The organism is Streptococcus ratti FA-1 = DSM 20564 (assembly GCF_000286075.1).
GTDB lineage: Bacteria > Bacillota > Bacilli > Lactobacillales > Streptococcaceae > Streptococcus > Streptococcus ratti.
In genome coordinates, this window is the sequence record NZ_AJTZ01000005.1 from 1,324,530 (window position 1) to 1,439,872 (window position 115,343).

Genomic DNA, 115,343 nt, shown 5'->3' on the forward strand with positions numbered 1-115,343 from the left:
GGTTCTCTCCGAACTATAGCTTTTCATCACCCACTATAATTGACAAAGTGCCGAACTTTTTCAATACACCTTATTATTGGGCGCTTACTATTGTTCCAAAAAATCTTAATTGTAAAAATGTATTATGCCTCAATTTGAATTTTCTACCATAAATTCGTATAATATCAATGAGGTTTTAAAATGTATAATGTGGAAAAAATAATTAAAAAGAACTCAGAACTAATGGCACTACTAGAGATTATTTATTCTTTTCAGCTTAATGACTGTTGGCTTTGTGCAGGAACTATACGAAATTACATTTGGGATTACTTAAGTAATAAAAACAGTTCTACAAGTATTAATCTTTCAGATATAGATGTAATCTTTTTTGACGAAAATATATCATATGAACAAACTATTGCAATTGAGGATAAAATAAAGAAACAATATCCTCAATATAATTGGGAAATAAAAAATCAATACTATATGAACATCCATAGTCCAAATACTGAAAAATATACTAGCTCAAAAGATGCCATTTCAAAATTTCCAGAAAAATGTACGGCGATAGCTGCTAGACTAGATAATAATCAGGATTTAGAATTATTCACTCCTTATGGAATAGAAGATTTAATTAACTTTAAAATCTCACCGACACCACATTACTCTTCTGACAAAAAGCGACAAATAGTTTATAACGAAAGAATAAAAAAGAAAAATTGGATTAGATTTTGGCCTAATATTTTTATAGAATTAATTGAATAGATTAATTTATTTTTCTTAATACAATAAAGGCAGAGAGACCCTCTGTCTTCAGTCTGATACAATTAATTGTTTTTTTATATTTTTTAAGCTAGCACCACGAGTTATAGATATATTCCTGAATTTTAAATCAAGAAAAAATATCCGAAATAAATTTTTCTTCAATTTGTTGTTTTGATTTGTTTTTTGCAAGTCTGCTGAACTTTCCCATTCTTCTTTTTTTGAAGAATAAAAAGCACCGAAATGCATGGTTCACAAAAGCTAAATGGTTTTTTCAGCTTTTATGATGCTCATACAAAATCAATGCTTTTTCACATTTATAACATGATATTTAACAATTAATATTAAATATTAGCCCAGACACTGTCTAAAATATTGGTCTGGTCGCGGTCCGGCCCAACAGAGAAAGTTGAGATGCGGACACCGACAAGCTCGCCGACACGGCGAACATAGTTACGAGCATTTTCAGGAAGATCTTCTAGACTGCGAACACCCGTAATATCTTCTGACCAGCCCGGTAATTCCTCATAGATTGGTTTGCAGCGCTTGAGCTGCTCAAGGCTGGCTGGATAGTGGTCAATACGCTGCCCGTCAAGGTCGTAGGCCACACAGATTTTAACCGTGTCAAGTCCTGAAAGAACATCGATACAGTTGAGACTGAGATTAGTAATGCCTGATACACGGCGGCTGTGACGCATAACAACTGAGTCAAACCAGCCGACACGGCGCGGACGCCCTGTTGTCGTGCCATATTCGTGTCCCACTTCACGAATCCGATTTCCCACCTCATCAAAAAGTTCCGTTGGGAAAGGTCCATCACCAACACGGCTGGTATAAGCCTTACAGACACCGACAACCTTATTGATTTTAGATGGACCGACACCAGAACCGATGGTCACACCGCCCGCAACAGGATTGGATGAAGTTACAAAAGGATAGGTTCCTTGGTCAATATCCAGCATAACACCCTGTGCTCCTTCGAACAGAACACGCTTGCCCTTATCCAAAGCATCATTTAGAATAACGGAAGTATCGGTCACATATTGCTTGATTTCCTGACCGTAGGCATAGTACTCTTCAAAGATATCCTCAAAAGCGATTTCTTCGCACTCATACATCTTGCTAAAGAGACGGTTTTTCTCTTCCAAATTAGACCGCAGACGCTCTGCAAAAATGTCTTTATCCAGCAAATCAGCAATCCGAATACCGACACGCGCTGCTTTATCCATATAAGCAGGACCGATTCCCTTATTGGTCGTTCCAATCTTGTTGTCGCCCTTGGCAGTTTCTTGCAGCTGATCAAGTTTAATATGATAAGGCAGAATAATATGAGCACGGTCAGAAATACGCAGACTGTCTGTCGTAATGCCTTCTTTGTGCAAATAAGCCAGCTCCTCAACCAAAGATTTAGGATTGACCACCACACCATTGCCGATAACCGAAATTTTTTCCGGGAAGAAAATGCCTGACGGAATCAAGTGTAGCTTAAATTTTTTACCATCAATAACGATGGTATGGCCGGCATTATCACCGCCTTGATAGCGCGCAATCACCTCGGCATCTGCTGACAGAAAATCCGTGATTTTCCCCTTGCCTTCATCTCCCCACTGGGTTCCAACTACTACTACTGATGTCATATGCTGATACGAACTCTAACCAGGAGAGTCCTCATCCTTTCTTAAAAACTATAACCCTTAAAAAGCAGATTTCCTAAGTTTCCGTCCTCCGCAGAGACACTGGAAAGCAAAATAAAAGCAGAAACACATCAAATATTTCTGTCCAAAACAGGGTTTCAAACTTATTTAAGCAGCTATAACATGGCAGGAATTTCACCTGCAGGTTTACCTTACAATTCATTATAAGAAATTTCTGATTGTTTTTCAATATTTCGTATCAGAATCCTGCGTTTTTCCGAACATTCTTGTAAACTATAACTAGAATATCTTTTAGGAGAAAGCATATGTCAAACATTGATCAACTTTTACAGCAAAGTCCGCAGAACCTCCCTGTCTTACAAGCTACTTTTGGGCTGGAGAGGGAGAGCTTGCGCATTGATCAAAAAACACAGCGCTTGGCGCAGACCCCCCATCCTCACAAACTAGGCTCCCGCAGCTATCATCCATACATTCAAACAGATTACAGCGAACCCCAGTTAGAATTAATCACACCCGTTGCCAAATCAAGCAAAGAAGTGCTGCGCTTTTTAGGAGCTATTACTGATGTCGCTCAGCGCAGTATTGATAACGATCAGTACCTCTGGCCCTTGTCCATGCCGCCGCAGCTCAGAGAAGACGAGATTGAAATTGCCCGTCTGGAAGACCCTTTTGAGCTTTCCTACCGTCAGCATCTGGCTGAGAAATATGGTAAGATGCTCCAGTCTATGTCAGGTATTCATTACAATATTGAATTGGGGGCTGATCTGCTTAAACTATTGTTCGAGCGCAGCGGCTGCCAATCGCTGATTGCATTTAAAAACGATCTTTATTTAAAACTGGCTCAGAATTTTCTATCCTACCGCTGGTTTTTAACCTATCTTTACGGCGCCAGTCCCATAGCCGAACAAGGCTTCTTTGAAAAAGGACTGACCGCCCCTGTTCGCTCGCTTAGAAACAGTCATCTGGGATATGTCAATACTGAAGATGTCAGCGTACCTTTTGACAGTCTGGAAAATTATATCTCAAGCATTGAACATTATGTCAGCACAGGAGCCTTATCAGCTGAAAAAGAATTTTACTCAGCTGTCCGCCTGCGCGGCAGCAAGCACAATCGTGATTATCTGACTAAAGGCATTACCTATTTAGAATTTCGCTGTTTTGATCTGAACCCCTTTGACAATCGCGGTATTACGCAGGAAACTATTGACAGCATCCATCTCTTTATCTTAGCTATGCTCTGGCTTGATGCACCGCAAGCAGTCAGCCTGTCGCTTGATAAGGCTGCAGGCCTCAACGAAAAAATCGCACTCAGCCATCCCTTGGAAAAGCTGCCGCAAGAGGCCCCTTATCAAGATGTCCTAACAGCTATGGAAGAACTGATCAGGCATTTCCAGCTTCCTGCCTACTATGAACAGCTTCTGGCTGATATCAAAGGGCAGATCAGCAATCCAAGACTGACTGTCGGCGGCCATCTCTTGGAGCACATTGATAATCTGTCCTTGGAAACATTCGGTCAGCAAAAGGGGAAGGAATACCATGACTATGCTTGGCAGGCTTATTATGCCCTTAAGGGTTATGAAAATATGGAACTGTCAACGCAAATGCTGCTTTTTGATGCTATTCAAAAAGGGATTCATTTTGACATTTTAGATGAGAGCGATCAGTTTCTAAAACTCTGGCACGCTAAGCATATTGAATATGTCAAAAACGGCAACATGACATCTAAAGACAACTATGTTGTTCCCTTAGCCATGGCTAATAAAGTTGTAACCAAAAAAATCCTAAGAGAGCATGGCTATCCGGTTCCTGCCGGTGCAGAATTCGACAGCAAAGACGAAGCGCTCCGCTATTATCAGCAAGTTGAAAAGCAGGCTATCGTTGTCAAACCCAAATCAACTAATTTCGGTCTGGGAATTTCAATTTTTGACACACCGACCAGCCTGACGGATTATGAAAAGGCACTGGATATTGCCTTTCTTGAAGATTCTTCTGTCCTTGTTGAAGAATTCATTGCCGGAACCGAATATCGCTTTTTTGTCCTTGATGGCAAATGCGAAGCTGTTCTTCTGCGAGTTGCCGCAAATGTGGTTGGTGATGGCCGTCAGACTATTCAGCAGCTGGTTGACCAAAAAAATCAAAATCCGCTTCGCGGCCGCGATCATCGCTCTCCACTTGAAATAATTGACTTAGGTGATATCGAGTTGCTGATGCTGCAGCAGCAAGGCTGCACCCCAGAAAGCATTTTGCCAGCCGGCGTCAAGGTGAATTTGCGCGGCAATTCAAACATTTCAACAGGCGGAGATTCCATTGATATAACTGAGGAAATGGACAGCAGCTACAAGCAGCTGGCTGCTGATATGGCTAAAGCCATGGGAGCTTGGGCCTGCGGTGTTGACTTGATTATTCCGGATACATCTTTAAAAGCAACCAAGGAAAATCCGCATTGTACCTGTATTGAGCTCAATTTTAATCCGTCCATGTATATGCATACCTACTGTCAGGAAGGCCCGGGACAGGTGATTACCGGTAAAATTTTGGCTAAATTGTTCCCAGAAGTAATTGCCAATATATAGTTGGTTGTATAAGTTTGGTTCACTTTCATTAAATTATAGTTTAAAAAGCAAAGAAAAGAGCTTATTGATATACTCTTCTATAGTGGACAGTGAAAAAACAAAATTCACTAGAAACTATGGGGGAGTATATCATAGGCTCTTTTACTTTTTATCGCTTCTCAATCACTCACTTAAAAAGTGGCATACCACATAAAGACTTTATTTCAACCAATCGTAATTTGTGTTCCTCCATCTTCTGAAATAACACTGGCTATATTTTCTAAAGAAGTGATAATAGCTTTTCCACGGGGTTGCGCTTCAACAAAGGCAAGAGCCGCTTCTACTTTTGGCAACATACTTCCTGTTGCAAATTGTTGCTGATCTATCCATATTTTTAACTGACTTGTTGTTACCTTTTCCAATTTTTCCTGATTAGGTTTGCCATAATTAATATAAACATGATCTACACCTGTTAAGATAACAAATAAATCAGCTTCAATTTTTTCAGCCAATAATTGACTAGCAAAATCTTTATCAATAACAGCTTCCACACCATTTAAATCCTTTGTTTTAGGGCCTTCAACAACTGGAATCCCTCCACCGCCAGCCGTGATAACCACAGCTCCTGTGCTAATTAAAGATTTAATCGTTGCTATTTCCTGAATAGCAATTGGTTGGGGAGAAGCAACGACTTTTCGCCAACCTCTGCCTGCATCCAGCTTATAAACAGTACCAGTCTTTTTTTCTTGTAAATAAGCTTCTTCTTCACTGAGGAAGGGACCAATAGGTTTACTGGGATGGCTAAAAGCTGGATCGTCAGCTGATACTAGTACTTCCGTCACCATAGATACAATTTCCTTATCAATGGATTTTTTTCTGAATTCGTTGATTAAGGCATTTTGCAACCAATAGCCGATAGAACCTTCTGTCATAGCTACTAGAGTATCTAGTGGAAGGGCAGGATTATCATAAGAATCAGCCGCTATTTGTTGTAACAACAAATTACCAACTTGTGGACCATTGCCATGAGTAATCACCAAATCATCGCCATTTTTTATGAACTGAACTAAATATTTAGCAGTCTGAGCCAATGCTTTCTGCTGTGCTTTTGCAGAAGCATCTCTTGATAAAATTGCATTTCCTCCCAATGCAATGACAATTTTTCTTTTTGCCATACATTCTCTCCGCCTTCACTGATTAATGACTTTAAATTGCAGGTTCCTGCTGAGTAATACAATGAATGTTCCCGCCGCCGTAAGCAATTTCTTCTGTCCTTACACCAACAATTTTTCTATCTGGAAACATTTCCTTTACTTGCTGTACTGCCAATTGATCATTTTCATCACCATATTGTGGTAAGATAACTCCTCCGTTGACAATTAAGAAGTTCAAATAAGAAGCAATTGCTATCTCACCTTCTTCCCGCGGAATACTGCCCTCACCATAATCAATGGTATCCGCAGCTTTCAAATAGCAGGGTTTTTTAGTGACACACATCTTATGAACCTTTAAATGACGTCCCTTAGCATCTGTCTGTTCAGATAAAAAGTCATAAGCTGCCTTTGCTTCCCTGTAAAAAGGATGATTTTTATCGTCTGTGTAGATGCAAGCAACCTCACCTGGACGAATGAAACAAGCAACGTCATCAATATGACCGTTCGTTTCATAAGGATCAATACCATCTTTAACCCAAAGAACCTTTTCACAATTCAAATAGTTCTTCAATTTATTTTCAATATCTTCTTTGCTCATATGAGGATTGCGACTAGGATGCAGGAGACACATTTCCGTTACCAAAACAGTCCCTTCTCCATCCACATGAATGGAACCGCCTTCTAAGACAAAATCTTTCGTCTTATAAGAATCCACACCTTCTATTTCACAAACTTTACGAGCAACTAAGGCATCTTGATCCCAAGGAAAATAAAGACCATCAACCAAGCCGCCCCAAGCATTGAATTCCCAATCTACTGCCCGTAAGTCTCCTCTATCATTGACTAGAAAAGTTGGTCCACAGTCACGAATCCAAGAATCATCATTGGTCATCTCAATAACTCGAATATTATTATTCTCCAATTCTGATACACGTGCCACAGCATTTTCATATTGCAGCGGCGGAACACAAAGAGAAACTGGTTCAAATTTACTAATAGCCTCAGCTACCTCTAAGAAAGCTTTTTGAGCAGGTTTGGCTCCTAATCGCCAATTATCATTGCGCCAAGGCCAAAGCATCCAGATTTGTTTTTGTTTTTCAAATTCACCCGGCATTCTAAAACCATCTTGTTTAGGTGTACTATTTGTAATACGTTTTGCCATTTTTTGCCTCATTTCTTTATTTTTTTAATCAGTATGATAAGCTCACCTATCCCTATACAAATGACAGAACCAAGTGTTATCGGTAATTTTGCAGCCAAAGTCTCAGCATCAAATGCCAATGGTAAAGCTGTAAAAATCAAGGAAATCACAATGAGAATCATTGGTAAAATAACTAGTAATCTCAAGAAACTTTCATTGCCACTAACTTTAAAAGGACGCGGTGTATCAGGATCTATTTTCCTTAATTTAAAGAAAGCTGGAAATACAGGGACATAAGATAATAAGAACATAACCAAGTTTAAGGAGAAGAAAGCCCAAAATAAATCTTGATTCGGTAAGAAAGGTGCAATAACAATCACAATGCTAGCGACAAGGCCATTGGCAAGGGCAGCGCCAATTGGCATGTCTCTCTTACGGCTTCTTTTCGCAAAAAATTGGGGCATATCTCCATTTTCCGCAGCATAAGAAGCAGTATTATTGACACCAAGAGACCAAGAAATCATATTACCAAATAAGGTCAATAAAAAGAGAAATGCCATGGCCATGATAAACCAGCCGTCAGTTGATCCTGTCAATAACTTAAAACTATCTATCATGCCGCTGCTGGTTGAAATCTTATCAGTCGGAATCGAAACACCAATACCAAAAGCAGAAAAAATATAGATGGCAGCAATGACAAGACCAGCAACAATAATAGATTGAGGGATTTGTCTTTTAGGATTTTCCATGTCTCCTGCAAAGGTACAAATTACTTCAAATCCAAGCAGATTAAAAATAATGACGGAAATATAAGACAGACTGTTCAAATTAAAGGAAGGTAAGAGTGATGTTAAGGTCATTTCATTTGCCATGCCCTTAGTCAGAGCCACATAAAGCCCTAAACCACCGATCAGCAATGCCAAAAGCATTTTAATAACAGCCGCACCATTTAAAATCCAAATACTGTCACTGACTGGATAAAAACTAATCCAAACTACTAACCAAGTAAACATCAGCTCAATCATAATGGCTTCAAAAGTCGAAAAGGAATGACCAGTAACCGTTGTTAATAAACCTGGCGTCATAACAGCTAAAGAAGCCAGCCAAAGTGGAAAATTGATCCAATAATACCAGGCCACCCGAGCTCCCCATCTATGGCCAAAAGCTTTGGTTACCCAATCATAAATACCGCCATCACCAATATAAGTTGTTCCTAACTCAGAAGAAATCAGACCATACGGCAAAAGAAAAGCAATCAACAAAAAGAGCCACCAAAAGAACTGCGAGTTGCCAATGGCAGCTACCGGAGCAGCTGCCTCAGCAACAAAAACAACACAAATAACAGAAAGCACTGCGCTAAATAAACTGAATTTTTTCTTTGTTTCCATAGGTATCTTCCCTTCTTTTAAATAGGAAAGTTAAAGACAAATTTCTTATCTCCTAATAATTTAACTCTCCACTATTAATTACCTACTCTGGCTTCAAAAAAGTTTGTAATTCTTCTTTAGCAACTTCCTGCTTCACCAAATCATAAGGATTCTTTTCCTCATAATCCCTCAGAAGGTAAACGAGCAACCCTCTAATGGACGTCAAACGATTTTCTGCTTGGTCAAAACAAATAGAATTGGGTCCATCCATGACTTCATCCGTTACTTCTTCTCCACGGGTTGCTGGTAAACAGTGCATGAATTTACAGTCAGAACCAGCCCGAGCCATCATTTGGCTATTGACTTGATATTTAGGGAAGAAAATTTGCATCCGTTCCTCTTCAGATAATTCTGCTTCATATAAGCCATACCACACATCTGTATAAAGGAAATTTGCTCCTTCAATCGCATCTTCATTATCTGTAACAGTGTACTTTCCACCCGATAATTCACAAATTTTATCCAATTTTTCTTTATGCTGATCATTTAATTGAAAACCTTTGGGTCCAAAGTGAACAAACTCCATACCCATTTTTGTTGTTATTAAAGCAAGAGAGAAACAAACCTGTGTCGCATCACCAACAAAAGCAACTTTACAGTCTTCCAATTTTTTACCACTTGGCAAATGCTCTATCATCGTACATAAATCACCAAGTTCTTGAGTAGGGTGGTTATAATCAGACATACCATTGATAACTGGAATGGAAGCACATCTAGCTAGGTCTACTACACTTTGATGACGTTCAACACGAGCCATCAAAATATCATCTAATCTGGAAAGAACAGTTGAAGTGTCTTCAATGGTTTCATGACCGCCAAGTTGAATTTGTCCTGGTGCCAGATATTGTGCATGACCACCAAGCTGACTCATAGCTGTTTCGAAAGAAACTCGCGTCCGCGTTGAGGACTGCTGAAAAATCATCCCTAAACTTTTATGTTTTAACAAAGGTGGGTAATAGCCGTTTTTGACACAAGCCTTAATTTTCAAAGATAAATCTGCTAATTTCAGTAATTCCTCTTTAGAAAACTCCTCTGTCGTAATATAGTCTGTTTTATTCATCATAGAATCCTCCTCTATTTTTTTCACTTTCATCATAATTTTTTTTATAACAGTTGACTATAAACCTTAAGATGTAAACGTTTACAACTAAAGTTTAGCTATCTAAACCCCTTGAAATATGGTATTTAAAAAAAATAAACCCAAGGTTTAGATCTTTTTATCAGACACGTTGAAATAAAAGTTTATTTGAATGATATAATTATTATAAGTGTTAAAGAGAAAATTGAAGGAAGGTTCTTCTATGAAAACTGAACTCGTCTATATTTATAATCTATTGTTGATGATGTTTTATGCCGTTACTATGGCCTTTTCAGTCAGTTTTTTTATAAGGGAGAAAAATAAAAAAAGGAAATCACTTTATTTAGTCACTTCTCTTTATGTGCTCTTTTTTATCCTAGACAATTCTATCATTTCAATGACTGAAATCATTTCAAGTTTTGCCTCCAACTACAACAGCTCCTTTCAGGGAACTTCCTTCATTAAAACAACTATTTTTCTTGTTAACAATTTTTGTCAGCTATGGATTGTTCATTATGTAAGTAAAAGTAAGATACCTTGGTGGGAATATCTTATTTTACTGGCTGTTTTTCTCTTTATGCTCTTACCATCGCTGCCAAATACGGCTACAAAAGTATATCTGTATTACTTACCCAATCAGCTGCTGTTGTTTTATACAGGTTTCATTGCTTTTTTAAACATTAAGAACAAAAATCTAGCCACCTTAAATAAAAAATACCTCAGATGGATGGCAACATTAGCCATAATTGCCAGTCTTGCTATTTTAATTGAGGATACTTTCGTCATCTTTACTGTTGATCAATACAGTATTTTCAACACGAAAATTATGAACAGAAATGTTTCAGAAGACCTTTTTTCCATCACTGTCTGCTGGCTTTTACTCTATTATTTCTTAAAGGATTACCCTATCTTGGAAAAAAGAATTCAACATCTACAAAGCGATACTTCATCAAAAAATACCAGTCAAGCCTTTTTTGACCATTACCATCTAACCGAACGAGAACAGGAAATTTGCCAGCTCTTGCTAGAACACAAACAAAATCAAGAAATTGCTAAGGAACTCTATCTCTCAGTCGGTACAGTCAAAACACATATTCACAATATCTATATCAAGATGGCTGTCAATAAAAGAGAGCAATTCTTTTCCTTATACAAGGACTATCTGGCAGATTACTCCTAAATAAAGACTTTCATAAAAATCATAATACTTTTTAAACTTTGAATTATTAAAAAAGCGCCCCTACAAGGGCGTCTTTTCGTCTTATCTTATTTAACTTAGCAACTAATCACCAAATACTTTAAAACGATCTTGGTCTGCCATGAATTCTTTATCGCCTGCTGGTGCTTCGATAGAACCAAATGGTGCCTGAGCACGCAGTTTCCAGTTGGCTGGAATACCATATTTTTCAGCAACTTGGGCATCAACCAATGGATTATAGTGCTGAACACTCATACCAACATTGTGCTCAGTTAAAGCTAACCAAGTCGCATAAAGGGCAATACCATGAGCTTGTTCAGACCAAGGTTGGAAATTATCTGCATAAAGAGGGAAGTTTTCTTCCAAATTTTTTACAACATCCTGATCTTCAAACAAAAGGATGGTTCCAACTCCAGCAGCAAAGCTTTCTAATTTAGCTTTTGTTCCTTCAAAGGCTTCTGCTGGTGTTACTTTTTCTAACTCACTATAAGCAATCTTCTTCCAGAAATTACTGGATTCTTCACCAAACAAGATGACTGCTCGGCTAGTTTGTGAGTTAAATGCTGAAGGTGCTTGTTTGATAGCATTTTTAATCACGCCTGCAAGTTCGGCTTCTGATAAGGCAACATTTTTACCCAAGGCATAAATGCTGCGGCGCTGTTTTTGTAAATCTAAAAAGTTTGACATATTATAATAGCCTCCATTTGTATTTGTAAGACCATTATACATTTATTACTAATTAGTATCAATTAATTTGTTTGCTTTTTTTATAAAACTGCTGACAGCTTGTTTTACAGAGTTCCCATCCTGCCACTTTGCTCAATTTATGTTAAAATAAAAGGCATGGATAAACTTATTAAATCAATTTCAGCATCAGGTGCTTTCCGTGCTTATGTGCTTGACAGCACTGAAACGGTTCGGATGGCACAGGAAAAACATCAGACCCTTTCAAGCTCTACAGTCGCTCTGGGCCGCACACTTATTGCCAATCAAATTTTGGCCGCCAATCAAAAGGGTGATAGCAAAGTAACGGTCAAAGTCATCGGCGATTCTTCTTTCGGACACATCATCTCAGTAGCTGATACCAAGGGAAGTGTCAAAGGCTACATTCAAAATAAAGGAGCTGACATTAAGAAAACTGCAACAGGCGAAGTAATGGTCGGTCCCTTTATGGGAAATGGACAGTTCGTCGTCATCACAGACTATGGAACTGGCAATCCTTATACATCATCAACTCCCCTTGTCTCAGGGGAAATTGGCGAAGACTTAGCTTATTACTTGACCGAAAGTGAACAAACGCCTTCAGCAGTAGGTCTAAATGTTCTTTTGGATGATAAAGACAAGGTCAAAGTGGCTGGCGGCTTTATGCTGCAAGTTCTTCCGGGAGCTTCTGACGAGGAAATCACCCGCTATGAAAAACGCATTCAGGAAATGCCTGCCATTTCAAGTCTCTTAGAAGCGGATAATCCTATTGAAGCTCTGCTTTTAGCACTTTACGGCGAAGATGACTACAAGGTGCTCTCTGAAGAAGAAATCCGCTTTGCCTGCGACTGCTCGCGCAAGCGTTTTGAAGAAGCTCTCAAGACTCTGCCGGCGGGTGATCTTCAGGAAATGAAAGAGCACGATCACGGTGCAGAGATTGTCTGTCAATTCTGCGGAAAAACTTACCAATTTAAGGAAAATGATTTAGAGGAGATGATTCATGACCAAGCTTAACAGCTCATTTAGGATTGGCGGAGTAGAAATCCCCCATCGCACTGTCTTAGCACCAATGGCAGGTGTCACTAATTCAGCTTTCCGCACTATTGCCAAGGAATTTGGTGCTGGACTTGTCGTCATGGAAATGGTGTCAGACAAGGGCATTCAATACAACAACGAAAAAACACTGCACATGCTTCACATTGATGAAGAAGAACATCCTGTCTCTATCCAGCTTTTTGGCAGTGACGGTGACAGTCTGGCACGCGCAGCTGAATTCATCCAGACCAACACTCAAGCTGACCTTGTAGATATTAACATGGGCTGCCCGGTCAATAAAATCGTTAAGAACGAGGCAGGAGCCATGTGGCTCAAAGATCCTGAAAAGATTTATTCGGTCGTTTCAACCGTTAAATCTGTCCTTGACATTCCCCTGACAGTCAAAATGCGGACAGGCTGGTCAGAATCTTCTTTAGCTGTTGAAAACGCTCTGGCTGCCGAATCTGCTGGCGTTGCTGCTCTAGCCATGCACGGGCGCACGCGCGAACAAATGTACACTGGTAAATGCGACCATGAGACACTGGCTAAAGTAGCCAAGGCCCTCACTAAGGTTCCTTTTATCGCCAATGGTGATATTCGCTCTGTTGAAGATGCTAAGTTTATGATTGATGAGGTAGGTGCTGATGCCGTCATGGTGGGCCGTGCTGCCAGAAGCAACCCTTATATCTTTACCCAAATCAACCATTATTTTGAAACTGGGGAAATCTTAGACAATCTGCCTTTCGGCAAGATGCTGGAAATTGCCCAAGATCACCTTGAGCGTTTGGTAACACTCAAAGGCGAGAAAATCGCCGTTAGGGAATTCCGCGGTTTGGCACCGCATTATCTCCGCGGGACATCCGGTGCTGCAAAAATCCGCTCGGCAGTTTCACGAGCTGACACAATCGCAGAAGTTGAGGAAATTTTTGCTCAAATTCATTAAGAGTACTGCTGTCAAATTATTGAATATTAAAAAACAGGATAGAACTTCAACGGTTCTATCCTGTTTTTGTGTAGGAGAGAAAGAAAATGAGTTTATTTCAAACCAAGACCTGTACAGAAAGCACTAAAGATAGCCAGTAGAGCTGCAAAGAAGCCTTTTTTAGGCTTTTTATTCGATGAAGCTTGATGATGTTTTTTAGTATTTTTTGCTTGGTCGGTTGGTTTAACTGGAGTTTGATCTGCTTTCACAGAAATATTTCCGCCAGCTGAGGCATTAAAGGAAACATCAAGAGACCAGTTGGAATCACCTGACTGACTAGCAGAACCAGTGTTATCTGTTTTTACAGGTGTGATAACAAGTTTGCCATCCGCAGTAACATTAAAGGAAATGGTATAACCTGAATTGGTTGGTGTTGATGGAACTGTTGGTGCTTGGTATTGTCCTGGTGTATGAGGTTTCAAACCGTAACCGCCAATAACATTCCAATCAATATAACCATCATTTTCACCCGGAAGATAAGCTGTATCCAACGTACCGACAGTATCTGTTGTACGGCTGGACTCATCCCAAATCCAATCGCCTTGCTGAGTCATTTCTGCCAAAACTTTAGTCGTACCATCTGGCAGAACTTGAAGAAGGAAGCTAGGTGCCCAAGTTGAATTTTTACCCTTACCAGCTACTTCATTACGGTTAGTCATATAAGCTGTAATCAAGAGGGTATCAGACGAACCAGCCACTGGTACAGCATAATAAGAGTATGTTGCCGTCCGCCAGTCTGCCGGCACAGATGCTGTCAGGACAACACCACTGTTGTTTAAAGGTTTGTAGCCGTTTGTCAGTTGATCAGAGACATAGCCCAGCATGACAACATTGTCACCGACTACCTCATTGGCCTTATTCCAAGCATCATTGTTACTTCCGTGATTAAGGCGTGAAGCAGTAAAGAGATAGTATTTATCGCCTAACTTAACCACATTTGGCCGCTCCAATTCATCAGACACCATTGGTGAGCTAAGCAAAGGAGTATAGTATTCATCTACTTCTGGAGTTTTTTCATCACCTTTGAGTTTCAAAATACCGATGGCTGCATTCGACCAGCTGGCACGATTGTACATATCCTGATCTTCCAAGAATCTAAAGAGACTCTTAACGTTATAAGAAGAGCTGCCGCCATAATTGGTGAAGTTATAGATTTGATCTTCGCCTTGATAGTTTTCTGTACCTGTACTTGCTTCAAAGACCAGATAGCGATTGCCATTCTCATCTTCAATAACATGCGGGTCACGCATGGCAATATTATCTGTACCTGTAAAAGTTGAACGCCATTGTTGATAGCTTTGGTAGTGGTAGCCATCGCCGCCTTGCGGAGTTAGGTCTTTGTCGTTTTCAACAGAAAGAATTTTGACATCTTGATCATCAAAACCAAGATTTATCGTTGCTGTTGCCAGATGTTGATTATTGCTGTTTTGGTCACTCGTATCAACCTTAGTATAGAATAATTGCAGACTGTCGTCTTCATTTACAGTTGCTGAGCCTGACCATTGCTGTGTGACCCCATCAGCATTGAAGCCAAAGATTGGACCGGCATTCTTCCAATTGTCAAAGTTATTATCCCCATATTTATTGTAGAGAAGATAAATATGATTGTCATTGGTATTTGGAATACCCATCATAGCAACAACCAATTGATAGCCATTCCAATTAACCACTTCTCCAGTCTTAGCATCTTGAACTGGCCAGGAATCCCAAACATCTAAATCAGCCACTTGACCTGTTTGAGCATCGCGCGTTGTCGCTGCCTTCATATTTTTAATAGCCTTAGCATTAAAATAAGGAATGGCATAACGATCATCTTGCGCTAAAAGGGTTTGAGCAATCTTGTCAAACTCTTGATAGGTCATTTGATGTCCGGTTTGAGCATCATTAGTCAGCTTAACTTTATTAAGTGCCTCAACTTGTTTTTGCGTCAGAGTGCTCAAATCCAAACCAGCTTCTGTTGCAATCTTGTGTGCTTGTTCTGTCAGACCATACTGATCAAGGGTCTTATTGTCTTCTTCTGAAGCCGCTAATTCTTTAGTCGCCTTAGCTTGATCAGCAGTTGGCTGTTTAACCTCTGGTGAGCTGGCTGTTGCTGCTTGAACAGCTGAAGTTTTAGCTTCAGCTGAACTGACGGTCTTTTCATCAGCTTGTTTAGCAGGCATTTGATTGGACTCAGAAGCTTCTGTTGTCTGAACCGGAGCTGCTTGTGTATCAGCCTTTTCCTCTGTTTCAGGAGTCGCTGCTTTTTCATCAGTTGCAGCTGCTGGACTGACGGTTTCTGTTTTAGCAGCAGATTCATCTGTACTTACTGCTTCATTGGCAGAAGCTACTGGCTGCTGTTCTTGTGTTGATGGGACTGTTTGATTTTGTTGAGCATTTGCAGCGACTGTTTCAGAAGCTGCTTGACTTGGACTCACTTCATCTGCCTGAACAGTTGCAGTAGCAAAACTAGCTGCAGCAACTGTTGTAACAGCAGCAACTACCCAAAATTTCCCTTTTTTGTACATTTTTTTTCTAACTTTTTTTTCCATTAGTAATCCTCCCTTTCTACTTTAATATTATAGTCTCAAATCAAAATGAGTGCAGTATCATTTCAGTTAATCTTTTGAAACTTTGTTTTAAACCAAGCGCTTTTTTTATAAATTTTCTTATCTTTTATGTAACACAAGCGCTTTAATTATAATGATTAAAAAGAAGAATATTTCAATTACAGCAAAAGACTGCGGTCGATTTAGCAAACAAAAAGACCCTCTCAAAAGAGACGGTCTTAAGAAATATCAAATTTCAACTTATCTTTTTGAATACCAATTTTCAGCGTTTGTCCGCTGGCTAATTCTCCTGAAAGAAGGAGTTCTGCCAGCTTATCTTCTACTTCTGTCTGAAGTGTTCTGCGCAAAGGCCGTGCACCCATTTCAGCATCATAGCCTATCTGCGCCAAATGCTTGAGCGCTGAGCTTTGGAATTTCAGAACAATACCTTGTTCGGCCAAATGACTAACCAATGGCTGCACCATAATTTTGACAACATCACGCATATTTTCCTGGCTAAGATTATGAAAGACAACTTTCTCATCAATACGGTTGATAAATTCAGGGCGATAAGCTTTTTTTAGTTCCTCTAAAATACGACTTTCCATGGCCTTATAATCCTGAGAAAAATCCTTAGCTCCAAAACCAACTGTCTTATCATCACGAAGAGCTGTTGCTCCAAGGTTTGAAGTCATAATAATAATCGTATTTGAAAAATCAACCTTGCGGCCGCGGCTGTCGGTCAGAACCCCATCATCCAGTACTTGCAGGAGAACATTAAAAATATCCGGATGAGCCTTTTCAACCTCATCAAAGAGCAGCACAGAATAAGGTTTGTTGCGAACTTTTTCAGTCAGCTCTCCCCCTTCTTCATAGCCGACATAGCCCGGAGGGGCTCCGTTAAGGCGCGAAGCAGCAAATTTTTCCATATACTCACTCATATCAAAACGAATGAGAGCCGATTCATCATCAAAGAGGACTTCTGCCAAAGCCTTGGCCAATTCCGTCTTACCGACGCCTGTAGGCCCCAGAAACATAAAGGAGCCAATCGGTCGTTTTCCCATTCGAATACCGGACTGATTCCGGCGGATGGCACGGCTCACCGCAGAAATCGCTGTATCCTGACCGATAACACGCTTATGCAGTTTTTTTCCAGATTGAGGTACTTTTTGCTGTCTGCCTGAGTCAGTTTACTTACCGGAATCCCAGAAAGCTTGCTCAAAGTTTCCAAAATCGCATCTTCGCTGACTGAAATGCGTTTTTTAAGCAGAGGCTTTTCTTCCTTTTTCAATAAACGGCGGGCAGCAGCTATATCTTTATCAATAATGGCTTGATCCAAGTCTGTCAGAAAGGCCGGGGGCTCTTTTTTCACCAATCCCTGCACTGTCGCACTGGCCTCATCCAACAAATCAATAGCCGAATCAGGCAAATTCTTGCTGGTCAAGTAGCGGTGGGCTGCTCTGACTGCTGTTTTGACAGCAGCAGCAGAAATCGTCACATGATGATAATCTTCATAATTTTTCTTTAAGCCAAGCAAAATTTGATATGCTTCTTCTTCGCTCGGCTCTTCAATGGTTACCTTAGCAAAGCGGCGGGACAGGGCAGAATCCTTTTCAATATGCTTTTGATATTCTTCTTGGGTTGTTGCGCCAATGGTTCTGAGGGTGCCTCGCGCCAAAGCCGGTTTAAGAATATTAGCCGCATCCAAAGTGCTGTCAATTCCGCTGCCTGAGCCCATAATAGTATGCAGTTCATCAATAAAGAGGATAATGTGCCCATCTGCCTCAATATCCGCAATAATCTGATTCATACGCTCTTCAAAGTCTCCGCGAAAACGTGTTCCGGCTACAACACTCATCATATCCAGTTCCAAGACTTTCATATCGGCCAGTTCAAAAGGCACCGTGCTGTCTACAATACGCTGGGCAAGTCCGTAAGCCAGCGCTGTTTTTCCAACTCCAGCATCACCAACTAAGACAGGATTATTTTTTGTCTTGCGGCTTAAAATCTGAATCATGCGCGAGATTTCCTTTTCCCGGCCAATAACAGGCTCCAAACGTCCTTTGCGGGCCAGATCGGTCAGATCCCGTGTGAAATCTGCCAGTTCGCCTGTCATGCTGGGCGGTTTCATTAAGTCGGAGAAATTGCTGTTATTCTTGTTTTTCTTAGGCTTACGCATTTCAAAAATGGCTTTGATATCTTCTTTTGAGAAACCTGCATAGCGTTCAACAGCCTTGCGCAAGTCAAGTAGGCGGACAGACTCGCCGTCGTCCTTGATTTGAAAGCCGACTAACTCTAAAATCCGTGTTGCCAGCAAATTAGGATTGAGCAGCATGGCAAATAAGACATGTTCTGTTCCGACTTCTTTCGCATGAGTTGCCTGACTGATTGCGTAAGCTTCCGATAAGGTTCTGCTCAAAGCATTTGACTGCTCCAATAAAGTAATCTCTCCGCTTGGCTTCTTGGGACTTCTGCCAACCGCTAAGATGGCTGCTGTCTGATAATCTTCAAACTGGACATCGTTTTCAAACTCAGCAAAGCTCAGGCCGGCTACCGAACTGTCAATTTCAACCATGGCCAGAAGGACGTGCCAGCTTTCAAGATAGGAGCTTTCAAAGCGGGCAGCTTCAAACTGAGCCAGCCGGAAAACTTCCTGCATTTTCAATGAATAATCGGTCATAGATGGTATCCTTTTCTGTCTAAACGTTGTAGTATCTTGCGAAGCATGCGGGCACGGATTTTAGGACTGTCTGCACCTAGAACTTCATCTCCGGCAGCCGACAAAATAATATTTCCCTCACGCTCACTGATAATTTTTTCATCAAAGAGCAGCTGAATAATATCTGCGAAAACCTGCTCACTGATTTGCTCACCAATGTTTGCTTCCAGATTGTTAAGCATCTGATGCTGGTCTGAAAAATGAATCTTGGCAATTCGAATATAGCCGCCGCCACCGCGCTTGCTTTCAACAAGGTAGCCGCGGCTCTCAGTAAAGCGCGTCTTAATGACATAGTTGATCTGACTGGGAACAACACTGAAATTGTCCGCCAAAGCACTTCTCTTAATTTCTGCAAAACCAGACTGAGCCAGTATCTTTTTAATATATTCTTCAATACTGTCAGATGTATTTTTTGATGTCATGATATCGACTCCTTCCCAGTCACTTTGACTATAACTGACCTTATTATACCGAAAAATCATACTTTTGGAAAGCAAGAGCCTTGGAAGTGAAACGGTCTTGCTCTTTTCCTTATTTATAACCTTATGGATGACATTATTTTTCAGCTAATGCGGATGCAGTCATGTCTGACTCATTCTTTAAAAAATGATTTGCAATCGTAACAGCTGCCTCATAAATCTAGAAGCCTTCTGCAAATCGATATGTCAAACACCCTTTGAAAAACGTTTTAGCCGCTGGTGTTGTTAGAATTTATGCAGGCAAGCAAAAAGCACTTTAAGATAAACCTTGACAGCCCATCTTAAAGCGCCATTAAAATAAACTCTTAGTTGTTCAAGGCAGCCGCCATTGTTGCTGCAACTTCGTTTTCAAAGTCATTAGCAGCTCTTTCAATACCTTCACCAACTTCAAAACGGACAAAGCTAATGGCCTTCCCATTTACTGATTCAAGGTAAGCCTCAACAGTCTTGCTGTCATCCATAATGTAAACTTGGGACAGCAATGTATACTGTTGGTCAACCTTAGTATTATCAAGCATAAAGCGCGCCATTTTACCTGGAATGATTTTATCCCAAATTTTTTCTGGTTTGCCTTCAGCCTTAAGTTCAGCTTTGATGTCTTCTTCGGCTTGCGCAATAACTTCATCAGTTAACTGCAGTTTTGAACCGTATTTAAGAAGTGGAAGCGCTGGTTTGTCAACCATGGCACGGCTTTCGTTGTCTTGTTCAATCTTATGGTTCATTTGAGCCAATTCATCGTGAATGAATTCTTCACTTAATTCTTTGTAAGAAAGAACGGTTGGATTCATTGCTGCTACGTGCATCGCTACTTGTTTTGCAAGAGCTTCATCTGCACCTTCGAGCACTGTGACAACACCAATTTTACCGCCATTATGCTGGTAAGCCCCAAAGACTTGGGCATCTGCTTTTTCAACAAGGGCAAAGCGGCGGAAAGAAATTTTTTCACCGATTGTTGCTGTCGCATTGACATAAGCAGCTTCTAAAGTTTCACCTGAAGCCAAGGTTACTTTAAGTGCTTCATCATTGTTAGCAGGTTTTTGTTCAGCAATAGCTTTTGCTGTTTCATTGACCAATTCAACAAATTGAGCATTCTTTGCCACAAAGTCTGTTTCTGCATTAACTTCAACGATAGCTGCAACATTGCCATTAACATAAATACCTGTCAAACCTTCAGCAGCAACACGGTCAGCCTTTTTCGCTGCCTTAGCGATACCCTTTTCACGCAGCAACTCAACTGCTTTTTCCATATCGCCTTCAACTTCAACCAATGCCTTTTTAGCATCCATTACACCGGCACCGGTTTTTTCACGCAATTCTTTAACAAGAGCTGCAGTAATATTTGCCATGATCATTCCTCCAATTTTAAGTATAAAAGGGGAGGGCTAGGCCCCGCCCCTTAGGTTACGTTATTATGAGCAAAGACAGGTAAAAACAAAACTTTTTACCTATTCGTCTATTACTTAGTCTTCGTTTGAACCTTCAACAACTTCGACGATTTCCTCAATTGAGTCAGCCTGTGTATCATCAGCTGCAAGTTCTGCTTCAACCGCTTCAACACTGTCTTCACCTTGACGGCCTTCAATAACAGCATCAGCTAATTTAGATGTGATCAATTTAACGGCACGGATAGCGTCATCGTTTGCTGGGATGATAACATCGATGTCATCTGGATCAGCGTTGGTATCAACCATAGCAACAACCGGAATACCCAGTTTTTTAGCTTCTTTAACTGCGATTTGTTCTTTATGCGGATCAACGATGTAGATAACATCTGGAATACGAGGCATATCTTCGATTCCGCCCAAGAATTTTTCAAGACGGGCACGCTGTTTGTTAAGAAGGGCCACTTCTTTCTTAGGAAGCACTTCAAACGTTCCGTCAGCTTCCATTTGTTTGATTTCTTTCAAACGAGCGATACGTTTTTGGATAGTGTCCCAGTTGGTCAAAGTTCCGCCCAGCCAGCGATGGTTAATGTAGAATTGTCCTGCGCGTTCAGCTTCTTCTTTAATAGCTTCTGAAGCTTGTTTTTTAGTCCCTACGAACAAGATAACCGCATCGTTAGCTGCTGCATCGCGAACAAAGTCGTAAGCTTGATCAGCTAATTTAACTGTTTGCTGCAGGTCAATAACGTGAATTCCGTTGCGTTCTGTGAAGATGTACTTAGCCATCTTAGGATTCCAGCGGCGTGTTTGGTGCCCAAAGTGAACACCAGCCTCAAGAAGTTGTTTCATTGAAATAACTGCCATGAGTATTTCTCCTTTGTAATGTTTTTTTCCTCTCTCAGACTTCAGCTTGCAGCCTAACCTAAAAAGGCAACCAGACCACAATTCATCTAAGATGAGTATTATCACATTTCTGCGACTTTACTATCATAACAAAATTAAGGACAAAATGCAAGGGAATTTTACTTGACCAACAGGCAAATTTAAGGTAGAATAATTACTGTTACGGCGGTATAGCCAAGTGGTAAGGCACGGCTCTGCAAAAGCTTGATCGTCGGTTCAAATCCGTCTACCGCCTTTTAGTTTGAGAACTCCCAGCCTTCCTGGGAGTTCTTTTGTCTGTTTTATCAAACAGTTTGGGGGATACAAATCAATTTATGAGAAAATTAACTTACGGCGACCACATCAGGATTGTCAGTCCATCAAGCTCTATTGAACTTTTAGGAGGATTCAAGGCTAATTTATCTGCTAAAAGAAGTTTGGAAAAATTAGGCTTTACAGTTTCCTTTTCTAACAATTACATGGAAAATGACCTGCTTAATTCCAGTTCTATCAGCAGCCGTGTCTCTGACATTCACGATGCCTTTAGAGACAGTCATGTCCATGCTATTTTAGCTACTATCGGAGGGTTTAATGCCAACGAACTCCTGCCTTATCTGGATTATGATTTAATCAAAAAACACCCTAAAATTATCTGCGGTTATTCTGATACAACTGCTCTTTTAAATGCTATCTATGCTAAAACCGGCATGGAGACCTATATGGGACCTTCTTATTCGAGTTTTAAAATGGATGAAGGTCAGGACTACCAAAGCAGGATGTGGCTCAATGCTGTGACCAGACATTCTTACAGCCTCGTTCCCAGCAGGGGATGGTCCGATGATGCTTGGTACGACCCCAGCCAACCGCGCCACTTTAAGCCGACTGAGTGGAAAGTTTATAATGACGGCAAGGCTCAGGGAACCATCATCGGCGGAAATCTGTCTACTTTTGGACTCTTGCGCGGAACAGAATTCGCCCCCAAACCAGAAAACTATGTTCTCTTTTTAGAAGGGGCTGAGGAAGAGCATTATACAGAAGTTGCCCGCAATTTGGCTGCTCTTTTGCAAGTCTATCCGGATCCGCAGGCAGTTGTCTTTGGGCGCTTCCCTAAAGAAGCACAAATGACTGAGGATATTTTACGCTTTATTCTTGATAAGCATCCAATCCTTAAAAAAGTCCCTGTAATGTATGACCTTGATTTTGCACATACGCAGCCGCTCTTTACCTTTACCATCGGTGCTCAGGTAACTATTGATACCATCCACAGGCAGCTGTCAGTAATAACTGACTAACAGCAGCAAAATGCTTGGCTTCTGGGGCAGATGTTTAACTGCCAATAATTTTATGCACACCTGTATAGCAGCTGATTAAGAAAGACTGCTGCCCGGATCGAGCCTCAAGTCAGTCTCTGTTATGCCGTTATACTTCAATAGTTAAAAAGAGGGGGGAAGTTTGTATTGTTCCCAAAAGTTAGACAAAAACTAACTTTTGAGATGCAGTTCATTCATCCCAGCCTCTTTTTCTATGGTCAAAAACTCGCTAAAAACATGTCACCTTCTATAACAAAGCGAGCATTCAGCAATTAAAAAGACTTGTTTTCTGTGTCATACCAAAAAAACAAGTCTCATCATATTTTTTCGTCTGTCCTCTTACTAGGCAGCGGCACCTGTTTAAATGGTATCTTGTTTATTGTTCTAAGGCACCCATCCAGGCACTTGTTCCGCCGCTAATATTGGTGACATCATATCCCTTACTGTCCAGAAAGGCACAGGCCTGTGCAGAACGGGTATCCATTTGGCAGATGATATGATAAGGTTTATCTGCCGCTAATCCTTGGTAACGGCTGGCTAATTCACTCAAGGGCAGATTAACTGCACCCGGAACGCGGCCTGCCGCAAATTCATCTGCTTCACGCACATCAATTAAATTGAAAGCTTTTGCTTCTAAATCTTCTTTAATTGCTTTGATATCAACAACTTTAATCATGGCTTATTTCCTCCGGTCTAACCATATTATATAGTGAATAAGCTCCGTCTAAGTTTTGTACCTTGAAGCCATGTTGTTTTAAGATACGCTCTGCGAGATAAGAACGCAGACCGCTGTGACAGCTCACAATGTAAGCTTTCTTTTTATCTAGTTCACCTAAGCGTTCCCGCAGCTCATCAAGCGGGATAGCCAGTGCATCGGGGAAACGGCCGTCAGCAAGTTCAGAGGCTGTCCGAACATCAAGCAGAACTTTGCCTGCCGCCAATTCATCCTTTAATTCATACCATTGAACACTATTACTCGTCCCTTCAGCCAAATTACTTGCTGCATAACCAATCATGTTAACAGGATCCTTAGCAGAACCAAACGGCGGAGCGTAGGTAAATTCTAACTCTGGCAAATCAAAGACAGTCAAGCCACCCTTGATAGCTGTCGCCAAAATGTCAATACGCTTGTCAGCACCCTTTTGTCCAACAGCCTGAGCTCCATAAATGGCACCAGTTTTTGGATTGAAAATTAATTTTAGAGTAATGGAGGTCGCACCGGGATAATAAGCAGCATGGTCATTTCCAGTTGTATGAACAACGGCCACATCTTCAAAATGCTGGCGGGCGACCCGCTCACTCAGGCCCGTCGAAGCTGCTGACAAATCAAAAACACGGACAATAGCAGTTCCAATACTTCCCTTATTTTGACGCGGTAAACCAGCGATAATATCTGCCACTTGCCGGCCCTGACGATTGGCCGGACTGGCTAAGGAAATCAAGGCATCTTCTGATGTAAGCTGCTGTTTCACAACAATCGCATCCCCTACAGCGTAGATATCCGGCTGATTGGTTTGGTAGTGCTCGTCTACCAAGATGCCCCCGCGTAAGCCTAAAGCAATTCCTGCTGACTTAGCCAAGTTATTTTCAGGCTGCACACCAACAGAAAGAATGGTAAGATCAGACTGCAGTTCTGTGCCATCTTCCAGTACGATAATCTGACCTTTTTCAGAAAAAGCCTGTGCAGATTGTTTGGTATAGACGGCAACGCCTTTTTTAATCAATTCATCCTGCACATAAGCTGCCATTTCTTCATCCAACGGCGGCAGGACATGAGGCGCCTTTTCAACAATGGTCACATCTAAACCTTTTTTAGCAAGGTTTTCTGCCATTTCAAGACCGATAAAGCCAGCCCCAATAACAGTTGCCTTACGGGCAGCAAGACCGTCCAAGCCTGCCATAATTTTATCCAAATCAGGAATATTACGGAGCACAAAGACATTTTCTGCCTCATCTAGACCTGTCATCGGCGGAATAAAGGGGTTGGCACCTGGTGATAAAATCAATTTATCGTAACTTTCCTTATATTCCTGACCATCTGACACAGCAATCACTTCTTTTTTAAGCGGATCAATCGAGAGAACTTCTGTTTCAGGACGTACATCCAACTCAAAACGAGCTTTCAATTGCTCTGGTGTCTGTACCAGCAAATTGGAGCGCTCTGCTATCTCTCCTGAAACGTGAAAAGGTAAGCCGCAGTTGGCAAAAGATACATAGGGTCCCTTATCAAAAACAATAATTTCAGCATCTTCCATCAAACGACGCAAACGTGTAGCTGCTGACATACCGCCAGCTACACCGCCAATAATAACAATTTTCATGACTTTGTCCTCCAATTTATATAGTTTTTCCTTTATAGGACATCATACCACCTTTGATATTAATGGCCTCATAGCCTTTTTGGCTTAATACACTTGCTGCCCGCTTACTGCGCATCCCAGATTGACAAATAACATAAATCGGCTCAGCTTTTTTCCCTTGATAGGTATGAATATCCTGCAGCGGAAAATTGCGCGCACTTTTAATATGCCCACCCCGGTATTCATTAGCTTCCCGGACATCTAGCAAGGTAATTTTTTTCTTGGCTAAAATATCCTCTAATTCGGCAGCTGTAATGCTTTTTCCCGAAGAAGGAAACAGTTTTTTGAATAATTCAAGCATAGCTTCTCCTTTTCTTTTTAAATACCCTGAAGGGTATATCCAAATACTAACATAAGCTTATTTCATTTGTCAATTGTTTTGGATTTTGACAAAAATACCCCTGATTGGTATAATAAAATCATGAAAAAAGAACAAAAAGATATTATCAATCGCCTAAAACGAGCCGAAGGACAGTTACGGGGTATCCAAAAAATGATGGAAGAAGAGCAAGAATGTATCGACATCATCACCCAGCTCTCAGCCGTTCGTTCCAGCATTAATCGCACAATGGGACTAGTCATCGCCAGCAAAATCACTCAGATTATTGAAGAACCCAGTGACAATCCCGCTTTGCAAGAGGAACGCATTCAAGAGGCTGTCGACCTTATTGTGAAAAAATAGCAAAAAGATTTAAGAACCTTTACGCTGCGCTCAAGAATCCTATCAATCAAAATAAGCGGGAAAGCAAAACCGGTAACTATCAACTCAATGATGCAGCCCTACCCCAACCGCTACCTCACACTATTACCACAATATAAAGTTCAGGGCTGAGACGCTTTTGTCTCAGCCTCATTTTTATAATGATCAAAACGTTTTTTACCAGACAGCCAATCAGCCAGCATGAAATGATCCCATGCAGCTTTAAGAACTGAAAACCTCTGCCCCTCAATGCCACCAGCAGAGCAGCTATAGCCAAAACAGCACCGCCTTTTATAACAAAAAGAACACTTTGCAGTATTTAAAAGACTTGCTTCCTGCGCAATAAAGAAACAAGTCTCATCATCGTATTTTTTGCTGCTGAGAGAAGATACTGCCTTCATCTCAGTTTTTAACTCTTACAAGAAGCGGCTACTGCAATTTTTGGCCATTTACTAATTCATAATAGCGCGCAATTGCTGAATGATCGTCTGAACCGTAGTCATGAGCTTTAAGCACTTGCAGGATCTCCATAGCCTGCGCAGTGAACGGTGTTGACACATTGTAGGAGTGTGAAGCATCTAAAGCATTTTGCAAGTCCTTAATATGCAAATCAATGCGGAAGCCCGGGGTAAAATCACCATCAAAGATTTTCTGTGATTTTTGATCCATGACAGTCGAGCCGGCCAAACCGCCGCGAATAGCTTCATAAACCCGCGATGGATTAACACCAGCTTTCTTAGCCAAAGAGTAAGCTTCGGATATTGCGGCAATATTGACCGCAACAATCATTTGATTAGCTAACTTCGTCAAATTGCCAGCACCGACTTCACCGACAAGAGTGACGCTGCTGGCCATAGCTTGCAAAACATCCTTATATTGTTCAAAGACGCTTTCATCACCGCCGACCATAACAGCGATGGTCCCGTCAATAGCCTTAGGTTCACCGCCAGACACAGGAGCATCTAAGAAAGAGACAGACAGTTCTTTTAACTTATCATGAAATTCTTTGCTGGCTACTGGTGAAATAGAGCTCATATCAATGACCGTCTGACCAGCACTTAAGCCTTCAGCAATCCCGTTTTCATTAAACAGAGCCGCTTTCACATGCGGTGAATTTGGCAGCATGGTGATAACAATATCACCTTTTTGAGCAGCATCCTTACCGCTTGCAACAGTATGGCCGCCAGCTGCTGTCAAAGCATCGAGACTGGATTGATTAAAGTCAAAACCATAGACTTCATGACCAGCCTTGATTAAATTGATAGCCATTGGTTTTCCCATAATACCTAATCCGACAAATCCAATTTTCATTTTATTGACATCCCTTTCTGAATTCTTTACTTTACATTTTAACAAACCCTTATTTCCAGATAAATAGTATGTATACTATAATTATTAAGCAGCAGGCTTTTTTATTTGGTCAACGTACCAAATAAGGCGATAAGATTGCGGCTGGCTGATAATACCAAAGATCGGGTGTCAGCCATCGCCGCATCCAAAGTCATTGGACGGTTAACAATATCAAAAACACCCGCTATTCCTTGATGATAGACTTCGTCCAGTTCTAAAGAACGGCTGCCCACAATCGCTACCGTAGGGACACCGTATTTTTTAGCAATGGCTGCAATGCCGATAGGAGCTTTGCCATTAATTGACTGTCCATCCATGCGGCCTTCGCCGGTAATGACCAAGTCGGCTCTTTTAATGTCCTCTTCGATATGAATCATTTGAAGGATTTTATCAATGCCACGCTGAGACTGGCCGTTCAAAAAGGCCATCAAGCCCGCACCGAGACCTCCTGCGGCTCCCGCACCGGGGACGTCCTTGATATCCTTGTGCAAAGTCTTCTTAATTACCTGAGCAAAATTAGCAAGTCCTTCATCCAGAACCTTTATCAAGTCCTCGCTGGCTCCTTTTTGAGGACCGTAAATCGCTGTTGCCCCATTGCTGCCGCAGAGCGGATTGGTAACATCAGACAAAATAATCAGCTCCACAGAATCAAAACAGCCTTCTGTAGCAGATGCGTCCAAACTGGCTACTTTACTCAAATTTTCACCATTTGCAGTTAATTCTTTTCCCTGTGCGTCAAAGAACTTCACACCAAGCGCTGCTGCCATTCCCATACCGCCATCATTGGTTGCTGAACCGCCAATACCAATATAGATACGCTCAACGCCATGCTCTAAAGCACTTTTAATCATTTGACCAGTACCGTAGGTTGAAGCCTTCATAATATCTAAAGAACCTGAATCAACTAGGGTAATACCGGATGCTGCTGCCATTTCTAAAACAGCTGTTCTCCCGTCATCAATAATAGCATAGGAAGCATCGACAAGGGAATCAAGCGGCCCTCGAACACTAACCGTAACCTTCTCACCCTGATTGACATCGAGAATAGCATCAACAGTGCCCTCACCGCCATCAGCTATGGAAAAAACTTTTGTTTCATAATCAGGATACAAGCTATGGATGCCCTCAGAGATATAGGTTCCAACTTCTTTAGAACTGGCACTGCCTTTAAAGGAATCTGATGCAATGACAATTCTTTTCCCCATACTCACACCTCCTGCTAATTTTACTCATCAGATGGAAGAAAACCACCCTTACGCATTTCTTCTTTCATTTTTTCTAATGCTGCTCCGCTTGTCGCTTCAGTCGGCAGGATGGATTTGCCCACATCCATTCCCATAAGGTTGGCCATATCCTTGGTTGCTGCCGGAAAGCTCGCCGCATCCTGAGACAAACGGATGGGATTTAATTTAAACTGAGCTTCCAGAGATTTTTCTAAATCTCCAGTAATATAATAATCATAGATACTGCTGACCAAGCGGGTATACATATTGGCTGTGGAGCAGACACTGCCGACAGCACCTACACAAAGCCCCGGAAATACAACTGTATCTTTACCTGTCAGCACTCGGAAGTTGACATCCTGAGTCTGACGGATTAGCTCGCTGCAAAAAGTGATATCTCCGCTTGATTCCTTAATACCAATAATATTTGACACATCATGGGCCAAACGGACAATAATATCCAGCGGAATAGTGTAGCCAGAGCGGCCTGGATTATTATAAAGCAGCATGGCTGTATCAGGAACACTGTCAGCAATAGCTTTAAAGTGATGGTACAGAGCCTTCGCTGTCGGCTTAATAAACATCGGATTGAGAACTGAAATTGCAGCTATATCCCGCTTAACAGCTTCCTGAGCTAATGCAATGCATTTCCGAGTACGAATGGCTCCAATACCGAAATAAATTGGAACTCGGCCAGCTGCCTCATCCAGCATGATATCCAGGGCACGGAACATTTCATCCGGCTCGAACATATAAAATTCTGAATTGCTGCCAAAAGCCAAAATGCCATGCACCCCATTTTCAATGACATGATTAACAATTTTTCTCAGTCTGGTGTCATCAATATTTTCATCATCATCAACAGGGGTAATAATCGGAACCACAATTCCTTTTACATTTTCTCTCTTAAACACTGAGTTTCTCCTATCTTACTAAACTTGGCTTTTTATTGTCAAATGTCCAGCCCGGAATCAGATACTGCATAGCAGCTGCATCATCACGTGCACCAAGGTCTTTGTCAACATAGAGCTGATGGGCTTTTTTGATGGCCTCCAAGTTGGGTTTGATTCCTAAACCGGCAGAATCCTTAGCGATATGGATAACACCATCCCTGATGACATGAGAATTTTCTGTCAGAGCCTGCCCGTCCTGCCAAATATAATGCGTGTCGCAGGCATTGATTTCACCTGGCGCTGCTGCCGCAGCATGAGCTACCATGGCTAAGGAAATATCAAAGTGATTGTTGGAGTGAACGCCCCAAGTCATGCCAAAATCATGGCACATCTGAGCAACACGGACAGAACCCTGCATGGTCCAAAAATGCGGATCCGCAAGCGGAATGGTTACAGAGTGCAAAGCGACCGAATGCTGCATCTGCCGCCAGTCTGTCGCAACCATATTGGTAGCTGTTGGAATGCCGGTCGCCTTTACAAACTCAGCCATAACTTCGCGGCCGCTAAAACCATCTTCAGCCCCGCAAGGATCTTCAATATAAGCAGCAATGCCTTTTAAATCCCTGCCGATTTCAATAGCTTCTTTCAATGACCAAGCACCATTTGGATCAAGCGTAATACGGGCATTTGGAAATTCTTCTTTCAAAGCTTTAATAGCTTTAGCTTCCTCCTTACCCTCCAAAACGCCGCCTTTAAGCTTGAAGTCCTTGAAACCATAGCGCTTGTAGGCAGCCTTGGCCAAATCAACAATAGCTTCAGGCGTCATTGCTTCCTTGCGGCGCAGACGGCCCCAGTCATCAGAATCATCATCTCCTTGTAAGTAAGGAAGATCTGTTTTATTAGGGTCGGCGATGTAGAAGAGATAGCCTAAGAAAGGCACGTTTTCTCGAACCTGTCCGTCTCCTAACAAAGCAGCTACTGGCACTTGAAGATGCTGCCCCAGCAAATCAAGCAAAGGCGTTTCTACTGCTGTCTGAACATGGACAGCAGTCCGGAGGTCAAAAGTTTGGAGACCGCGGCCGCCTGAGTCAAGCTGACCAAATTTCTCGCCAATTTCTTTAACGATGTTTTTATATTCTCCAATACTGTGGCCAACAACTAAGTCTTTAGCCCTTTCTAAGGTATCGGTAATTTTTTGGCCACCAGGAACCTCACCGACACCCAGATTGCCTGAACTGTCTTCTAAAATTACCACATTGCGCGTGAAGTAAGGACCGTGAGCTCCGCTTAGATTTAATAACATGGAATCATATCCAGCAACTGGATAAACATCCATTTTAACAACTGTAGGCACTGACATTTTTTATCCTCCAAAATTACTTTCTCTAGCTGATACTTTATTGGAACACCTGAGCATCTACTTGTAAGTCCGGCAAAACATCTTGGTTGAGCGTAAGCCCCAGACCCGGACGTGTCGGCACCTTCATCTTACCATCAACTAACGCTACCTTTTCTTCAAAGAGACCGACTGTTTCAAACCATTCAAAATGTTCTACCCAAACATCGCCGCTATAGCAGGCTGTCAGTGGTAAATGGAGCTCCATGCTGTAGTGAGGTGCCAGCACCAAATGATTTTCTTCAGCCCGCTGGAGCACTTTTTGAAACTGTGTAATACCGCCGATACGCGGTGCATCTAATTGACAGACATCAAAAGCACGTCTATCAAAGAAAGGAAGACCTTCTTCATAACTCGTCAGCATTTCGCCTGTTGCAATCGGTGTCCCCAGAACTTGTGATAAACGCAGATGTCCTTCAACATCATGGCAGGTCACAGGTTCTTCAAACCAAACGAGATTGTACTCGTCAAAATATTTGCCAGCCTTAAGTGCCGTTGAGACAGCCCACTGCTGATTGGCATCGATCATAATAGGCACATCGTCACCCAGCGCTTTTCTCAAAGCTGCTACACGTCTGACATCTTCCTTATAGTCCGGCTGGCCGACCTTAATTTTTACACCGCCGATGCCCTGCTCCAGCACACTTTGTGCATGGGCAATGACCTCTTCAATCGTATCTTGCAGGAAACCGCCCGTTGTATTGTAACAAGGGACATATTCTTTATACTGACCCAAAAGCTTACTTAAAGGAAGGCCGGCACGCCTAGCCTTAATATCCCACAGAGCAATGTCAAAAGGCGTGATTCCTTGAACAGCGACACCAGTATTGCCAATCGAAATACTAGACCACAGTAATTTATTCCATAAGCGGCTGATATCATTAGGATCCTGCCCCAGCAACAACGGTGCATATTCTTTAGCTAAGGCGTATTGAGCAGGGCCGCCGTTTCGTTTGCAATAAGTGTAGCCCAGACCTGTATAGCCGCCTTCTGTCTCAACAATCGCCGCTGTAATCATAACTTCTTTTAGCGGTGTCTGTTTGCCTTGAATAACCTTGGCATCACTGACAGGCTTTTTGAGAGGAACACGAATTAATTTCACCTCAACTTTTGTAATTTTATCTATCATATAATCAACCCTCACATTTAGCGATGACAAAAGACCGGCCGGTTGGGATCAAACTGCCAACCTTCTTCCAGATACTGCATGGCAATGGTATCATCACGGTCTTTAAAATCCATTTGATGGTATAGAGCATTTTGTTTTTCCAGCTTATCTAAATCAATATCAACACCTAAGCCAGGTTTATCCGGAAGCTTGATTTTCCCATCAATAAAGCTGAGCGGCTCTTTAAGCAAGGACTCGCCGTCCTGCCAGATCCAGTGTGTATCAACCGGGGCAATGTTGCCCGGAGCTGCCGCTGCAACCTGTACAAAGGTCACAAGAGTAATGTCAAAATGATTATTGGAATGTGATCCCCAAGTCAGTCCCCACTCGTTCAAAAGATAGGCCATGCGAACACTGCCGTTTAAGGTCCAAAAATGCGGATCTGCCAAAACAATATTGACACTGCGCAGAGCCGCAGCATGGTGGAACTGACGCCAATTGGTCGCAATCATATTGGTAGCAACAGGAATTCCCGTTGCGTCACGGTATTCTGCCATAATTTCACGGCTGGAAAAGCCCTGTTCCGGACCGCAAGGATCCTCAATATAGGTCAGCACATTTTTACGATCTTGTGTCAGGGCAATTGCCTCTTCCAGTGTCCAGGCTCCATTAGGATCAATATTAATACGAGCATCCGGGAAAGCTGTCTTCAAGGCGTCAACAGCCTTCATTTCTTCTTCGCCGGCTAAAACGCCTCCCTTTAATTTAAAATTATTAAAACCATACTTGTCTTTGAGCACACGTGCCTGTCTGACAATAGCCTCAGGAGTCATCATTTCAGTTCGGCGCAGCAACTCCCAGCTACCGCCGCTATCGCCTTTTTCGTAAGGCAGATCGATTTTATGGGAATCTGCTGAATAAAAGAGATAACCTAAGAATTCCACAGCTTCCCGCTGGATGCCGCCTTCACCCAACAAGGCAGCGATAGGCAGCTCTAAGAATTTCCCCAGTAGGTCCAGCATGGCGCATTCAATGGCAGCCTCAGACTGGACAACAAATTTTAAGTTGGAGAGATCTAACTGCTGCAATCCTTCACCAGTATCTTGCACAGCCCTTTCACGACTACGGCGAATATTCGTCAGAACCTTGCGGTATTCACTGACTCGCTCACCAAGGACAAAAGGCTTATAGCTCGCAAGCTGTTTGGTGATATGCTCTCCGCCATGGATTTCTCCGATACCGAGATTGCCGCTGTCATCTTTTAAGACAACAACATTTCTCGTGAAATAGGGAGCATGGCAGCCGCTCAGCGTTAACAGTGGACTGTCATGACCGGCTACCGGATAAACAGTCATGTCAATGACTTTTGGTGCTTTACCCATATTCTTCTCCTTTGATTAATTCTAAACAATCCCCATAGATGCAATAACAGCAATGAAAATAGAGTTAACCAGCGGAAAGGCAGCTCCCAGCCAGAATTCGTGGTAGTAACCTTCCTTATGTGTCAAATGGGTGTAGTTGAGACGATTGATAACCGAACCATTGTGCGGCAGGGAATCCAAACCGTAACAAGAGATATTAACCATACGGTGCAGCACATCTGCGCTGATACCCTGTTTCAAGAAACGCGGAGCAAAGACATTGAGTGAGATAGCTTCACCGCCTGAAGCCGAACCGGTAATACCAGCAACCAAGTTAGTGGCAACAGCAAGTTGAATCAGCGGCGGGCCAGGAATCTTATCCAAATTATCAACCAAATATTCAAAGCCCGGTGCCGCTGCAACGATACCGCCAAAGCCAACAACGGCTGCAACATTCATAATAGACTTCATGGTTGAATTGACACCATCAGCCATCGTGTTTTTGAAATTAACAAATTTATTATAGTAAAAGACAAAACAGACCAAACATCCTATGGTCAAAGAAAGATAAGGAGCCACATTAAAGACATTCATAGCAACAATCAGGGTAATAGATGGCAGAAGCGCTTTGACAAAGTCCCAGTTAGTTGTCTTTTTATCCATAGCTTTCAAGGCTAAAATTTGTGAAGCCTCTTCCATCTTGTGACCGGTCTTTTCAAACCCTTCCCCGCGTTTTTCATTGCGTTTGAGCATCCACCAGATATACCAGGCACCAAAGATAATAGACACTCCGGCAGCAATAATACCCAGCATTGGTGCCGCAGTTGGTTTTGTTCCCAGTGTTTCCATTGGAATCAAATTTTGAATAGCCGGCGATCCTGGCAGAATAGCTGTCCACATTGAACCTCCGTAAACCGCAACAGCAATGATAAAATGCCAGGGAATATCCAATTCCTTAAAAATACGGAAGCAGATTGGAGCAATTGTAAAAATAACAACGAAACCGCTTACACCACCAAATGAAAGAATAGCCGTAATCAGCGAAAGTCCCATCAAAACCCAGAATTTAGCATTTTTACTGCCCATTTTCAAAGACCACTCAGCAATTTTATTGGCAATATCCTGAGCGGCACCGCAGTCCCCCAGCATAGAGCCAAGAACAGTCGCCGGAAGGAAAATCAGAAAATTATCTTTGGCAAAATCAGCGAATGCCGGTGCATACTCATCTGTCAGCGTTTTTGTCAGTGGCAGACCAGACAAAAGAATAACAACGATAGAGGCAGCAGGACCCAAAATAAGAATCGGAAACTGCTTATATGATCCCCAAATCAAGAAAGCCAGGGCAAGCAGGATGCCCAGTAAACTAATTAATCCACTGTCCATAATGAACTCCTTTGATAAAAATGAAATAGCATGAGCAAATACCAATTGAGAGGCTGAGTAACTTAAAACCCAGCTGCATCAGCCTCATATTGTTATTAACTCCCATTAATAAATGCTGGCTAAGAACGGACAGTCCCGAAAAACTGACTAAGGCTGGCTCTAACTCTGCTTTCGAGCCAATCAGAAGTTTTTTCTGTCCATCTTAGTATCGGCTTTTTCATAATAGCACACTCACATTCTTATGTTCAACGTTTCACAAGCTAGAGTTTGGCTCACTTTTACCGGTCTTTTTATGGTATGTGTAACATACTGCACTATTTTATGATAGCTGCCCTGCTAGCAAACTTAACAAACAGCCCTTCCTTTTTTTCCAGACCAATAAAACAAATGACAGCAGAGCATTTTTTGCTGTCAAGACCATGTTTTAAGTTACTTTTTAAAATTGGTCTAGTCAAAAAAATTATCCCGTTTTAAAACAAGCGATAAGAGTATTTTTGTTAAATAAATCATTTTTATTACAAAAACCAAAGAAAAAAATAGTATAATGACCTTAGTGCTTACATGTTAAGGGGGAAAGCTTTATGATCGAAGCAAGCGTTGTTCAGGACATTCTTACCCGGATGAAGGAAATTATTCATCAGGAATTAAATTTCTTTTCGACAGACGGGATTATTATTGCCAGCACGGATCCCAGCCGCATTGGACAAGTCAATCACAAAGGAGCTCAGTTTGTTCTTGAAAAAAACCAGCCCATTGTCATCGAATTTGACAATCAGTACCAAGGCGCTAAGCAGGGCATCAATCTTCCGGTTGACATTGACAATCAAATCGTCGGTGTCATCGGAATTACCGGTAAAAAAGAAGAAGTTTCTCAATTTGGCCAAATCATTAAGGAAATGACCAAGATTCTTATCCTTAACAATGCTGCTAAAGAATTGGTTTACAACAGGCGCAACGCCCATAAGAATATCCTGGATTATATCCAAAGCGATGACAGCCCCAATGATAATTTTTCAGTTGAGATGCTCTACGGCATCAACCTCTCTTCCAAAGAATACACTGCCATTGTCGGTTTGCCCAGTGACAATTTTCCTGAGCAGTACTTTGATGATATATCCAATGTCTATCTGGATTTGGAACTCTTATTGGGCGATGGCAAAACAATCTTTGAGGTTCGCGGCAATATGATTTTAGCCCTTCTGCAGGATAAGCGCCCGCAGGCTATTTCCAAGATTACTCGGAGAATCGCCCAAATTATCGAAAAGAAATACCGTATGACCCTTCTATTTGGAGTCGGAACTTCTGGACGGGGCAAGGAAGAATTAAAACAGAGTATCCTCCAAGCCAAGACCGCCCTAAGCTGGAACAAGACCTTCTATCAAAAAAGAGAACTGCTATTTACCGATATGGAATACGGTCTGATCCTGCACAATGTTTCTGACATTAACAAGAACTATTTTCTGGATAAAATCTTTGCCCAGCTGTCCCAAAAAGAAATCGATGAGATGATCCCGCTTCTAGATACCTATGAAGCCTGCAATGGCAGCATCAAACAATGCTCTGAAAACCTTTTTATTCATAAGAATACTGTCCAGTACAAACTCAACAAGATTACCGAAAAAACTGGGCATGATCCAAGAAAACTGTCTGACTTTTTTGTTCTAAAGCTCGCTTCTATCCTTTATAAAATTCAAAAATAATTTTTAGTCTCTATACCATGCCCTTTGCGGACAGATTATGTTAGACTTTAGTCATAGAAGCTTTCACATCTTCATTGAAATTCTGCTCCTAGGCAGTTTAAAACACCTTGATTGGAGGAGTTTATCATGCAAAATACGTTATTATTGCAGCCGACCTTAGGAATCGGTACTTGGTTTTTGGGAGAAAATCCTGATTCTGAAAAAGAAGAGCTGGCAGCTCTGCAGTATGCTCTGGATAAAGGTGTAACTATCATTGATACTGCCGAAATGTACGGCCACGGTCTTGCCGAGAGGCTTGTAGGCAAGGCCATCAAACCTTTTGAACGTGAGAAACTCTATCTCATTTCTAAGGTTCTTCCCACAAACGCCAACAAAAAACGTATGGAGACTAGTCTTGATACCTCGCTCAAAGCCCTGCAGACGGACTACTTAGACCTTTATCTCTATCATTGGCGCGGCAGCACGCCGCTGGCTGAAACCGTTGCTGAGCTGGAAAAGCTGAAGGCCAAAGGCAAAATCCGTTCTTGGGGAGTCTCCAATTTTGATTTAGAAGATATGCAGGAATTGCTAGCTCTTCCTGACGGAAAAAACTGTCAGGCCAATGAAGTGCTCTATCATCTAGGTTCCCGCGGCATTGAATACTGCTTAAAGCCGTTTCAGGATCAGCACAGTATTCCAACCATCGCTTACTGCCCTTTAGCTCAGGCTGGAACGCTACAAAGAAAACTCCTTGATAATAAGGAGCTGGCTGAACTGGCAGATGAACTAAATATCAACATTTACCAGCTCCTGCTTGTCTTTACGCTGGCCCAGCCCAATATGATTTCGATTCCAAGAACAGGGCAGCTAAAGCACATGAAGGAACTTGTCGCCTGCCGAGACATTCACCTCAGTCCTAATCAGTTGGAGCGTCTTAACCAGCTATTCCCAGCACCTAAGCACCGAGTTTCTCTGGATATCGAATAAACGACTGATTGGCTTTAACTGCAAAAATGAGACCGGATGCATCCGGTCTCATTTAATAAGTAAGCTATTGCAGAGCTGTTAGGACTCTGCTTTTTTACATGCCCTCGCACAGAAAACAGTAAACAGATTTGTCGAAACAAATCACCAAATAATCACGCGCTCATTTTTATCACGCCACATACCGTCTCCTTCTTTAACATCAAAGGCTGTAAAGAAGTCATCAAAGTTAGCAACCTGAACATTGGTTCTTAATTTACCAGGAGCGTGGACATCAATGGCAGCTAGCATTTGCATGTACTCCGGACGAGCTTTCATCCGCCAGATGGTCGCAAAATTAATAAAATAATCGCGGGCTGAGAAATCAGCCTCTTTTTTAGCCGCTTCTAAAGCACAGGCCAAGCCGCCCAAATCAGCAACATTTTCAGACACAGTCAGCTGGCCGTTTACTTTAGCACCGTAGGAATCAAGCCCGTCAAACTGTTCAACCACCTTATCTGTACGCTCTTTAAAGGCCTTATAATCCTCATCCGTCCACCAATTGTTAAGACTGCCGTTTTCATCAAAGGAAGCACCATTGGTATCAAAAGCGTGAGAGATTTCATGAGCAATGACCGCACCAATACCGCCATAATTAGCAGACGACGACTGCTCCAGCGAATAAAACGGCGCCTGTAAGATGGCTGCCGGAAAGACGATCTGATTTTGCTGCGGATCATAATAGGCATTGACCATATGAGCCGGCATATGCCATTCCTTGCGATCAACAGGCTTGTTCCACTTGCTCCAGCTGTAGGCAATGGAAATTTTAGCCAGATTTTGGGCATTTTCGACCAAAGTCAGCTTATCATCAATAATTTTTTGAGCATAGGTCTTAGGCAATTGCTCGGGATAGCCAATATGGGGTGTGATGACATTGAGCTTAGTGATGGCCTTATCACGCGTTTCCTGCGCCAGCCAGTCCGTCTTACTCAGACGCTCCTTATAAACATCAATCATGGTCGCCACTTTAGCTTCCACATCAGCTTTCGCTTCCGGAGAGAACTTCTCACCAGCATACCAGAGTCCCAAAGCTTGATTATAGGGGCCTTGCGCCAAATAAAAGGCTGCTTTTTTCTTGTCCATGGGCTGCGGTGTTCCCGACAGAGCCCGATTGTAGCTGCCAGAAAGGATACGAATATCATCCGTCAGGTAAGAATTCCAAGCACCAGCCGCAGCAAGAACTAAGCTCGCTTTTAAGAGTTCCCAATTGCTTTCTGAATAAAACTCAGCTGCAAATTGCGTCCAAAAACGTTCCTCAGGAACAATAACCTTATCAGGTTTTTGACCCAGAATCTGTGTAAAAATCGCATCCAAGGGCAGCTCCGGAGCCAATTTGGTGAAATCAGCCCAGTCATAAGGATGATAAAGCTTGACATATTCTGAAGTCTCTTCGCTGGAAAGCACATACTGAGCCAATTTGGCATCCAGTTCAATCACCTTATCTAAAAGCTCCTTGATTTCTGCCGTTTCAAAACCAAACTTCGGCAGCAATTCTTCCTGCATGGCACGCCACTTAACAAGCAGCTCCTTGCCATTTTCATTATCCTCTGAATAATAGCTTGTGTCAGGCAAAATTAAGCTCGGTGCCTCTGCCCAAAGAACATTCATTTGGGCATTCATAAAGTCAGGGGCTACACCAAAGGGCAGTTCACTGGGTTTACCCGCCAGCTCATAATCAGCGATTTTGGAAGCAAATTCTGCAAAAGACGACAGATTCTGGTATTCCTCAATGAGCGGCAAAGCAGGTGCCACACCCACTTTTTCACGTTTCTCATAGTCCGCTACCTGACCATGAAATTTCACAAAATTTTGCAAAATACTATCATCGGGAACATCTTGTCCTGCCAGCCACTTATCAGTGGTCTCTAACATTAAATCTTCAATCTCATCCGACAAATCCGAAAAGCCACCGGTGCGCGGTTTATCAGCAGGAATGACTGCAGTCTTTTCCCACTCGCCGTTGACTGCATGATAAAAATCATCTTGTAATCGTGTCATAAACATTTCTCCATTTCTATACGCTTTCTATTGTAACAAAAAAGTCCGATTTAAGCAGAATCGAACGTTAAAGCCTTATTTGAAAAAATTTTTCTTTACTTTACTAGATAGCAACCAATACTTTCACACTGGCAATTTGTTTAGCATCATTTATAATCCCTTGTAAATCATGATTTCCAGAATGGCTAACAAGATGTTCTCTTCCTAAATAGGCTGTCCTTAACATGCAACAGTGTTGTTCAGCCAATCTTTTTGCATTGTAATTTTAACAGCAATGGCGATAGTTTAATTTTAAACTATAATGAGAGTATCCCTTTCCCTGACTGTATTAAAATTATAAGGCAAAAAGCATCTATTGCCACAATCAAAAAGCCCAATCAAAAGCAAAATTGGACATTAGTCTGATCATGAAACAGCTAATTCATAGACGGAAACCAGTCTTCTTATTTTACCTAAAAAACAGCCTTTATTCATAAACGGATTCAATCAGGCTCTTTTTCTTTTGATAAAATTCAACGATAGGATAGGACACAGTAAGCTGCCTCAGAACATTTACAGCTTCCTGCTCATCTGAAAACAAGAGCTCGAGATTATTTTCATGAATGGATTGAATATATTTTTTTATTGCATCACTCTTACTAATAGCGTCTGCTTGAGAACTGACAAGATAGTAAACAAGCTGTTTCTCTCTGTTAATAATATCATCTACTGTTCCTTTTTGTATAATTTTTCCATTTTCAATGATATAAAGATAATCTGATACACGTTCCAATTCATCTATGTTATGTGATGTGAGTAAAATAGCTGCACCAGTTGCTTTTAAACGCTTTATAATATCCATCATGATTAATGCCGACGGAACATCCACTCCTGAAGTAGGTTCATCAAAAATATAGGCATCAAAATCTCCAATGGCACATTGGATGAAGGAAAGTTTCTTTTTCATTCCAAAAGAATAACCAGAAATCTTACCTTTTAAGTTTTTGTAAAGACCCAATTCTTTAGACAGATTTACAGCATATGATACATCTGTCTTTTTAAGTCGAGCAATGAATTTCAAAAATTCTAAACCCGTCCAGTCAGAATACATATTATCAGCATCAGGCATAACAGACACCGTTCCTTTTTTGACCTCTCCAGAATCACACCTATAGTAATCCATTATTAAGCCAATTAAGGTCGACTTGCCAGCACCATTTCTGCCTATAAGAGATGTAATCTTCCTATTTGATATTTGTAAACTCACCCCTCTTATAACATCATTCCTCCCAAATGATTTTATTAAATTATGACATTGGATCATTTTAAATCTCCCTTTTCTCAAATATAAGCTGCCCAGCAAAAACCAATACGGCAGATAAAAAGTATAAAATTATTATTTCCCAAGTCTTAGATAAATAATGATAAGGAAATAACCAGCGAAACGGTTCTAATATTGGCCAACTTTTAAGCAAAGAAGCTGTATAAAGTATTGGAAATAGAATGCTGAGCATCAAATTTATCAAATTTGACAAACGTTCACTACCAGCAGATACCGAAACTAACATGACTAAACTCTGAATGTAAAGGTAAAATCCCAAAATCGCTAATAAGGAATAAAAAGGAATATTAACAGTACCCTTAGTAATAAATAAGATAATCAAAGAAACAAACGTCAACACTAAAAAGTAGCTTGTTGATGCTAGATATTTAAAAAGATAGATACTACGCCGAGACAGGTAAGGTACTAAGAATCTCATCGTCTGAGATTCAATTTCTCCGGCAAGCAATCCAGAGAATAATACGGATGAAAAAAGATAACCTAAAAGGGCATAAAGAACGAATAATGAATTAGTCAATTCACCATCCAATAAAGAGCTCACTGAAGAGGAGTGTCTCCCTATAAGATAAGAAGATATTAGAAAAAAAGCACCAACAAAAAGAGATTTTTTAGAAAAAATTTCTTTTTTAAGAGTTGTTAAAAATAATGCCACTAGCTGCCTCCTAATCTAATCATTTTATTTGTCGCTTTACAATCTTTTCAAAAGTAAGGTTCTAAAAAATAAACAGAGAAAATAGACTTAATATAGAAATAACAAGGATTATGCACGACATCACACTTTTAAACATATCTTTAAAAGTGATTATTCGCGAATCTTTTCTCTTTTCTATATTAATTGGAATAAAAGAATTAACAACATAGAATGATATTATTACTGTAAGATAGTTAATCCCATAAACCAATATCTGATCTGTAATGACTCCTAAAACCACTATCATTGGTAAAAATACTGAAGAAAGTTTTAAGGTCGATTGTATTGCATAATATCTTAGTTCACTTAATGTTTGACTATTATAAAAAAAATATATTTTTTTCCTTTGATTTTTAAGATATTCAAAATAAGCTAAATACATAAAACCTAATATGGTAAAGATTAAAGTCAATAAATAATCACGCTGATTATCTATTATAAAACTTGACAAAGCTAAAAAGTAAATAATGATTAAGTCATATAAAACATTTGTCCTACGGATAAATAAAAAAAATCTTCCCTTCATTTCATCTTTCTTTTCTAGGATGTAAAATCCATAAATTAATAACAAATAATACCAAATAAATTAACAACAATCCCCAACTACTTATACTGAGAAACAAAGAAGAAATATGAATAGATAGTATTCCACGAATACTGAGGGCAAGTAATCCACAATAGAGAATCTTCATCATTGTATAAATCATCTCTTTTTTACTATTTGACAAATATCTTGTACTCAACGAATTGATTAATGTCAAAAAAGAAAGTAAGTTAATAAAAATCAAGAAGTATTTCAAAGTATCATTAGTCACTTCTAATGGAACAAGTAGATAAAATATTAATAGGATTGATAATATAAATTTTCGATATCTATAGTAACTTCTAACCTTTTCAATTTCTAAAAATGGGAAAAAGCCTCTTAGTAATCCTAATTTTTTAAATAGCTTATCTTCTGGAATGGCCACATTACACAGACCCATCAAGAGTAAAATTAAGGAAACAATAGGAGCTAGTTTAGGATAATTTCCTAGGAAAAAAATCAGGAATTTCCCTCCTATTAATAATGAGAGAATAACTAATAATAAACTCAAAGTATTAAAGACACCATATATTTGGAATCTTTTTCTAATTAAATCAATTTCTAAAAAAAATACTTTACTCAAATAACTCACGCTCCAACAAATCAACTTCACCGCTGTTTTTAAATCGTTTTTTCACTTTCCCATCTTCTAAATAAATAAATTCATCACAAAGATCACTCAAAGTATCTAAAATATGGGATGAAACAATAATTATAGATTTCTTTTTTAACTCAGAAAGTAATTTCTTAAGTTGATAAATATATTTAATATCTACACTATTAAATGGCTCATCTAAAACAATTAATTTGTAATCATGCAAAAAGACATTAATCAATGACAGTTTTTTTCTCATTCCCTGAGATAACTCGCTAATCAAGACATTTCTCTTTTCTTCAAGATTCAATTCTTTTAGAATATCAAGATTAGTTTTAGAAACTTTTGAATATTTTCTAATAATATCAATAAACTCTATAACTGTCATATAGTCAAAAGGCTCTAGATCTGAAGGAATATACAAGATGCTATTACTATCTAAATCAGTTACCTCAAAAGAGACATTAGCTTTCTTGAGACCAGACAGTAAATCCATGAATGTAGTCTTACCAGCACCATTTTCACCTATGAGACCAATAATGTTGTTTTCCTTAATATTAAGAGTACTGATATTTAATTTAAAATTTGGATATTCGTGAACAATTTTATTAATTTTCAAAGTCATCTAACCTCTTAAATAAGATTTGTGAAATCTAATTAGATTTCACAAATCAACAACTAACTAACCACCCCAAATGGAACGGATATAGTCAAATACAGCCTCTCCCAATGAGAGGAGGAACCATTTGTTCTTCCAAGCCCATTGGACTGCTTTTGTACCGTATTTTGCAACAAATGCTAAAATTCTACCCCACATAATAAAGTTCTCCTTCCCATCAATTATTATAAAACTAAATATTAGCTAGCTTAAAGCTTTATAAGTAATTGAACAAAATGTATTGTAAATATTTACGTTATGATTATAACATTGATTATTTCAATAATAATTTATTCGCAAATATGAAAATTATTGTTAATATTTTTTCTTATTTGAGAAAAACAGTGTTCCGATAAGTTGACTGTTATAATAAGTATAAAATACAGAAAGAGGTGCTTAATATGTTTGATTGGCTTGTTAAATTATTTACTGGTGGGGGCAGTGGCGGCGGAGGTGCTTTCTAATTTATTAAGATTCATAGGAGGTCTATTTATGTTAAAAAGATTGTTTACATTAGCTCTTATAATTCCATACTTTTTATTGCCACTTTTATAGATAAAAAGCAAGACTTTACACTTTATATAATAACTCCAAAAAAGGTTATCAGGAAAAACATTGATAACCTTTTTATTTGTTGCTATCAAAATTCAGCAGCAACTGCTCCATATTCGCTCTGAGAAACATAGCCATTGTTGGGTTGCCTAGCTTCTCAACCATATTAACATAATATTCTAATTCAGATTTATCAGTTATTTCTCCCTGTACGTAAGCAATTATTTGTTTCAAAAAATTGAGTGATACTATAATAAACATATCTTGGTAAGTTAAAAGTTTTTCTAAATGATTTATAAAATAGGTTGTATGGTAAAATTCTTTACCCTCAATAAGAATCATAATTAAATTTAAAAGAGCAATTTGTGCATTTTTCTTATTAGTGGGAATGGAAATATATAGCTTATTACGCTCAACAAAAGCTTTACCCAAGAAGATTAAATCCTCAACTGATAAGATAATCATCATATTGCCAAAGAGAGTAAGTTCATACTCGGTCCACTCTTCAATATTGTAAAGATAGGTCGCAAGGAATTCTTTATCCTCCTCTGATATTGTATAGCTATGATCCAAAGTATGGATAGCCACGCGGACAACTAATCTATTTAACCGGTTATAAGTATCAAAACTTTCATAATCTCCATAAGTATCTAAAATTTTCTTTAAGCCCTCAATATCACGCTTTGACTGAAATTCTACAATCTGATTGCCTATTTTGAAAAAGTCGCTTTCTTCATAATTATTTAGGGCATGACCGAACTCCGAAAACGTCATATGAATTCCTGAAATGGCTAACAATAACTTATCTGCTGCTAACATATTTTGCCCATTTTCAAACTTTGACAGCTGTGATACTGATAGATTTTCTCTAGCCACATCTTTTAGTTTAAGTCCCCTAGCGATTCGTAACTCTCGGTAAAGTTCCCCTAGTTCCATTGAATTGTCTACTTTCATAAATTCTCCCCCCTTTTTATAAAGATAATATAAAAAACTGCTAATACAATTTTTTACAGTTACTATTTTATCAAAAACCTGACCCAATATATTGTTTTTACCTGTTAAATTCTTATCAATAAAAAAGAAGCGACGTCAATTCTGTTTAGTCACTTCTTTTTTTGTTATGTTTTTAAGATTTTTTTAAAATCGCCAGTGTTTGATAAGGTTTTAAGGTGATTTTTGCCGAAAGTTCGACATTATCATAATTGCTGATCAAAACTTTTCCTGCTTGATAATTTGCTGCCAGATCAAGCTCTGCCTCAGCTGCAGAAAAATTATTGAGAACCAGCAGTTTTTGGCCTTCATATTCTCTTTCAAAGGCATAGACCTGACTGCTGTCTGTGTAAGCTGCTTGGTAATCCCCTTGGGCTATAATCGGCAAAGTTTTGCGCAGGCGGATTAGGTTTTGATAGAATGGGAAAATTTTCCCTTTCTTTTCGTTTGCAACATTAATCTGCTGATAAGTTCTGCCGACTTTCAGCCAAGGCTCAGCCGATGAAAATCCTGCGTTGCTGCTCGCATCCCACTGCATGGGCGTGCGCGAATTATCCCGTGATTTAGCCTTAATAATATGAAAAGCTTCTTCAGGAGATTTTCCCTGATCTAACATCTCTTGATAAGCATTAAGGCTCTCAACATCCACGTAGTCAGCCATGGAATCATAGTCCGGATCAAGCATGCCGATTTCTTCACCCATATAGATATAGGGCGTTCCGCGTGACAGATGAATGCTGGATGCAAGCATGGTCGCTCCTTCATTGCGGAAATGCTCAACATCAATAAAACGATTGAGTGCGCGCGGCTGATCGTGATTATTCCAAAAAAGAGCGCTCCAGCCGTTTCCGTCACTCATGCCTTCTCCCCAAGTATGAAACAGCGTTTTTAATTCTTCAAAATCAAAGGGCTTGCGTGTCCATTTTTGACCGTTTTCATAGTCAACCTTCAGGTGATGAAAATTAAAGACCATGGACAGTTCATGGCTGTCTGGATTGCTGTACTGCACACAATTAGGAATGTCTGTAAAACTCATTTCACCGACGGTTATGCCATCGCTGTCATTGCCAAAGGTAGCTTTGTTCAAGAGCTTCAGATAGTCATGATTAATGGGGCGGTCAGTGTATTCTGGCTTGCCATCAAAGGCAGGATTGTCTTTTAATTCTTCATCCTTGCCAATCAGATTGATGACATCAAAACGAAAGCCCTTGACCCCTTTATTTCGCCAGAAATTGACAACCTTAAAAAGTTCTTCTCGCACGTGCGGATTGCGCCAGTTGAGATCAGCTTGCGTCTTATCAAATAAATGCAAATAATACTTTCCTGTATTACCAAAAGGAGCCCAGGAACTGCCGCCAAACTTAGAAACCCAGTCTGTCGGCTCATCGCGTAAAATAAAGAAATCTTGATAATAAGTATCACCTGCCAGAGCCTTTTGAAACCATTCATGGTCGGTCGAGCAATGATTGAGCACCATGTCCAGCATGATTTCAATGCCGTGCTCCTTGCCCTTGCGCGACAGCTCTTCAAAATCGTCCATAGTCCCAAACAGAGGATTTACAGCCGTATAATCAGAAACATCATAACCATTATCACGTTGAGGGCTTGGATAGAAAGGATTGAGCCAGATAACATCAACACCTAATTCTTCCAAATAGGGCAATTTTTCAATAATTCCTCTTAAATCGCCAATCCCATTGCCAGTTGTATCCTTATAAGACTTTGGATAAATTTGGTAGACAACCTTTCTTTTGTCTAATGTCATACTATGCTCCTCACTAATAACAAGAGAGCAGGACAAAGCCTACAACTCTTACGTCTAATATCCTGCTCTGTTATCCATTACATTAATTTTTTCTAAATTTTACTTGCTGTCAGCAATTCTTCTCCCTGACGGGTATCATGCGGCAGTGTTCCGACAGCATCCGGCTGATAATCATTTTGGTTGGTAATGATAACCGGTGTTTCAGTGACATAACCCGCTTTTTTAATCACATCAATATCAAAACTAATGAGTTTATCACCTGTTTTAACGCGGTCTCCTTGCTTAACAAAGGCTTTAAAACCTTTTCCTTCAAGATTGACCGTATCCATACCGATATGCATTAACAGCTCAAGTCCTTGATCGGTAACAAGACCGACAGCATGGTTGCTTGGAAAGAGTACAGAGACTACACCGTCAACTGGTGCTGCAAGCAGCCCTTCGCTCGGTTCAATCAAGACCCCTTGTCCCATAACTCCCTGAGCAAAGACTGGATCTGCAGCTTCAGATAAGGGTTTGACCACTCCGGTTAATGGGCTTTGAACCTTAACAAGAGTTCCTTTTTCAGCGGCTGTGCTTTCTTCTGCTTCAGCAATGGCAGCCACTTGCGGCGCCTTCACCATTTCATCTTCTGTTTTTGTAAAGTAACCTGCTTTTCTGAAGAAAATGGTAACGGCAAACGGAATGACGATAGCTACTGCCATACAGAGGAAGAACGGCATCATGTATTTAACATTGATAGCCATGAAACCAGGCAGCCCTCCGACACCGATGGAATTTGCCTGAACGTTGAAAGTCGTTGATAAAAGACCAGCAACACTTGAACCAATCATTCCTGCTACAAATGGGTAAACGTATTTAAGGTTAACCCCAAAGAGGGCAGGTTCTGTTACACCCAGATAAGCCGAAATGGTAGCAGGCAGGGCAATCTGCGCTTCGCGTTCATCATGACGTTTCATCCAGTAATAGGCAAATACGGCTGAACCCTGAGCGATATTAGACAGAGCAATCATTGGCCAGAGTCCCGTTGTCCGGCTAGCCGTATCAGCGATCAGCTGTGTATCAATAGCATTGGTCATGTGGTGCAGACCAGTGATAACAAGCGGTGCATAAAGAGCACCAAAGATTGCGCCAAAGAGCCACTTTACAGGACCTGTCAAACCTGCAAGCACAACAAATGAGATACCTTTACCAATGGTCCAGCCAATTGGTCCGAGAACGGTATGTGCCAAAATCAGAGCCGGAACCAAGGACAAGAATGGTACAAAGATCATGGACACGACTTCAGGAATTACCTTGCGCCAGAAGCGTTCCAGATAGGCTAGTGACAGCCCGGATAGCAGGGCCGGAATGACCTGTGCCTGATAGCCGATACGTTTAACAGTAAAGAAGCCAAAGTCCCATACCCAGTTTTTAGCTATTTCAGCTGATGATGTGCTGGCAACATCGTAAGCATTGAGCAGCTGCGGCGATACTAAACAGATACCAAGTACGATTCCCAAAATTTGACTAGTCCCCATTTTACGAGAAACCGACCAAACAATTCCTACAGGCAGGAAGTGGAAAATTGCTTCACCAGGCAGCCAGAGAAAGGCATTGACACCGCTCCAAAACTGAGAAACTTCTACAATTGTTTTGCCTCCCAGATTGGCAAACTCCACACCTTCTAGAATATTGCGGAAACCTAAAATAAGCCCGCCGACAATAATGGCTGGAATAATAGGCGTGAAAATTTCTGCCAAAAGGGTCATCACGCGCTGAATTGGATTTTGATTTCCTTTAGCTGCTGACTTTGCTGCTTCTTTGGAAACCCCTTCAATTCCTGAGACAGATGTAAAATCATTATAGAAAAGCGGTACATCGTTTCCGATAATGACTTGGAACTGTCCTGCATTGGTAAAGGTTCCTTTGACAGCAGGAATTCCTTCAATTGTTTTGATATCTGCTTTCTTGTCATCATTTAAGACAAATCGCATGCGTGTGGCACAATGTGTAACAGCAGAAACATTTTCTTTGCCGCCAATGGCATCCAGCAATACCTGGGCATCTTTTTCAAATTTTCCCATAACTTTTTTCTAGGTCGCCCTAGACCTCCTTATTATGATAAAAACAAATATGTTTACAGTCTTATTGTAAACGGTAACAAATTTGTTTGCAAGTTGTTCGTGGAAAAAAGGGACTATTTTTGGTAAAATGAGAGAAGTTGTATGTCTTTTTTTAGACAAGTGAGGTAAAAACAAGACCATGAAAAAATATGAAGTCATTTTCCAAGAACTGCAAAAGGCCATTGCTGACGGAAAATATCAGATTGGTGACTACCTGCCTACTGAGACCCAGCTCTGCCAAAACTATGCCTGCAGCCGCGATACCGTCAGAAAAGCTCTGCAGCAGCTGGTTAAGGCAGGACTTATCAAAACACAGCAGGGGCGCGGCTCTCAAGTCATCAAACATGAGCAGATTGACTTTCCTGTCTCTCAACTGACCAGCTATCAAGAATTGGTTCAGCAGCTCCATATGAATTCTGAAACCAATGTTATCGCTATTGACAAGCTGATCGTTGATAGCAAGCTAGCCAAGCTGACTGGTTTTGCACCGCGCAGCCTCCTCTGGCGTATTACCAGACAGCGCGTGGTAGATGGTGTAGCTTCCGTTCTCGACACAGATTATCTGGACAAGTCTCTAGTTCCTGATATGACTAGGGAAATCGCTGAGTATTCTATTTACGATTATCTCGAAAATAAGCTTAAGTTAGATATTGCCTATGCCAAAAAAGAAATCACCATTGACCAGATCACAGAAAAAGATAAAATTTTGCTAGATATTGACTCAGAAAACCATGTCGTTTCGGTTAAATCTAAAGTTTATCTGAGCGATGAGCGGCAGCTGCAGTTTACTGAAAGCCGGCATAAGCTTGAAAAATTCAAATTTGTGGATTTTGCCAGACGGCAAAAAGATTAGGACAAGAAAAAAGAGTGTGGGACAAAAATCGGTAAATCGTAATGTCATTACGATTTCGATTTTGTTGTCCCACCTCCGCACAGTTGATTAGGATGGCCGCTATCACTTGCCTAGCAAGGGATAAGGACCTCCAATCAGCAGTGGTTCATTGGTGCTAAAGCACCTAATGAACTGTGCAGTGGTAAGACTAGGTTGGCCTAGCCAACAAGTCTTTCTCCCAACCACTGTGTCAAACTGCTATATCTTAAATAGTTAAAGGGGGAAGGACTTTTATCCCAGCCTCTTTTTAAATCATAACCATTAAGAATAGTAACATAAATGCTTCTATCATCATAAGTTTGTTTATGATGGGTATAAATAATTACCCTTTTGCTATTAATTTTTGCGGCGCTTCAATGCCAGCAAGCCGATAGCTCCTGCTGCTAGTATTCCTGCACCAACGATAGCTGCAATTTTGCTGACCTTCCCTTCTCCTGTTTCTGGTAAGTCCTCTTGGGAACTTGAAGAAACAGCTGTTTCTGTCGGCTTAGCTGAATTGGCTTGGGCTTTTAACTGAGCTTCCGGCGCTTTTTGAGAAGATGGTTCTGCAGACTCTTTCAGTACTTCTGTTGGCGCCTTGTCTTCTTTTTGCTGCTCAGCTGGTTTTGCTGGAGTCATTGGAGCTGTTGGTTCTTTGATTGGTTTCTCTGGTGTTACCGGAACTGTTGGCTCTTTAACTGGTTCTGATGGGGACGTTGGAACTATCGGTTTAACTTCTTCTGTGATATAGACCATATCCCAAAGGGTCAGTCTTGGTACCTGAATGTACAAAACAGGATCGCCATTTGTATCTTGTTTTACTTGGACTTCTAATTTCACCATTCCAGATTGGAGCCAGTCGTCAGGAGAAGTGACATAGACTTGATTGGCTATCCGACGAGCTTCATCTATAGATAGACCTGTTAAAGGATAAGTAACCAGTAAATTAGTTTGCTCATCAGGCGTTTTATTATTGGCATAGCCATCTTCGTTCTTCCAATCAGAAGTAATTCCCATAAGATTCAGTAATTGAATTGTTCTGAAATTCTTGCCTTTTTTCGAATAAGTCCAAACCTGATTGCCTTCCGTCCCCAAAGCACCATGCGAAAGCTGCTGACCAGACTGACTAAAGGTTTCTGGCTGAACAGAATCATTGTTAACCTGATCTCTCAAGAGATTTTCATAGGCTGTAATAAACTGCTGATAATTATAATTCTTGCGGTTTAATTCTTCAGAGACTTTAAGGCTTTGTGTTGGATAATAGGCCGTTTCTAAAACACCAACACCATCTCCGTCATTAGGATTAGCAAGAGCTGCTAACGACATGTGATAACCGCCTGCTGCAGCTATGGCGGCAGTTGTCAAAAGAACTGCATCTGTCTGATAAGTAGCAGAGGCTAGAACATCAAGGGCTGCGCCATTGAGTGGATTATGATTGTCATCAAACTTAGGCTCTTCCATATAAGCACCGACAATCAACGATTTACCTGTCATTTCACGAACCTGATCTATCCTTGCCTTCAAGTCACCATAACTATTTTGAGGACGATTCCCTAAAGCTGATGTTCCAAAAGGCCACAATTCGTTATAGATGACATCTTGACTGCTCTTGCCTAATTTTCTGATATTTTCACCATTGACATCATTAAGCGTCAAATAATAGTTAGGTAATTTTTCTTTTGTTTTATTCAAAAACTCTGCGTAAACATCTGACAGCATAAAGGAATTGTTAAAATCTCTGTTATCCTTATCACTGTATGCAACAACACGGTTATCACCAATCGTATCGCCCTGCCAGCCATCAAAGCCGCCATTTTTCAGCGCTTCTCCCATAGCATTGGCAATGTAATTCTGCCAGCTCTTACTTAAAGGATTGTAATAACGCTGAAGCGGTTTGCCATCAATAAAATATGTCATGATGTCGCCGCCAGCACCGTAGCCGCCGTTTTCATAATTGTAAATATATTCTGTATCAGGCAGGACAGATGCTTCATTAGTATTTTGTGCCAAAATCATATTATAAAGCATAGCGACTGCTCCGCCCTGATGAACACGTTTAACCAGCGCTTTAACAGCCGGTGTTTCAACTTTTGAATGACTCCACCAGTTCCAGCTTTGGTCAAATGTTAAGATATTTGGAAAAGGATTGGTTGCTGATTTATAAACATCATAAAAGAAGTATGAATTAATGTTCATATTCTTCATTTGCTCCAACTCACGATAATAAAGCGGCAAATTATCAGTTAAAACACTGTTATTGTCTTTTTGAGACCCACCAATAGCTCCATAACGAGGAAAGACTGTCCAATCATTCTCAACGGCAATCGCCCGATTGCTACTGCCTAAAAGATTATTTTTAGTATCGGAAACCTTGACCGTCAAAAGATAGCCATGATTGTTCTCAAAAATATCTCCCGGAATAGTGATATCTCCAAGCTTCGTACTATAACTTTCTCCGGGGGTCAGGTACTTGCTGTAGCTGTAGATATTGCCCACTTTATTTTCAAGAGAATAGACCTCAGTTGAAGCGGTAATATTTTGTGCCTGTGCTGTGGTATTGGTAAAGGTCAGATTAACATTAACTGAGTCTCCCAAACGGTAAGAAGCTTTATCTGTTGATAGATTTTTCAGACTGGAAGACTTTTTGGGAGCTGCCGGAGGTTGAACTGCAGCTGCTTCTGATTTTGATTTTGGTGATACTGATGTTGATGCAGACTGACTTGCTTGTCTTGTCGCCATTATCTGAGCTGACTCTGTTTGGGACTGTTCTGCTGGCTCTAAGCTGGAAACCTCCTGCAGCTGCTCTGAAGAATTAGACTCAACAGCTTCTGCCTGTTCTATTGTACCACTAACAGGCGACTGGCTTTCTGATACTGCTGGCAAAGAGTCTGCGGAGGATTCTGTTGCTGTTACTACATCACTGCTTTCTGGAGCGTTGCTGCCAGCAGACTGTTCAACAGCCGAGCCAACCCCTTGGTTATTTGCCATAACAGCAGAATGTTCATCTGCTGAACTGTGGTCTGCGGATGGTTCGGCTGTCAACTCATCTGCATAAGCTGCTAACCTATTTGAATAGAGTGTTATCCCTAGCATCGCCAATAAAAAGGGACGCACCATTTTTAGTTTTCTATTTGTGTTCATTCCTTAATCAAAAACTCCTGTCTAACCTTGTTTACACAAAATAACAACAATATTATTTTACAAGAAAGGTTTTGAAAACACAATGAAAATGTCATGAAAACAAAAAATAGGGGATTTTTGTTACATAGCTGCCATTTTTGTAACAAAAAGAGGTTGGGCCAAAAGTCCAACCTCATCAATTAGAGTTCGTTTTAACATTATAAGGCAGTGGTTGGGAGAAACTCTGTCAGCTTTAGCTAACCTAGAGTTTCCCCTGCACAGTTCATTAGGCACTTTAGTGCCAATGAACCACTGTTGAATGGCAGTTTCGTTCGCGTTTTACGCTCTTGAGCTGACCGATTCAACTGTGCGGGGGTGGGAGTGAAACGGTCTGGGGAGAGACCGTTTCAGGTCACCGCCTAGAAATTAGGGAGCGGTGAGAACCAAAATTTTCAATTTTTGGCTTCTTTCCCACTCCCAAAAGAAATTATTTCTTTTTACGTCTCAAACCTGTCAGACCAAGTGCTCCCATGATTAGGCATAATCCAAGTGCTGTCAGTCCAGTTTCGTTTGCTGTTCCAGTATTTGGTAATACAGAAGCAGCTTCTACTGGTGCTTTTTTAACAGTTTCCTCAACTTTTGGTGGAGTTGAATCCGTTGTTGGATCCTCTTGAGGAACTTCTTGTTGAGGTGGAGTTGTTCCTGGATCGTTTGGACTTGAAGTCCCTTCTTTTGGTTTTTTTGGTGTATCTGGTTGTTTAGGAGTATCTGGCTCTTTAGATTTGACTTCTTTATAGATGTAAGTAACAGTGGTTTGACTAGCTTGCTTTTTACTTATTTTTCGTATCTAAAATAATGGTCACTGGTCCGTCATTCACCAAAGATACCTGCATGTCAGCCCCGAATACGCCGGTTTCCACCGGAACAAACTGAGCCAATTCCGTATTAAAACGCTGATAAAAGGCCTCGGCCATATCCGGCGGAGCAGCTTTGGTAAAGGCAGGTCGGTTGCCCTTTTTAGTATCAGCAAAAAGCGTAAACTGCGAAACAGATAAAATAGATCCCTTAATATCCTGCAGGGATAAATTCATCTTTCCTTCTGCATCAGAAAAAATCCGCATATTGATAATTTTTCGGACGGCGTAATCCAAATCTTTTTGGCTGTCATCCGGTCCGACCCCAACCAGCAACAGCAGACCCGGACCAATGGCTGCTCTTGTTTGGTTTTCAATAGCCACACTGGCTGTTAAAACACGCTGAAGAACAATTCTCACGGTAAGCAAGCTCCTTTGCAAACAATTTATTTTTTGGTCTTGAAAAGACCTCTTGCATATAGGGAAAATCAAACACAGCCTAGCGGCTTGTCTTAGCTGGTCAATGAGCAGCAGACCTATGAAAGAGGTGCAAAAATGATATCAGCCGTTGGTTCTCTTGACAGAATAAACATCCGGAATAATCTTGATTTTATCAACAACAGCTGTCAAAAGTGCCAAATTAGGAATTCCAAAAGTTACATGAATATTAGCAAATTTCATGTCCTTGGTCGGCTGGGCGTTGACTGTTGAGATATTCTTGGTCTGATTGGAAAGAATCTGCAAAACATCATTCAAAAGTCCGGAACGGTTGAGTCCGTAAATATCAATCTCAGCCATGTATTCCTTGGTTGAGTGGTCATCATCCCACTCAACTTCAATCAAGCGTTCTTCATAGCCTTCCTGACTTTTGATATTGTTGCAGTCCGCACGGTGAATGGCGACACCGCGGCCCTTAGTAACATATCCTTCAATAGGATCACCAGGGACTGGATTGCAGCATTTGGCAATCCGCATGAGGAGGTCAGAGGAGCCCTGAATAATAACGCCCCCTTCGCTCTTGACCTTAAGCACCTCTTTTTTATTGTCATGCTTGACTTCACCGCCCTTCATCAGTTCCTCGGCCTCTGCTTTAGCTTTGGCACGCTCTTCTTCACGGCGTTCTTTCTCAGTCAGTTTATTGAAAACATTGGCCGGAGAAATTTCTCCAAAACCGACAGCAGCGTAGAGAGCCTCTTCATTGCGGTAGTTAAGGCGGCTTAAAACAGCTTCAAGGTGTTTTTTATCCAGATATTTATTGGCAACGTAGCCGTGCTCTTGAAAATAATCAATCAGCAGGTCACGCCCCTTGGTAATGGATAATTCCTTATCCTGATTTTTAAAGAATTGACGGATTTTATTGCGGGCCTTGTTGGTCTTAACAATATTAATCCAGTCGCGGCTGGGCCCAAAAGAGTTTGAATTAGTAATGATTTCAACCACATCACCGGTCTTTAGCTTAGCAGTTAAAGGAACCATCCGGCCGTTAACCTTAGCTCCGGTAGCCTTTTCCCCCACCTGTGTATGAATGGCATAGGCAAAGTCAATAGGCCCAGAATCCTTGGGCAGCTCTTGAACGGCACCGTTAGGGGTAAAGACATAAATGCGCTCAGCAAAAATATCTTCCTTAACAGAATCAACAAAATCAACAGCATTGCCGTTAGAAGCAGCCTGCAGTTCAACCAGCTCTTTAATCCAGTTCATACCAAGAGTTGATTCCTGATTGCTGACCTTGCCTTTTATCCCTTTCTTATAGGCCCAGTGAGCGGCAACCCCGTATTCAGCGACAGCGTGCATTTCATGTGTCCGAATCTGCACTTCGATCGGTCCTTTAGGACCATAGACAGTCGTATGAATGGACTGGTAGCCGTTAGCCTTAGGATTGGCAATGTAATCCTTAAAGCGGCCGGGCATGGGGCGCCAAAGTTCGTGAATATAGCCCAGCATAGCATAGACATCGCTTTGGGTATCCAAAATACAGCGAATGGCAATCAAATCATAGATTTGGTCAAAACGCTTTTTCTTATCGCGCATCTTGCGATAGATAGAATAGATATGCTTGGGCCGGCCGTAAATATCGCCGTGCAGTCCTTGTTCTTCCGTATATTCTTTAATTTTATCGACAATGTCATTAACCAAAGCTTCACGTTCGCGGCGCTTTTCATTCATCAAATGGGAAATCTTGTAAAACTCAACTTCATTCAGATAGCGAAAGGCCAAATCTTCCAATTCCCACTTAATGCGGCTGATCCCCAAGCGGTGCGCCAGGGGTGCATAAATTTCCATCGTTTCCCGGGAAATGCGCTCCTGCTTGTCTTTGCGCAGGTGTCTTAAGGTCCGCATATTGTGCAGACGGTCAGCTAGCTTAACCAGAATAACCCGAATATCCTTGGACATGGCCATCAGCATCTTGCGGTGATTCTCAGCCAGCTGCTCTTCGTGCGACTTGTATTCGACCTTGCCCAGCTTTGTCACCCCATCAACGATGTTTTTGACATCACTGCCAAACTTGTTTTCCAAATTATCTAGGGTCGCTTCAGTATCTTCAATGACATCGTGCAAAAAACCGCAGGAAACCGTGATAGCGTCCAGATGTAAGTCCGCTAAAATCCCTGCAACCTGAATAGGATGAATAATATAGGGCTCTCCTGACTTACGAAATTGGCCGTTATGGCATTCTACTGCGTAGTCTAAAGCTTTTTGAACGAGGGCAACATCTGCCTCATTCATGTAAGCAGAGCACATATCAATAACTTCCTGACCTGTTAAATTTGCATCTTTTGCCATGTTTTTCCTCTCTAAAAATATCTTATTCTTATTCTAACACTTTAAGACCAAAAGAAAAAGAAGATTGTCGCTTTCAAGCATCATCTTCCTTCTTACATATGGCAGCTGCAAATTTATTTCGTATCCTATAATTCTTTTTTGATAAACAATCAAAGAGGTGAGAGGGACAAAGGAAATCACTGCTCCTGAACGGCCTCATCCAGATAGGCTTCACAGGCTAGGCCGCAGTGATCACTGATAGAAGGATACTCCTTCCCGTCAAAAACGACTGCTGATTTTTCTACCTGCCATTGAGGACTCAAAAAAATATGATCAACCTTAAGGGCTTCTTGATTGCCCTGCCAGCCATCAATCTCTTTTTGAATAGTTGCCGAACCATAAACATTCCTAGCTGCTTTATGACTGTCCTTAAGGTTAAGCTGGCTGTTTAAAATCAGACGATAGCCGGGCTCATCTGTCGGATTGTTGAAATCGCCCATGAGCAGCAAAGGGCAGTCTAGGGCTGATAAAGATTTTTCCAGCTTTTCCCACTCTTCTTCAAATCCTTTGTTCCACCAAGACAGATGAACACAGGCAGCCGCAAAACTGCTTTTGCCAAATTCAGTCCTTGCCAAAAGCACCCGTCTGGTATGGTAATCCGTTTCATCATCTGTTTGGGATACTAAAAGCGTTTCACTCTGAAGCGGCTCTTTCGACAAAATAGCAACACCTTCCTGAAAGCGCCCATAACCAATATGGTTGTAAGCCCAAGACCAATAATAAGGCTGCCCTTTAGCGGATAAAAGTTTGGCCAACTCAAGAGCATAATTATCCTCACGAATAGCAGGTGTTCCTGCTGCCGGACAGTAGTTGAACAAATCTTTTGCTGGTTTTGAAGCCACAAGCTGATTGACTTCCTGCAAACAGATAACATCGTATTGCTCTTTGAGGATAGCTTGAGCCAAAATGTCTAATTTTTCCTGAGGATTTTCTTCCAGCCAGCTGTGTGTATTGATGGTTAATAATTTCAATCGACTTCTCCTTTATCACCTAAGAAAGCATCAAAACAGCAGCTCTGCTTTTGCTGACTGCTGTTTTTAGTTAATCATAAAAACAGAAAGAGGCAAGAAGAGCTTGTAAATAGCAGCTCCTCTCCCTCTTACAAATGTTACAGCTCCACCTGAGCAACCACTGTTTTAGCAGCTTGGCGGCCTGTTTTTTCAAGATTGACCGTTTTGACCTCTGCTGTATTGGTAAAGGCAACAATAATGGTTGTCTCACGATCAGCAGATTTTATTGCCTCTAAATCCGCAACTAAGAGCAAGTCGCCGGCTTCTACACGCTGACCGTCTTTTACTTTGGCTGAGAACGGCGCACCGTTGAGGGCAACTGTATCTAAGCCCACGTGAATGAGAACTTCCAAACCTTGATCTGTTAAAAGTCCCAGAGCGTGTTTGGTTGGAAAGACACTGGTAACCAGGCCGGATACAGGAGCATAGATATTGCCGTTTTCAGGTTCGACCGCAAAACCATCTCCCATCATTTTTTGTGAAAAGACTGGATCATGAACCTCCGTAATTGGTATGACTTCCCCGTCAGCAACCGTCGCTATTTCTTCTGTTACACCTTTGAAGGCTGTTTCTGCTGGCTGTTCTTCTTCCAAAGCAGCCACATCAGTTTTAGGAATTTCTGCACCTGAATCCAGTAAATCTTGAATATCAGATTTCAAAACATCAGCCTTAGGACCGTAAACAGCCTGAACACCATTGCCCTTGACAATCAGCCCCATGGCACCAGCTTTCTTCCAAGCCGCTTCATCACTCACTTTAGCAACATCTGCTACTGTAATCCGCAGGCGGGTCATGCAGGCATCAACATCAGCAATATTTTCCTTGCCGCCTAAGAGGTTGATGATTTTAACAATCTGTGAATTGGCATCAGCAGCTCCTGTTTTATCGCTGCCGGTTTCAGACACATCATCACTGTCATCATAGTTACCGTTGCGACCTGAAGTGGCAAGATTGAATTTCTTAATCATGAAGTTTGCAATAAAGTACATAGCAACCCCAAAGACAACAGAAACGATAATAAAGTTAACAATATCCATAGCCAGACCAGCTTTGATTGCCATCGGTGTTCTGGTCAGAAACTCAATATTACCAAATGAATGAACACGAAGGTGAACTAAGTCAGCTGATGCAAAAGCTAACCCTTGAACTACCGCATAAACAAGATAAAGCGGCAGAGCTGCAAACATGAACATGTATTCAAGCGGTTCTGTTACCCCTGTCAAAAAGACTGCTACGGCCGCGGAGATGAACATCCCTTTGTATTTTTCTTTTTTGTCTGGATCAACATTGCGGTACATAGCCAAGGTAAGTCCCATAAGGATACCTGATGAACCAATCATTTGACCGACTTTGAAGCGAGCAGGTGTTACAGTTGATAACAGATGATGGTATTGAGACATATGACCTGCACCTTTAAGATTGATAAGGTCCTGTACCCAAGCCAGCCAAAGCGGATCCTGTCCAAATACCTGAGCTCCCTTGCTGGCACCAGTCAAAACAACATAGGTACCGCCCAATGACGTATAGTTCATTGGGATGGTCAGCATGTGGTGCAGACCAAACGGCAAGAGCAGACGTTCCAAAGTACCGTAAAGGAAAGGAGCCAAAAACGGTGCTGAATCTTGCGAAGATGCAATCCACATACCAAAGCCGTTGATACCAGACTGAATAACTGGCCAAACAATTGACAAGATAAGGGCCACAATTGTCGAGCGAACAATAACAACAAAAGGTACAAAACGTTTTCCGTTAAAGAAAGATAAAACGTCAGGCAGCTTGCGGAAATTGTAGTATTTATTATAGGCAGTCGCACCGACAAAACCAGAAATAATACCGACAAAGACACCCATGTTCAAGGCAGGTTGGCCGAGAACATTAATAAAGTAGTCAGGCACATGCATTTTCCCGCCAAAGATATTATGAACATAGCTGGATTTATCAGCAATCATATCCAAGGAAACCCCGTAGAAATTCCCTGTGATAAGATTAATCAGGATAAAAGCAATAGCTGCGGCAAACGCACCGCCGGCACGTTCCTTAGCCCAGCTGCCGCCGATTGCCAGCGCAAATAAGATATGAAGGTTATTGATAACACCCCAGCCGATTTGAGCAATGATATTTGCAACCGTCACCAAGATAGTTGATTTGGGATCGATCAAGGCTAAAGAATTACCAATTGAAACCATTAAACCTGCAGCAGGCATAACAGCAATAACAACCATTAAACATTTTCCGAACTTTTGCCAAAATTCAAAAGTGAAAAGCTGTTTATAATTTTTCATTTTTACCTCCCATGCAAACGTTTGCAATTGATACTATTATTATATCATGAAATATTTTTTTGTAAAGGACTTTTTAAAAATTTAATCAAAAAGAGAGTCTGCTCAGCTTATCAAGGCTCTATAATATCTGTAGTGGGTAACTCTCCCTTCGGATATTATAGGGCTTTTTGATTGTATGAAAAAAAGTCCCATATGACTTATAATGAAAAGCGCAAAACAACTCATTAGAAAGACTCATATGGAACATCTTTCAATACCACAGATTTAATCGGATTGAAAGACAAAAATATTAAAATTCTTCTTGTTTTACACCTTCACACCCACATCGAGATACGGGCAAAGTTGGATTATCAAGCTTCTGACTGTCCCCATTGTCAGGGAAAAATGATGAAATACGACTTCCAGAAAGCTTCAACTATCCCACTCCTTGATATCCAAGGGATGCCCACCGTCCTTAAGCTCAAAAAGCGCCGCTTTCAGTGCAAGGTTTGTCGCAGAGTGAGGGTGGCTGAGACCTCTCTCGTTCAAAAAAACGGGCAGATTTCCAAACCCATCTGGGCTAAAATCACACAGCTTCACACAGAGAGGTTGACGAACTCAGCTATCGCAAAGAAACTCCATATCTCCGTCTCTGCCGTTCAGAGAAAGCTGGATCAGTTCACCTTCAAAGAGGATTTCTCCAAACTTCCTACAGTTTTGAGTTGGGATGAATTCTCTCGAAATAAGGGCAAACTCGCCTTCATTGCACAAGATTTTGAGACGAGGAAGATCGTCACCATCCTTGAAAACAACAGGCAATCAACCATTAAAAACGACTTCTACAAGTATCCTAGAGAAGTTCGTGAACAGGTTAAAGTGGTCACGGTGGATATGTCTGGTAGCTACATTCCTATCATTAAGCAATTGTTTCCTTGCGCCAAAATTGTCCTTGATCGCTTTCACATTATTCAGCACTTGAGTCGGGCTATGATGACCACTAGAATCGCCATTATGAAGAGCTTTGACAAGAAGTCGTTACCTTATCGGGCGATGAAAAATCATTGGCGGATTCTTCACAAGGACGGCAGAAAACTTTCTGACACTGCCTTCTATTCACGAACTTTCAGGCAAACCTTAACCCCCTCGTGAGATTATTGATAAAACATTAGCCTTCTCTGATGAACTTCGCTATTATTATGAGCTTTATCAGCTCCTGCTCTTCCATTTTCAAGAAAAACGAGCAACTGAATTCTTTGAACTCATTGAAGACCATTTGAATCTCGTCAATCAGCCATTTTTGACCGTCTTCAAGGCCTTTCTCAAATACAAAGCTTACATCACAAATGCTCTTAACCTACCTTATTCTAACGCTAAACTGGAGGCAACCAACAAGCTTATCAAGGACATCAAACGCCAAGCTTTTGGCTTTCGAAACTTCAAAAACTTTAAAACTAAAATTCTCATCGCTTTGAACATGCAAAGAGAGAGAACCAATCTGATTCTCTCTCGTGCTTAGTTATAAGTCACCCACTACAGTTGACAATGAGCCCTTATCAAACCACTTGCTGAAAGCTAAACAGACTTCTTGGACTGATAATCTTGACAGTTCTCATAAACTAAAGAACATTGAGAAAATTTATTTTTTACGATTAGACGGGGTCGAATCCCTTTCAATAATCTGGTGGGGAATGATTAGAGAATTCTCACCTGCGGCCTTACCCAAAATCAACTCTGCAGCCTTGCTCCCCAGCTGATAAGGGAAGATCTCAATAGAGGTCAGCGCAGGCGTAGCAATGTCACTAACAATGGAGTTATTAAAACTAATCATAGCAAAGGAATCATTGGGAAGATCCAACTTTTTAAAAAGACGCTGCAGGCGGATGGCCATGATATCATCACAGGCCACAAAAGCTTGCAGACGGGGATTCTTTTCTAAAAAGTCTCTTAAAACAGCAAGATTGGCACTGTCATCAATTCTTGACAGCCGCAGCTTCTTGGTTTTTTGCCCCTGCTCTTCCATGACATTGGCATAGCCCATATAGCGGCTGGCCTGCACCAGCTCATCCATGTCCGTATAGGCATAAGCAATGTCATAGCTGCCCTTATCAACAAGAAACTGAGCAGCATCCTGACCTGCTAAGGTATTGTCATTATCCACAAATTGAATACCTTTTTGAGCAGCATTATAAGATTCCCCCACAACCACACAGGATACTTCAGCTTTTTGGACAAATTGAAAAACCCTATCATTTGCCTTTGAATAAAGGAAGATAAACTTAGCAATATTGCCACTGCGAATCAGGGTTTCAATATTGGCAATTAATTCATCTTCTGTCCGCCCTGTTGCCAAACTAACCATATAATGGTTATCTGTACAAACTCCTGATATGCCTTGAATAATCTTCATGAAGAATGGATTGTTACCCAGTGATTCCTGGCTTTCACGAACAGGCAGAACAACCCCAATTGTATTGGAGCGCCGTTTAACCAAATTTTGGGCTGAGTAATTGGGAGAATAATTCAGCTCTTTCATCGCCCTGCGGACACGCTCCTTGGTGGCCTGACTAATCATATCATTGTCATGCATAGCACGAGATGCTGTCGAAGCTGAAACTCCTGCTAATTTTGCGACATCTTTAATAGTTGCCATCTGACTACTCCAGTCTATTTAGATTTACCTTACTTATCTTTGCTAGTCTATCAATTCTAGCGCATAAGATACCGCGCTCAAGGCATAAAGCGGAGCGGTCTCTGTTCGCATGATGCGGGGACCAAGTCCAACTGTGACCGCACCAGCTTGCTCAAAGGTTTGGATTTCAGCAGGAGAAATGCCACCTTCTGGACCGAAGACGAAAAGGAGCTTTTGTCCTTTTTCGACCGTCGCCAGTTCACGCGCCAAAGCAGCACGTTCACCTTCTTTGGCAGATTCTTCGTAGGCGACCAGAATTTTATCAAAATATGCCAGCTGGGCTAGAAAATCAGACTTTTTTTCAAAGAGCTTGACCTGCGGAATGGCATTGCGTTTGGATTGCTCAGCCGCACCTTGAACAATCTTGGCTAATTTATCAGCTTTTTTAGCCAGCTTTTTACTGTCCCATTTGGCCACAGACCAGTCAGCCGGAAAGGCCCAAAGAGCATGCGTTCCTAGTTCGGTCGTCTTTTGTGCCAGAAATTCCAGCTTATCCCCCTTGGGAAAACCTGATGCGATGGTGACTTGGACGGGCAGCTCCGCCTTATCTGGCAAGGTTTCCGTCAGCTCAAAAGTGTGGGCTTCGCTGTCCACAACTTTGGCTAAGTACTTAATTCCATCAGCAAAGACCAGTACTACCTCATCTCCTTTAGTCAGACGCATGACCCGAAACATGTGCTTGATGGTATCCTTAGCGGTGATAGTGACGGGATTTTCTGCTTTGCCATTTACAAAATACTGCTGCATCTAGCCTCCTATTATACCTGAAATATCATCTGTCTTCTTAAACACCAAAGCATTCCACTCTCCCTGAACCATGTGGGTCTCAAGGAGAAAGCCTGCGCTGTAAGCCGCTTCGAGCACCATATCCAACTTCTCACTAATGATACCGGACATGATTAGGTAACCTTCATCCTTAATTAGACGGTAGGCGTCCTCTGTCAGATTGACGAGAATGTCTGCTAAAATATTAGCCACAATAACATCCGCCTTCTGGGTCACACCTTTCAGTAAGTCCCCTGCTGCCACATGGATATTGTCCGTCCCAGCATTGAGATCAATGTTTTCCTGAGCCACGCGCACCGCCACATCATCGAGGTCGTAAGCGTAAATGTCTTTGGCACCCAGAAGGGAGCTGGCTATAGAGAGTACTCCTGAGCCTGTTCCCACGTCAATGATTGTTTCACCGCCCCGCAGGACTTGCTCCAAGGCAAAAAGACTCATCTTGGTGGTCGGATGGGTCCCAGTCCCAAAGGCCATACCCGGGTCCAGCTTGATGATTTTCTCATCCGCTGTCGCCTCATAGTCCGTCCAAGAAGGCACAATGGTCAAATCATGGGTGATACGGGCCGGCTCATAGTATTTCTTCCAATTCTCAGCCCAGTCTTCCTCAGCTAATTCCTGAGTGAAGAGCTCCACCTGACCTGTTTCCAGACCAACATCAGAAAGCTCGGCCAAACGATGGCTGACTTCTCTTTCGATGTCTTCCATATTGACACTTTCGGGATAATAGGCAGTAATCTTGACCGTTTCAACCTGCTCAATCTCTGGGAAAAGCTCCCCGTATTTACCGGCGCCGCCAAGATAATCTGCACTGTCATCAATCGCAACCCCTTGGCTGCCCGATTCGATTAAAATATTTGAGGCAGCCTCTTCTGCCTCACGATTTACTGTAATGGTTAATTCTTGCCAGTTGGTCATAATTTAAGATACCAAGCCCGTAGAACACAAAGTCAAAACAGGAAAGTCTCCGACGATGCTTGCATCTAGGAGAGCTTTATCTTTTTGACACAGTGTTTAGGGCGGGTTCAGTTAGACCTACTAACCAAACTCCCTTTCTTTTATTTTTTATTTAGAATAAGTTCAGCTATGACTTCATGCACGAACTTAAAAGGTCTGTCTTTTTCACTAGCTTTTCCGCTCGTATCAATGACGAGCACCCTCTTTTTCTTTTTTCTATTTTGTTTAGGGCAAACTCAGTTTAGAAAGCTAACTAAACTGTCCTTTCTTTTATTTTCCCTTGTCTAATACCTCGGATAACCAAAAAACTCTGTTTCTTGCAACTCGGCTCTGCCTTTTTCAAAAGCAGCCGCATCCCAGGTCAGGCTAAAGTCGACTGCGGTCTCGTCCGCTAGGAAGTCCATGAGGGCACTGAGGCCCTCGGTCGCCACATCGTTGAGCTTTTCCGCAAAGTAGACTAGGAACTCGCGGGATAGACCCTTTTTAGGTTCGTAGGGAATAGCTACCAGATAGTCGTCTTTGTCAAAGCTGGACTTGGCAGGATTGTAAAAGAGGACATAATCCTCAAAAAAGATGTCCTCATTTGAGGTCTCCCCACAGTCATCAACCGTCTCAACCCCTGCCTGATTCTGCGCCTCTAAAATAAAGGTGACCTCCACTGCATGATTTTTCTTTTGCCAGTCCATAGCAAAGTCAAAATCTAAATGTTTGTCTAACTCTTCTTCCAGCACTGACAAAAAGCCGTATTTCGCCATCAGTTTCTCCATTTAATGTCATTTCCTTCTATTATCCATTATAACATATAACATTGTCATGAGTGCTCTAGGAACAAACTTTTGCACCGACAGTCAATTCTGTAAACCATTACCAGTAAACAGTTTGTAAGCTCAAACATACCCGCTCTTTTCGTCTTCCAAAACATCTTTTTTAACAAAATGTGTTACAATAGTGCTAAAAAACCGAGGTGTTAACATGCTGATTAAACCTATGGAACTAACGGAGCTTGACCAAGTTATTGCACTGGAAAATGCAGTTTGGTCAAACCAAAACACACCTGCTCCCTTGCCTGTTGCCAGCAAAGACAAGCTCATTAAAAGTTTTGAAAACGGCAGGCATTTCTTAGTGGCTAAAGAAAAGAACTGCATTCTGGCTGTCCTTGATTACGGTCCGCTCTATTCCTTTCCAAGCGGCAGCCACGTTGTTACCTTCGGTATCGCAGTTGCTGACAGTCAGCGCAGAAAAGGCATTGGCAAAAAACTAATTCGAGCCTTTTTAGACACTGTAAAAAATGATTATCAGATCGTTCTCATTCATGTGCTGTCTACTAATTGCCCTGCTATTGCTTTTTATGAAAGCTTAGGCTTTTGCCTAGAGGCTCGTTTAAAGCGGCAGTTCTTTCTTAGCGGTCAGTATGTTGACGATCTTATTTTCACTTTTGATTTGACGAAACATCCTGCAGCCTAACTGCTTTAAAAAACAAAGAAAGGAAAATCATGATTAATAATCTAGCTTTGCGCATGCGTCCGCGGGATATTTCTGAAGTGATCGGACAGCAGCATTTGGTTGGTGAAGGAAAAATCATTTCGCGCATGGTCGCAGCCAATCGTCTGTCATCAATGATTCTCTACGGGCCGCCCGGCATCGGTAAGACCTCTATAGCTGCTGCTATTGCCGGAACTACAAAATATGCTTTTCGTACATTTAACGCGACAACAGATACTAAAAAACACCTGCAGGAAATTGCCCAAGAGGCTAAATTCTCAGGCGGTTTAGTGCTTCTTTTGGATGAAATCCACCGCCTGGACAAAACGAAACAGGACTTTTTACTGCCGCTTTTGGAAAACGGTCAAATTATCATGATTGGGGCAACAACTGAGAATCCTTTTTTCTCAGTAACACCCGCTATCCGAAGCCGGGTTCAGATTTTCGAGCTGGAGCCACTGTCCAACGAGGACATCAAGCAGGCTTTGCGGCTTGCCCTTACTGATCAAGAACGCGGCTTTAATTTTGAAGTTGAGCTAGATGATGACACCCTTGATTTTATTGCTTCAGCTACTAATGGCGATTTGCGTTCGGCTTATAATTCACTTGATTTAGCCGTTATGTCCACCCAGCCGGATGACCGCGGTTTACGCCATATCACCTTAGATACTGTAGAAAACAGTCTGCAGCGCAGCTATATTACCATGGATAAAGGCGGAGATGGTCATTACGACGTCCTGTCCGCCCTGCAAAAGTCCATTCGCGGATCGGATGTCAATGCCAGCCTGCACTATGCAGCCAGACTAATTGAGGCGGGAGACCTGCCTAGCTTAGCCAGACGGCTGATTGTCATTGCTTACGAGGATATCGGACTGGCTAATCCCGATGCCCAAATCCATACAGTAACAGCACTTGAAGCTGCCAAACAGATCGGCTTTCCTGAAGCTAGGATTCTAATTGCCAATGTCGTAATCGATTTGGCTTTGTCTCCCAAGTCCAATTCTGCTTATGAAGCTATTGATGCAGCTCTGGCTGACCTTGGGCAAAATGGAAATCTCCCCATTCCGCGCCATCTGCGTGACGGTCATTACACAGGCAGCAAGGAACTGGGCAATGCGCAGAATTATAAATACCCGCATGCCTACCCTGAAAAATGGGTTAAACAGCAATACCTCCCCGATAAAATCAAAGGAGCGAACTATTTCACAGCCAATCAAACCGGCAAATATGAGCGGGCTCTTGGAGCTAACAAGGACAAAATCGATAAGCTTCTAAAATAAGGCTGCTAGAAAAAATAAATTTTTTAGCTTGAAATTTTTTAACATTATGGTATCATAATTAAAGAAGATTGCTGTGGCATACGAATTCACATCCAAGTGTTGACCGACTATTTTTTTGTATTATCGGGAAACAGAAGTCATTCTCCAGTATGCAGGCCGTTTCACGCGGAAGCAACTAAAGGAGAAGCGAGTTGCCCACCTGCTTTAAGTGTGCGGGTTCAATACAAAACGTGAATCATCGGTGCCAATACAGCATTTTGCCTCCTTAGCTCAGTTGGTAGAGCAGTGGACTCTTAATCCATGGGTCACAGGTTCGAGCCCTGTAGGGGGTATAGATATATGATGAAAAAGCCTGTCATATCAGGCTTTTCTTTGTGCTTTTTTACACAGCTGCGAATACTGCGTCCGGGCTAGCGGCACTTAATCGTCATCTTTCCTATCTTGCCGTTTGGAAAATAGTGCCAGCACTGCCCCGACCACAATCGGTGCGACGTTTAAAAAATGGCAACAATAATAAAAACGGCTAGATCCTTGTACTGACCCCGAAAAGTTGGACAAGAAATATTATTGAAAGGATTTAATTCTGTATTGTACAGGACTAAGTCCTTTTAATTTTTGGCATACTTATCACTATCTAATCTACTTCATTTTTTTCATCATAAGCATATGGCAAGGTCTCATTATTCTCCTCATACTCAGGAAATTCTTCATCAAAGAATTCAGCGGCATCATCAGAATTATCAAGGTCAATTTTTTTACGCTCAAGGCGATTTAACAACAAATCTTCTAACGCTCTATCCATTCTCTTTTGAAAATTCTTAGTAGTCATCATAATACTCCCTCATTGTTATTTAGTGCTGCTGTACTACTTTTGCAGGCACAAGACAAATACAACTGCTAATTAGCATCTGCGTTAGGATTAAGTGGAAAGCCATTTTACTCATGTTTCAATACTGGCTATTCTCTCCTTCAATTCGAGCAATAGTTGACTTAGGGACGTGTGACAGTTCAGCAAGTTCACGCTGACTCAGACCGGCTTTTTGTCTGGTTTTAAAAACTGCAATTGCACTCTCTAAGATTGCTTTTTCTGCTAAGTAGCCAGTTTTGAAGCCATCTTGCTTGAACTCATCTTGTATAAAATCATCAAATTTAATAGTTACCATGGTTATTCTCCTCAAATTCTTTGGCATGCTTGGCTCCACTAGCCGGTGTTTTCTGACCTTTCTTTCTTACTGTATAAGCTAAAACAAGGGCAAAACACATGCATACTACTTTTAGCATGACGTTGTCAATGCCGCTATCATCTACAGAAATTTGGGAAAGGGTATTGATTAAGGCATGATTAAGGCATGGGTCATGGCACAAATCCACAGGCTCTTGGAATAGACAAATAAGGCTGATAGGATAAAAGAATTTGTCAATAGGCCCAACAAAAATGAGGGCAGGCCAACACTTGTAAGGCTTCCATCGATATAGAAAAAGAGGATATGCCAAACTCCCCAGCAAATAAAGGTAATGATCGTTGCCAGAGCATAAGAAAGTTTTTTCTCTAGATCAGGCTGAAAGGAATAGCGCCAGCCTATTTCCTCTATGCCACCAAATACAAGTGCTTTCAGAAAAAACAGAAATGGTAGCCAGATACTTCCTACCCTAAAGCCATTACCTATGATAATTGCGCCAAAATCTATTACCAGAAAAGCTATAACGAATAGATAAACTTGCATGGGCTGTCTGACATCAAAGAACTCCTTTAGAATTTCAAGAGGGCTTTTTCCATGACAGTTTTTTTGATAAATGACACCCCACAATGCTGACGAAATTCCAGCTAAAACAATAAGAAGCATTCCCAAAAATGAATGGTAGCCTAATTCAAAGCCAGCTTTTTGGAACAAGCCAGCAATAGCAGTAAAGAAAATAATCTGAAGCAAAGTAGGTAACAAATAGATACTATAAAGTTTTTTATTATTCATGATACTATCTTCATATTAGCATAGGAAATATAGATTTTTCAACTAATTATACAGTCAAAATGATAGACATGCTATCCATTCAAAGCTCTGTCATATCAGGCTTTTTTGACGAACTTTTTTATAACAGCTGCTGCTCGCTACTCTTAATCTTTGTATCAGCAGTTTCCAAACGGGAAATTCCTTTTACTATATGTATCCAGATCGGAACTTTAATTTCTATAGAAGATACCATATAATAAAAGACAAGGAGGGCCTTATGAACATTGGTCAAAACATCTACTTAAATCGAACTAGGATTAATTTTACGCAGGAACAGCTGAGTGAGTACTTACATTTAACAAAGGCAACCATTTCTAAGTGGGAAAACAATCAGGCTACCCCTGATATTCACTATCTTGTCTTAATGGCTAATTTATTTAATATCAGTGTCGATGATTTAATTGGCCACAAAAAGATCCTCTCATCACAGGAAAGAAGTCAACTGTTTAATGATTTGAAAAATAACAAAAAGAAATTCACAGCTGATCAAAGCTTGGCTAATATTGAAAAGCTGTCTAAGCAGTATTTAAATGATTACAAGACCCTGCTCATGCTCGTTCAGTTTATGGTCAACTCTTTTTTAGACAATAAAGGCTTAAAAGACCGGACTGCACAACTGGCTTTGGCTCTGCTGAACAGGATTATCAGCCATGCTTCGGCAGAAACTGAAATTCAGTCAGCTATTATGCTAAAAGTGATTATCCTCTTCCAAAATGAAAAATACGATGACATTATAGAAATCTATCATAACAGGCCTTATAAACTTGGCGAGGAACTGATACTGGCTAACAGTTATGCCCTAAAAGGTGATATTGAAAAAGCTAAGGAAGTCCTGCAGGTAGAGCTTTATCAGCAAATTTTATTAATGGTTGAGTCTCTGTCAACTTTAATCAGTTATGAGACCAAGGAAAACAACGATGAAATCATCAGGCGAATGATTGGTCTCATAGATCTTTTTAAACTAGAGGAGCTGCATCCTAACTCTGCCATCAAATGCTACTATACTCTAGCCCTTTATTATATTGATTCGGGGGAAGAAAAAGCAATAGCCTTTTTAACCAAGCTGATGCAGTGCTGCAAAAATCTGCTCAAGCAATTTCAGCTGCATGGGGATCGCTTCTTTTATGCGATAGACAACTGGCTTGAATCACTGCCAATGGGAACCCTTCCGCCTACCAACAAAAAACTGCTGATTGATCAAATGGAAAAGGCCTTTGATGCACCAGTCTTTTCTAAACTAAACAGCCACCCACAATTCCAATCTTTTATCAAGGATATTCAAGAACTGAAAAAGGAGCTGAAAAATGAACCTTACGATTCCTAGTACCTATCTTCCCTTCCTCATTCCCCTGTTTGCGCTGCAGCTGATTTTAATCATCATAGCATTTGTCAAACTTAAAAAAATCAGACAGACAAGTTATCTCAATAAAGCAGCCTGGATTGTAATCATCTTATGTGCCAATATTCTGGGACCAATCCTATTTATCACGATTGAAGGCAAAAAGCAATGAAGGCCGTAACATTTAAGAAAGTCAGCAAATCTTTTAAAGATAAACATATTCTAAATCAGGTATCTTTGGAACTGGATGAAAATAAAATCTATGGTTTTGTCGGCCAAAACGGCTCAGGAAAAACAACTACCCTCAAAATGATACTTGGACTAACCAAGATTGATAGCGGTAACATCCACATTTTTAATGAAAAAGTTACCTTTGGCAGTACTCCTACCAATAAACTCATCGGCTATCTGCCTGATGTACCTGAATTTTACGACTATATGACTGCTGTAGAATACCTTAAATTATGCTCAGGATTTTCTCATGGTAGACAGCCTCAGCGGGTGGACGCTCTGTTGGAAGAGGTTGGTTTAAAAGATAATAATCAGCTGATTGCCACTTATTCCCGGGGTATGAAACAGCGCTTAGGCTTGGCTCAGGCTCTTATTCACAATCCTAAAATACTCATCTGTGATGAACCGACAAGTGCCCTTGATCCCAAAGGTAGACAGGATATTTTAGATATTATTTCAAATTTAAGAGGGAAAAAGACGGTTATCTTTTCAACGCACATACTGTCCGATGTTGAAAAAATCTGCGACGATGTGCTGGTACTGAGCAAACACACGATTCAAAATCTCAGCCAATTAAAAGCTCGCAGCGTAGAAAAGGACAAAGTCCTTTATACTGTTGTGCTGAAAGTCAAACAAGAAGACCGCCCAATTTTGAAGAAGCACTTCCAGCTTGAACAGGATGAAAACAGCATAAAAATTTATCTCCCTGCTAAAAAGACTGCTACTAGCAGTGACATTTTACAGGATTTCTATCAAAAACTGATGGAGCTAGGAGTCTTCCCTACCTTTATAGAGGCAGCAGATGAGTCCTTAGAACAGCTGTATTTAGAGGTCATATCATGAACTATTTATCAGTTATGCTCAAAAAAGAATGGTTAGAAAATATAAAAACTCACAGAAGCGCAGCAATGTTTGTCTGCGGCATCTTTTTTGGAATTCTGGGACCCTTTACTGCCCTTATGATGCCGGATCTTATGGCTAAGCTGCTGCCTAAAAATTTAAGACCAATTATTCCCGAGCCAACTTACATAGATTCCTATACCCAATACTTTAAAAATATCAACCAATTAGGCCTTGTTATTCTCGTTTTCTTGTTTAGCAGCACACTTACTCAGGAATTAGCAAAAGGCACATTGATTAATTTAATCACCAAGGGACTGTCTAAAACATCAGTTATTATAGCTAAATTTGGTGTTCTATCTTTCATCTGGAGCTTTACCTATCTTGCAGGATCTGCTGTCCACTATGGCTATACCTTATATTATTTTAATAACAAGGGGCTGCACAAAATAACAGCCTATCTGGGAAGCTGGCTTTTTGGCCTTCTCTTGATCAGTCTGATCCTCCTGTTTTCTTCACTGTTCAAGAAAAATAGTGCTGTTCTGCTGGGAATTTTCACTGCAATTGTGGCTTTTTTCTTAATCAACTTCATGAGACCTATCAAAGATTTCAGTCCGCTGTTGCTTATCCAAAAACAATCTGATCTCTTGCTGGGACATTTTTCCCTACACCGTTACCAGCTGCTGCTCTTGCTGGTAGTAGCTTTGATTCTGATGAACTTGGCAGCGGCAAATCTCACTTTCAAAAGAAGCGAAATGTAAAGTAAAAGCGGGACAGCCCTTCAAAGGCACAGTCCCGCTTTTCTTATTCCATAAAAACCACTTACCAGATGCCTAAAAAGTGCTGCAGGCAAGACTGACTGTCCAGCAGAACAACCGTAAAGTGCAAAATATATTTAGACACTGTACTAAAGGTGAAAAAACTGGCTATGACTGATTTTCAGAAGGGCAGTGAAATCAGCAGCCTCAATACCATCAAACAGCTGGTCATTCTCAAGTGTAGCATTTTTTCTATCGCAGCATTGTTAAAAAAATAAGTCTCTTGTTTTCACATTTCTTTTACTGTCCTGAATTTTATTTTGAGTGCCTATCAGCCTTCGGCTTAGCAGCAAACCTTACAGAATAGGCAGAATTTCTCAGTCAAACTCATCTTCATCAAAGTCCTCTTCTTCTGCTAGCTTCTTTTGACGGCGTTTTTTTTGCAAGACAGCCATGGATAAAACGGCTGAGAGCAAGGTTACAAGCCCGCCAGAGATGATTCCCTGAGGAACATAATAGAGGTCAATGCGATGCTTACCAGCAGGTAATTTAAAGGCCAGCATGGCATTCCAAACTTCTTGGCCCTTCACGCGCTGTCCGTCAACTTTCACGCGCCAGCCAGAATTATAAGGAATAGAGGTCAGTAAATAATCCTTGCCCTCAACTTGTGTCACTTTTCCAGAAAGCGATCTTGACGTCACCTTGCTAGGGTTCCACCTAGCAATTTTTTTCTGACTTACAAAGGTCTGAAAACTGTCGTCATTAAAGCGGTAAAATTTCAAATCAGCAATATCCAGCGGATTATTATCTGTCAGCTGAATTTCAAAAGTCTGTTCCTGATCTTTGCTGTCAGCTGTCAAGTTCCACAGCTGAGGATGGCGGTAACGGTCAAAGACTGTGTAAGCCTGCCCATTTACAGACAGTTTGATATGAGACAGATTGTCTGAGCTGATCCTCGCAGAATACAGGTAATAGGCATTGCTGTCTGCAGGAGTCCACTTGAAACGAATGATCCCAGGACGTTTAGATGACTGGCGCCTGTAGATTTGCTGACCATTTTCGCCATTGATTAATGTGACATTATCCAGTGTCATATCCGTCTGATAAGGCTCTAAAAGGTTTTCCATACTGTCTGAAAGGCCGTGGAAAATCTTATTTTGATTAGCCGCGACGTCTTTATCGTCCAGTTTGGTTTTGAGCATAGCAGCATCCCCTGAAAACCCTAAACCAAACACTGTTTTATTTTCTAACAAGCTTGCATTTTTAAAATGTTTAACAGACTGATAGTACTTGCTCAAGTCTTTTCTGGCTGAATAACTCCAGATGCCGTTGTCCACAAAATAACGCAGATTAAATAGTGCATCTGTCAGCGGTGTGCCGCCTGCATACATCGAAATAGCTGTTGAGGAAGGCAGCCCCAGATTTCCTAAAAATTCTAAATTTTTGTATTCGACACTGGACGTAAAATGATTGATACCGTAATAATTATAGGTCAGTGAATCATTCCAGGTATTGGCACTGCTTTTCTCCATACGTGCCAAAGTTGATTTAGGCAGTTTTAGCTTGTGATAGAAAGCTTCCTGCTTGCTTTCTCCCTCCAAAACCGAGCTGGGACTGTGCCATAGATTTCTTTCGATTGTAAATTTAGCATTAATGCCCATATCAGCCATACTTAAAAGCAGCAATAGACAAAGCTGCCAGCTCTTAGCAGAATGCCATGAAAAGAGCAAGACAATTAAAGCCGCAAGCACAAGCATAGTAAGCTGCTGCCAAATAGTGACCAAAGTATAGGATTTCTCCTGCACTGCAAAATACACATAAACATTGGCCAAAAGCACCAAAACAAGGGTGAGCGACAGCTGCAGACGGCTCCATGAACTGACCTTTTGAAAAGCTTGGTAGGTAATAAGCAGGAAAACGAAGCTCAGCAGCCAGGCATTGCGGTAATAAAAGCCAACCGGCATCTGTCCCATGTGCCAAAACCGAATGACAGCAGCATTGGAAAAGGCGACCAGTAAAAACGCCAGCAAGACAAAACTGCTGATTTTCTTTCGCAGGTCAATGGTCTTCGTCCAAAAGAAATTAAACAGGCCGACAAAGCCAAGCACACCAACGTAGAAATTGGGCAGGCTATTGAAATCTCCCCACTCTTCTCCGCTGGCAGCACCTGGAACAAATTTGATTAACAGTTTGAGAGGATTGTAGAGAAAGGTGAAGACCCAAGGATACTGCTCCCCTCCTGCTACTTTGGTATCCAGCAAACCATAAAAAACCGGCAGCAGCCAAACAGCACTCAGACCAACCCCCAAAAGAGAGTACAGAAAAAGCCGAAAGAGCTGTTTGATTTTGAAAACAAAGGCAGCTTTCTTTGCCAAGAGATAATAAAAGCTATAAACTACAACAAAGAGCGCTGCCATATAAGCCGTATAAAACTGAGTGATAAACATAGCAGCTAAGACTAAAGAATACTTAAGACTGCCCTTCCCATCCAGAATCTTTTCTAGGCCGATGATTAACAGCGGCAGTAAGATGAGATTGTCCAAAAAGTTAGGATTGACCTGATGCACAATCAGAAAACCGCTCAAACCATAAACCGCAGCAATACAGACTGAAAGCAGCCGATTGCGATAAGCCTCATAACGCTTGTGGAGGAAATAGTAGAAACTAAGGCCCGCAAATCCCTGACGCAGCAAGGTTACCAGAAAAACAGCTAAGTTAAGGAATTTAGCCGGACTTAAACCAATCGCTAAACTAAAGAGACTGAGGCTGTTAAATCCCCAGACAGGCGGCATCACGCCGCCCATTCCCTTATGCCAGGACCAGAAAAGAGCTCCAATATCAAGGTGTTTAAAGGCATGTCCCAAGGCGCGGTAAAGCGGAATGTACTGCAGGGTGTAATCACCGCTCATGATTGTCTTTGTGCCAAAAGGATAGAGCTTCATCACAGCAAAAACAATCACCATCACCAGAATCGGCAGACTAAAGGCTGCCAAGAAGCTCAGCCCATCTTTAAAAGGGGATTTCTCCGCTCTTTCTTTGCTATCATCATGTCGGCTAGGCTCTTTTTGCTGTCTGGATCTAAGCTGCGAGCGGCTGAAGGTTTTCGATAGCTGCGGGCTACCTTGAGAAATCTCGGTCCCCTGAACCGTCTGTATATCTTCTGCTTTCCTTGCTACCATCGTATCTCCATTTTTATTTTTCACTCATTATTCCTTCAAAATCATTGTTCAGGCTTCTTTTAAGACCCATAGGGCTTTAAAAAGAAGAGCATGGGGGTCACCTATCCCCACGCCTCCTAATTAATCACATCGAAACAGCAAACTGCTAAGAATTGCCAGTCTCAGGCTGTCATCCTACAAAGCCATTAGGATGTTTGGTCTGCCAGCGCCAAGCATCTTCACACATACGCTTGAGATCATATTCTGCCTGCCAGTTGAGCTCCTTTTTAGCCTTGGTGACATCAGCATAAGAAACAGCAATATCCCCAGGGCGTCTGTCAGCAATTTCATAAGATATGGGGTGACCGACAACTTCTTCCATTTCCTTAATCACCTCTAAGACAGAAGAGCCTTTTCCAGTTCCTAAATTGTAAACGGAAAGACCCGAGTGAGGTTTCAGTTTCTGGATGGCTGCAGCATGACCGCGCGCCAAATCAACCACATGAATGTAATCACGAACCCCAGTTCCATCCTTGGTATCATAATGACTGCCAAAGACCTGAACCTTTTCCAGTTTTCCCAGTGCAACCTGAGTCACATAAGGCATCAGACTGTTGGGGCTACCCTTGGGATCCTCTCCCAAATCGCCTGAAGGATGAGCACCGACAGGATTAAAATACCGCAGAATAATAATATTCCAGGCATCATCTGAAGCAGCCAAATCCGTCAGCACATCTTCAATAATCAGTTTTGTCCGGCCGTAAGGCGTCAGGCTTGAACGCGGCGAATCCTCAGGCACCGGTACCGGAGCGTCATTACCGTAAACACTGGCAGACGATGAAAAAATCAGATTTTTGCAGCCCAAAGTCTTCATCACCTGCAAAAGTGTCACTGTCCCTGAAACATTATTGTCATAATAATCCAAAGGCATACTGCTGGATTCATTGACGACCTTAAGACCAGCAAAATGAATAACAGCATCAACTTTTTCTGCTTCAAAAATGGCAGTTAGTTTCTCTTGATCTCTGATATCAGCCTGATAAAAGCTGAGCGGCTTGCCAGTGATAGCCTCAATAACCTTCAGGCTCTTGGAATTTGAATGAAGCAAATTATCAACAACAACAAGGTCATAACCTTGATTCAGTAATTCAACACAGGTGTGAGAGCCGATAAAACCAGCTCCCCCAGTCACTAAAATCTTTTTAATCAGCATAATTCTTCCTAACCAGACAAATTATTGTTAAAATAGCTCATCGTTTCCTGTCCTGTTATCGTACCACTTTAAGAAAGCAATAAGAGCCAGAGAGAAGATGGAAACGGCAATTCCCGTCAGCAGTCCTTGGGGCAGGAAGGTCATTTCAATTTGATGTTTCCCGCTCGTAATCGGGAAGGACAAAAGACTTCCCCAAGCTTCACTGGTCTGTACTTTTTTACCGTCTACTTTCACTGTCCAGCCTGGATTGTAAGGAATGCTTGTCATCATAACATTGCTCTTATCTGTGATAGTGACATGGCCTTTAACCAAGGTGTTCGTCCATTTAGTGACAGTCATATTTTGCTTCAGGCGTTCTTTTAGAACCTTCCTGATGGCCTTTTGATCGGCTCGGACCAGTGCTATGTTTGTCAAATCAAGCTGATCTTCCTTGGAGGTTTGCAGCTGCAGAACCATTTCTTGACCTGGTGTTTTATCCGTTAAATTCCAGAGCTGAACTTGGTCGTAACTTTGTGAATAGTGATACCACTGGTTGTTGAGCATGATGGAAATATTGCCCATGGACTTGCGCAGACTGTAAGGCGCTTGGAAATAGTAGGTAAAATCAGTCTGAGGCGTAAAAATAATCCTAACCGTACCAGGCTGCTGCTTATCAATACGTTTGAAAATCCGTTGGCCGTTTTCATTGACTTCCTGCATATTGAACAGCTCAATTTTGGGAATGCCGACATATTCAAAATATTTCTGCTCAACACCAGACATTGATGAAAGGATAATATTTTGATTGGAAACGGGATTATTAAGCCCAAACTTAATATTTCGCGTCAGCGTATTGGTTCCAAAAGCTGCAGAAAAGACATCAGGGTTTTCATAAATTATGAACCGCTTATTTTCATAAATAGGTTTGTAGTAAGCTTTGAGATCTGAACGCGTAGAATTACGGTTGAAGAACTGCCAGTTGGGATGCTGTTCCATATCTGTCGCCGTGTATTCCTTGCGGTCAATATAGTAGCGAACGCCATAGAGAGCATCTGTCAAAGCCGTTCCGTTGGCATAAAAAGTCGCCGCATTGCCTCCAACATCTCCCATCGAATTGAAAAGATTGATAGTTGATTTTTCCATATTGGAGCTAAAACTGCTTAAACCGGGGTAAGAAACGAGGAAAGGATCATTTTTTGAGTAAAGAAAGCTTGATCCTACCCGATAGAAGCCAGCCTTATTTTTCTTCTTGATAACATTGGCCAGTTCTTTCATGCTCTTAGTGACATCTGTAAACTTATAAGCATCGGCATAGGCCAGGGTAACCTGTGAAAGGTAAGCATTGTAGCCCAATTCAAGCGCAGTCATCAGCGCCAAAGCAGACCAAACAAGCTTGCTCTTTGGACGCAGCGCAAAGTACACTAAGATTAAAAGCCAGCTAAGAAAGGTCAAAGACACCTGAGACAGTAAGAATCCCTTGCTCAGCAGGAAAAAGGACACGACCACAGCGAAGAAACTAGCCGCAACAGCACACAGCCTGGCTTCTTTGTAACGGCTAAGACCTTTCCAAGCAAGAGCTGCCAATCCACCAAACACAGCCACTATCACTAGTCCTGTCAATATGCTGTGATGATTGACAAAACTTGTAAGAGCCTTGGGCTGGCTTTTGGCAATGTAAGTATAACTATGATTAATAACATAATAAGCCGAAGCAAAACTTAAGACAACTCCTGTTACCAGCCCCTTCCAGCCCAGATACTTGTCTTCTCTAATAGCCTGATAAGCAAGGAGCACCATAAAGAAAGAAAGAATCCATGAAAACCGATAGAAGAAACCGGCCGGATTTTGCCCCATATGCCAGATTTTGCTGGCAAATTCATTAACAATGGAAACAAAGAAAATGAAACTAATAAGACCGGCTGCAATCTTGCGAAACTTATGAGCCTTAGCCTGTGCAAAGTAGAGAAAGAAGCCAACCAGAGCCAAAGCACCCACGTAAATATTAGGCAGATTAGGACCAGCGGCCCAAGAAGATTCATTGTCAAAACCGCCAATCATCAGTTTTGATAAAATATCCAAAGGATTAATTTGCAAAGCAAAGCTGAAGGTCATAGGACTGTCATAAGCCCCTTTGCTGCGCAAAAGATTTAAAAAGATCGGATAAAGCAGAAAGAACACTGCTGTTATCCCCAGAACAGAAGCATAGACAACACGCCAGACAGGTAGAAAGAATGCTGTCAGCTTTACCTTCCAATCCCCTTTTTCTGCCAGTCGAGGGGCGGCATAATAACATGTATAAAGAGCAATAAAGAGACAAATCATGTAGCCCATATAAAAATGCAGCAGCATAGTCAGAGCCAAAAGAAAGATGTACTTGAACGGTTTTCCGCCATCAATCACTTCTTCCAAGCATATAATCAGCAAGGGCAGCATAATCATGGCATCGTAAAAGATGGGATTCATCTGATAAGAAACGATCATGCCTGACAGAGCGTAAGCTGCTGCCATAAGGGGAGGCAGCCACAGATTATAATCCATAGCCTTGTAACGCTTGATCAAAAGATAGGCGAAACTCAGTCCCATTGCTCCGTAACGCAGCCAAATGGTCAAAAAGACAGCCCACTTGAATTGGGTCAGCGGCAGCAAAATATACAAAAGATTAAAAGGACTGATGAGATTGAACCCCCAGACCCCAATCATAGCTCCGCCAATAGACTTGGAAAAGGAATAGAAAAGTCCCGACCAATCTCCAGTCAAAACAGTGGTCTTTAAGAAGCCATACAAGCCAATATACTGCTGGCCAAAGTCAACAGCCATCAAGGTATTTCTGCCAAAAGGAAAAACACCCATGAAAAGCCAGACCACAAGCATAATCAGCATGGGAAGAAGCGCACTCAAAAGGAGCACATGAGCTTTTTTATTTTCTTTGAAAGGCAATCTTTGCTTTTTTTCTTTACGTGTTGCGTGACTCATCCGACTAGATCCTCTTTTGCTTTCTCAATATTAGTCTCATCCACAATATAATGCGGACGCCGTTTCACTTCATAGTAAATCTTACCAATGTATTCGCCCAGAATTCCTATCGAAATCAGCTGTACGCCGCTAAAAAGAATGATGGCCGCTAAAGTAGTGAAATAACCGCTGACCAGAGTCTCCGGTTTCACAAAATAAGCGATAAACATCACTAGCAGATACAGCAAAGCAAAACCAATGCAGGCAAAACCAAACTGAATACAGATACGCAAAGGTTTGTCATTAAAGGAGATAATCCCCTGAAGGGCATAATTCATGGAACGCTTGAAGCCAAACTTACTCTCACCAGCTTCTCGGATATGATTTTTGTAAGGAATAATCTTTTCTTTAAAGCCAATCCAGGAGAAAATTCCTTTGGAAAAACGATTATATTCCGGCAAGGACAAAATCGTATTGACAGCTTTCCGGCTGAACAGTTTAAATTCTGAAATACCGTCAGTCAGCTGTACATCCATTAGACGATTGGAAAAACGATAAAACAGCCTGGCAAAAAAGGTACTTTGCCTTGATTCCCCCTGACGGTCTCGCTGACCGCTGACCACATCGTAACCTTCTTTAAAGGCGGCCACAAAATCTGGAGTAAGTGCTGGCGGATGCTGCAAATCACCATCCATCAGCATGACAGCATCACCAGTTGCATACCTTAAGCCTGACAAAATAGCACCCTCACGTCCAAAATTGCGGCTGAAACTGATAAATCTGACCCGCTGATCCTGAGCAGCAATTTTCCTCATCAATGTTAAGGTCTTATCTTTGCTGCCATCGTTGATATAAACCAATTCATAGTCATCAATACTAGTTTTTGCGATCATTTTCTGCAGCTGCTTGGAAATCTCACTATGTGTTTTTTCAATCATTTTTTCTTCATTGTAAAAAGCAACGACGATTGATAATTTCATACAAACCCTTCCTAGTTGATCTTACTATTTTCGAATAAAAACAGCCTGATACCAATTGTATTCTATCATAATTCAACAGACTTTTCGAGACCCTTTGTCTTGGCTCCCAATCACTGTGCTCAAAAAACTTGCTTGTCCCCCGACTGAAGGACCTTACTTAGAGTAAGCAAATACTGTCCTAAACTGTTTTTCTTAAATAGCAAAAGAGGCTAAGACTATTGTCCCTGCCTCTTTCATCCTATTTTCAATCAATATCAGCCATGATGTTTACGGTAATAGAATAGACCAGTCATTAAGACAGCTGCAAGACCAAAAAGTGACAAAACAGTGCCGCTTTCTTCGCCTGTGCTTGGAAGTCCCTTAGCACCAGCATTTTGCTTGCCTGATGGCTTATTAGATTTGTTGGAACTTGTAGCTGCTGGAGCTGATGTCGTTGTTGTTGGTTCCTTAGCTTTAGTAGTAGTCTCCTCAGCTTTTGTTGTTTCTGAAGATGCTTCTGTGGTTGCTGGAACTTCGGTTGTGGTTGTCGGACCCTCGGTCGTTGTCGTTGAACCTTCCGTTGTGGTGGTTGGGCCCTCCGTTGTAGTCGTTGGACCTTCTGTGGTCGTCGGCGCTTCTGTTGTCGTGGTTGGACCTTCCGTGGTCGTCGTTGGACCTTCTGTTGTAGTGGTTGGCGCTTCCGTTGTTGTCGTTGGACCCTCGGTCGTTGTCGTCGGCGCTTCTGTTGTCGTCGTTGGACCTTCCGTGGTCGTCGTTGGACCTTCTGTTGTAGTGGTTGGCGCTTCCGTTGTTGTCGTTGGACCCTCGGTGGTCGTCGTTGGCGCTTCCGTCGTGGTTGTCGGCTTCTCTGTCGTAGTGGTTGGGGTCTCCGTGGTCGTCGTTGGTGCTTCTGTTGTGGTGGTTGAACCTTCCGTCGTGGTTGTCGGCTTCTCTGTCGTAGTGGTTGGGGTCTCCGTTGTCGTCGTTGGACCTTCTGTTGTGGTGGTTGGCGCTTCCGTGGTTGTCGTTGGTTTCTCTGTTGTGGTCGTTGGCGCCTCGGTCGTTGTTTTATCTCCATCAACGCCACCAGCAGCATTGACATTAGCTACAGAATGGTTAAATTCTTTACCATGAACAGCTTCTTTATTATTTTCTTTATACCAAGCTTTACTGTGATTTTCAAAAGTCTTTTGCTTAAGATTATCAACTTTGGTCAAGTACATGATACTATAGCTGGTTAACTGAGCGGAATCTTTAGGGATATAGACGCTGATTTTGCCAGTAGCCGAATCCGCCGAAATAATTGCTCCCTTCTCATTAGCAAGCTGGTTGATACCACTTTGACCGCTATAAGATGTGACATTACCGTTGTAGTCAGTTACAGTAATCTCAAAACTGTCTGCATCCAAAGTTTGGCCAGACTGAATGTCATCGTCAACACGAGCCTCTTCATCTACATAGACTCTTTCATTATTGATATTCAAGAACCAGCGCACGTGATCGGTGTCATCTGTCTGCATATCTCCAGTCTTGTAGTAGAAAACGCCGGTAGTTCCTGAAGCAGATTTTACAACACTGACTTCAGCTGTCTTTCCGCCGCTTATAACTTTGAAGCTTCCGGTATTTTCTTCAGTAGTGTTGGTAAAATTCCGGCCTTCAATTTCAAATTCACCCCAGCCGGTAACGTTATCCAAATCATTGATAGCGTCATTGAAAGTAACGACCGCTTTGTCAGTTGTTACCTGCAAGTCACCGACATAAGTCCCACGAACTTCCAGCCGAACGGTTTTAACATAACCCGATCCTTTGACTGTTCCTGAATTATCCCAGTTGACAGTTATGGTATCGCCAGATTTAATCTTTTGAGCATGCTCATCAAACTCAAAGCGAACAGTGGTCTTTCCACCGTCATTGATTTGAGTTGGTGATACCGTCAATGATGAAACGTTGTTACTGACATCGCTTGCCTGAGCCTTGGTCAGGGCTACAAAGAACATTGGCAAAATGATAGCAAGAGCTCCAAAAAACTTTAATAGTTTCAATAAACCTTTTCTTTTCACTTCTAGTCCTTTCTTGCAACAAAATTATTACAAATATATTATAGATGGCTTACATTTTTTTGTCAACAATGGATTTACAATTAAAAATGAATAATACAAAGAGGTTGGGCCAAAAGTCCAACCTCATCAATTAGAGTTCATTTTAACATCATAAGGCAGTGGTTGGGAGAAACTCTGTCAGCTTTAGCTAACCTAGAGTTTCCCCTGCACAGTTCATTAGGCACTTTAGTGCCAATGAACCACTGTTGACTGGCAGTTTCGTTCGCGTTTTACGCTCTTGAGCCGACCGATTCAACTGTGCGGGGGTGGGAGTGAATCGGTCTGGGGAGAGACCGTTTCAGGTCACCGCCTAGAAATTAGGGAACGGTGAGAACCAAAATTTTCAATTTTTGGCTTCTTTCCCACTCCCTTTGTATTATTCAGCTTAGCTTAACGCTGTTTGCGATAATAAAACATTCCCGCTCCTGAAACAATCACAAGTCCCAGAACCATTGGAAGAACATTATTTTCTGAGCCTGTGCTTGGAAGGCCGTGCTTAACCGCTCTTTTCTTAGCAGTCGACTGACTTGAAGTTGTTGCAGCAGCTGCTTGAGTAGTCGTTGCATCTTTTGCGGTCGTTGTACCTTCTGTAGTAGCATTGGATACTTCAGTTGTTGTTTCTTTTTCAGTCGTTGGCTCAGTTGTCGACGGTTCTTCAGTCGTAGAGGTCGTCTCATTTGTTGTCGTTGTAGGCTCCTCTGTGGTCGTCGTTGTTGTCGGAGAATCTTTTTCGTCAACAATCGTTACAGTCGAATTATCCGCCTTAGCAGTGACTGGACTAGCCAGTTTGTAGCCATCTGGGGCTTTTGTTTCAGTAATGATGTAGTCATCGCTTAATAAGCCGCTGATTGTGGCCGAGCCGGTTGCATCTGTTGTAACAGTGCCGACTACTTCTCCTGTTGACTTGCGGGTAACCGTAAATTCAGCACCTGCCAAAACATTGCCGTCCTTATCTTTTTTGGCAATTGTCAGGCTGTAATTGTAGCCGCTGGCCGTACCGCTGGCTGCTTGGTAAACAACAGTATTATTTGCACTGATGCTGCCCTTTTCAGTTGACGTAGCTGTGGCAGTATTAACCAGCTTTTCACCATTAACAAGCGGACGGTCAATTGAAACTTTGTAAGAAATGCTAAAGCCTTGTGTAATGTTTCCCAGATTGAGTGTGAAGGAATTGCCGGACACATTAGCAGAATAGTTAGCTGTAACATTTGATGGATTGCCTAAACTCCATTGATTAGAAGCATTTTTATACCAGTTACCCGTACGGATAGAAAAGCTGCCATCAATATAAGACAGACCGGCTGACTTCAGCTCATCTGTGATAACAACATTTGATGCAGATGCGTTGCTGGTGTTGACAACGATAACATAGGTGATTTCATTTTCATCATAATTAACGTAGCCATACTTATAGAAATCAAGGTCTGCATCGCCGCTACCTACGCCGTAGCCGATACTGCCGCTTCCAACGGTAATCTCATTGTTTCCGACTTGAACTTTGGCAGGGATGGTTGTATCGCCTGTAACAACAGTCTTATCAACTTTTACTTGAAAATTTAAAGTCCCTGTCACATTATCATGTGTATTGACATAGCTACTGTAGGTCATGGTCAAAGTTTTGGAAGCAGAATCAATCACAGCTGTTGCAACAACCGTTCCGTTTGCATCAGTGACATTGAAGCTTTGGTTTCTGTTAAAGGTCAGTTCATTTGGCAGTGTGATGGTTGTCGTGTCTCCTGCGACTGCTTCATTTGGAACTGAGAAGTCCATAGACATTGTTGTCGTATTTGAGCCCGTAATCTCAGTGTGAGACAAACTTGAGTTTGTAACGGTAATATCTACTGTTTTAGCCTCTACCGTTGTCTCCTTGCTGAATGCGATAACTAGGCCGAGAAAAGCAACAATAGCCAACAAACATTTTAAACATCTTTTCATTTTTTTCTCCTTTTTATTTTAAACAAAGGCTAGCCCTAACTCGAAAGGACTAAAGGAGCAAAAGCTAGCTTTTGAGTTAAAACTTAACTAAAATGCTTTCGATAACAAAATATTCCCAGCGCAGACACACTCACAAGTCCCAGAAGCGATAAAGCAAAGCTGCTTTCTTCACCGGTACTTGGAAGCCCGTGTGAGGCAGTTTTTTTCTTGCCGCCCGGCTGCTTAGAAGTTGTTCCGGCTGACGAAGTCGTCGCTGCCGGTACCTGAGTGGTGTCAGACTCTGTTGTCGTCGTTTCCTGACTTGTAACAGCCGATACCTCTGTCGTTGTTGCTGAGCTTTTGGTAGTCGTTAGAGTTTCCGTTGTGCTTGGACTTTCTGTCGTAGTCGGAATTTCGGTGGTCGTTGCTGAGCCTGCAGTAGTCGTCACCCCTGCTGTCGTTGACTCACTCTGTGTAGTTGTCTCAGCATTGTCGCTCGTGGTTGTTGCTTCTTCAGTCGTCGTTGTGGGTGTTTCGGTAGTCGTTGGCCCTTCTGTCGTAGTCGTCGGAGTTTCGGTTGTTGTCGGCTCCTCTGTCGTTGTTGTACTTTCAGTCGTTGTTGTTGATTCCTGTGTGGTTGTTTCGGTAGTCGTTGTTGTCTCCGAAATCTTTTTATTAACAACATCTTTTGTCACAGACTTGTCGCTGCCAAAGTCATCTTCTGAAATCTTGATGCTTTCACCTAATAGCTGATAACCCTCCGGAGCGGTTTTTTCGGTGATAGTGTAAGAATCTTTCAGCAGACCGGTAATGCTAACATTGCCTTTAGCATCTGTTGTAAATTCTCCAACGACCTGTCCGTTGGCATCGCGTGTGACAACAAAAACTGCACCTGCTAAAGGATCATTGTCTTCATTTTTCTTATGAAGCTTAATAGAATACACGTAACCTTCGGCAGTTCCTCCAGATTCCCTGTAGGTTTGTCCGTAGGTAACATCTGTCACTTTTTGACCATTAGATGTCAGCGTAGCCGTATTTTTCAGAACCTCACCGTCACTCAACTTATAATCAACCTTAGCATCGTAGGTGATAAGGTAGGCATCTGTCTCACTGATATCGCCTAAGTTAATCTCAAAGCCAGTATCGCCTTGGAAATTAACAGTAAATTGATTGGTGACATCAACAGCATTTTGGAGTTTCCATTCACTTCCCTTGGCCGTCCAAGTCCCTTTTTCAATCTTAAAACTGCCCTGAACATAGGTAACCCCTGGTGATCTTAAGAGGTCTGTAATAACGGCAGCGGGGAAGTTTTTACCGGAGCGGTTAACTGGAATATTGTAGTGGATGACATTTTGATTATCTATCCAGCCAGACTTGGTAATATCACTTGTTTTAGCTTCTCCGACACCTGTAAAAGTAACATTGCCAGCATTAAAGACTTTGCCTTCGACTTCGATAGTGACAGGAATCGTCTCTTTTTGTGTTACCACTTTGTGATCCACAAGAACATTGAAATAGAAATTGCCTGTAACATCAGAATGTGTTTCGGCATAGTCTGTATAGGTCAGCGTAGCTTTCTTAGTACTGGGATCAACCACTGCCTTAGCCACAGTATGGCCGTCCTTGTCTTTAATTTCAAACTCTTCTCGGCGATTGAACTGCAGCTTTTCTGGCAGACTGATGGTCGTCGTGTCTCCTGATTTTACAGTGTTATTAGGCAGGCGGAAGTTGGCAGCAATACGGAAGTTTTCCCACTTATCAAGACTGCCGTCCAAGGGATTGCCTTTGCCATCTGTAATGCTTACAGAAGTAATCACATTATCCCGTGCAGCCGCCTGAGTTTTGATGCTTTTGCTGCCAAAAACACTAAAAACAAAGACAAAAGACAGGAAAAAAAGCGTGATTATCTGAATAAGCCCGTTCTTTTTCATAATAATCTCCTTTCTCAATTAAAAATCAAGAATTTTAAAGAGTATATTACTTTTTTTACAAATTAACAAAAAAAGAACATTATGTCAATAGTTTTAATTTTAAATTAGTTTTTGTAATATTTTCTCCCGTTTTTCTCATTTGCTGAAAACAGCAATTCATATTATAATGAGAGCATACAAACATATCCCAGAGAAAGAATTTATTATGTCTCAAAATTTACTTACCGCCTTTGTGCTTACCGCCATCGCGGGCCTGTCAACCGGTATCGGCAGTCTCATCGCTTTTGTTGCTAAGCACACCAATAAAGCCTTTCTGTCCGTCAGCCTTGGTTTTTCCGCCGGTGTTATGATTTATGTTTCTATGATTGAGATTGTCCCTGCTGCACAGGATATTCTGATTAAAGCACTGGATAAAAGAAGCGGTTCCTGGTTCACTGCTCTGGCTTTCTTTGGCGGCATGTTTTTAATTGCCATTATTGATAAATTGATTCCATCTGAGGAAAATCCTCATGAAATCAAAACCATTGAAGAAGAAGAGCATAAGCCCGGCAAACTCATGCGCATGGGACTTATGACAGCCATTGCCATCGCTATCCATAACTTTCCGGAAGGCCTAGCCACCTTTATCTCCGGTTTGCAGGATGCAAGCGTTGCTATTCCCATCGTTGTTGCCATCGCTATTCATAATATCCCTGAGGGCATTGCTGTTTCTGTTCCCATTTATCAGGCAACAGGTTCTAAGAAAAAAGCTTTCACCTACTCTTTCCTGTCCGGTTTGGCAGAGCCTTTGGGTGCTGTTATCGGCTGGTTTTTGTTAATGCCTATTATGAATGATATTGTCTATGGCGCTATCTTTTCAGGAGTAGCCGGTATTATGGTCTTTATTTCTCTAGATGAACTGCTGCCGGCCGCTGAAGAATACGGCAAGCATCACTTAGCCATCTATGGCTTAATCTCCGGTATGATTGTCATGGCTATAAGCCTTTTGCTCTTTATCTGAGACCAATTATTAAGGATCTTTTTATGAAGTTTTTAATTCCCACAGCTAAGGAAATGACAGAAAATGAAGTCTCCTCCTTAGAAGATCTTCCGTCTAAAGCACAGCCTATTATCAGTCAGCTTGCAGCCCTATCTTATGAAGAACTAAGCGCAGCCTATAAGATTAAAACTCAGGCTGCTGAGATCGAATATGAGCGTCTGCAGGCCATTCAAAAAGGACAGGCACAAGCCTACCCAGCACTTCTGCTCTTTAACGGCCTGATGTATCGCCACATTAAACGCGATACTTTATCTCCTAGTGAACAGAACTTTCTAAAAGAACATCTCTTCATAACATCTGCTCTCTACGGCATTATTCCTGCCTTTGAGAGAATCGCTCCCCACCGCCTCGATTTTAATACTAAAATCAGCATTGAAGGAAGGTCTCTCAAAACGTACTGGCGCAAGGATTATGACCGCTTTGTTTTAGAAAACGATACGGTCATCTCACTCTTATCCAGTGAATTCATGGACGTTTTTTCTCCCAAAGTCCGCAGCCAACTGACAGCCGTTAAATTTTTAGAAGCTAAAGATGGTCGCTTAAAATCTCATTCCACCATTTCAAAAAAAGCCAGAGGTGCTTTCCTGACAGAGCTTGTCCAAAGGCAATGTCAGACCATTGAGGACCTGCAGGCTCTTTCCTTTGATGGCTTTCATTATCAGGTAAGCCTTTCAAGCGCTAAAGAATTGGTTTTTGTCAAGCAGAATGACGATTGAAATTCTCAATTTTCAATTTAGTATAAACAGAGTTAATCATAAAAAATGAGAGCGGATCAATGAAATCAAGTTGCTGATTTTCTGTCCCGCTCTCATTTTTTATTATATCACTTAGTTTCTTTACAAATAAGCAGACCTAGTCTAGCCAACTTGAAATAGGCCCAGACTTTGTCAGTTACTAAATCAAGTCATTCCTGTCAATTTGTTCATAACTTTGTTTGCCATCATTGAGCTTATCCCAAATAACGGCCTCGCCTGCAGCCAGTGACTTAGGAACATCAATGATACGCTGATTTGAAGAGCCGCGAAACTGCAGCATGAGATTCTTTTTCGACTTATCAAAACGGCCGTCCACCAAAATATCAATCAGACCAAGCATCTCCAGCTTATCTGCTGTCTCCAGCATCAGCTCTTCCCAAGTATAGCCTGTCCAGGACCAGATGTCCTTTTCAGGCAGTTCCTTACGAATGCGTTTGAGCAGAGGAATGAGAATTCCCGTATTTAAAAATGGCTCACCGCCTAAGAGAGTCAGCCCCTGTACATAAGGCTGAGCCAAATCTTCCATGATTTGCTCTTCTAGCTCCTCTGTATAAGGGACTCCAGCCTTAAATGACCATGTGGCCACATTATAGCAGCCTTCACAGTGGAACATGCAGCCGGATACATAGAGCGAATTACGCACGCCTTCACCATCAACAAAGTTAAAGGCCTTGTAATCGATAATGCGCCCCTGACTCAGCTCCTCACTCTTCCATTCCCCTGGTTTGGGTGTGTTCCATGTCATATTTCTCCTCCAAATCTATCCAATAGCGCTCTATATGGTCTCTGATGTCTTCTAAAATACCGCCGTTAGCCAAAATGACTGCTCGGCTGGCTGGATTGTCGTCACGGCAGGTCAGAAGAATCTTGTTAATATTTTTTGCCTTCGCTTCCAGCAGACCCTGACGCAGCATTTCCTTGGCATAGCCTCTGCCGCGCGCAGACGGCCGAATAGAATAGCCAATGTGACCGCCTTGATTTAACAAGAAGTCATTGAGCCGCAGACGGATGTGCAAAAAACCTAAGGCACGTCCTTTGTTGTCAAAAGAGACCAGCTGAATAGCAGGAACAAAGCCATCAGGAATATCAATCCCCATCTCATAGGCTAAGTTGGTCTGCAGCCAGTCATCATAGTTAAAATCTTCCTTCCAAAAACCGCCGTCATGGGTGGAATGACTGTCAGTGAACTCTTTAATCATCTCAAGAATAGCTTTTTTATCTTTAGGGCTTGGTCTTCTTAACTCCATTGGCAGCTGTCTCTTTTCTTAAAAATTTTTCACGCAGGGCCTGAACGCGAGCTTTTTTATTTTGAGCATTCATACCTTGTGAGTGCTTTTCATGGAAGCGCTGAACCTGTGCTTTCCCTTTATCGTCTAATTGGTATTTCCCCATTTTTTCTTCTTTCTATCAATGTATTAATACTCAGTTAAAATCAAAATCTGATTTTGTTTTTTGCATTCTTCATGTAGTGAAGGGACAAAAGCAACTTCATTTCTGAGTTCCATTCCCTTTCGCTGGGCCAAAGTCTCGAGTCAATCCCTGATGACAGAAGTGCTTATAATTCTGTCACTAGTGCAGAAAGCAAGTTAGAGGACTCAAATAAGAACAATTGCTAAGGTGTAAAAATTTCCAGTCTTGAATTTTATTGAGTATAAATATGAGCCTTAACTGCCTGCAAACAGCAGTCTATCCTACTTATTCCTTCGAATAAAGCAGCAGGAGTAAAAAAGGGACGGGAAACAACAATTTCCCAATCCCTCTCACCATTTCGGTAAACTGACAGCTCAAATCTAAATCTTTGGTGTTCTGCCACAACCAGAAAGCAAGCAATGCTTTACGTCAGTGCACCTAGGTAAAATCTGCCTTCTTGGCCTCAAACGATCATCCGACAAAAACCTGATGGCACACGAAACAAGTCTAGTTTTTATGTCCCGGATTCTTGATGGTTGAACCGTTCATGTGTTTGACACGAGCTGAAATCTCCTTGTGACGGCCATTTACCATAGGACGGGCTTGCGGATTGCCCAGATAGCCACAGGTTCTCTTTACCACATCGGCAGTCTTAGGGTCTGTATTGCCGCAGTTTGGACACATAAAACCACGTTCTGTCGGTGTAAAATCTCCCTCAAAACCACAGTCATAGCAGCGGTCAATCGGCGTGTTGGTTCCCAGATAGCCAACCCGGTCATAGGCGTAGTCCCAAACAGCTTCAAGCGCTTTAGGATTTTGCTGCAGCACAGGATATTCACAGTAGTGAATGAAGCCGCCTGTAGCTCCTGCTTCCGGATAGTCTTTTTCGAAATCTAGTTTTTCAAATGGTGTTGGATTTTTACGCACATCATAGTGGAAGGAATTCGTATAATATTCTTTGTCCGTAATATCTTTAATCACACCAAACTTTTCAGTATCTAGACGGCAGAAGCGGTCTGTCAGGCTTTCAGATGGGGTCGAATAAACAGAAAAATGGTAATTATACTCATTGGACCATTTACCGCAGAGATCCTTCATCTGACGGATAACATCAATGGTAAAGTCCTTAGCTGCCGGATTGGATTCCCACTCACCACCGTAAAAGACAGTGGCCACTTCGTAAAGTCCGATGTAACCAAGTGAAACTGTCGCCCGACGATCCTTGAATAGTTCATCCACTGAATCTTCCTTGCCAAGACGTTTGCCAAAAGCACCGTATTGATACAAGATAGGAGCATTGGCAGGAGTGGCTTCTTTAACACGGTTAATACGATAAACAAGGGCGTCTTTGGCAATAGCCATTTTCTCACTGAAAATATCCCAGAATTTTTCAATATTGCCGTTGGATTCAAGAGCAATACGCGGTAAATTAACAGTAACCACCCCAAGATTCATACGGCCGGAATTAACTTCAACGCCATTTTCATCCTTCCAGCCTTGAAGAAACGAACGGCAGCCCATAGGCACCTTGAAAGAGCCTGTCAGTTCGATAATCTTTTCGTAAGACAGCATATCAGGGTACATCCGCTTAGTTGCACATTCAAGGGCTAACTTCTTGATGTCATAGTTTGGTGTTCCCGGCTCCAAATTCAAACCGCGTTTAACTGTGAAAATGAGCTTAGGAAAGATAGCTGTACGGTGCTCACTGCCCAGACCCTTAATCCGAATGTTAAGGATAGCCTTTTGAATTTCGCGTTCAAACCAATCCTTACCCAAACCGAAACCTAGTGATGTAAACGGTGTTTGACCATTGGAGGTGAAGAGAGTGTTAATTTCATACTCCAGACTTTGCATAGCATCATAGATGTCTTTTTTGGTCTTTTCACGCGCATACTCTTCCCGCTTGTCCTCAGCAACCCATTTTTGAGCATCTTTTAAATGCTTTCGATAGTTGAGTTCTGCATAAGGAGCCAGCGTTTCATCAATGCGGTCAGCTGAACAGCCGCCATATTGGCTTGAAGCCACATTAGCAATGATTTGTGAAATTTGTGCTGTCGCCGTTTGGATAGACTTAGGACTTTCAACCTCAGCATTGCCAATCTTAAAGCCAGACTCCAGCATACCCTTAAAATCAATCAAACAGCAGTTCGTCATCGGGGTGTAAGGGCTGTAATCTAGGTCATGATAATGAATATCCCCCTTAAGATGAGCATTGGCAACATGTTCAGGCAGCATCTTAAGACCGATAGATTTACCAACAATACCAGCCGTTAAATCCCGCTGTGTATTGAAAACATCACTGTCTTTATTGGCGTTTTCATTGACAACTGTTTGATCCTTATTAATCAATTTATCAATCGTAAAATTGATATCAGTTGCCTGAGAGCGCTCAAAATCACGTTTTGCACGATAATTAATATACTCCTGTGCAATAGTGTACTCACCAGCTTCCAGAAGTTCATGCTCTACAATATTTTGAATTTCATAAATTTTAATATTTTCGTTAAAACGCTCATAGATTTCAGCAACAACACGATCAGCAATATCCGATAGTTTGGCCTCAATAAAAGGTGTTATAGGTGTTACCTGATTACTTGCCCTGACGATAGCCTGATAAATTTTGTCTTTGTCAAAAGCAACTTGACGGCCATCCCGTTTAATTACAATCATAGCAGGTTTAACAAAAATATTTTCTTTTTCGAGTGCAATCATATGTCTCTCTCCTTACAAGAGATATTATAACATAAGAAAGGAAAAAATCAATATATTGTGGCAAAAAAAGTAATTAGACACAATATATTGATTTTTAGCCTATTTTCGCTTGTAAACAGTGAAGTCCGGGCTTGTCTTCAGGGAAATCACTTTATAATTTTTTCTAAAATTATTTTCTAAGACGCTCGGAAGACGGTCCGCATTTTCATTAACCAAAACATAAGAAGCTTCATTTTGTAAAAGCTCATCTTCCAGCGTTTTTTTATTAGACGCTTTAACCGTATTGATTGTAGGCAGAGGAAACTGTGAACTGGAGAGACGATTGGCATCCAGATAAATCTTTGCACTGGAATCCCAGACATAAATCTTTGACTTTTTCTCAGTATTTTCTCTGATATAATCAGCTGCCTGTGCTCGTTCCTGATTCAAGCTGTATGAAGAAATATAATGGATAACCGGCTGAGCTAAACCGTAAACAAAGAGCAGACAGGGCAGGTAAAAATGTCCCAGCAAAAACAGTTCAAAGACTCTGCGCGACAGCCGCCTGTGCTGCTTCCGGCGGCGCGACCTGCTCCTCTGGGATTCCTTATATTTATCATCAAGATAAAGACCCGTCAAAACCAAACCAAATGGCAAAAGCAGTAAAAACTGATAAGTGGCAAAACTTTGTGACAGTAAAATAAAAATCAGACTGAAAACAAAGCTTAAAAAGACAATTGACTTAACCAGATCATCTCGGTCCGTCTCACGCTTAATATGATTAAAGAAGGTCAGAGCTCCCATTAACAAGCCCGAAGCAAACAGTACAAAGAGCTGGAAGAAAATTGTCAGCAAGATATCCTCACTGCCCAGAGCAAAATAAGTAAAATAATAAGTCCCGGCCTGCGACACATAAGATGACAGAATTTGCATGTTTAATACAAAATAGCCAAAAGTGTAAAAGACCAAAAGACCGCCAAACAGCAGGCAGAGAAACTGGTAGAAACCGTGGGCATAACGATGATTTTTAATGTTATAGACACAAATCACAACCAAGGAAACCAGCCAGAAAAATAAGGTCCTAGGTTCAATCAAATAGGCGAACGCTCCAGTCAGTCCATAGATAATAAAGCCTTCGTCCCTTGTCAGGCCTGCAAAATATTTAGTCAAAAACCACAGCGACAGCAAAACAAAAGGCATGGCAAACTGAACAGGATAAAGACCGCCAAATCCTAGAGCAAAATTGCCCAGATAAAAGAGCAGTATGGTATTAATGGCCACCTCCTCTTTATCAGTCATATGGTAAACAATTTTATAAAGGAAGATTCCCGAAAAGTAAAAGGCCGCAAACTGAACAAAAATCAGCCAGAAACTGCTTCCTAGCAAATAACTCAAGGAAATAAGCCCATAATAGACAAAGCCGCCCGTCGAAAAAATATCGCTGTAAGGCAAATGATTTTGTGCCATCATAAAGCCCGTATAGAGATTCTGGGACTGCACAGCGTTACCAAAATCAGTGAACACAGGCATAGCCACACTAAAAAAGCTAACAAAAGCGCTGAATATAATAATATAGAGCCGATGCAGAGAATCAACTTCTGCAGGACCTTTACTCTTATCAGAATTCTGGCGGGCACTTTGGTCTGCCAAGATTTCTTTGCTGCTGTATTTATCTTGTCGTTTATCCAAACTCGTTCTCCTTGAATTTTCCTAATTAAAAGTATAACAAAATCTACTTATTAGTCAATTTATCTAAGATAGAAACATAGGTTAAAATATCTCTGAAATGATGGCAGGACTTCTCTTTATAAGCTTTCAAAAACAATTCTTCCTCCCGAGGCAGCTCCTTCTTCTTGCCCATTATACACCCCTTTTAAACTATTCATAAAAGGCAAAAAGAAAAAGCCTGATTATCTCAGACATTTCTAGATTAGTTCTCGTCTTCATCCAAGAAACTGTTGAAAACTTCTTCAATCATATCCCATTCGGCATCAGCGTCTTCCGGAATTGGCTGCAAATCACCTTCTGTGCCGTCTTCATTTTCAGTAAATGAATAGGCTTGAATTTCAATTTGACCATCAGCATCTTCTTCAGCTCCGGCTGGTACTAAGAGAACATAATTTTTCCCAAATTCTTCTTTTCCATCAATCGTTAAGAGAATTTCAAACAAGGTCTCGTTTCCTTGTTCGTCAACAAGCGTGATAAGGTCATGCTCTTGTTCATGATGATGTGACATAATCGCCTCCTATTATCTTTTATAAATCAGCTTTCCTTCCTGTGAAAAAAGCAGCTAATAATCTACTCACAGCTTTTAAGCATCCGTATTTAAAACATTCGATCCAAATAATTTTGCAAAATCAGCTGAGCGGCCAGCTTATCAATAACTTTTTTACGTTTGCCGCGGCTGACATCGGCCTGTTCAACCAGCATCCGTTCTGCCTGAACAGTGGTTAGGCGCTCATCCTGATAATCAACAGGCAGCTCAAAAAGCTTCTTGATTTTTTCTCCGTAAGCTCTGCTGGCTTCAACACGCGGACCGCTTGTATTGTTCATGTTCTTAGGCAGGCCTACGACAAATTTTTCAACCTTATATTCTTTAACCAGAGCTGCCAGGCGCTCAAAGCCGAATTCTTCGTGGGCTTCATTAATAGTAATAATTTCAAGCCCCTGTGCTGTAAAACCAAGAGGATCGCTAATGGCAACACCAACTGTTTTTGAACCGACATCCAGCCCCATTATTCTCATCCTAAATCAATCCCGTTTCCTTGTAAATAGTAACGCACCAATTCTTCAACAATTTCATCACGTTCATACTTACGGATTTGATTGCGGGCATCATTATAACGAGGCACATAGGCAGGGTCACCGCTCAAAACATAACCGACAATCTGATTGATTGGATTATAACCTTTTTCTTCGAGTGAACGATAAACATGTGTCAATGTTTCACTGATTTCTTTTTTATTTCCATCGTCAAGATTAAAACGAACTGTTTCATCTGTAAATCCCACAATAACACCTTCTTTCTCATAGGGAATATCATGTTATATTATATCTTATTTTCAGCATTTTCACAAGGATAAGAGCCACATATCTCAAATTAGGAGCCACATAGCCATAAATACTGGTCTCTCCTTCAAAAATTCTATATACTTGAGACAAAGAAAGGGGATTACTATGAAGCTAGAAGTTATTAGGGACTCTCAATTAAAAGAAACCCTGATCAAAATTTACACGGCCCAGATCGATTTACAAACTCAGGAAATTATTGATTTTATTGAGAAGAAACCTTATTTTATCTACGGTTATAAAAACAAACGGCTGGAATTTATCAAACCTGAAAATATTATTCGGATTTTCACTGAAAACAAGCAGGTTTTCATCCAAACCCCGACGGATACTTATCTGGCCAAACAACGAATTTATGACTTTGAACAGCACTTAAATACAAATTTCATTCGGATTTCGCAGGGAGAGATTATCAACATCAAATACATAAAACAACTAGATCTAACGATAAAAGGAAGCATTGAAGTAAGGCTAAAAAATGGTCTCGTCAGTTTTGTATCCAGACGCAGCATAAGACGCTTTAAAGAAAAATTAAAACTTTAAGGAGAAAAATCACCATGAAAACACTTAAGTATATTATCCGCAACGCCTTTATAGGAATGGGAATCGGTTCATTAGTCAACTGTCTTATCACCATCTTCTTTTTCCCAAACAGCAAGTCTCTGGGAATCCCTAGCTTCACTCAAATGTTCTCATCAAGCTCCAAAGCCAGCGCTGTCCAGCTTTTAATCTTCGCTTCGCTTGGCATACTCCAAGGGGCTGCCAGCAGACTGTTTGAAAATGAAAGATTAAGTTTACTAGCTGCAAGTGCAATACATTACTTTCTAATCCTTCTTCCCCTTATGGTGTCTGGTGTTTACCTCCATTGGTTTGCAATAGCTTGGTCAAGTTTTGTTCAATTCTTACTCCTTGCTTCTGTCATTTACTGCTTCATTTACCTCTTCTTCTATTTAGTACATAAAAAAGATATTGAAGAAATCAATAAGCGCCTTAAGCAGCTCTAAACAGCAAAACTGTGGGACATTTTTAAGCAGTTTCCCACATCAGAATAGCTATTTATTAAAAGAGAAAGAGAGTGGGACAGATGGCAATCATGGCTGTCCCACTCTCTTATTGCTAGATAATGTATTTTTCTTTTTTGGTTGCTGTGACTGGTCGGCAGCAGTTTTTCGTTGATAATCAACCTTCCTTATTCTATCAGCAGCTAAAGCTAAGCCCTTTTTCTATAAGCAAAGAGAAAGAGCAGCAGTACGATAACCCCTAACAGTAGCCCTGAAAAAGGCATGGTAGGCTCAAAAACAAGAGCAAACAGCCGATACGGTGCTATTAAAGCTTCTTTTATCGCTGCTCCCTGCTTAATATCCAAAACAACAAAGGCGCTGTAAGTCAGCGTAAAAAAGATAACTGCATAGCGGATGAAACTAAGTGCAACCAGAGGCCAGCCGCTTAGCTTAGTTCTAGATAATAACAACAGAATGCCCGATAAATAAGCAAAAGGAAGAATAATCAGCCACTGAGACTGGTAAAAGTAAAGCGCAGCCAATGAAGCAATAAAAACCAGACCAATGCCGATTTTATAATACAGCCAAAACGGAGCTAACTCTTTTTGTTTCTTGTTACTTCTTCTCATAATTCGTCTCCTTAATTCCAGTATAGCATAATTTAGGGGAAAAACAGCAGGAATACTGAAAAAATTAAGGCACATCTCATCATTTTTATCTTTAGCAACTTCTGAAACGTCTGATAACCTTCCGCCTCCATTCATTTTACTCTCAGCCTAGAGCCTCGTTTCCGCTGTGACAATCTTTATCCTTTCAAGATGAAACAAAGTCTGTTAGCATACTTTATCATTTTGATCAGCAAAAAAGAGAGGGGCAGACAGCCATGATGGTGAAGTCATACCCGCAAAACGGTGTAAGCTAGGAAGATTATGTATAAAAACGCCCATCCTTCGCCTTTTTATCGTCATTAATGCCTAGCACAGAGGTTGGATATCCTTATCCCTTGTTAGACCAGTGATAGCTCCAATAGTTTTGGGAACTGCTGGAGGGGGACAACCCCATGAACATTAGTTCATGTCAATTTCTAATCAATTGTGCGAAAGTGGGACTGAGACAGTCCGATGACTTATTTCAGGTCAGACACCTTAACATAAAAAATCGAGACAGAAATCACATTCTTGGAATGACTAATTTCTGTCCCGATTTTTTTCACTTTTTACAAAGCCGCACGCAGACGAGCTTCTGTATTTTCAACATTGCGGATAGCCCGCGGTAAGAAAGCGCGAATATCATCTTCTTTGTAGCCGACCTGAAGGCGTTTATCATCAATTAAAATAGGACTTTTCAGAATTCGTGGATTTTCCTGAATCAAATCGATGACCTCATTGACACTCAAATCATCAATATTACAGTTGAGAGCCTTCGCATAACGATTTTTTGAGGATACAATACTTTCAATCCCATTTTCTGTTTTTGAAAGGATATTGAGAATTTCTTCCTTGGTCAGTGTATCTTTTGCTAAGTTTTGTTCTTTATAAGGGAGTTTGTGAGCATTAAGCCATGTTTTTGCTTTCTTACAGCTGGTACAGCTTGAAATTGTATAAATTTTAATCATGTTTCAATCTCTCTTTCCTTACAGGATAATACTATCTTAGCATAATTCATTAAATAAATAGTCGGTCTCTGGACCTATTTTTATTTAATCTTCCAATTCAATAGCATCATCCAATTCGAGAACGAGACCTTGATCAGACTGATCGGTATTTTCTTCTGGAGAGACTTGTTCTTGAACAGATTCACTGTCTTCAATCAAACCATACTGAACACGTACTTTATGGTCAATTTCATCAAAGATTTCAGGGTTATCAGCCAAAAATTTCTTGGCATTTTCTGAACCTTGACCAATCTTTTCACCATTATAAGAATACCAGGCACCAGCCTTTTGAATGATTCCTAAATCACTGGCAATCTTGACCAACTCGCCTGTACGAGAAATCCCTTCTCCGTACATGATTTCTACAAAGGCTTCCTTAAACGGCGGAGCAACCTTATTTTTGACAACTTTGATTTTGGTTTCCTTTCCAATATTGCTGTCTTTTTGATCGCCAGTTCCCTTAATTTGAGTATTGCCACGAACATCCAGACGTACAGAAGCATAAAACTTCAGCGCACGTCCGCCAGGTGTTGTTTCAGGATTGCCAAACATCACTCCGACTTTTTCACGCAGCTGGTTGATAAAAATTGCGATAGTTTTTGTCTTATTGATAGATGCAGACAGTTTACGCATAGCCTGACTCATCATCCGTGCCTGAAGACCGACATGGCTGTCGCCAATGTCTCCATCAATTTCTGCACGCGGTACAAGAGCCGCAACTGAGTCAACAACTACCAAATCAACAGCACCTGAGTCAATCAGCTGACCGGCAATTTCCAGTCCCTGCTCTCCTGAATCCGGCTGCGACAGCAACAGTTCATCAATATTAACCCCCAAGGCTGCGGCATAGGCTGGATCCAAAGCATGCTCTGCGTCAATAAAAGCAGCAATTCCGCCATCTTTTTGGGCCTGTGCCACAGCATGAAGAGCAACCGTTGTTTTACCTGATGATTCCGGACCGTAGATTTCAACAATACGTCCTTTAGGATAGCCACCGGCACCTAAGGCAATGTCAAGGGCTAGGCTGCCTGAGCTCATGACTTGAACTTTTTGTTCAGCTCGTTCGCCAAGGCGCATAACAGCACCCTTGCCAAAATCTTTCTCGATATTCTTTAAAGCAGTATCAAGCGCTTTTTTACGCTCATCTCCAAATTTTTTAGTAATTTCTTCTGTCTTTTTTGTTTTTTTTGCCAATCTTTTTTCTCCTATTCTATATCTTTCAAGACCGTCTTTCCATTATACTAAATTTTCCTTAGATAATAAAGCTTGACGTACTAAATTAAAAGCATGTAAAACAGCAATGTAACGCACATCAGACCGACTGCGACCCCCAATCAAAACCTTTCGCGACAAGGTTCCCTGAGCACTTGCCAGCCCGATAAAGACCGTCCCTGCCGGCTGATCTTCCAGTTGATCGGGACCGGCTACTCCAGTCAGAGAAACAGCCCAGTCTGCTCCTGTCAGAAGCCGTGATTGCTCCGCCATTTTTTTAGCGGTAAAATCACTGACAACACCGTGTTTTTTCAGCTCTTCAAGCGGAATATTCAGCATTTTAGCTTTTTCTTCTATACTATAAGTGACAAAACCACCTTTAAAAATATCCGAAGCCCCTGCAAAATCTGCCAGCCTTGCTTGGAATAAGCCTGCCGTTAAACTTTCAGCTGCTGTGATTGTTTTTCTCTTCTCTTTGAGCAGGTCAAAGACCACCTGAGCCAGTGAATTGTCCTCACCATAGCCGTAAAGATAATCAGACAAACGGTCAACGGCTAAAATTTCTTTTTCCGCCTGAGCCAGCTTAGCATCTGCTTCTTTTTGGCTGTAAGCCTTTGTTGACAGGCGAATCGTCACTTCTCCTGTCTTGGCATAGGGAGCAATAGTAGGATCTGTCTGCCTATCAATCAGGTCGTGCAGCAAGGTAACCAACCGGCTCTCGCCAATACCGAAAAAACGCAGCACGCGCGAATAGAGCTGTTCGGATGTTTCAGATAGATAAGGCAAGAGCTCCTGATTAACCATAGGCTTTAATTCGCTCGGCGGACCCGGCAGTACGACATAAGTCACTCCTTCAGCTACTAAAATACCGCCTACAGCTAAACCCGTAACGTTAGGGAGCGGGCTGCTTCCTGCCACAATCTGCGCCTGACGTTCATTATTGGGAGTGCGGGCCGAGGCCGGACGGGAAGCAAAAAATTCATCTAGGCGAACCTGAGCAGCTTGGTCAAAAACCAAATCTCTTCCTAGAAATTTTGCCAGAGTCTGCTTGGTTAAATCATCTTCTGTCGGCCCTAAGCCGCCGCAAAGTATTACTAAATCGCTGCGGCCTTTAGCAATTTCTAAGACAGACAAAAGACGCTCTTCATTGTCACCTACTGCCGTCTGAAAATAAACATCAATCCCCAGCTGTGCCAGCTTTTCTGACAAAAACTGCGCATTGGTATTGACAATCTGCCCCAGCAAAATCTCTGTCCCTACAGCAATAATCTCAGCTTTCATAATTGTTACCTACTTATCTATTCGTAATGTCGCTTTATTTTATCACAAAATAAGCCTTATTTCCTATTTTTAATAAAATTCATTGTAGACCTGTTAACAGCTAAGCAGCAGGGCTGCCTATCGTGTTTTTACCGCCTTACTCCCAACTCCTTTACAATTAATGCCTAACGATGAAAAAGACAAGGACAGCTGTCCCTGCTTTTTATCATTATTCACTGGCTTTGAATGACGCCTACAGCTCTAACTCTGTCAAGATGATTGTCAATGCAGACTTCTGCCTTACTTACTGGGATTGAAATCACAGTTTACTTCATGGTCATTGATTAGGCCAGCTGCCTGCAGATAAGAATAAATGCAGACAGGTCCGACAAATTTAAAGCCTTTCTTTTTTAAATCTTTTGAAAGTTTCTCAGACAAGTCTGTCTTACTGGGTACTTCTCGGTAGTTTTCTATGTTATTATTAATGCTCCTGCCATTCACAAAAGACCAGAGATAGGCATCAAAACTGGAATATTCTTTTTGAATTTTTAAAAAGGCCTGCGCGTTAGCACGAGTAGAGTAAATTTTAAGTTTATTACGAATAATCTCAGGATTCTCCAGCAGCCGATCTAAATCCTGATCTGACATGCGAGCTACTTTTTGAGCATCATAGTTATGAAAAGCTTTTTTAAAAGCAGTACGTTTATTGAGGACGGTCTCCCAGGACAGCCCTGCCTGATAGGTTTCTAAGCACAATAGTTCAAATAGTTTTTGATCCTCATGGAGCGGTTTGCCCCATTCTTCATCATGATAAGCCATATATAAAGGGTTGTTTTCCTTAACCCAGCCGCAGCGTTGCATAATAACCTCCTGTAGTAAAAACAGCCAATCCTAATTGTTACTTAATAAGCATTTTTAAGGCTGCCTTGATGTAATTCTCAGCTGTGTCATTAGTTCCTTCAAAGAAGGTACGGATTTTTTTCAGTTCTTTGGCCTTATATCCCAGTGCCAAAAGGGCTTCTAGGGCTTCTTCCAGATCTTTATTTTCTTGAACCGAACGCTGGCTTTCTTTGCCGGCCGTCGGCTGTTCAGCAACTGCAAATTTGCCAGCTAGGTCTAAAACCATTTGCTGGGCTGTTTTCTTTCCGATTTTCGGAAATTTCATTAAATAGGTAACATCGCTCTTATCGATAGCGGCTACCAAACCGTCATTATCATCGGCTGCGATAATGGCAAGCGCTGAGGTAGGTCCAATCCCTGAAACAGAGATGAGATTGAGGAAAACCGACTTTTCGTCCTCTGTATGAAAGCCGTAAAGGAGCTGGGCATCCTCGCGTACCACATGATGCAGATAAATTTTCAATTCCTGATTCATCTGCTCTGAAAAACTATATGGATTAGCAACATTGATGATATAGCCCAGACCGCCTGCCTCAACGACAATATATTTTGCTGTGATTTTTGTCAATTTGCCTTTGATATAATCAAACATGTTTTTGTCTACCTCTCTTTAATCTTTATCAGTATAGCATAATTTACGATTTTTCGAAAAACTGTCGGCTAAAAATATCATGCGATTTAATGATGCTTAAGAGAGGGAAAACACGAGAATACCGAATGTACGAAAAAAGAGGCATATTAATTGATAAAGAGTAGGGTCAGTCTTGATATAAGCTATCCTATAGATAAGGGGGCTAACAATGCAAAATGGCATCGATAAATTCTGAAAGCTGCTTGCCCAATGATCCACGCTTCTTTATTTACTAATTGGCTTATTTAGTATTTTCCCAGCTCTCGCAAACTAGTATGGTTTTCCTGAATCCGGCGAAACATCTTTTCCATGTCAGACTTGGTGAAATTGACTAAAACCGGCCGGCCGTGCGGACAGTTGTAAGGATTTTTACACTGTGACAGCTGGCTCAAAAGGTTCCTAGCAGAATAGTCGTCTAAGGTATGATTAGCTTTGATACTGCGCTTGCAGGACATCATAACAGCCAGCTCTGCCCGATAATTTTTTATGGACACTTCATTTGTCAAAAGCAGCATGTCACACATTTCATAAATAGCAGATTCGATTTCTTTTTCCTGCAGCCAGATAGGGTGCTCTCTTAAAATGAAAGTATTTTCTCCATAGGCTTCCAGATAGATGCCGATTTCATTGAGAATTGGCATCTTTTCCTGCAGAGTCACAAAGTCATTAGCTGGAAACTCAAACAAATAAGGCACCAAAAGCTGCTGTAAACTGCTGTCAACCTGACCGATTTTTTCACGGTAATACTCATACTTTACACGTTCCTGTGCAGCGTGCTGATCAATAATATAAAGACCGCCTTCTCCTTGAGCAAAGAGATAGGTTCCATGCATCTGACCAAAATAATCTAGCTCTGGGAAAGATGAAACTTCTTCATTTTCCAAATCTTTGACAAGTTTGCTGAGCTGTCGCTTCTGATTTTTATCTTTTAAGACAATATCAGGGTGGTCTTTACCATCTTGGCTGTAGGCCCTGCGCTCAGCATATTTGACTGCACTGGCTGATGGACTGTCAACAGACTCCTTTACAGAACTGTCAACTTGTGTAAACTTCGCTGATTTTTCTGCGACAGTCGCTTCCTTAAGGAAAAAATCATTCTTATCCTTATCATAATAGATAGTGGACTGCTTCAAAGGCAAAGAAGTTTGCTCCGCTTTATGATTATGGTAGGTGCTGGATTTAGCCAAATTTTCCAGGGCATCAGGAATTAAGTCTTGTTTCCTGAGGCTCTCAGCAATAGCTAAGCTGATAAGCTGCATCAGCTCCTTTTCCTTAGAAATGCGGACTTCCTGCTTGGTAGGATGGACATTGACATCCGCCAAATAAGGATCAATCTGAATATCGATAATCGCAATCGGAAAACGCCCCACCATCAGCTTAGAGCCGTAACCGTCTAAAATTGCCCGGTTCAGCAGAAAATTCTTAATATAGCGCCCATTGATGAGAATGGTGATATAATTACGGTTTGCCCTTGTCAGCTCAGGCAGGCTGATATAGCCGGATACCTCAAAATCAAGGTCAGCATTGGAAATTTCAATCATCTTTTTAGCCGTATTAAGGCCGTAAATACCCGCAATAGCTTGGCGTAAATCACCGTTGCCTGAAGTTCTTATTAACTCACGGCCGTCATTAATTAGAGTAAAAGCAATCTCAGGATGAGCCAGACTGAGACGGTTAAGCACATCAATAATATGAGCTAGCTCAGCCTGCAGACTTTTCATATACTTTAACCTAGCCGGGGTGTTGAAAAACAAATCCTCAACCGTTATTTTTGTTCCGACTGGCGTACTGACGGCCTCTTCTTTTTCAACCTTGCCCCCGTTAGCCAAAAGAAAGGTTCCATAGCTCTCTCTATCACTAGCAGTTTTTATACTTAAACGGCTGACTGAAGCAATGGAAGGCAGAGCTTCTCCGCGAAAACCAAGCGTACGAATCCTAAAAAGATCAGCCTGACTTTTGATTTTACTAGTAGCATGGCGGTGCAAACTCATCGCTGCATCAGCCTGCTCCATTCCCTGACCGTTGTCTGTCACCTGAATTTTTTTAAGACCCGATTCTTCAATGTCTACCGTAATCTGACTGCTGGCAGCGTCAATGGCATTTTCAACTAATTCTTTAACGACACTGGCCGGTCTTTCAATGACTTCACCGGCAGCAATCTGATTGGCTAATATTTCTGGCAATTCAATAATTTTTGACATAAGTTACCTCACTGGAATGTGTCTATTATAACATAAAACAAAGGAGCAATCTCATTTGAGATAACTCCCTTGTTTATAGCATATCTTTTAAATCAAAGAGAGCATTCATGGCCTCTCTTGGGGTTAGGCTGGCAACATCCAGCTGTCTTAATCTTTCCAACAAATCCTTATAATCATCATTGATATTGAAGAGCGACAGCTGTTCTTGGGCAGGCTGTTCAGGGGTTTTATCATTTTTTAGATTAACCGAAACGGCAGCGCTGGTCTTTTCCAAGTCTGCCAAAATATGATCGGCACGGTTTAATAAATCTCTAGGCAGACCGGCAATTTTTGCTACATGAATCCCATAAGATTTATCTGCCGGACCATCTGTAATTTTGTGCAGGAAAGTCACCTCTCCATTTTTTTCCAGAGTCGCAACATGGACATTGACAAGGTCTGTCAATGTAGTTGACAGGTCTGTCAATTCATGATAATGAGTAGCAAACATGGTTTTAGCCTTAATTTTATCATGAACATATTCAATAATTGCCTGTGCCAGAGCCATCCCGTCATAGGTAGCTGTCCCGCGTCCCAGTTCATCAAAGAGAATCAGAGAGTTTTCATCAGCAGCTTTGATTGCATGATTAGCTTCCATCATTTCGACCATAAAGGTGGACTGGCCGGAAATCAAATCATCTGCTGCACCGATACGGGTGAAAATAGCGTCAAAAACAGGCAGAGCAGCCGAATCTGCTGCAACAAAAGAGCCCATTTGCGCCATGATCACAGTCAGAGCAAGCTGACGCATGTAGGTGGACTTTCCGCTCATATTAGGGCCCGTAATCAGCTGGATACTGGTCTTTTGATCAAAATGAATCGTATTAGGAATATACTCTTGAGAGCCCATGACTTTTTCAATCACCGCATGACGACCATTTTCAATGCTGATAATCTTATCATCATTAAAAACTGGCCGGACATAGTGGTTGTTTTCAGCAACCACTGCGAGACTTTGCAAAACATCAACAGTTGCTAAGTATTTAGCCAGAGTTTGCAGACGCTCAATATAAGTTTCGACCTGTGCTCTAATCCGCATGAAAATATCATACTCTAAATTAGCTGATTCCTCTCGCGCTTCCAGCATCTCACCTTCAATTTTGGCCAGCTCTGCTGTACCAAAGCGCTCAGAATTTTTCAGGGTTGCCTTTCTGAAGAAATACTCAGGTACCAAAGAAAGATTGGAATTTGTGACATGGAAATAGTAGCCGTCTTTTTTGTTGTAATCAATCTTCAAGGTGGAAATACCGCTGGCTGTTCGTTCTTTAGCCTCAATATCAGCAATCCAGCCCGTTCCCTCACGCATAACTTTGCGGTATTTATCCAAGGTCTCATCAAAACCTGCACGAATAATACTACCTTCTGTAATCGTCATTGGTGCGTTAGGATCAATGGCTGAGCGAATCAGCTCTTCTAACTCTGGCAGGGGATCGATTTGACCGACTAAATCCTCCAAAGCAGGACTGTCAAAACTTTCCAAAATAGCTTTAATGATTGGAACCTGAGCCAAGGTCTGACCTAGCTGCAAGAGGTCTTTAGGATTGGCTTTGCCAAAAGAGACTCGGCTGGCCAAACGCTCAATATCATAAACTCCTTTTAAACTGTCACTCAAATCACTGCGCTCAAAAAACTGATCCAAAAAAACCTGAATAATATCCTGACGTTTGCTGATAAGCTTGTGGCTAACCAAAGGACGATCAATCCAAGTCCGTAAAAGCCGCGTTCCCATGGCTGTTTTTGTCTCATCTAAAAGCCAATAGAGACTGCCGTGTTTTTTCCCGCTGCGAGCATTTTCTAACAAGTCCAAGCTGGATTTGGTGGTGTAGGTCATTTGCAAATAGTCTTTAATTTCATAGTGTACAAGCTTTTGTAAATGACTCAGTTCTCGTTTTTGGGTTGTGTGTACATACTGCAAAAGCTTACCGGCTGCGGCAAGCTCCAAATCAGTCAGCTGGCTGTCCAGCAGATGAAGATCCTCATAAACCGTTTTTTCAACAGACAGCAGAAGATTCATCTGCTTGCGGAAAATATTTTCTGCTTCTTCATCAAGGTCAAAACCAAGAACCAGCTCACGCGCCTTAAGATTAAGCACCTCACTTCTGACTGCTGTTAAATCTGCTAAGGTCGTCGCATAAAATTCCCCAGTTGATAAGTCCATATAAGACAGACCAAAACGACTGCCATCTGTATCAAGAGCAACTAAGAAATTATTGGCACTGTCCGGTTTAGCCGAATCCACCAGTGTCCCTGGTGTGATGACCTGAACAACTTCACGCTTAACAACACCGACCGCTGTCTTCGGATCCTCCATCTGTTCAGCAATAGCAACCTTATAACCAAGCTCAACTAAAACATCAATATACTGCTGAGCTGAATGATAGGGAACCCCCGCCATAGGGATGGGATTGTCTGCATTTTTGTTGCGGCTGGTTAGGCTGATTTCTAAAATTCTGGCAGCCTTGACAGCATCTTCGTAAAAAAGTTCGTAAAAATCTCCCATGCGGAAAAGTAAAAAAGCATCTGGATAATCTTCTTTGATATCCAAATACTGCTTCATTCCCGGAGAGAGCTTTTCCTTAGTCATTTCCTAACTCCTCATTTATCCTGTCTTCCAACGTCTTTGTGACATACTGCAAAAGATCGCTGGCATCCTGCATCTTGGCTCGGTAATCCTGGACAATTGGAAGACCATCTAGATTTTTTCCCAGTTTCTCCGCCTGCTGGTCTGCTTCTTTTTGAGCTTCTGCCTTTTCAATCTTTTGAAAAAGCACAGCATCCTGCTGATAGGCTTTCATTTTATAAACTAAATGGCTGAGCTCCGGCAGAGACTTAATCTTTTTTTCAACAGCTTGATAAGCGATGACACTGTCGTGTTCTCGCAGCAGCGCAATCAGAGCTTCAAGAGCTTTTTCAAATGAACTCATAAGCTGGACAGAACATCGTTTTCTAGTTGGCTAGCCGTCTCTTTATCACGACAGATAACTAAAAGCGTATCAGCACCAGCTACTGTTCCCAAAATTTCAGAACTACCGGCTTCATCGATCAAATTAGCCAAAACATCTGCCTCTCCTAAATTTGTATGAAGAACTAGCAATGACTCTGAGTGAGAAACCTTCTTAATATAATAAAGCATGGCTGGTGTAAAAATGCTTACACTATTTTCAGGTATTTCATAATACAAACGTCCTTCTTTATCTCGTGATTTAAAAAGGCCTAGTTCTCGCATATCTCGGGATAAGGTTGCCTGAGTTGCAAACACTTTTTCCAATTCAAGCTGACGCTTCAATTCTTCTTGAGTACCTATAGATTTTAGTTTTATTATTTTTTTTATCTTACTTTGGCGCAATAATTTATTCATAAACATTCCCAATATATATTATATAGTCAATTCAATTATATCATAATTAAATAATGTAGTTCCATTATTTATGATGATCGCTTAAAAATAAATAACAGTTTAAAGACTCTATAACGACTAAACAAAATGCCAAAAGGTTGCTTGGACTAAGCCAAACAACCTAAACACAGAATTCTAGTTCATTAGTGAACTTATTACATTTGATATGACAAGTGACACCCATAGATAACAGCTAATCAAATTGTCTTAGAAACTCAGACAACTCACTTAAGCCCTTAATTAAAGTTGCCTTATCAGTACAATATCCCAGTCTAGCATAACCAGGTAGATCAAATCTATTTCCAGGTACCAAAAGAACACCTTTTTCCTTTAATAACCTGATACAAAATGGTTCTGTTTCCTCAGGGATATCAAGTTTAATAAATGAAGTTGATACTTTTTTGGGAACAACCAGTGATACGCGAGGTTCTTTGGCAACCCAATCTTTTACAATCTGTAAATTCTCGCTAACTATTTTTTTATTTCTTTCGATAACTCTGTCTTTATTCTTAAGAATATGCGTCGCGATATAGTCATCAAAAACACCTGCACAAATCATCGTATAATCGCGGTATTTTCTAAATAAATCAGATAACTCATCATTTGCAACAATCCACCCCACGCGCACACCAGGAACTGAATAGGTTTTGGATAGGCTGTGCGTTGAAATTCCTTTATCGTAAAGATCATAAATAGCCGGAACATCAAGTTCCTCTTCTAAAGGACGATAAACTTCATCTGATAGTATATAAATATCAGCTGCTCTTGCTAGCTCAACAAGCTTTTCCAAGAAAGAGCGATCCATGACAGCACCTGTTGGATTATTGGCATTATTAATACAAATCATTTTAGTATTTGGCTTGATTAAATGCTGCAAGTCATCAAGTGAGGGCAGCCAATTATTCTCTTCTTTTATCTCCCAAAAGTCAACTTCAGCTCCAAAAGATCTAGGAATATCATAAAGTTGCTGATAAGTCGGATATAAAGAAATAATGTGATCGCCCCTTTCAATCAGGGCATACAAGGCTAAAAAATTAGCTCCAGTCGCTCCATTTGTTTGTAAAATTTGATTAGGTTTAGCATGATCATATAATTTAGCTACCTCTTCCTTAAAGTCAGGAGAACCCTCAATCCAGCCATAATTCATTTTCTTTTTTAAAAGTTCATCAATTAGGACCTCTTGAGGTTTATCTCCTATGGAAAGAATTTCTTTTAAAGTCATTGAAGAAATTGAACTGCCTGCAATATCATAAATAGCATCATTTTCCCATACATTAAGCCATTCTTCAACACCAAAAGGCTGAATATTCATCTGTTTACCCCTTTCCATATCTAAATCAACTCGTCTTTTTAAACATCAAAAGTCTGTTTATTAGTCTAGCTCTAATTCAACCCATTTTTATTGTAACAGTTATTTCCGTGAAAAACAGCACTTGTCAGGAAATAACCTGTCCTGAGAAGATTTTACGAAACGTCCTCATCTGATTGACAAGTAACACGATCTATATATCAACTTTACTTCTTATTCTCTCTTAAGTCCAATTTTCAGTTATGACAACTAAACATATGATTTTATTAAATTGAAATCTGTCCTGTAAAGAGTCTAAAAAGTGCAATAACAGCGCCGGCGACAATCAATACTAAAAGAACCTTCTCTTTAGCTGAAAATGTTTCTGTAATACCTTTTTCCTTTCTGGCTTGACGATAAAGAATAATTCCTAAAAGATAGACAATCAAACACAGAAGGAAATAATCAATGCCAGAAGCCCAAATAGCCCACAAATAAAAGATTGAACCAACTAATCCTACAAGGGTTTGTGGCAGTTCGCCAAGTTTGAAAGACAGTTTTGTTTGATACAAGGTAACATAAAGCCAAGAAACAAAGATAGCAGCTGTACATAGTGAATAGGCAAATTGGTAAGCTTGATTTGTGAAAAGTAGAGTAAACATGAAAATTTGTGTTAACCCTGTCATAAATACAAGTGAAAAAGTAGGAGCGCCAGCAGCATTTAACTCACCAAATTTTTGAGGAAGCAAGTGGCGATTCGCCATAACTAATGTTGTTTCAGCAGGCAACATTGTCCAAGATAGCCAACTACCAAATATAGAAATAATAAGGGCAATATTAACTAAAACTGGGAACCAGTTTCCCACTTTATCTACAAGAACATATCCCATCGCTGGACTGTGTAATGCTGCAACTTGTTCTTGTGTCATAATACCATAAGGCAAAATGGAAGCAGACACATATATGACTAGGAGACCAAGAAGACCAAGAACTGTTGATTTCCCAATAATAGACTTGCTTTGGGCTCGATCAGACATCATGGCTGCCCCTTCAACACCGACAAATACCCACATAATGACCATCATTGAGTTTTGAACTTGCTCCATTATTTTCCCAAATTCAAAGCCTCCAGAAGCAGTGCCCCAAAAATTATTCATGAAGGTATCAAAATCAAAGAATAAGATAGCCAGTACAATGTATAGTGCGAGAGGAACGAGCTTACATAAGGTGATGATAGTATTCAGTGAAGCTGCCCCTTCAACACCTCTATTAACAATGTAATACATACACCACAGTATAACTGATGCAACGGTTATTGAAACGATATTATTGCCTTCGCCAAAAATTGGGAAAAAACGTCCTAACGTTTTCATCATCATAGTAGCAAAGGCAACATTACCTAACCACGCCGAGAGCCAGTAACCCCAGCCACTGATAAAGCCACTGAATGGACCAAATCCATCCTCAGCATAACTGACAATCCCAGATAGTTCTGGCTTTTTTCTTCCAATATTGACAATAGACAGGCACAAAGCTAAAACACCCAGACCTGCGATTAACCAAGCAATTAAAGCCGCTCCGGGAGCCGCTGCAGATGCCATGTCGGTTGGAATCGCAAATATCCCAGAACCTATAGATGAACTGATAATTAAGGCTGTTAAGGCTACTAAGCCTATTTTTTTAGGTTTTTCTGACATAACAATGTTCTCCTCTTTTAACCTTTAACACTTTCAATAATAGTGCCACTTTCATTTTCTACCAATGCTCCAAGATTCTCAAGCGATGTAATGACAGCTTTAGCATTGGGCCTACTTTTCACAAAGGAAATTGCTGCTTCAACCTTTGGAAGCATTGAACCAGGCGCAAATTGGTTTTGTTGGATATATTCTTCTAGCTCTGCAACAGTGACATGTTCCAGCTTCTTTTGATTTGGTTTATTGTAATTAACAAAAACATAGTCCACTCCAGTTAAAATGATAAATAAATCTGCTTCAATTGAAGTCGCTAATTTCTCAGAAGCAAAGTCCTTGTCTATGACTGCCTCAACTCCTTTAAGGGTACCATTATCCTCTTTAACAACAGGGATACCTCCCCCACCACTAGCAATGACAATTCCTCCAGAGTTGACCAGAGTCTTAATTGTTCCTAATTCATTGATACTTACTGGCTTTGGAGAAGCAACGACCTTTCTCCAGCCACGGCCAGCATCCGCTTTAAACGTTGCTCCGGTTTTCTTAGCCTCTTCTTTAGCTTCTTCTTCGCTATAAAAAGGCCCAATCGGCTTGGTTAGGTCTTTGAAAGCAGGATCGTTTTTATCAACGATGACTTGAGTTATTACAGATGCGACTTCCTTGTCCAGTCCTTCTTTAATCAGCTCATTTTCAAGAGCATTTTGAAGCCAGTAACCAATAGAACCTTCAGTCATGGCCACTAAAGAATCAAGAGGAAGAGCGGGATTTTTTTCAGAGTTCGCTTCCAAATTTTGTAACAACAGATTACCAACCTGCGGACCATTACCATGAGTAATAATCAAATTATCGCCATTTTTTATTAATTTCACTAAATGTTTAGCTGTCTGAACTAAAGCAGCTTTTTGAGCATCGGCCGATGGATCCGATGTTAAAATGGCATTACCTCCTAATGCAACTACTATTTTACGATTTGTCATTTTGCCTCCTTTATTACCAAATAAAAAGGGGAGCTGAACTAAGAAAATTAGTCTCAGCTCTCCTAGCTGTCTGTTATCACTTATACTTTAGGGATAAATAAATTACCCAGAGTTGCAGCCATCACAGCTTTAATGGTATGCATGCGGTTTTCTGCTTGATCAAATTGCCGAGCATAAGAACTGCGGAAGACCTCATCTGTCACTTCCATTTCTTTAACACCAAACTTCTCTTCGATATCTTTTCCGTAAACAGTGTTAGTGTCATGAAATGCTGGTAAGCAGTGGAGGAAAATAAGGTTTTCATTGCCGGCTTTTTTGATTAATTCCATATTAACCTGATAAGGTTTCAATAATTTAACACGTTCTTCAAACTTAGATTCTTCACCCATGGACACCCAAACGTCTGTGTAAAGGACATCTGCTCCTCTAACAGCCTCATCTGCATCTTCTGTAATCAGCAGTTTAGCTCCGCTTTCTTTAGCATATGATTCAGCCAATTTAACGATATCATCTGCTGGGAAGAGTTCCTTAGGTGAGAAAATACGAACATTAACACCAAGAATAGCACCGGTTACCAAGAGTGAATTGGCCATATTATTACGACCATCGCCACAGTAAACCAGAGTAAGGCCTTCTAATTTTCCAAAATTCTCTTTAACAGTAAGAAAATCTGCCAACATTTGTGTCGGATGCCACTCATCTGTCAAGCCATTCCAAACTGGGACACCAGAAAATTCAGCAAGTTCTTCAACCTTTCTTTGGCTAAAACCACGAAATTCAATACCATCAAACATACGGCCCAATACTTTTGCAGTATCTTCAGTTGATTCCTTTTTACCTAACTGAATATCATTCGCCCCTAAGTATTCAGGGTGAGCTCCCAAATCAATGGCTGCAGTCGTAAAAGCAGAGCGTGTCCGCGTAGATGTTTTTTCAAACAAAAGTGCAATATTTTTTCCTTCTAAATAATGATGGGGAACCCCTCTTTTTTTCAAATCTTTCAAATGAGCTGAAAAATCAATAAGATATTCTAATTCAGCACGTGTAAAATCTTTTTCAGCTAGGAAACTGCGTCCCTGAAATACTTGAGTCATGTTTTTCTCCTTTAAATTATTCCTTTACTATTGTTTTAAGCAAACAGGATCAATCTGCTATGCTTCGTTTTTATAAAAATGCTAATCATTAGATTCATCAGTTCTTGATAAATCCATTCTAGTACAAAGCCTGTCAAGCCACGCTATATATCCATAATAAGATTACCATAAGCTGCAAAGCTGTTAAATAGATTCGCGTTCAAATGGCATAGACATACAACGTGGTCCTCCACGTCCACGAACCAGCTCAGTACCCTCAATTTTTATCAATCTCAAACCTTTAGATTCAAGGATGGCATTTGTGATGGTATTTCTGTTATAAACAACTACAACACCTGGTGCAATAGCCAAGGTATTTGAACCATCATTCCATTGTTCGCGACCTGCAGCAACCAAATTATTTCCACCGCAGCGAATCAATTCAACCTTTTCAACGCCAAGGTTTTCAGCCAGCAGTTCAGCAAGATCTCCTTTTTCTTCCTGAATATGCAAATTATTATCTTCATATGTTACGGAGTAAACACGAAGATCTCCTTCAATTTCAGGGTGAATAGTAAATTTATCATAGTCAACCATGGTAAAGACTGTATCTAGATGCATAAATTTACGATTATTAGCAAACTCAAAGGCAAGTACTTTTTTAAATCCAAGATTTTCTTTGAAAATATTAATTAATAATTTTTCAATTGAAGCTGCATCCGTACGCTGTGAAATACCGACTGCCAAAACATCCTTAGAAAGCACCAGTTCATCGCCGCCTTCAATACGAGTGGATTCAGAACGATTATAAACCAATGGCACTTTGCCGCCGTATTCTGGGTGATAGGTAAAAATGTATTTACCATAGAGGGTTTCACGGTTACGGGTTTCAGAAAACATGTGATTTAATGATACACCATTGCCAATTGCTGCAAAAGGATCACGTGTGAAATATAAGTTTGGCATTGGATCAATCGCAAAAGGATAATCTGATTCCACTAGGTCAGTCAGACCCTTTTCTTCACCACTTAACCTGTCAGCAATCTCCGACTTTTGAACACCGGCCATTGTCTTTTCGATTAATTCTTTATTATCTTTAATTTCCAGCAGTAATTCTCGGATAGCTTTTTTAGTTGCTCGTCCACGAATGTTAGCTTCAGACAAGTATTCATCAATGAATTGTTCCCGAATGTCATCATTCACAAGTGACTCAGCTGCAAGTTCCTCTAAATAAAGAACCTCTACACCTTCTTGCCGAAGCGCATCAGCGAAAGCATCATGCTCCTTTTGAGCATTCTCTAAAAAGGGAATATCATCAAATAAAAGACGATCTAAGTAATCTGGCATAAGATTTTCGATTTCTTTTCCAGGACGATGTAACATTACCTTCTTCAATTTTCCAATTTCAGAAAAAACATGAATAGGGCTTTTTTGAGTCATGTTAACTACTCCTTTCGATTTTGAGAATCATTAATTTCTCATTTATTACAAATTCCATTTTAGAGGTTTTTTATAAATGAAATAAGATTTTTTTCGCATTTGAATTGTTATTTATTTCACGTTTTTTGATGAAAGAATTTATAAAAACTAAAAAAGAAAGCGATTACATCGAATAAAACCTAACTTTAACCTGTATATTTTATAAATATTAATTAAAATTTTTATAATATTTAACTTATAAATTCATTTAGACTATTAAAACTAAGGCAGCTTTGTAAATCAGCCGCAGAGTTCTTATTGACAAAAAGTTCATCTAAGCTCTATGTAATGATCATCCTTTTGTTATGCGAAAAATTAACGGTACAGCTTTTCTGTCATTTGACACAAGTAGAGCAACAAATTTGATAGCATTGCTTTATCAAAGTAATAATTGAAATAGCCCATACGTTAAACATGCTTTTTTAGACAGAATACTCACTTTGTGAAAAAGACCGTATAAGATATTATTGGCTGTAAGCCTGTTTATGAGATGTCGGAGAAATAAAAATAGGAAGCCCAAATCACCTCCTGTCAGGAAAAGTGTTTTACAAAAATATTGGTACTATAGAAAGTATAAAGCAGGGTAATCGTTAAATAGCAGACCCAGCCTCCTTAATATTTAAGAGGTGATAATAATAGCCAAAAACTCTTAGACATTTATATCAATATTTTAAAAAAAGGTTGGGCAAAAAAGTCCAACCTCATCAATTAGAGTTCGTTTTAACATCATAAGGCAGTGGTTGGGAGAAACTCTGTCAGCTTTAGCTAACCTAGAGTTTCCCCTGCACAGTTCATTAGGCACTTTAGTGCCTAATGAACCATTGTTGAATGGCAGTTTCGTTCGCGTTTTACGCTCTTGAGCTGACCGATTCAACTGTGCGGGGGTGGGAGTGAAACGGTCTGGGGAGAGACCGTTTCAGGTCACCGCCTAGAAATTAGGGAGCGGTGAGAACCAAAATTTTCAATTTTTGGCTTCTTTCCCACTCCCTTTTCTTGCGCTGTTTTCCGTCAATCCAATCAGTAAATATAATTTAAAAAGTAATCCCTGTTTAAAAAAACTAATTTTCGTCCACTTAATTCTACAATGTTCTTTTCTTTTAAAGATTTTAAAACATGACTTACCGTTTCTCGTGTCGTAGCACTTAATGCTGCAATTTCAACCGTAGTAATAGAAAAAGGTAAGATATTATCCTCGCATACATCAAAAAGCAGGATCGCCAAAGATTGTACAATTCGATCCTGAGCACTTGAAGTAACAACGTTCCTTAAACGGATTTCATGAATCCTTAACAAACGTGATAATTTTTGACATAAAACTCTCATTTGTGTACTGTTGGTAGCCACAAAGTTCTCATACAAATCAAC

Annotated in this window: 96 protein-coding genes, 2 tRNA genes, 1 other RNA gene and 3 pseudogenes (1 of these 102 only partly in view); 25 read left to right on the plus strand and 77 right to left on the minus strand. The window is 41.1% G+C overall.

The annotated features are described in order from the left end of the window. The first annotated feature begins 180 nt into the window (after positions 1–180). Positions 181–744 (plus strand): nucleotidyltransferase family protein, encoded by a 564-nt coding sequence (locus SRA_RS08245; protein WP_003089745.1) that lies wholly within the window; start codon positions 181–183, stop codon positions 742–744. A 341-nt stretch (positions 745–1,085) separates the two neighbouring features. Here the strand turns inward: SRA_RS08245 and SRA_RS08250 are convergent, their stop codons facing one another. Continuing rightward, positions 1,086–2,378 carry an adenylosuccinate synthase gene (locus SRA_RS08250; RefSeq protein WP_003089746.1) on the minus strand — a complete coding sequence of 431 codons (1,293 nt, stop codon included), beginning with the start codon at positions 2,376–2,378 and terminating at the stop codon, positions 1,086–1,088. Between the two features lie 323 nt (positions 2,379–2,701). Between SRA_RS08250 and gshAB the strand changes: the two genes are divergently transcribed. Further along, entirely contained in the window at positions 2,702–4,969 is a 2,268-nt protein-coding gene (gene gshAB, locus SRA_RS08255) for a bifunctional glutamate--cysteine ligase GshA/glutathione synthetase GshB (RefSeq protein WP_003089747.1), read from the plus strand. A 203-nt stretch (positions 4,970–5,172) separates the two neighbouring features. Here gshAB and arcC (SRA_RS08260) read toward each other — a convergent pair whose 3' ends face one another. From arcC (SRA_RS08260) to ptcA, 4 genes are all read right to left on the minus strand, one after another. Further along, positions 5,173–6,123, minus strand: a complete 951-nt coding sequence (gene arcC, locus SRA_RS08260; RefSeq protein ID WP_003089748.1) for a carbamate kinase — start codon at positions 6,121–6,123, stop codon at positions 5,173–5,175. A 31-nt stretch (positions 6,124–6,154) separates the two neighbouring features. Then, on the minus strand, positions 6,155–7,264 hold the full coding sequence (gene aguA, locus SRA_RS08265) for an agmatine deiminase (RefSeq protein WP_003089749.1): 1,110 nt from the start codon (positions 7,262–7,264) through the stop codon (positions 6,155–6,157). A gap of 8 nt (positions 7,265–7,272) precedes the next feature. Continuing rightward, a complete protein-coding gene (locus SRA_RS08270; protein ID WP_003089750.1) occupies positions 7,273–8,631 on the minus strand; it encodes an APC family permease in 1,359 nt (452 codons plus the stop codon). 82 nt (positions 8,632–8,713) lie between these two features. Next, the gene (gene ptcA, locus SRA_RS08275; RefSeq protein ID WP_037610031.1) at positions 8,714–9,733 is read right to left on the minus strand and encodes a putrescine carbamoyltransferase; all 1,020 of its coding nucleotides are present in this window, start codon (positions 9,731–9,733) and stop codon (positions 8,714–8,716) included. Positions 9,734–9,971: 238 nt separating this feature from the next. Between ptcA and SRA_RS08280 the strand changes: the two genes are divergently transcribed. Then, positions 9,972–10,928 carry a helix-turn-helix transcriptional regulator gene (locus tag SRA_RS08280; RefSeq protein WP_003089755.1) on the plus strand — a complete coding sequence of 319 codons (957 nt, stop codon included), beginning with the start codon at positions 9,972–9,974 and terminating at the stop codon, positions 10,926–10,928. A gap of 102 nt (positions 10,929–11,030) precedes the next feature. On the opposite strand, the gene SRA_RS08285 is transcribed toward SRA_RS08280, so the two are convergent. Beyond that, the gene (locus SRA_RS08285; RefSeq protein ID WP_003089756.1) at positions 11,031–11,633 is read right to left on the minus strand and encodes a nitroreductase family protein; all 603 of its coding nucleotides are present in this window, start codon (positions 11,631–11,633) and stop codon (positions 11,031–11,033) included. Between the two features lie 156 nt (positions 11,634–11,789). Between SRA_RS08285 and hslO the strand changes: the two genes are divergently transcribed. Beyond that, entirely contained in the window at positions 11,790–12,662 is an 873-nt protein-coding gene (gene hslO, locus SRA_RS08290; RefSeq protein ID WP_003089759.1) for an Hsp33 family molecular chaperone HslO, read from the plus strand. Next, positions 12,649–13,626: a tRNA dihydrouridine synthase DusB gene (gene dusB / locus SRA_RS08295; RefSeq protein ID WP_003089761.1), complete on the plus strand. Its 978-nt coding sequence runs from the start codon at positions 12,649–12,651 to the stop codon at positions 13,624–13,626. The genes hslO and dusB overlap by 14 nt, the downstream gene beginning before the upstream one ends. Positions 13,627–13,718: 92 nt before the next feature. On the opposite strand, the gene SRA_RS08300 is transcribed toward dusB, so the two are convergent. The 6 genes and pseudogenes from SRA_RS08300 to rpsB form a co-directional block, all read right to left on the minus strand. Further along, positions 13,719–16,172 (minus strand): glycoside hydrolase family 68 protein, encoded by a 2,454-nt coding sequence (locus SRA_RS08300; RefSeq protein WP_404827211.1) that lies wholly within the window; start codon positions 16,170–16,172, stop codon positions 13,719–13,721. Beyond that, positions 16,152–16,196: pseudogene (locus SRA_RS10570) on the minus strand (hypothetical protein); the annotation flags it as partial. The pseudogene SRA_RS10570 and the gene SRA_RS08300, both read right to left, overlap by 21 nt. Positions 16,197–16,432: 236 nt before the next feature. Further along, positions 16,433–18,873: pseudogene (locus tag SRA_RS08305) on the minus strand (ATP-dependent Clp protease ATP-binding subunit). After that, positions 18,870–19,334, minus strand: coding sequence for a CtsR family transcriptional regulator (locus SRA_RS08310; RefSeq protein WP_003089764.1), 465 nt, complete (start codon positions 19,332–19,334; stop codon positions 18,870–18,872). Before SRA_RS08310 ends, SRA_RS08305 begins: the two are co-directional and overlap by 4 nt. A 362-nt stretch (positions 19,335–19,696) precedes the next feature. After that, positions 19,697–20,737, minus strand: a complete 1,041-nt coding sequence (gene tsf, locus SRA_RS08315) for a translation elongation factor Ts (RefSeq protein WP_003089765.1) — start codon at positions 20,735–20,737, stop codon at positions 19,697–19,699. 114 nt (positions 20,738–20,851) lie between these two features. Continuing rightward, positions 20,852–21,637: a 30S ribosomal protein S2 gene (rpsB, locus tag SRA_RS08320; RefSeq protein WP_003089767.1), complete on the minus strand. Its 786-nt coding sequence runs from the start codon at positions 21,635–21,637 to the stop codon at positions 20,852–20,854. Positions 21,638–21,840: 203 nt separating this feature from the next. On the opposite strand from rpsB, the gene SRA_RS08325 reads away from it, so the two are divergent. Both SRA_RS08325 and SRA_RS08330 read left to right on the plus strand, forming a co-directional pair. After that, positions 21,841–21,911, plus strand: a tRNA-Cys gene (locus SRA_RS08325). Positions 21,912–21,990: 79 nt separating this feature from the next. Further along, positions 21,991–22,947 carry a S66 family peptidase gene (locus tag SRA_RS08330; protein WP_003089768.1) on the plus strand — a complete coding sequence of 319 codons (957 nt, stop codon included), beginning with the start codon at positions 21,991–21,993 and terminating at the stop codon, positions 22,945–22,947. Between the two features lie 394 nt (positions 22,948–23,341). Here the strand turns inward: SRA_RS08330 and SRA_RS08335 are convergent, their stop codons facing one another. The 3 genes from SRA_RS08335 to SRA_RS08345 are packed head-to-tail and all read right to left on the minus strand — an operon-like array spanning position 23,342 to position 25,626. Beyond that, entirely contained in the window at positions 23,342–23,641 is a 300-nt protein-coding gene (locus SRA_RS08335) for a rhodanese-like domain-containing protein (protein WP_003089770.1), read from the minus strand. Next, entirely contained in the window at positions 23,634–25,286 is a 1,653-nt protein-coding gene (locus SRA_RS08340; RefSeq protein WP_003089771.1) for an FAD-dependent oxidoreductase, read from the minus strand. The genes SRA_RS08335 and SRA_RS08340 overlap by 8 nt, the downstream gene beginning before the upstream one ends. Before the next feature lie 16 nt (positions 25,287–25,302). Then, positions 25,303–25,626, minus strand: coding sequence for a rhodanese-like domain-containing protein (locus tag SRA_RS08345; RefSeq protein ID WP_003089773.1), 324 nt, complete (start codon positions 25,624–25,626; stop codon positions 25,303–25,305). A 120-nt stretch (positions 25,627–25,746) separates the two neighbouring features. Here SRA_RS08345 and SRA_RS08350 point away from each other — a divergent pair, with 120 nt between their 5' ends. Continuing rightward, positions 25,747–26,007 carry a metal-sensitive transcriptional regulator gene (locus SRA_RS08350; protein WP_003089774.1) on the plus strand — a complete coding sequence of 87 codons (261 nt, stop codon included), beginning with the start codon at positions 25,747–25,749 and terminating at the stop codon, positions 26,005–26,007. Positions 26,008–26,454: 447 nt separating this feature from the next. On the opposite strand, the gene garR is transcribed toward SRA_RS08350, so the two are convergent. The 7 genes from garR to SRA_RS08390 all read right to left on the minus strand — a co-directional run bounded on the left by garR (position 26,455) and on the right by SRA_RS08390 (position 34,739). Continuing rightward, positions 26,455–27,336: a 2-hydroxy-3-oxopropionate reductase gene (gene garR / locus SRA_RS08360; protein ID WP_003089778.1), complete on the minus strand. Its 882-nt coding sequence runs from the start codon at positions 27,334–27,336 to the stop codon at positions 26,455–26,457. 101 nt (positions 27,337–27,437) lie between these two features. Beyond that, the gene (locus SRA_RS08365; RefSeq protein WP_003089780.1) at positions 27,438–28,580 is read right to left on the minus strand and encodes a glycerate kinase; all 1,143 of its coding nucleotides are present in this window, start codon (positions 28,578–28,580) and stop codon (positions 27,438–27,440) included. Positions 28,581–28,600: 20 nt separating this feature from the next. Next, entirely contained in the window at positions 28,601–29,512 is a 912-nt protein-coding gene (locus SRA_RS08370; protein WP_003089783.1) for a dihydrodipicolinate synthase family protein, read from the minus strand. 10 nt (positions 29,513–29,522) lie between these two features. Then, positions 29,523–30,851, minus strand: coding sequence for an enolase C-terminal domain-like protein (locus SRA_RS08375; RefSeq protein ID WP_003089786.1), 1,329 nt, complete (start codon positions 30,849–30,851; stop codon positions 29,523–29,525). Positions 30,852–30,888: 37 nt separating this feature from the next. Beyond that, on the minus strand, positions 30,889–32,016 hold the full coding sequence (locus SRA_RS08380) for an L-talarate/galactarate dehydratase (RefSeq protein WP_003089788.1): 1,128 nt from the start codon (positions 32,014–32,016) through the stop codon (positions 30,889–30,891). A gap of 17 nt (positions 32,017–32,033) precedes the next feature. Next, positions 32,034–33,377 (minus strand): enolase C-terminal domain-like protein, encoded by a 1,344-nt coding sequence (locus SRA_RS08385; RefSeq protein ID WP_003089789.1) that lies wholly within the window; start codon positions 33,375–33,377, stop codon positions 32,034–32,036. Positions 33,378–33,398: 21 nt separating this feature from the next. Beyond that, on the minus strand, positions 33,399–34,739 hold the full coding sequence (locus SRA_RS08390; RefSeq protein ID WP_003089791.1) for a GntP family permease: 1,341 nt from the start codon (positions 34,737–34,739) through the stop codon (positions 33,399–33,401). A gap of 581 nt (positions 34,740–35,320) precedes the next feature. Between SRA_RS08390 and SRA_RS08395 the strand changes: the two genes are divergently transcribed. Then, entirely contained in the window at positions 35,321–36,439 is a 1,119-nt protein-coding gene (locus SRA_RS08395; RefSeq protein ID WP_003089795.1) for a CdaR family transcriptional regulator, read from the plus strand. 126 nt (positions 36,440–36,565) lie between these two features. Beyond that, on the plus strand, positions 36,566–37,405 hold the full coding sequence (locus tag SRA_RS08400; protein WP_003089800.1) for an aldo/keto reductase: 840 nt from the start codon (positions 36,566–36,568) through the stop codon (positions 37,403–37,405). 141 nt (positions 37,406–37,546) lie between these two features. Here the strand turns inward: SRA_RS08400 and SRA_RS08405 are convergent, their stop codons facing one another. From SRA_RS08405 to treP, 9 genes are all read right to left on the minus strand, one after another. Continuing rightward, positions 37,547–39,442: a M13 family metallopeptidase gene (locus SRA_RS08405; protein ID WP_003089802.1), complete on the minus strand. Its 1,896-nt coding sequence runs from the start codon at positions 39,440–39,442 to the stop codon at positions 37,547–37,549. A gap of 466 nt (positions 39,443–39,908) precedes the next feature. Continuing rightward, on the minus strand, positions 39,909–40,745 hold the full coding sequence (locus SRA_RS08410) for an ABC transporter ATP-binding protein (protein WP_081498720.1): 837 nt from the start codon (positions 40,743–40,745) through the stop codon (positions 39,909–39,911). A 1-nt stretch (position 40,746) separates the two neighbouring features. Beyond that, positions 40,747–41,415 carry an ABC transporter permease gene (locus SRA_RS08415; protein WP_003089805.1) on the minus strand — a complete coding sequence of 223 codons (669 nt, stop codon included), beginning with the start codon at positions 41,413–41,415 and terminating at the stop codon, positions 40,747–40,749. A gap of 566 nt (positions 41,416–41,981) precedes the next feature. Further along, a complete protein-coding gene (locus SRA_RS08425) occupies positions 41,982–42,620 on the minus strand; it encodes a hypothetical protein (RefSeq protein ID WP_003089809.1) in 639 nt (212 codons plus the stop codon). Further along, a complete protein-coding gene (locus tag SRA_RS08430; RefSeq protein WP_003089811.1) occupies positions 42,613–43,257 on the minus strand; it encodes an ATP-binding cassette domain-containing protein in 645 nt (214 codons plus the stop codon). Before SRA_RS08430 ends, SRA_RS08425 begins: the two co-directional genes overlap by 8 nt. 57 nt (positions 43,258–43,314) lie before the next feature. After that, a complete protein-coding gene (locus tag SRA_RS10045) occupies positions 43,315–43,449 on the minus strand; it encodes an aureocin A53 family class IId bacteriocin (protein WP_003089813.1) in 135 nt (44 codons plus the stop codon). Between the two features lie 468 nt (positions 43,450–43,917). After that, positions 43,918–44,796, minus strand: a complete 879-nt coding sequence (locus tag SRA_RS08435; RefSeq protein WP_003089817.1) for a helix-turn-helix domain-containing protein — start codon at positions 44,794–44,796, stop codon at positions 43,918–43,920. Between the two features lie 172 nt (positions 44,797–44,968). Beyond that, positions 44,969–46,597: an alpha,alpha-phosphotrehalase gene (gene treC, locus SRA_RS08440; protein WP_003089821.1), complete on the minus strand. Its 1,629-nt coding sequence runs from the start codon at positions 46,595–46,597 to the stop codon at positions 44,969–44,971. 92 nt (positions 46,598–46,689) lie between these two features. Then, complete coding sequence (treP, locus tag SRA_RS08445) at positions 46,690–48,660, minus strand: PTS system trehalose-specific EIIBC component (RefSeq protein ID WP_003089824.1); 1,971 nt, start codon at positions 48,658–48,660, stop codon at positions 46,690–46,692. Between the two features lie 178 nt (positions 48,661–48,838). On the opposite strand from treP, the gene treR reads away from it, so the two are divergent. Continuing rightward, a complete protein-coding gene (treR, locus tag SRA_RS08450) occupies positions 48,839–49,552 on the plus strand; it encodes a trehalose operon repressor (protein ID WP_003089827.1) in 714 nt (237 codons plus the stop codon). Between the two features lie 375 nt (positions 49,553–49,927). Here the strand turns inward: treR and SRA_RS08455 are convergent, their stop codons facing one another. The 6 genes from SRA_RS08455 to SRA_RS08475 form a co-directional block, all read right to left on the minus strand. Continuing rightward, positions 49,928–52,687, minus strand: a complete 2,760-nt coding sequence (locus tag SRA_RS08455) for a glycoside hydrolase family 66 protein (protein ID WP_003089830.1) — start codon at positions 52,685–52,687, stop codon at positions 49,928–49,930. A 490-nt stretch (positions 52,688–53,177) separates the two neighbouring features. Beyond that, the gene (locus SRA_RS10525) at positions 53,178–53,537 is read right to left on the minus strand and encodes an LPXTG cell wall anchor domain-containing protein (protein WP_081498722.1); all 360 of its coding nucleotides are present in this window, start codon (positions 53,535–53,537) and stop codon (positions 53,178–53,180) included. Continuing rightward, a complete protein-coding gene (gene dtd, locus SRA_RS08460; protein ID WP_003089833.1) occupies positions 53,521–53,964 on the minus strand; it encodes a D-aminoacyl-tRNA deacylase in 444 nt (147 codons plus the stop codon). The genes SRA_RS10525 and dtd overlap by 17 nt, the downstream gene beginning before the upstream one ends. A 141-nt stretch (positions 53,965–54,105) precedes the next feature. After that, positions 54,106–56,328 (minus strand): RelA/SpoT family protein, encoded by a 2,223-nt coding sequence (locus SRA_RS08465; protein WP_003089835.1) that lies wholly within the window; start codon positions 56,326–56,328, stop codon positions 54,106–54,108. Between the two features lie 176 nt (positions 56,329–56,504). After that, positions 56,505–57,338, minus strand: coding sequence for an endonuclease/exonuclease/phosphatase family protein (locus SRA_RS08470; protein WP_003089837.1), 834 nt, complete (start codon positions 57,336–57,338; stop codon positions 56,505–56,507). A gap of 137 nt (positions 57,339–57,475) precedes the next feature. Beyond that, complete coding sequence (locus SRA_RS08475) at positions 57,476–59,659, minus strand: PTS transporter subunit IIBC (RefSeq protein ID WP_003089839.1); 2,184 nt, start codon at positions 59,657–59,659, stop codon at positions 57,476–57,478. A gap of 267 nt (positions 59,660–59,926) precedes the next feature. Between SRA_RS08475 and SRA_RS10055 the strand changes: the two genes are divergently transcribed. Beyond that, positions 59,927–61,154 (plus strand): ISL3 family transposase gene (locus SRA_RS10055; RefSeq protein ID WP_126417958.1). Its coding sequence is split into 2 segments (ribosomal slippage): positions 59,927–60,778 and positions 60,780–61,154, totalling 1,227 coding nucleotides; the frame shifts between segments, so codons are not numbered across the junction. A 120-nt stretch (positions 61,155–61,274) separates the two neighbouring features. Here SRA_RS10055 and SRA_RS08485 read toward each other — a convergent pair. The 4 genes from SRA_RS08485 to SRA_RS08500 form a co-directional block, all read right to left on the minus strand. Beyond that, the gene (locus SRA_RS08485) at positions 61,275–62,288 is read right to left on the minus strand and encodes a LacI family DNA-binding transcriptional regulator (RefSeq protein ID WP_003089841.1); all 1,014 of its coding nucleotides are present in this window, start codon (positions 62,286–62,288) and stop codon (positions 61,275–61,277) included. A gap of 42 nt (positions 62,289–62,330) precedes the next feature. Continuing rightward, positions 62,331–63,074: a 16S rRNA (uracil(1498)-N(3))-methyltransferase gene (locus tag SRA_RS08490; protein WP_003089843.1), complete on the minus strand. Its 744-nt coding sequence runs from the start codon at positions 63,072–63,074 to the stop codon at positions 62,331–62,333. Further along, complete coding sequence (prmA, locus tag SRA_RS08495; protein WP_003089845.1) at positions 63,075–64,028, minus strand: 50S ribosomal protein L11 methyltransferase; 954 nt, start codon at positions 64,026–64,028, stop codon at positions 63,075–63,077. A gap of 323 nt (positions 64,029–64,351) precedes the next feature. Further along, positions 64,352–64,822, minus strand: a complete 471-nt coding sequence (locus tag SRA_RS08500) for a DUF3013 family protein (RefSeq protein ID WP_003089847.1) — start codon at positions 64,820–64,822, stop codon at positions 64,352–64,354. 217 nt (positions 64,823–65,039) lie between these two features. Here SRA_RS08500 and SRA_RS08505 point away from each other — a divergent pair, with 217 nt between their 5' ends. From SRA_RS08505 to SRA_RS08515, 4 genes are all read left to right on the plus strand, one after another. After that, complete coding sequence (locus SRA_RS08505) at positions 65,040–65,531, plus strand: GNAT family N-acetyltransferase (RefSeq protein ID WP_003089848.1); 492 nt, start codon at positions 65,040–65,042, stop codon at positions 65,529–65,531. A 29-nt stretch (positions 65,532–65,560) separates the two neighbouring features. Beyond that, positions 65,561–66,829, plus strand: coding sequence for a replication-associated recombination protein A (locus SRA_RS08510; protein WP_003089850.1), 1,269 nt, complete (start codon positions 65,561–65,563; stop codon positions 66,827–66,829). 65 nt (positions 66,830–66,894) lie between these two features. Beyond that, positions 66,895–67,089, plus strand: a non-coding RNA gene (gene ssrS / locus SRA_RS10060) — 6S RNA. Continuing rightward, positions 67,089–67,161, plus strand: a tRNA-Lys gene (locus tag SRA_RS08515). Before ssrS ends, SRA_RS08515 begins: the two co-directional genes overlap by 1 nt. A 302-nt stretch (positions 67,162–67,463) precedes the next feature. Here SRA_RS08515 and SRA_RS08520 read toward each other — a convergent pair. The 4 genes from SRA_RS08520 to SRA_RS08530 all read right to left on the minus strand — a co-directional run bounded on the left by SRA_RS08520 (position 67,464) and on the right by SRA_RS08530 (position 68,799). Continuing rightward, positions 67,464–67,661: a hypothetical protein gene (locus tag SRA_RS08520; RefSeq protein ID WP_003089852.1), complete on the minus strand. Its 198-nt coding sequence runs from the start codon at positions 67,659–67,661 to the stop codon at positions 67,464–67,466. A gap of 115 nt (positions 67,662–67,776) precedes the next feature. Then, on the minus strand, positions 67,777–67,992 hold the full coding sequence (locus SRA_RS08525; protein WP_003089854.1) for a helix-turn-helix domain-containing protein: 216 nt from the start codon (positions 67,990–67,992) through the stop codon (positions 67,777–67,779). Beyond that, positions 67,979–68,110 (minus strand): hypothetical protein, encoded by a 132-nt coding sequence (locus SRA_RS10495; RefSeq protein WP_263641521.1) that lies wholly within the window; start codon positions 68,108–68,110, stop codon positions 67,979–67,981. Before SRA_RS10495 ends, SRA_RS08525 begins: the two co-directional genes overlap by 14 nt. 50 nt (positions 68,111–68,160) lie before the next feature. Next, positions 68,161–68,799 carry a CPBP family intramembrane glutamic endopeptidase gene (locus tag SRA_RS08530; RefSeq protein WP_003089856.1) on the minus strand — a complete coding sequence of 213 codons (639 nt, stop codon included), beginning with the start codon at positions 68,797–68,799 and terminating at the stop codon, positions 68,161–68,163. Between the two features lie 256 nt (positions 68,800–69,055). Here SRA_RS08530 and SRA_RS08535 point away from each other — a divergent pair, with 256 nt between their 5' ends. From SRA_RS08535 to SRA_RS10530, 5 genes and pseudogenes are all read left to right on the plus strand, one after another. Continuing rightward, the gene (locus SRA_RS08535; protein ID WP_003089857.1) at positions 69,056–70,162 is read left to right on the plus strand and encodes a helix-turn-helix domain-containing protein; all 1,107 of its coding nucleotides are present in this window, start codon (positions 69,056–69,058) and stop codon (positions 70,160–70,162) included. Beyond that, a complete protein-coding gene (locus SRA_RS08540) occupies positions 70,143–70,349 on the plus strand; it encodes a PLDc N-terminal domain-containing protein (protein ID WP_003089858.1) in 207 nt (68 codons plus the stop codon). Before SRA_RS08535 ends, SRA_RS08540 begins: the two co-directional genes overlap by 20 nt. Then, positions 70,346–71,251, plus strand: a complete 906-nt coding sequence (locus tag SRA_RS08545) for an ABC transporter ATP-binding protein (RefSeq protein ID WP_003089859.1) — start codon at positions 70,346–70,348, stop codon at positions 71,249–71,251. The genes SRA_RS08540 and SRA_RS08545 overlap by 4 nt, the downstream gene beginning before the upstream one ends. Next, a complete protein-coding gene (locus tag SRA_RS08550) occupies positions 71,248–72,009 on the plus strand; it encodes an ABC transporter permease (RefSeq protein ID WP_003089865.1) in 762 nt (253 codons plus the stop codon). The genes SRA_RS08545 and SRA_RS08550 overlap by 4 nt, the downstream gene beginning before the upstream one ends. 134 nt (positions 72,010–72,143) lie before the next feature. Next, positions 72,144–72,280, plus strand: a pseudogene (locus SRA_RS10530) (LysR family transcriptional regulator); the annotation flags it as partial. A gap of 103 nt (positions 72,281–72,383) precedes the next feature. Here SRA_RS10530 and pgfM2 read toward each other — a convergent pair. From pgfM2 to SRA_RS08585, 7 genes are all read right to left on the minus strand, one after another. Beyond that, on the minus strand, positions 72,384–75,185 hold the full coding sequence (gene pgfM2 / locus SRA_RS08555) for a glycosyltransferase PgfM2 (RefSeq protein WP_037611481.1): 2,802 nt from the start codon (positions 75,183–75,185) through the stop codon (positions 72,384–72,386). 169 nt (positions 75,186–75,354) lie between these two features. Then, positions 75,355–76,371 carry a UDP-glucose 4-epimerase GalE gene (galE, locus tag SRA_RS08560; protein ID WP_174267042.1) on the minus strand — a complete coding sequence of 339 codons (1,017 nt, stop codon included), beginning with the start codon at positions 76,369–76,371 and terminating at the stop codon, positions 75,355–75,357. Between the two features lie 33 nt (positions 76,372–76,404). Then, positions 76,405–79,329: a glycosyltransferase PgfM1 gene (gene pgfM1 / locus SRA_RS08565; protein WP_003089873.1), complete on the minus strand. Its 2,925-nt coding sequence runs from the start codon at positions 79,327–79,329 to the stop codon at positions 76,405–76,407. Beyond that, on the minus strand, positions 79,326–80,288 hold the full coding sequence (pgfS, locus tag SRA_RS08570) for a glycosyltransferase PgfS (RefSeq protein WP_003089874.1): 963 nt from the start codon (positions 80,286–80,288) through the stop codon (positions 79,326–79,328). The genes pgfM1 and pgfS overlap by 4 nt, the downstream gene beginning before the upstream one ends. Before the next feature lie 254 nt (positions 80,289–80,542). After that, complete coding sequence (locus tag SRA_RS08575; protein WP_003089879.1) at positions 80,543–82,327, minus strand: LPXTG cell wall anchor domain-containing protein; 1,785 nt, start codon at positions 82,325–82,327, stop codon at positions 80,543–80,545. A gap of 429 nt (positions 82,328–82,756) precedes the next feature. After that, a complete protein-coding gene (locus SRA_RS08580; protein WP_003089882.1) occupies positions 82,757–84,301 on the minus strand; it encodes an LPXTG cell wall anchor domain-containing protein in 1,545 nt (514 codons plus the stop codon). An 83-nt stretch (positions 84,302–84,384) separates the two neighbouring features. Next, positions 84,385–86,211 carry an LPXTG cell wall anchor domain-containing protein gene (locus tag SRA_RS08585; protein ID WP_003089884.1) on the minus strand — a complete coding sequence of 609 codons (1,827 nt, stop codon included), beginning with the start codon at positions 86,209–86,211 and terminating at the stop codon, positions 84,385–84,387. Positions 86,212–86,416: 205 nt separating this feature from the next. Between SRA_RS08585 and zupT the strand changes: the two genes are divergently transcribed. Both zupT and yaaA read left to right on the plus strand, forming a co-directional pair. Continuing rightward, a complete protein-coding gene (zupT, locus tag SRA_RS08590) occupies positions 86,417–87,211 on the plus strand; it encodes a zinc transporter ZupT (RefSeq protein WP_003089886.1) in 795 nt (264 codons plus the stop codon). A 23-nt stretch (positions 87,212–87,234) separates the two neighbouring features. Further along, a complete protein-coding gene (gene yaaA / locus SRA_RS08595; RefSeq protein ID WP_003089888.1) occupies positions 87,235–87,966 on the plus strand; it encodes a peroxide stress protein YaaA in 732 nt (243 codons plus the stop codon). A 178-nt stretch (positions 87,967–88,144) separates the two neighbouring features. Here yaaA and nrdG read toward each other — a convergent pair whose 3' ends face one another. The 9 genes from nrdG to SRA_RS08630 form a co-directional block, all read right to left on the minus strand. After that, entirely contained in the window at positions 88,145–88,750 is a 606-nt protein-coding gene (nrdG, locus tag SRA_RS08600; RefSeq protein ID WP_003089890.1) for an anaerobic ribonucleoside-triphosphate reductase activating protein, read from the minus strand. Further along, positions 88,710–89,252 carry a GNAT family N-acetyltransferase gene (locus SRA_RS08605; protein ID WP_003089892.1) on the minus strand — a complete coding sequence of 181 codons (543 nt, stop codon included), beginning with the start codon at positions 89,250–89,252 and terminating at the stop codon, positions 88,710–88,712. Before SRA_RS08605 ends, nrdG begins: the two co-directional genes overlap by 41 nt. Beyond that, a complete protein-coding gene (locus SRA_RS10365) occupies positions 89,227–89,397 on the minus strand; it encodes a hypothetical protein (RefSeq protein WP_003089894.1) in 171 nt (56 codons plus the stop codon). The genes SRA_RS08605 and SRA_RS10365 overlap by 26 nt, the downstream gene beginning before the upstream one ends. 525 nt (positions 89,398–89,922) lie before the next feature. After that, positions 89,923–92,127: an anaerobic ribonucleoside-triphosphate reductase gene (gene nrdD / locus SRA_RS08610; RefSeq protein WP_003089895.1), complete on the minus strand. Its 2,205-nt coding sequence runs from the start codon at positions 92,125–92,127 to the stop codon at positions 89,923–89,925. Between the two features lie 99 nt (positions 92,128–92,226). Further along, positions 92,227–93,759, minus strand: coding sequence for a DUF2079 domain-containing protein (locus SRA_RS08615; RefSeq protein ID WP_302048532.1), 1,533 nt, complete (start codon positions 93,757–93,759; stop codon positions 92,227–92,229). 79 nt (positions 93,760–93,838) lie between these two features. Then, positions 93,839–93,967 (minus strand): hypothetical protein, encoded by a 129-nt coding sequence (locus SRA_RS10500; protein ID WP_003089897.1) that lies wholly within the window; start codon positions 93,965–93,967, stop codon positions 93,839–93,841. A 69-nt stretch (positions 93,968–94,036) separates the two neighbouring features. After that, on the minus strand, positions 94,037–94,342 hold the full coding sequence (locus tag SRA_RS08620) for a DUF1292 domain-containing protein (protein WP_003089898.1): 306 nt from the start codon (positions 94,340–94,342) through the stop codon (positions 94,037–94,039). Positions 94,343–94,431: 89 nt separating this feature from the next. After that, entirely contained in the window at positions 94,432–94,851 is a 420-nt protein-coding gene (gene ruvX / locus SRA_RS08625) for a Holliday junction resolvase RuvX (protein ID WP_003090938.1), read from the minus strand. Further along, positions 94,848–95,117: an IreB family regulatory phosphoprotein gene (locus SRA_RS08630; RefSeq protein WP_003089901.1), complete on the minus strand. Its 270-nt coding sequence runs from the start codon at positions 95,115–95,117 to the stop codon at positions 94,848–94,850. Before SRA_RS08630 ends, ruvX begins: the two co-directional genes overlap by 4 nt. A 166-nt stretch (positions 95,118–95,283) precedes the next feature. Here SRA_RS08630 and SRA_RS08635 point away from each other — a divergent pair, with 166 nt between their 5' ends. Both SRA_RS08635 and SRA_RS08640 read left to right on the plus strand, forming a co-directional pair. After that, the gene (locus tag SRA_RS08635; RefSeq protein WP_003089903.1) at positions 95,284–95,718 is read left to right on the plus strand and encodes a LytTR family DNA-binding domain-containing protein; all 435 of its coding nucleotides are present in this window, start codon (positions 95,284–95,286) and stop codon (positions 95,716–95,718) included. A gap of 14 nt (positions 95,719–95,732) precedes the next feature. Further along, the gene (locus tag SRA_RS08640) at positions 95,733–96,179 is read left to right on the plus strand and encodes a DUF3021 domain-containing protein (protein WP_003089904.1); all 447 of its coding nucleotides are present in this window, start codon (positions 95,733–95,735) and stop codon (positions 96,177–96,179) included. Between the two features lie 206 nt (positions 96,180–96,385). Here SRA_RS08640 and SRA_RS08645 read toward each other — a convergent pair whose 3' ends face one another. The 16 genes from SRA_RS08645 to SRA_RS08720 all read right to left on the minus strand — a co-directional run. Beyond that, on the minus strand, positions 96,386–96,805 hold the full coding sequence (locus SRA_RS08645) for a hypothetical protein (RefSeq protein WP_003089906.1): 420 nt from the start codon (positions 96,803–96,805) through the stop codon (positions 96,386–96,388). 587 nt (positions 96,806–97,392) lie between these two features. Beyond that, a complete protein-coding gene (spx, locus tag SRA_RS08650) occupies positions 97,393–97,791 on the minus strand; it encodes a transcriptional regulator Spx (RefSeq protein ID WP_003089907.1) in 399 nt (132 codons plus the stop codon). 84 nt (positions 97,792–97,875) lie between these two features. After that, positions 97,876–99,024, minus strand: coding sequence for a recombinase RecA (gene recA, locus SRA_RS08655; RefSeq protein ID WP_003089908.1), 1,149 nt, complete (start codon positions 99,022–99,024; stop codon positions 97,876–97,878). Between the two features lie 42 nt (positions 99,025–99,066). Then, entirely contained in the window at positions 99,067–100,323 is a 1,257-nt protein-coding gene (locus tag SRA_RS08660) for a competence/damage-inducible protein A (RefSeq protein ID WP_003089911.1), read from the minus strand. A 279-nt stretch (positions 100,324–100,602) separates the two neighbouring features. After that, positions 100,603–101,163 carry a DNA-3-methyladenine glycosylase I gene (locus SRA_RS08665; RefSeq protein ID WP_003089912.1) on the minus strand — a complete coding sequence of 187 codons (561 nt, stop codon included), beginning with the start codon at positions 101,161–101,163 and terminating at the stop codon, positions 100,603–100,605. A gap of 37 nt (positions 101,164–101,200) precedes the next feature. Next, on the minus strand, positions 101,201–101,794 hold the full coding sequence (gene ruvA / locus SRA_RS08670) for a Holliday junction branch migration protein RuvA (protein WP_003089915.1): 594 nt from the start codon (positions 101,792–101,794) through the stop codon (positions 101,201–101,203). 284 nt (positions 101,795–102,078) lie between these two features. After that, complete coding sequence (gene mutL / locus SRA_RS08675; RefSeq protein WP_003089917.1) at positions 102,079–104,034, minus strand: DNA mismatch repair endonuclease MutL; 1,956 nt, start codon at positions 104,032–104,034, stop codon at positions 102,079–102,081. A 73-nt stretch (positions 104,035–104,107) separates the two neighbouring features. Further along, positions 104,108–106,657 carry a DNA mismatch repair protein MutS gene (gene mutS, locus SRA_RS08680; protein ID WP_003089919.1) on the minus strand — a complete coding sequence of 850 codons (2,550 nt, stop codon included), beginning with the start codon at positions 106,655–106,657 and terminating at the stop codon, positions 104,108–104,110. Continuing rightward, entirely contained in the window at positions 106,650–106,997 is a 348-nt protein-coding gene (locus tag SRA_RS08685) for a YlbF family regulator (RefSeq protein WP_003089922.1), read from the minus strand. Before SRA_RS08685 ends, mutS begins: the two co-directional genes overlap by 8 nt. Then, a complete protein-coding gene (gene argR, locus SRA_RS08690) occupies positions 106,994–107,431 on the minus strand; it encodes an arginine repressor (protein ID WP_003089924.1) in 438 nt (145 codons plus the stop codon). The genes SRA_RS08685 and argR overlap by 4 nt, the downstream gene beginning before the upstream one ends. Positions 107,432–107,663: 232 nt before the next feature. Continuing rightward, the gene (locus SRA_RS08695; protein ID WP_003089932.1) at positions 107,664–108,782 is read right to left on the minus strand and encodes an aminotransferase; all 1,119 of its coding nucleotides are present in this window, start codon (positions 108,780–108,782) and stop codon (positions 107,664–107,666) included. 263 nt (positions 108,783–109,045) lie between these two features. Beyond that, entirely contained in the window at positions 109,046–110,455 is a 1,410-nt protein-coding gene (gene arcD, locus SRA_RS08700; RefSeq protein WP_003089933.1) for an arginine-ornithine antiporter, read from the minus strand. Positions 110,456–110,472: 17 nt separating this feature from the next. Beyond that, on the minus strand, positions 110,473–111,426 hold the full coding sequence (gene arcC / locus SRA_RS08705) for a carbamate kinase (RefSeq protein WP_003089935.1): 954 nt from the start codon (positions 111,424–111,426) through the stop codon (positions 110,473–110,475). A gap of 80 nt (positions 111,427–111,506) precedes the next feature. Then, positions 111,507–112,520 carry an ornithine carbamoyltransferase gene (gene argF / locus SRA_RS08710; protein WP_003089938.1) on the minus strand — a complete coding sequence of 338 codons (1,014 nt, stop codon included), beginning with the start codon at positions 112,518–112,520 and terminating at the stop codon, positions 111,507–111,509. Positions 112,521–112,703: 183 nt separating this feature from the next. Further along, positions 112,704–113,939, minus strand: a complete 1,236-nt coding sequence (gene arcA, locus SRA_RS08715) for an arginine deiminase (RefSeq protein ID WP_003089940.1) — start codon at positions 113,937–113,939, stop codon at positions 112,704–112,706. 1,056 nt (positions 113,940–114,995) lie between these two features. After that, a protein-coding gene (locus SRA_RS08720) for a Crp/Fnr family transcriptional regulator (protein WP_003089942.1) crosses the window boundary here: on the minus strand, positions 114,996–115,343 show its 3' portion. It continues 330 nt past the right edge of the window; 348 of the gene's 678 nt are visible here — the last part of the coding sequence; its start codon lies beyond the right edge, outside the window; it ends in the stop codon at positions 114,996–114,998.

Coding starts and splice junctions, on each gene's coding strand:
- SRA_RS08245 (WP_003089745.1), top strand. CDS start 181: ATGTATAATGTGGAAAAAATAATTAAAAAGAACTCAGAACTAATGGCA.
- SRA_RS08250 (WP_003089746.1), bottom strand. CDS start 2,378: ATGACATCAGTAGTAGTAGTTGGAACCCAGTGGGGAGATGAAGGCAAG.
- gshAB (WP_003089747.1), top strand. CDS start 2,702: ATGTCAAACATTGATCAACTTTTACAGCAAAGTCCGCAGAACCTCCCT.
- arcC (WP_003089748.1), bottom strand. CDS start 6,123: ATGGCAAAAAGAAAAATTGTCATTGCATTGGGAGGAAATGCAATTTTA.
- aguA (WP_003089749.1), bottom strand. CDS start 7,264: ATGGCAAAACGTATTACAAATAGTACACCTAAACAAGATGGTTTTAGA.
- SRA_RS08270 (WP_003089750.1), bottom strand. CDS start 8,631: ATGGAAACAAAGAAAAAATTCAGTTTATTTAGCGCAGTGCTTTCTGTT.
- ptcA (WP_037610031.1), bottom strand. CDS start 9,733: ATGATGAATAAAACAGACTATATTACGACAGAGGAGTTTTCTAAAGAG.
- SRA_RS08280 (WP_003089755.1), top strand. CDS start 9,972: ATGAAAACTGAACTCGTCTATATTTATAATCTATTGTTGATGATGTTT.
- SRA_RS08285 (WP_003089756.1), bottom strand. CDS start 11,633: ATGTCAAACTTTTTAGATTTACAAAAACAGCGCCGCAGCATTTATGCC.
- hslO (WP_003089759.1), top strand. CDS start 11,790: ATGGATAAACTTATTAAATCAATTTCAGCATCAGGTGCTTTCCGTGCT.
- dusB (WP_003089761.1), top strand. CDS start 12,649: ATGACCAAGCTTAACAGCTCATTTAGGATTGGCGGAGTAGAAATCCCC.
- SRA_RS08300 (WP_404827211.1), bottom strand. CDS start 16,172: ATGTACAAAAAAGGGAAATTTTGGGTAGTTGCTGCTGTTACAACAGTT.
- SRA_RS08310 (WP_003089764.1), bottom strand. CDS start 19,334: ATGACATCAAAAAATACATCTGACAGTATTGAAGAATATATTAAAAAG.
- tsf (WP_003089765.1), bottom strand. CDS start 20,737: ATGGCAAATATTACTGCAGCTCTTGTTAAAGAATTGCGTGAAAAAACC.
- rpsB (WP_003089767.1), bottom strand. CDS start 21,637: ATGGCAGTTATTTCAATGAAACAACTTCTTGAGGCTGGTGTTCACTTT.
- SRA_RS08330 (WP_003089768.1), top strand. CDS start 21,991: ATGAGAAAATTAACTTACGGCGACCACATCAGGATTGTCAGTCCATCA.
- SRA_RS08335 (WP_003089770.1), bottom strand. CDS start 23,641: ATGATTAAAGTTGTTGATATCAAAGCAATTAAAGAAGATTTAGAAGCA.
- SRA_RS08340 (WP_003089771.1), bottom strand. CDS start 25,286: ATGAAAATTGTTATTATTGGCGGTGTAGCTGGCGGTATGTCAGCAGCT.
- SRA_RS08345 (WP_003089773.1), bottom strand. CDS start 25,626: ATGCTTGAATTATTCAAAAAACTGTTTCCTTCTTCGGGAAAAAGCATT.
- SRA_RS08350 (WP_003089774.1), top strand. CDS start 25,747: ATGAAAAAAGAACAAAAAGATATTATCAATCGCCTAAAACGAGCCGAA.
- garR (WP_003089778.1), bottom strand. CDS start 27,336: ATGAAAATTGGATTTGTCGGATTAGGTATTATGGGAAAACCAATGGCT.
- SRA_RS08365 (WP_003089780.1), bottom strand. CDS start 28,580: ATGGGGAAAAGAATTGTCATTGCATCAGATTCCTTTAAAGGCAGTGCC.
- SRA_RS08375 (WP_003089786.1), bottom strand. CDS start 30,851: ATGTCAGTGCCTACAGTTGTTAAAATGGATGTTTATCCAGTTGCTGGA.
- SRA_RS08380 (WP_003089788.1), bottom strand. CDS start 32,016: ATGATAGATAAAATTACAAAAGTTGAGGTGAAATTAATTCGTGTTCCT.
- SRA_RS08385 (WP_003089789.1), bottom strand. CDS start 33,377: ATGGGTAAAGCACCAAAAGTCATTGACATGACTGTTTATCCGGTAGCC.
- SRA_RS08390 (WP_003089791.1), bottom strand. CDS start 34,739: ATGGACAGTGGATTAATTAGTTTACTGGGCATCCTGCTTGCCCTGGCT.
- SRA_RS08395 (WP_003089795.1), top strand. CDS start 35,321: ATGATCGAAGCAAGCGTTGTTCAGGACATTCTTACCCGGATGAAGGAA.
- SRA_RS08400 (WP_003089800.1), top strand. CDS start 36,566: ATGCAAAATACGTTATTATTGCAGCCGACCTTAGGAATCGGTACTTGG.
- SRA_RS08405 (WP_003089802.1), bottom strand. CDS start 39,442: ATGACACGATTACAAGATGATTTTTATCATGCAGTCAACGGCGAGTGG.
- SRA_RS08410 (WP_081498720.1), bottom strand. CDS start 40,745: ATGATCCAATGTCATAATTTAATAAAATCATTTGGGAGGAATGATGTT.
- SRA_RS08430 (WP_003089811.1), bottom strand. CDS start 43,257: ATGACTTTGAAAATTAATAAAATTGTTCACGAATATCCAAATTTTAAA.
- SRA_RS10045 (WP_003089813.1), bottom strand. CDS start 43,449: ATGTGGGGTAGAATTTTAGCATTTGTTGCAAAATACGGTACAAAAGCA.
- SRA_RS08435 (WP_003089817.1), bottom strand. CDS start 44,796: ATGAAAGTAGACAATTCAATGGAACTAGGGGAACTTTACCGAGAGTTA.
- treC (WP_003089821.1), bottom strand. CDS start 46,597: ATGACATTAGACAAAAGAAAGGTTGTCTACCAAATTTATCCAAAGTCT.
- treP (WP_003089824.1), bottom strand. CDS start 48,660: ATGGGAAAATTTGAAAAAGATGCCCAGGTATTGCTGGATGCCATTGGC.
- treR (WP_003089827.1), top strand. CDS start 48,839: ATGAAAAAATATGAAGTCATTTTCCAAGAACTGCAAAAGGCCATTGCT.
- SRA_RS08455 (WP_003089830.1), bottom strand. CDS start 52,687: ATGGTGCGTCCCTTTTTATTGGCGATGCTAGGGATAACACTCTATTCA.
- SRA_RS08465 (WP_003089835.1), bottom strand. CDS start 56,328: ATGGCAAAAGATGCAAATTTAACAGGTCAGGAAGTTATTGATATGTGC.
- SRA_RS08475 (WP_003089839.1), bottom strand. CDS start 59,659: ATGAAAAATTATAAACAGCTTTTCACTTTTGAATTTTGGCAAAAGTTC.
- SRA_RS08485 (WP_003089841.1), bottom strand. CDS start 62,288: ATGGCAACTATTAAAGATGTCGCAAAATTAGCAGGAGTTTCAGCTTCG.
- SRA_RS08490 (WP_003089843.1), bottom strand. CDS start 63,074: ATGCAGCAGTATTTTGTAAATGGCAAAGCAGAAAATCCCGTCACTATC.
- prmA (WP_003089845.1), bottom strand. CDS start 64,028: ATGACCAACTGGCAAGAATTAACCATTACAGTAAATCGTGAGGCAGAA.
- SRA_RS08500 (WP_003089847.1), bottom strand. CDS start 64,822: ATGGCGAAATACGGCTTTTTGTCAGTGCTGGAAGAAGAGTTAGACAAA.
- SRA_RS08505 (WP_003089848.1), top strand. CDS start 65,040: ATGCTGATTAAACCTATGGAACTAACGGAGCTTGACCAAGTTATTGCA.
- SRA_RS08510 (WP_003089850.1), top strand. CDS start 65,561: ATGATTAATAATCTAGCTTTGCGCATGCGTCCGCGGGATATTTCTGAA.
- SRA_RS08520 (WP_003089852.1), bottom strand. CDS start 67,661: ATGATGACTACTAAGAATTTTCAAAAGAGAATGGATAGAGCGTTAGAA.
- SRA_RS08525 (WP_003089854.1), bottom strand. CDS start 67,992: ATGGTAACTATTAAATTTGATGATTTTATACAAGATGAGTTCAAGCAA.
- SRA_RS10495 (WP_263641521.1), bottom strand. CDS start 68,110: ATGCTAAAAGTAGTATGCATGTGTTTTGCCCTTGTTTTAGCTTATACA.
- SRA_RS08530 (WP_003089856.1), bottom strand. CDS start 68,799: ATGAATAATAAAAAACTTTATAGTATCTATTTGTTACCTACTTTGCTT.
- SRA_RS08535 (WP_003089857.1), top strand. CDS start 69,056: ATGAACATTGGTCAAAACATCTACTTAAATCGAACTAGGATTAATTTT.
- SRA_RS08540 (WP_003089858.1), top strand. CDS start 70,143: ATGAACCTTACGATTCCTAGTACCTATCTTCCCTTCCTCATTCCCCTG.
- SRA_RS08545 (WP_003089859.1), top strand. CDS start 70,346: ATGAAGGCCGTAACATTTAAGAAAGTCAGCAAATCTTTTAAAGATAAA.
- SRA_RS08550 (WP_003089865.1), top strand. CDS start 71,248: ATGAACTATTTATCAGTTATGCTCAAAAAAGAATGGTTAGAAAATATA.
- pgfM2 (WP_037611481.1), bottom strand. CDS start 75,185: ATGGTAGCAAGGAAAGCAGAAGATATACAGACGGTTCAGGGGACCGAG.
- pgfM1 (WP_003089873.1), bottom strand. CDS start 79,329: ATGAGTCACGCAACACGTAAAGAAAAAAAGCAAAGATTGCCTTTCAAA.
- pgfS (WP_003089874.1), bottom strand. CDS start 80,288: ATGAAATTATCAATCGTCGTTGCTTTTTACAATGAAGAAAAAATGATT.
- SRA_RS08580 (WP_003089882.1), bottom strand. CDS start 84,301: ATGAAAAGATGTTTAAAATGTTTGTTGGCTATTGTTGCTTTTCTCGGC.
- SRA_RS08585 (WP_003089884.1), bottom strand. CDS start 86,211: ATGAAAAAGAACGGGCTTATTCAGATAATCACGCTTTTTTTCCTGTCT.
- zupT (WP_003089886.1), top strand. CDS start 86,417: ATGTCTCAAAATTTACTTACCGCCTTTGTGCTTACCGCCATCGCGGGC.
- yaaA (WP_003089888.1), top strand. CDS start 87,235: ATGAAGTTTTTAATTCCCACAGCTAAGGAAATGACAGAAAATGAAGTC.
- nrdG (WP_003089890.1), bottom strand. CDS start 88,750: ATGACATGGAACACACCCAAACCAGGGGAATGGAAGAGTGAGGAGCTG.
- SRA_RS08605 (WP_003089892.1), bottom strand. CDS start 89,252: ATGGAGTTAAGAAGACCAAGCCCTAAAGATAAAAAAGCTATTCTTGAG.
- SRA_RS10365 (WP_003089894.1), bottom strand. CDS start 89,397: ATGGGGAAATACCAATTAGACGATAAAGGGAAAGCACAGGTTCAGCGC.
- nrdD (WP_003089895.1), bottom strand. CDS start 92,127: ATGATTGCACTCGAAAAAGAAAATATTTTTGTTAAACCTGCTATGATT.
- SRA_RS10500 (WP_003089897.1), bottom strand. CDS start 93,967: ATGGGCAAGAAGAAGGAGCTGCCTCGGGAGGAAGAATTGTTTTTGAAA.
- SRA_RS08620 (WP_003089898.1), bottom strand. CDS start 94,342: ATGTCACATCATCATGAACAAGAGCATGACCTTATCACGCTTGTTGAC.
- ruvX (WP_003090938.1), bottom strand. CDS start 94,851: ATGAGAATAATGGGGCTGGATGTCGGTTCAAAAACAGTTGGTGTTGCC.
- SRA_RS08635 (WP_003089903.1), top strand. CDS start 95,284: ATGAAGCTAGAAGTTATTAGGGACTCTCAATTAAAAGAAACCCTGATC.
- SRA_RS08640 (WP_003089904.1), top strand. CDS start 95,733: ATGAAAACACTTAAGTATATTATCCGCAACGCCTTTATAGGAATGGGA.
- SRA_RS08645 (WP_003089906.1), bottom strand. CDS start 96,805: ATGAGAAGAAGTAACAAGAAACAAAAAGAGTTAGCTCCGTTTTGGCTG.
- spx (WP_003089907.1), bottom strand. CDS start 97,791: ATGATTAAAATTTATACAATTTCAAGCTGTACCAGCTGTAAGAAAGCA.
- SRA_RS08660 (WP_003089911.1), bottom strand. CDS start 100,323: ATGAAAGCTGAGATTATTGCTGTAGGGACAGAGATTTTGCTGGGGCAG.
- SRA_RS08665 (WP_003089912.1), bottom strand. CDS start 101,163: ATGCAACGCTGCGGCTGGGTTAAGGAAAACAACCCTTTATATATGGCT.
- ruvA (WP_003089915.1), bottom strand. CDS start 101,794: ATGTTTGATTATATCAAAGGCAAATTGACAAAAATCACAGCAAAATAT.
- mutL (WP_003089917.1), bottom strand. CDS start 104,034: ATGTCAAAAATTATTGAATTGCCAGAAATATTAGCCAATCAGATTGCT.
- mutS (WP_003089919.1), bottom strand. CDS start 106,657: ATGACTAAGGAAAAGCTCTCTCCGGGAATGAAGCAGTATTTGGATATC.
- SRA_RS08685 (WP_003089922.1), bottom strand. CDS start 106,997: ATGAGTTCATTTGAAAAAGCTCTTGAAGCTCTGATTGCGCTGCTGCGA.
- argR (WP_003089924.1), bottom strand. CDS start 107,431: ATGAATAAATTATTGCGCCAAAGTAAGATAAAAAAAATAATAAAACTA.
- SRA_RS08695 (WP_003089932.1), bottom strand. CDS start 108,782: ATGAATATTCAGCCTTTTGGTGTTGAAGAATGGCTTAATGTATGGGAA.
- arcD (WP_003089933.1), bottom strand. CDS start 110,455: ATGTCAGAAAAACCTAAAAAAATAGGCTTAGTAGCCTTAACAGCCTTA.
- arcC (WP_003089935.1), bottom strand. CDS start 111,426: ATGACAAATCGTAAAATAGTAGTTGCATTAGGAGGTAATGCCATTTTA.
- argF (WP_003089938.1), bottom strand. CDS start 112,520: ATGACTCAAGTATTTCAGGGACGCAGTTTCCTAGCTGAAAAAGATTTT.
- arcA (WP_003089940.1), bottom strand. CDS start 113,939: ATGACTCAAAAAAGCCCTATTCATGTTTTTTCTGAAATTGGAAAATTG.